The 109,921-nt window shown below is 61.1% G+C and carries 117 protein-coding genes and 2 pseudogenes; 56 read left to right on the top strand and 63 right to left on the bottom strand.

Features of this window, described 5'->3' with window-relative positions; all coding sequences use genetic code 11:
• The first annotated feature begins 49 nt into the window (after positions 1-49).
• Together AB4Z13_RS03225 and AB4Z13_RS03220 are read left to right on the top strand one after the other, a co-directional pair.
• The gene (locus AB4Z13_RS03225) at positions 50-880 is read left to right on the top strand and encodes an alpha/beta fold hydrolase (RefSeq protein WP_310388006.1); all 831 of its coding nucleotides are present in this window, start codon (positions 50-52) and stop codon (positions 878-880) included.
• Positions 881-1,110: 230 nt separating this feature from the next.
• Positions 1,111-2,052, top strand: coding sequence for an MBL fold metallo-hydrolase (locus AB4Z13_RS03220; protein WP_442205802.1), 942 nt, complete (start codon positions 1,111-1,113; stop codon positions 2,050-2,052).
• Between the two features lie 43 nt (positions 2,053-2,095).
• Here the strand turns inward: AB4Z13_RS03220 and AB4Z13_RS03215 are convergent, their stop codons facing one another.
• The gene (locus AB4Z13_RS03215) at positions 2,096-2,491 is read right to left on the bottom strand and encodes a GFA family protein (protein WP_442205801.1); all 396 of its coding nucleotides are present in this window, start codon (positions 2,489-2,491) and stop codon (positions 2,096-2,098) included.
• A 124-nt stretch (positions 2,492-2,615) separates the two neighbouring features.
• Complete coding sequence (locus tag AB4Z13_RS03210; RefSeq protein ID WP_442205800.1) at positions 2,616-2,990, bottom strand: nuclear transport factor 2 family protein; 375 nt, start codon at positions 2,988-2,990, stop codon at positions 2,616-2,618.
• Positions 2,991-3,353: 363 nt separating this feature from the next.
• On the opposite strand from AB4Z13_RS03210, the gene AB4Z13_RS03205 reads away from it, so the two are divergent.
• Positions 3,354-4,103 (top strand): aminoacyl--tRNA ligase-related protein, encoded by a 750-nt coding sequence (locus AB4Z13_RS03205; RefSeq protein ID WP_442205799.1) that lies wholly within the window; start codon positions 3,354-3,356, stop codon positions 4,101-4,103.
• A gap of 94 nt (positions 4,104-4,197) precedes the next feature.
• Here AB4Z13_RS03205 and AB4Z13_RS03200 read toward each other — a convergent pair whose 3' ends face one another.
• Entirely contained in the window at positions 4,198-4,605 is a 408-nt protein-coding gene (locus tag AB4Z13_RS03200) for an NUDIX hydrolase (RefSeq protein WP_442205798.1), read from the bottom strand.
• Between the two features lie 134 nt (positions 4,606-4,739).
• Between AB4Z13_RS03200 and AB4Z13_RS03195 the strand changes: the two genes are divergently transcribed.
• Positions 4,740-5,222 carry an HIT family protein gene (locus AB4Z13_RS03195; protein WP_442205797.1) on the top strand — a complete coding sequence of 161 codons (483 nt, stop codon included), beginning with the start codon at positions 4,740-4,742 and terminating at the stop codon, positions 5,220-5,222.
• On the top strand, positions 5,219-5,977 hold the full coding sequence (locus AB4Z13_RS03190; RefSeq protein WP_442205796.1) for an NUDIX hydrolase: 759 nt from the start codon (positions 5,219-5,221) through the stop codon (positions 5,975-5,977). Before AB4Z13_RS03195 ends, AB4Z13_RS03190 begins: the two co-directional genes overlap by 4 nt.
• Positions 5,978-6,020: 43 nt before the next feature.
• On the opposite strand, the gene tyrS is transcribed toward AB4Z13_RS03190, so the two are convergent.
• From tyrS to AB4Z13_RS03175, 3 genes are all read right to left on the bottom strand, one after another.
• On the bottom strand, positions 6,021-7,295 hold the full coding sequence (gene tyrS, locus AB4Z13_RS03185) for a tyrosine--tRNA ligase (protein WP_442205795.1): 1,275 nt from the start codon (positions 7,293-7,295) through the stop codon (positions 6,021-6,023).
• A gap of 194 nt (positions 7,296-7,489) precedes the next feature.
• Positions 7,490-7,966 carry an NUDIX hydrolase gene (locus tag AB4Z13_RS03180; protein WP_439015138.1) on the bottom strand — a complete coding sequence of 159 codons (477 nt, stop codon included), beginning with the start codon at positions 7,964-7,966 and terminating at the stop codon, positions 7,490-7,492.
• A 225-nt stretch (positions 7,967-8,191) separates the two neighbouring features.
• The gene (locus AB4Z13_RS03175; RefSeq protein WP_439017210.1) at positions 8,192-9,565 is read right to left on the bottom strand and encodes a class II 3-deoxy-7-phosphoheptulonate synthase; all 1,374 of its coding nucleotides are present in this window, start codon (positions 9,563-9,565) and stop codon (positions 8,192-8,194) included.
• A gap of 255 nt (positions 9,566-9,820) precedes the next feature.
• Here AB4Z13_RS03175 and AB4Z13_RS03170 point away from each other — a divergent pair, with 255 nt between their 5' ends.
• Entirely contained in the window at positions 9,821-11,104 is a 1,284-nt protein-coding gene (locus AB4Z13_RS03170) for a pilus assembly protein TadG-related protein (protein WP_442205794.1), read from the top strand.
• 49 nt (positions 11,105-11,153) lie between these two features.
• Here AB4Z13_RS03170 and gor read toward each other — a convergent pair whose 3' ends face one another.
• The 3 genes from gor to rpiA form a co-directional block, all read right to left on the bottom strand.
• A complete protein-coding gene (gene gor, locus AB4Z13_RS03165) occupies positions 11,154-12,539 on the bottom strand; it encodes a glutathione-disulfide reductase (protein ID WP_442205793.1) in 1,386 nt (461 codons plus the stop codon).
• Between the two features lie 108 nt (positions 12,540-12,647).
• Positions 12,648-13,220, bottom strand: coding sequence for a DUF2059 domain-containing protein (locus AB4Z13_RS03160; RefSeq protein WP_113325576.1), 573 nt, complete (start codon positions 13,218-13,220; stop codon positions 12,648-12,650).
• A gap of 17 nt (positions 13,221-13,237) precedes the next feature.
• On the bottom strand, positions 13,238-13,936 hold the full coding sequence (gene rpiA, locus AB4Z13_RS03155) for a ribose-5-phosphate isomerase RpiA (RefSeq protein WP_442205792.1): 699 nt from the start codon (positions 13,934-13,936) through the stop codon (positions 13,238-13,240).
• On the opposite strand from rpiA, the gene AB4Z13_RS03150 reads away from it, so the two are divergent.
• Together AB4Z13_RS03150 and AB4Z13_RS03145 are read left to right on the top strand one after the other, a co-directional pair.
• Entirely contained in the window at positions 13,886-14,134 is a 249-nt protein-coding gene (locus AB4Z13_RS03150) for a hypothetical protein (RefSeq protein ID WP_442205924.1), read from the top strand. The genes rpiA and AB4Z13_RS03150 overlap by 51 nt on opposite strands.
• Positions 14,131-14,868: an HAD family hydrolase gene (locus AB4Z13_RS03145; protein WP_442205791.1), complete on the top strand. Its 738-nt coding sequence runs from the start codon at positions 14,131-14,133 to the stop codon at positions 14,866-14,868. The genes AB4Z13_RS03150 and AB4Z13_RS03145 overlap by 4 nt, the downstream gene beginning before the upstream one ends.
• A gap of 130 nt (positions 14,869-14,998) precedes the next feature.
• Here the strand turns inward: AB4Z13_RS03145 and AB4Z13_RS03140 are convergent, their stop codons facing one another.
• Complete coding sequence (locus AB4Z13_RS03140; protein ID WP_439015143.1) at positions 14,999-16,897, bottom strand: L,D-transpeptidase family protein; 1,899 nt, start codon at positions 16,895-16,897, stop codon at positions 14,999-15,001.
• A gap of 432 nt (positions 16,898-17,329) precedes the next feature.
• Here AB4Z13_RS03140 and fumC point away from each other — a divergent pair, with 432 nt between their 5' ends.
• From fumC to AB4Z13_RS03120, 4 genes and pseudogenes are all read left to right on the top strand, one after another.
• A complete protein-coding gene (gene fumC, locus AB4Z13_RS03135; protein ID WP_439015144.1) occupies positions 17,330-18,721 on the top strand; it encodes a class II fumarate hydratase in 1,392 nt (463 codons plus the stop codon).
• Between the two features lie 616 nt (positions 18,722-19,337).
• Positions 19,338-20,018: a cupin domain-containing protein gene (locus tag AB4Z13_RS03130; protein WP_442205790.1), complete on the top strand. Its 681-nt coding sequence runs from the start codon at positions 19,338-19,340 to the stop codon at positions 20,016-20,018.
• A gap of 369 nt (positions 20,019-20,387) precedes the next feature.
• Positions 20,388-20,513, top strand: a pseudogene (locus AB4Z13_RS03125) (IS481 family transposase); the annotation flags it as partial.
• Positions 20,514-20,746: 233 nt separating this feature from the next.
• A complete protein-coding gene (locus AB4Z13_RS03120; RefSeq protein ID WP_113323466.1) occupies positions 20,747-22,354 on the top strand; it encodes a fumarate hydratase in 1,608 nt (535 codons plus the stop codon).
• Positions 22,355-22,369: 15 nt separating this feature from the next.
• On the opposite strand, the gene AB4Z13_RS03115 is transcribed toward AB4Z13_RS03120, so the two are convergent.
• Positions 22,370-22,648 carry a hypothetical protein gene (locus tag AB4Z13_RS03115; protein ID WP_442205789.1) on the bottom strand — a complete coding sequence of 93 codons (279 nt, stop codon included), beginning with the start codon at positions 22,646-22,648 and terminating at the stop codon, positions 22,370-22,372.
• A 323-nt stretch (positions 22,649-22,971) separates the two neighbouring features.
• Here AB4Z13_RS03115 and AB4Z13_RS03110 point away from each other — a divergent pair, with 323 nt between their 5' ends.
• Positions 22,972-24,042, top strand: a complete 1,071-nt coding sequence (locus AB4Z13_RS03110) for a GGDEF domain-containing protein (RefSeq protein WP_113323468.1) — start codon at positions 22,972-22,974, stop codon at positions 24,040-24,042.
• A 179-nt stretch (positions 24,043-24,221) separates the two neighbouring features.
• Here AB4Z13_RS03110 and AB4Z13_RS03105 read toward each other — a convergent pair whose 3' ends face one another.
• Positions 24,222-26,645 carry a glucan 1,4-alpha-glucosidase gene (locus AB4Z13_RS03105; RefSeq protein ID WP_442205788.1) on the bottom strand — a complete coding sequence of 808 codons (2,424 nt, stop codon included), beginning with the start codon at positions 26,643-26,645 and terminating at the stop codon, positions 24,222-24,224.
• Between the two features lie 173 nt (positions 26,646-26,818).
• Between AB4Z13_RS03105 and AB4Z13_RS03100 the strand changes: the two genes are divergently transcribed.
• Positions 26,819-27,550 carry an ROK family protein gene (locus AB4Z13_RS03100; RefSeq protein ID WP_442205787.1) on the top strand — a complete coding sequence of 244 codons (732 nt, stop codon included), beginning with the start codon at positions 26,819-26,821 and terminating at the stop codon, positions 27,548-27,550.
• Between the two features lie 55 nt (positions 27,551-27,605).
• A complete protein-coding gene (locus AB4Z13_RS03095) occupies positions 27,606-28,418 on the top strand; it encodes a methyltransferase domain-containing protein (protein WP_113323471.1) in 813 nt (270 codons plus the stop codon).
• A 48-nt stretch (positions 28,419-28,466) separates the two neighbouring features.
• Here AB4Z13_RS03095 and AB4Z13_RS03090 read toward each other — a convergent pair whose 3' ends face one another.
• Positions 28,467-29,246 (bottom strand): class I SAM-dependent methyltransferase, encoded by a 780-nt coding sequence (locus tag AB4Z13_RS03090; protein WP_442205786.1) that lies wholly within the window; start codon positions 29,244-29,246, stop codon positions 28,467-28,469.
• A gap of 74 nt (positions 29,247-29,320) precedes the next feature.
• On the opposite strand from AB4Z13_RS03090, the gene AB4Z13_RS03085 reads away from it, so the two are divergent.
• Entirely contained in the window at positions 29,321-30,175 is an 855-nt protein-coding gene (locus tag AB4Z13_RS03085) for an acyl-CoA thioester hydrolase/BAAT C-terminal domain-containing protein (protein ID WP_442205918.1), read from the top strand.
• 15 nt (positions 30,176-30,190) lie between these two features.
• Here AB4Z13_RS03085 and chrA read toward each other — a convergent pair whose 3' ends face one another.
• From chrA to AB4Z13_RS03070, 3 genes are all read right to left on the bottom strand, one after another.
• Complete coding sequence (gene chrA / locus AB4Z13_RS03080; protein WP_442205917.1) at positions 30,191-31,402, bottom strand: chromate efflux transporter; 1,212 nt, start codon at positions 31,400-31,402, stop codon at positions 30,191-30,193.
• A 161-nt stretch (positions 31,403-31,563) separates the two neighbouring features.
• Positions 31,564-32,469: a DMT family transporter gene (locus AB4Z13_RS03075; RefSeq protein ID WP_442205785.1), complete on the bottom strand. Its 906-nt coding sequence runs from the start codon at positions 32,467-32,469 to the stop codon at positions 31,564-31,566.
• A gap of 148 nt (positions 32,470-32,617) precedes the next feature.
• Positions 32,618-34,108 (bottom strand): DUF1254 domain-containing protein, encoded by a 1,491-nt coding sequence (locus AB4Z13_RS03070; protein ID WP_442205784.1) that lies wholly within the window; start codon positions 34,106-34,108, stop codon positions 32,618-32,620.
• A 295-nt stretch (positions 34,109-34,403) separates the two neighbouring features.
• Here AB4Z13_RS03070 and AB4Z13_RS03065 point away from each other — a divergent pair, with 295 nt between their 5' ends.
• The 4 genes from AB4Z13_RS03065 (at position 34,404) to AB4Z13_RS03050 (ending at position 36,567) form a co-directional block, all read left to right on the top strand.
• Complete coding sequence (locus AB4Z13_RS03065; RefSeq protein ID WP_442205783.1) at positions 34,404-35,039, top strand: LysE family translocator; 636 nt, start codon at positions 34,404-34,406, stop codon at positions 35,037-35,039.
• 117 nt (positions 35,040-35,156) lie between these two features.
• A complete protein-coding gene (locus AB4Z13_RS03060) occupies positions 35,157-35,579 on the top strand; it encodes a hypothetical protein (RefSeq protein ID WP_442205782.1) in 423 nt (140 codons plus the stop codon).
• Between the two features lie 10 nt (positions 35,580-35,589).
• Positions 35,590-36,162, top strand: a complete 573-nt coding sequence (locus tag AB4Z13_RS03055; protein WP_442205916.1) for an OmpA family protein — start codon at positions 35,590-35,592, stop codon at positions 36,160-36,162.
• Positions 36,163-36,327: 165 nt separating this feature from the next.
• The gene (locus tag AB4Z13_RS03050) at positions 36,328-36,567 is read left to right on the top strand and encodes a hypothetical protein (protein WP_442205781.1); all 240 of its coding nucleotides are present in this window, start codon (positions 36,328-36,330) and stop codon (positions 36,565-36,567) included.
• Positions 36,568-36,585: 18 nt separating this feature from the next.
• Here AB4Z13_RS03050 and AB4Z13_RS03045 read toward each other — a convergent pair whose 3' ends face one another.
• Complete coding sequence (locus AB4Z13_RS03045) at positions 36,586-36,960, bottom strand: MarR family winged helix-turn-helix transcriptional regulator (RefSeq protein WP_439017215.1); 375 nt, start codon at positions 36,958-36,960, stop codon at positions 36,586-36,588.
• A 94-nt stretch (positions 36,961-37,054) separates the two neighbouring features.
• A complete protein-coding gene (locus tag AB4Z13_RS03040) occupies positions 37,055-37,501 on the bottom strand; it encodes a MarR family transcriptional regulator (protein WP_442205780.1) in 447 nt (148 codons plus the stop codon).
• A gap of 85 nt (positions 37,502-37,586) precedes the next feature.
• Between AB4Z13_RS03040 and AB4Z13_RS03035 the strand changes: the two genes are divergently transcribed.
• A complete protein-coding gene (locus tag AB4Z13_RS03035) occupies positions 37,587-39,404 on the top strand; it encodes a chloride channel protein (RefSeq protein ID WP_442205779.1) in 1,818 nt (605 codons plus the stop codon).
• A gap of 59 nt (positions 39,405-39,463) precedes the next feature.
• On the opposite strand, the gene AB4Z13_RS03030 is transcribed toward AB4Z13_RS03035, so the two are convergent.
• Both AB4Z13_RS03030 and AB4Z13_RS03025 read right to left on the bottom strand, forming a co-directional pair.
• Positions 39,464-39,724 carry a hypothetical protein gene (locus AB4Z13_RS03030; RefSeq protein WP_113323481.1) on the bottom strand — a complete coding sequence of 87 codons (261 nt, stop codon included), beginning with the start codon at positions 39,722-39,724 and terminating at the stop codon, positions 39,464-39,466.
• A gap of 7 nt (positions 39,725-39,731) precedes the next feature.
• Positions 39,732-39,932, bottom strand: a complete 201-nt coding sequence (locus AB4Z13_RS03025) for a hypothetical protein (RefSeq protein WP_113323482.1) — start codon at positions 39,930-39,932, stop codon at positions 39,732-39,734.
• Between the two features lie 238 nt (positions 39,933-40,170).
• Here AB4Z13_RS03025 and AB4Z13_RS03020 point away from each other — a divergent pair, with 238 nt between their 5' ends.
• Positions 40,171-41,010, top strand: a complete 840-nt coding sequence (locus AB4Z13_RS03020; protein WP_442205778.1) for a DUF4118 domain-containing protein — start codon at positions 40,171-40,173, stop codon at positions 41,008-41,010.
• A gap of 150 nt (positions 41,011-41,160) precedes the next feature.
• Complete coding sequence (locus tag AB4Z13_RS03015) at positions 41,161-41,325, top strand: hypothetical protein (protein ID WP_442205777.1); 165 nt, start codon at positions 41,161-41,163, stop codon at positions 41,323-41,325.
• A 186-nt stretch (positions 41,326-41,511) separates the two neighbouring features.
• Here the strand turns inward: AB4Z13_RS03015 and AB4Z13_RS03010 are convergent, their stop codons facing one another.
• A complete protein-coding gene (locus AB4Z13_RS03010) occupies positions 41,512-41,823 on the bottom strand; it encodes a hypothetical protein (protein ID WP_192733019.1) in 312 nt (103 codons plus the stop codon).
• A gap of 239 nt (positions 41,824-42,062) precedes the next feature.
• Between AB4Z13_RS03010 and AB4Z13_RS03005 the strand changes: the two genes are divergently transcribed.
• Positions 42,063-42,443, top strand: coding sequence for a VOC family protein (locus AB4Z13_RS03005; protein WP_162736866.1), 381 nt, complete (start codon positions 42,063-42,065; stop codon positions 42,441-42,443).
• A 7-nt stretch (positions 42,444-42,450) separates the two neighbouring features.
• On the opposite strand, the gene AB4Z13_RS03000 is transcribed toward AB4Z13_RS03005, so the two are convergent.
• Complete coding sequence (locus tag AB4Z13_RS03000) at positions 42,451-43,197, bottom strand: sulfite exporter TauE/SafE family protein (RefSeq protein ID WP_442205776.1); 747 nt, start codon at positions 43,195-43,197, stop codon at positions 42,451-42,453.
• A 97-nt stretch (positions 43,198-43,294) separates the two neighbouring features.
• Between AB4Z13_RS03000 and AB4Z13_RS02995 the strand changes: the two genes are divergently transcribed.
• On the top strand, positions 43,295-44,224 hold the full coding sequence (locus AB4Z13_RS02995; RefSeq protein WP_442205915.1) for a LysR family transcriptional regulator: 930 nt from the start codon (positions 43,295-43,297) through the stop codon (positions 44,222-44,224).
• On the opposite strand, the gene AB4Z13_RS02990 is transcribed toward AB4Z13_RS02995, so the two are convergent.
• Positions 44,162-45,385 (bottom strand): alpha/beta hydrolase family protein, encoded by a 1,224-nt coding sequence (locus AB4Z13_RS02990; protein WP_442205775.1) that lies wholly within the window; start codon positions 45,383-45,385, stop codon positions 44,162-44,164. The two genes, AB4Z13_RS02995 and AB4Z13_RS02990, sit on opposite strands and share 63 nt — an antisense overlap.
• Positions 45,386-45,535: 150 nt before the next feature.
• On the opposite strand from AB4Z13_RS02990, the gene AB4Z13_RS02985 reads away from it, so the two are divergent.
• The 4 genes from AB4Z13_RS02985 (at position 45,536) to AB4Z13_RS02970 (ending at position 49,245) form a co-directional block, all read left to right on the top strand.
• Positions 45,536-47,089, top strand: coding sequence for an acetolactate synthase large subunit (locus tag AB4Z13_RS02985; protein WP_439015161.1), 1,554 nt, complete (start codon positions 45,536-45,538; stop codon positions 47,087-47,089).
• Between the two features lie 91 nt (positions 47,090-47,180).
• Positions 47,181-48,077: a helix-turn-helix domain-containing protein gene (locus AB4Z13_RS02980; RefSeq protein WP_310387722.1), complete on the top strand. Its 897-nt coding sequence runs from the start codon at positions 47,181-47,183 to the stop codon at positions 48,075-48,077.
• A 62-nt stretch (positions 48,078-48,139) separates the two neighbouring features.
• Entirely contained in the window at positions 48,140-49,018 is an 879-nt protein-coding gene (locus AB4Z13_RS02975) for an NmrA family NAD(P)-binding protein (RefSeq protein ID WP_439015162.1), read from the top strand.
• Positions 49,019-49,095: 77 nt separating this feature from the next.
• The gene (locus AB4Z13_RS02970; protein WP_113308362.1) at positions 49,096-49,245 is read left to right on the top strand and encodes a hypothetical protein; all 150 of its coding nucleotides are present in this window, start codon (positions 49,096-49,098) and stop codon (positions 49,243-49,245) included.
• A gap of 171 nt (positions 49,246-49,416) precedes the next feature.
• Here the strand turns inward: AB4Z13_RS02970 and AB4Z13_RS02965 are convergent, their stop codons facing one another.
• On the bottom strand, positions 49,417-49,713 hold the full coding sequence (locus AB4Z13_RS02965) for a hypothetical protein (RefSeq protein ID WP_439015163.1): 297 nt from the start codon (positions 49,711-49,713) through the stop codon (positions 49,417-49,419).
• Positions 49,714-49,883: 170 nt separating this feature from the next.
• Between AB4Z13_RS02965 and AB4Z13_RS02960 the strand changes: the two genes are divergently transcribed.
• Complete coding sequence (locus AB4Z13_RS02960) at positions 49,884-50,276, top strand: YkvA family protein (protein WP_439017217.1); 393 nt, start codon at positions 49,884-49,886, stop codon at positions 50,274-50,276.
• Positions 50,277-50,293: 17 nt separating this feature from the next.
• Here the strand turns inward: AB4Z13_RS02960 and AB4Z13_RS02955 are convergent, their stop codons facing one another.
• Positions 50,294-51,184 carry a LysR substrate-binding domain-containing protein gene (locus AB4Z13_RS02955; RefSeq protein ID WP_442205774.1) on the bottom strand — a complete coding sequence of 297 codons (891 nt, stop codon included), beginning with the start codon at positions 51,182-51,184 and terminating at the stop codon, positions 50,294-50,296.
• 168 nt (positions 51,185-51,352) lie between these two features.
• Between AB4Z13_RS02955 and AB4Z13_RS02950 the strand changes: the two genes are divergently transcribed.
• Complete coding sequence (locus AB4Z13_RS02950; protein WP_081928581.1) at positions 51,353-51,514, top strand: DUF1127 domain-containing protein; 162 nt, start codon at positions 51,353-51,355, stop codon at positions 51,512-51,514.
• A gap of 13 nt (positions 51,515-51,527) precedes the next feature.
• On the opposite strand, the gene AB4Z13_RS02945 is transcribed toward AB4Z13_RS02950, so the two are convergent.
• The 5 genes and pseudogenes from AB4Z13_RS02945 to AB4Z13_RS02925 all read right to left on the bottom strand — a co-directional run.
• Positions 51,528-52,064: a 2'-5' RNA ligase family protein gene (locus AB4Z13_RS02945; RefSeq protein WP_439015165.1), complete on the bottom strand. Its 537-nt coding sequence runs from the start codon at positions 52,062-52,064 to the stop codon at positions 51,528-51,530.
• A 98-nt stretch (positions 52,065-52,162) separates the two neighbouring features.
• Positions 52,163-52,576 (bottom strand): GFA family protein, encoded by a 414-nt coding sequence (locus AB4Z13_RS02940; protein ID WP_113325169.1) that lies wholly within the window; start codon positions 52,574-52,576, stop codon positions 52,163-52,165.
• A 17-nt stretch (positions 52,577-52,593) separates the two neighbouring features.
• Complete coding sequence (locus tag AB4Z13_RS02935; protein ID WP_442205773.1) at positions 52,594-53,091, bottom strand: SRPBCC family protein; 498 nt, start codon at positions 53,089-53,091, stop codon at positions 52,594-52,596.
• Positions 53,088-53,417, bottom strand: coding sequence for an ArsR/SmtB family transcription factor (locus AB4Z13_RS02930; protein ID WP_442205772.1), 330 nt, complete (start codon positions 53,415-53,417; stop codon positions 53,088-53,090). The genes AB4Z13_RS02935 and AB4Z13_RS02930 overlap by 4 nt, the downstream gene beginning before the upstream one ends.
• A gap of 135 nt (positions 53,418-53,552) precedes the next feature.
• Positions 53,553-53,777, bottom strand: a pseudogene (locus AB4Z13_RS02925) (calcium/proton exchanger); the annotation flags it as partial.
• Between the two features lie 164 nt (positions 53,778-53,941).
• Here AB4Z13_RS02925 and AB4Z13_RS02920 point away from each other — a divergent pair.
• Positions 53,942-54,841, top strand: coding sequence for an NmrA family NAD(P)-binding protein (locus AB4Z13_RS02920; RefSeq protein ID WP_442205771.1), 900 nt, complete (start codon positions 53,942-53,944; stop codon positions 54,839-54,841).
• A gap of 129 nt (positions 54,842-54,970) precedes the next feature.
• Positions 54,971-55,369, top strand: a complete 399-nt coding sequence (locus AB4Z13_RS02915) for a cupin domain-containing protein (RefSeq protein WP_442205770.1) — start codon at positions 54,971-54,973, stop codon at positions 55,367-55,369.
• A gap of 185 nt (positions 55,370-55,554) precedes the next feature.
• Here the strand turns inward: AB4Z13_RS02915 and AB4Z13_RS02910 are convergent, their stop codons facing one another.
• The 8 genes from AB4Z13_RS02910 to AB4Z13_RS02875 form a co-directional block, all read right to left on the bottom strand.
• Positions 55,555-56,493, bottom strand: a complete 939-nt coding sequence (locus AB4Z13_RS02910) for an RNA polymerase sigma factor (RefSeq protein ID WP_442205769.1) — start codon at positions 56,491-56,493, stop codon at positions 55,555-55,557.
• A 35-nt stretch (positions 56,494-56,528) separates the two neighbouring features.
• The gene (locus AB4Z13_RS02905; protein ID WP_442205768.1) at positions 56,529-57,461 is read right to left on the bottom strand and encodes an alpha/beta hydrolase fold domain-containing protein; all 933 of its coding nucleotides are present in this window, start codon (positions 57,459-57,461) and stop codon (positions 56,529-56,531) included.
• A gap of 199 nt (positions 57,462-57,660) precedes the next feature.
• Positions 57,661-58,521 (bottom strand): glycerophosphodiester phosphodiesterase family protein, encoded by an 861-nt coding sequence (locus AB4Z13_RS02900; RefSeq protein WP_442205767.1) that lies wholly within the window; start codon positions 58,519-58,521, stop codon positions 57,661-57,663.
• A gap of 17 nt (positions 58,522-58,538) precedes the next feature.
• Positions 58,539-59,369, bottom strand: coding sequence for a glycerophosphodiester phosphodiesterase family protein (locus AB4Z13_RS02895; protein WP_442205766.1), 831 nt, complete (start codon positions 59,367-59,369; stop codon positions 58,539-58,541).
• Positions 59,370-59,380: 11 nt separating this feature from the next.
• The gene (locus tag AB4Z13_RS02890) at positions 59,381-60,478 is read right to left on the bottom strand and encodes an ABC transporter ATP-binding protein (protein ID WP_439015175.1); all 1,098 of its coding nucleotides are present in this window, start codon (positions 60,476-60,478) and stop codon (positions 59,381-59,383) included.
• A gap of 1 nt (position 60,479) precedes the next feature.
• Positions 60,480-61,397: a carbohydrate ABC transporter permease gene (locus tag AB4Z13_RS02885; protein WP_442205765.1), complete on the bottom strand. Its 918-nt coding sequence runs from the start codon at positions 61,395-61,397 to the stop codon at positions 60,480-60,482.
• A gap of 9 nt (positions 61,398-61,406) precedes the next feature.
• A complete protein-coding gene (locus AB4Z13_RS02880) occupies positions 61,407-62,297 on the bottom strand; it encodes a carbohydrate ABC transporter permease (RefSeq protein WP_439015177.1) in 891 nt (296 codons plus the stop codon).
• A 62-nt stretch (positions 62,298-62,359) separates the two neighbouring features.
• Positions 62,360-63,670, bottom strand: a complete 1,311-nt coding sequence (locus AB4Z13_RS02875) for an extracellular solute-binding protein (protein WP_442205764.1) — start codon at positions 63,668-63,670, stop codon at positions 62,360-62,362.
• Positions 63,671-63,860: 190 nt separating this feature from the next.
• Here AB4Z13_RS02875 and AB4Z13_RS02870 point away from each other — a divergent pair, with 190 nt between their 5' ends.
• The gene (locus AB4Z13_RS02870; RefSeq protein ID WP_439015179.1) at positions 63,861-65,015 is read left to right on the top strand and encodes an ROK family protein; all 1,155 of its coding nucleotides are present in this window, start codon (positions 63,861-63,863) and stop codon (positions 65,013-65,015) included.
• 12 nt (positions 65,016-65,027) lie between these two features.
• On the opposite strand, the gene AB4Z13_RS02865 is transcribed toward AB4Z13_RS02870, so the two are convergent.
• Entirely contained in the window at positions 65,028-65,426 is a 399-nt protein-coding gene (locus tag AB4Z13_RS02865) for a GFA family protein (protein ID WP_439015180.1), read from the bottom strand.
• Positions 65,427-65,683: 257 nt separating this feature from the next.
• Between AB4Z13_RS02865 and metG the strand changes: the two genes are divergently transcribed.
• Positions 65,684-67,237, top strand: coding sequence for a methionine--tRNA ligase (gene metG / locus AB4Z13_RS02860; RefSeq protein ID WP_439015181.1), 1,554 nt, complete (start codon positions 65,684-65,686; stop codon positions 67,235-67,237).
• Between the two features lie 68 nt (positions 67,238-67,305).
• Here metG and AB4Z13_RS02855 read toward each other — a convergent pair whose 3' ends face one another.
• Entirely contained in the window at positions 67,306-67,917 is a 612-nt protein-coding gene (locus tag AB4Z13_RS02855; protein WP_439015182.1) for a pyridoxamine 5'-phosphate oxidase family protein, read from the bottom strand.
• 48 nt (positions 67,918-67,965) lie between these two features.
• A complete protein-coding gene (locus tag AB4Z13_RS02850) occupies positions 67,966-68,916 on the bottom strand; it encodes an alpha/beta hydrolase (protein WP_439015183.1) in 951 nt (316 codons plus the stop codon).
• A gap of 45 nt (positions 68,917-68,961) precedes the next feature.
• On the opposite strand from AB4Z13_RS02850, the gene AB4Z13_RS02845 reads away from it, so the two are divergent.
• Together AB4Z13_RS02845 and AB4Z13_RS02840 are read left to right on the top strand one after the other, a co-directional pair.
• A complete protein-coding gene (locus AB4Z13_RS02845; RefSeq protein WP_439015184.1) occupies positions 68,962-69,429 on the top strand; it encodes a MarR family winged helix-turn-helix transcriptional regulator in 468 nt (155 codons plus the stop codon).
• 49 nt (positions 69,430-69,478) lie between these two features.
• Entirely contained in the window at positions 69,479-70,102 is a 624-nt protein-coding gene (locus tag AB4Z13_RS02840) for a nuclear transport factor 2 family protein (protein ID WP_113321608.1), read from the top strand.
• 21 nt (positions 70,103-70,123) lie between these two features.
• Here the strand turns inward: AB4Z13_RS02840 and AB4Z13_RS02835 are convergent, their stop codons facing one another.
• Both AB4Z13_RS02835 and AB4Z13_RS02830 read right to left on the bottom strand, forming a co-directional pair.
• A complete protein-coding gene (locus tag AB4Z13_RS02835) occupies positions 70,124-71,311 on the bottom strand; it encodes a low temperature requirement protein A (protein ID WP_442205763.1) in 1,188 nt (395 codons plus the stop codon).
• A 36-nt stretch (positions 71,312-71,347) separates the two neighbouring features.
• Positions 71,348-71,722 (bottom strand): gamma-butyrobetaine hydroxylase-like domain-containing protein, encoded by a 375-nt coding sequence (locus AB4Z13_RS02830; RefSeq protein WP_442205762.1) that lies wholly within the window; start codon positions 71,720-71,722, stop codon positions 71,348-71,350.
• 136 nt (positions 71,723-71,858) lie between these two features.
• On the opposite strand from AB4Z13_RS02830, the gene moaA reads away from it, so the two are divergent.
• The 3 genes from moaA (at position 71,859) to AB4Z13_RS02815 (ending at position 74,467) form a co-directional block, all read left to right on the top strand.
• Positions 71,859-72,905, top strand: a complete 1,047-nt coding sequence (moaA, locus tag AB4Z13_RS02825) for a GTP 3',8-cyclase MoaA (RefSeq protein WP_442205761.1) — start codon at positions 71,859-71,861, stop codon at positions 72,903-72,905.
• Between the two features lie 152 nt (positions 72,906-73,057).
• A complete protein-coding gene (locus AB4Z13_RS02820) occupies positions 73,058-73,840 on the top strand; it encodes an SDR family NAD(P)-dependent oxidoreductase (protein WP_442205760.1) in 783 nt (260 codons plus the stop codon).
• 105 nt (positions 73,841-73,945) lie between these two features.
• Positions 73,946-74,467: a GNAT family N-acetyltransferase gene (locus AB4Z13_RS02815; RefSeq protein WP_442205759.1), complete on the top strand. Its 522-nt coding sequence runs from the start codon at positions 73,946-73,948 to the stop codon at positions 74,465-74,467.
• 34 nt (positions 74,468-74,501) lie between these two features.
• On the opposite strand, the gene AB4Z13_RS02810 is transcribed toward AB4Z13_RS02815, so the two are convergent.
• The 3 genes from AB4Z13_RS02810 to AB4Z13_RS02800 all read right to left on the bottom strand — a co-directional run bounded on the left by AB4Z13_RS02810 (position 74,502) and on the right by AB4Z13_RS02800 (position 78,173).
• Positions 74,502-75,131, bottom strand: a complete 630-nt coding sequence (locus AB4Z13_RS02810; protein WP_442205758.1) for a GNAT family N-acetyltransferase — start codon at positions 75,129-75,131, stop codon at positions 74,502-74,504.
• Positions 75,132-75,293: 162 nt separating this feature from the next.
• Positions 75,294-75,500, bottom strand: a complete 207-nt coding sequence (locus AB4Z13_RS02805) for a CsbD family protein (RefSeq protein WP_113321602.1) — start codon at positions 75,498-75,500, stop codon at positions 75,294-75,296.
• Positions 75,501-75,617: 117 nt separating this feature from the next.
• Positions 75,618-78,173, bottom strand: coding sequence for a methyl-accepting chemotaxis protein (locus tag AB4Z13_RS02800; protein ID WP_442205757.1), 2,556 nt, complete (start codon positions 78,171-78,173; stop codon positions 75,618-75,620).
• 309 nt (positions 78,174-78,482) lie between these two features.
• Between AB4Z13_RS02800 and AB4Z13_RS02795 the strand changes: the two genes are divergently transcribed.
• From AB4Z13_RS02795 to mobB, 3 genes are read left to right on the top strand one after another with little or no spacing between them, the layout of a single operon-like run.
• Positions 78,483-79,391: a DMT family transporter gene (locus tag AB4Z13_RS02795; protein WP_442205756.1), complete on the top strand. Its 909-nt coding sequence runs from the start codon at positions 78,483-78,485 to the stop codon at positions 79,389-79,391.
• A gap of 17 nt (positions 79,392-79,408) precedes the next feature.
• The gene (gene mobA, locus AB4Z13_RS02790) at positions 79,409-80,038 is read left to right on the top strand and encodes a molybdenum cofactor guanylyltransferase MobA (RefSeq protein ID WP_442205755.1); all 630 of its coding nucleotides are present in this window, start codon (positions 79,409-79,411) and stop codon (positions 80,036-80,038) included.
• 32 nt (positions 80,039-80,070) lie between these two features.
• A complete protein-coding gene (gene mobB, locus AB4Z13_RS02785; protein ID WP_442205754.1) occupies positions 80,071-80,616 on the top strand; it encodes a molybdopterin-guanine dinucleotide biosynthesis protein B in 546 nt (181 codons plus the stop codon).
• 143 nt (positions 80,617-80,759) lie between these two features.
• Here the strand turns inward: mobB and AB4Z13_RS02780 are convergent, their stop codons facing one another.
• Positions 80,760-83,042: an OmpA family protein gene (locus AB4Z13_RS02780; RefSeq protein WP_442205753.1), complete on the bottom strand. Its 2,283-nt coding sequence runs from the start codon at positions 83,040-83,042 to the stop codon at positions 80,760-80,762.
• Between the two features lie 338 nt (positions 83,043-83,380).
• Here AB4Z13_RS02780 and AB4Z13_RS02775 point away from each other — a divergent pair, with 338 nt between their 5' ends.
• From AB4Z13_RS02775 to AB4Z13_RS02750, 6 genes are all read left to right on the top strand, one after another.
• Positions 83,381-84,154 carry a transporter substrate-binding domain-containing protein gene (locus AB4Z13_RS02775; RefSeq protein WP_007819184.1) on the top strand — a complete coding sequence of 258 codons (774 nt, stop codon included), beginning with the start codon at positions 83,381-83,383 and terminating at the stop codon, positions 84,152-84,154.
• 113 nt (positions 84,155-84,267) lie between these two features.
• Positions 84,268-85,074: an ABC transporter permease gene (locus AB4Z13_RS02770; protein WP_113321599.1), complete on the top strand. Its 807-nt coding sequence runs from the start codon at positions 84,268-84,270 to the stop codon at positions 85,072-85,074.
• Complete coding sequence (locus tag AB4Z13_RS02765; RefSeq protein WP_113321598.1) at positions 85,071-85,901, top strand: ABC transporter permease; 831 nt, start codon at positions 85,071-85,073, stop codon at positions 85,899-85,901. The genes AB4Z13_RS02770 and AB4Z13_RS02765 overlap by 4 nt, the downstream gene beginning before the upstream one ends.
• A gap of 162 nt (positions 85,902-86,063) precedes the next feature.
• Positions 86,064-86,330 (top strand): usg protein, encoded by a 267-nt coding sequence (locus AB4Z13_RS02760; protein ID WP_007816277.1) that lies wholly within the window; start codon positions 86,064-86,066, stop codon positions 86,328-86,330.
• Between the two features lie 43 nt (positions 86,331-86,373).
• Positions 86,374-87,195 (top strand): class I SAM-dependent methyltransferase, encoded by an 822-nt coding sequence (locus AB4Z13_RS02755; RefSeq protein ID WP_310387782.1) that lies wholly within the window; start codon positions 86,374-86,376, stop codon positions 87,193-87,195.
• A gap of 70 nt (positions 87,196-87,265) precedes the next feature.
• The gene (locus AB4Z13_RS02750; RefSeq protein WP_442205752.1) at positions 87,266-87,949 is read left to right on the top strand and encodes a glutathione S-transferase family protein; all 684 of its coding nucleotides are present in this window, start codon (positions 87,266-87,268) and stop codon (positions 87,947-87,949) included.
• 15 nt (positions 87,950-87,964) lie between these two features.
• On the opposite strand, the gene maiA is transcribed toward AB4Z13_RS02750, so the two are convergent.
• The 6 genes from maiA to AB4Z13_RS02720 form a co-directional block, all read right to left on the bottom strand.
• Positions 87,965-88,615, bottom strand: coding sequence for a maleylacetoacetate isomerase (gene maiA / locus AB4Z13_RS02745; RefSeq protein WP_442205751.1), 651 nt, complete (start codon positions 88,613-88,615; stop codon positions 87,965-87,967).
• A gap of 152 nt (positions 88,616-88,767) precedes the next feature.
• Entirely contained in the window at positions 88,768-89,589 is an 822-nt protein-coding gene (locus AB4Z13_RS02740; protein WP_442205750.1) for an ABC transporter ATP-binding protein, read from the bottom strand.
• A gap of 11 nt (positions 89,590-89,600) precedes the next feature.
• The gene (gene ssuC / locus AB4Z13_RS02735; RefSeq protein ID WP_310387790.1) at positions 89,601-90,437 is read right to left on the bottom strand and encodes an aliphatic sulfonate ABC transporter permease SsuC; all 837 of its coding nucleotides are present in this window, start codon (positions 90,435-90,437) and stop codon (positions 89,601-89,603) included.
• 91 nt (positions 90,438-90,528) lie between these two features.
• Complete coding sequence (gene ssuD, locus AB4Z13_RS02730; RefSeq protein ID WP_310387792.1) at positions 90,529-91,704, bottom strand: FMNH2-dependent alkanesulfonate monooxygenase; 1,176 nt, start codon at positions 91,702-91,704, stop codon at positions 90,529-90,531.
• Between the two features lie 84 nt (positions 91,705-91,788).
• The gene (locus AB4Z13_RS02725) at positions 91,789-92,754 is read right to left on the bottom strand and encodes an aliphatic sulfonate ABC transporter substrate-binding protein (protein WP_442205749.1); all 966 of its coding nucleotides are present in this window, start codon (positions 92,752-92,754) and stop codon (positions 91,789-91,791) included.
• A gap of 326 nt (positions 92,755-93,080) precedes the next feature.
• The gene (locus AB4Z13_RS02720; RefSeq protein WP_442205748.1) at positions 93,081-94,046 is read right to left on the bottom strand and encodes an aliphatic sulfonate ABC transporter substrate-binding protein; all 966 of its coding nucleotides are present in this window, start codon (positions 94,044-94,046) and stop codon (positions 93,081-93,083) included.
• Between the two features lie 264 nt (positions 94,047-94,310).
• On the opposite strand from AB4Z13_RS02720, the gene AB4Z13_RS02715 reads away from it, so the two are divergent.
• On the top strand, positions 94,311-95,180 hold the full coding sequence (locus AB4Z13_RS02715; protein WP_442205747.1) for an NAD(P)-dependent oxidoreductase: 870 nt from the start codon (positions 94,311-94,313) through the stop codon (positions 95,178-95,180).
• A gap of 13 nt (positions 95,181-95,193) precedes the next feature.
• Positions 95,194-95,877, top strand: coding sequence for a DNA alkylation repair protein (locus AB4Z13_RS02710; RefSeq protein WP_442205746.1), 684 nt, complete (start codon positions 95,194-95,196; stop codon positions 95,875-95,877).
• 67 nt (positions 95,878-95,944) lie between these two features.
• Here AB4Z13_RS02710 and AB4Z13_RS02705 read toward each other — a convergent pair whose 3' ends face one another.
• From AB4Z13_RS02705 to AB4Z13_RS02685, 5 genes are all read right to left on the bottom strand, one after another.
• Positions 95,945-96,877 carry a LysR substrate-binding domain-containing protein gene (locus AB4Z13_RS02705; protein WP_113321587.1) on the bottom strand — a complete coding sequence of 311 codons (933 nt, stop codon included), beginning with the start codon at positions 96,875-96,877 and terminating at the stop codon, positions 95,945-95,947.
• 442 nt (positions 96,878-97,319) lie between these two features.
• A complete protein-coding gene (locus AB4Z13_RS02700) occupies positions 97,320-98,357 on the bottom strand; it encodes a porin (RefSeq protein WP_442205745.1) in 1,038 nt (345 codons plus the stop codon).
• Positions 98,358-99,218: 861 nt separating this feature from the next.
• Positions 99,219-99,707 (bottom strand): Lrp/AsnC family transcriptional regulator, encoded by a 489-nt coding sequence (locus AB4Z13_RS02695; RefSeq protein ID WP_007816294.1) that lies wholly within the window; start codon positions 99,705-99,707, stop codon positions 99,219-99,221.
• A gap of 70 nt (positions 99,708-99,777) precedes the next feature.
• Positions 99,778-100,419 carry a uracil-DNA glycosylase family protein gene (locus tag AB4Z13_RS02690; protein ID WP_442205914.1) on the bottom strand — a complete coding sequence of 214 codons (642 nt, stop codon included), beginning with the start codon at positions 100,417-100,419 and terminating at the stop codon, positions 99,778-99,780.
• Positions 100,419-100,964 carry a thermonuclease family protein gene (locus AB4Z13_RS02685; protein WP_442205744.1) on the bottom strand — a complete coding sequence of 182 codons (546 nt, stop codon included), beginning with the start codon at positions 100,962-100,964 and terminating at the stop codon, positions 100,419-100,421. Before AB4Z13_RS02685 ends, AB4Z13_RS02690 begins: the two co-directional genes overlap by 1 nt.
• Before the next feature lie 106 nt (positions 100,965-101,070).
• Here AB4Z13_RS02685 and AB4Z13_RS02680 point away from each other — a divergent pair, with 106 nt between their 5' ends.
• Positions 101,071-102,606 (top strand): sensor histidine kinase, encoded by a 1,536-nt coding sequence (locus AB4Z13_RS02680; protein ID WP_310388016.1) that lies wholly within the window; start codon positions 101,071-101,073, stop codon positions 102,604-102,606.
• A 14-nt stretch (positions 102,607-102,620) separates the two neighbouring features.
• Here the strand turns inward: AB4Z13_RS02680 and AB4Z13_RS02675 are convergent, their stop codons facing one another.
• Together AB4Z13_RS02675 and cobT are read right to left on the bottom strand one after the other, a co-directional pair.
• A complete protein-coding gene (locus AB4Z13_RS02675) occupies positions 102,621-103,001 on the bottom strand; it encodes a diacylglycerol kinase (protein WP_442205743.1) in 381 nt (126 codons plus the stop codon).
• A gap of 124 nt (positions 103,002-103,125) precedes the next feature.
• The gene (gene cobT / locus AB4Z13_RS02670) at positions 103,126-104,142 is read right to left on the bottom strand and encodes a nicotinate-nucleotide--dimethylbenzimidazole phosphoribosyltransferase (RefSeq protein WP_442205742.1); all 1,017 of its coding nucleotides are present in this window, start codon (positions 104,140-104,142) and stop codon (positions 103,126-103,128) included.
• 174 nt (positions 104,143-104,316) lie between these two features.
• Between cobT and AB4Z13_RS02665 the strand changes: the two genes are divergently transcribed.
• The 3 genes from AB4Z13_RS02665 to AB4Z13_RS02655 are packed head-to-tail and all read left to right on the top strand — an operon-like array spanning position 104,317 to position 106,010.
• Positions 104,317-105,096, top strand: a complete 780-nt coding sequence (locus AB4Z13_RS02665) for an adenosylcobinamide-GDP ribazoletransferase (protein WP_442205741.1) — start codon at positions 104,317-104,319, stop codon at positions 105,094-105,096.
• Between the two features lie 18 nt (positions 105,097-105,114).
• Positions 105,115-105,312: a DUF1289 domain-containing protein gene (locus AB4Z13_RS02660; RefSeq protein ID WP_439015209.1), complete on the top strand. Its 198-nt coding sequence runs from the start codon at positions 105,115-105,117 to the stop codon at positions 105,310-105,312.
• Complete coding sequence (locus AB4Z13_RS02655) at positions 105,312-106,010, top strand: TIGR02281 family clan AA aspartic protease (RefSeq protein ID WP_405049769.1); 699 nt, start codon at positions 105,312-105,314, stop codon at positions 106,008-106,010. Before AB4Z13_RS02660 ends, AB4Z13_RS02655 begins: the two co-directional genes overlap by 1 nt.
• Before the next feature lie 276 nt (positions 106,011-106,286).
• On the opposite strand, the gene AB4Z13_RS02650 is transcribed toward AB4Z13_RS02655, so the two are convergent.
• Both AB4Z13_RS02650 and AB4Z13_RS02645 read right to left on the bottom strand, forming a co-directional pair.
• Positions 106,287-106,646 (bottom strand): hypothetical protein, encoded by a 360-nt coding sequence (locus AB4Z13_RS02650; RefSeq protein ID WP_442205740.1) that lies wholly within the window; start codon positions 106,644-106,646, stop codon positions 106,287-106,289.
• 141 nt (positions 106,647-106,787) lie between these two features.
• Positions 106,788-107,777, bottom strand: a complete 990-nt coding sequence (locus AB4Z13_RS02645) for an aldo/keto reductase (protein WP_442205739.1) — start codon at positions 107,775-107,777, stop codon at positions 106,788-106,790.
• A 299-nt stretch (positions 107,778-108,076) separates the two neighbouring features.
• On the opposite strand from AB4Z13_RS02645, the gene AB4Z13_RS02640 reads away from it, so the two are divergent.
• On the top strand, positions 108,077-108,922 hold the full coding sequence (locus AB4Z13_RS02640) for a DUF1932 domain-containing protein (protein WP_442205738.1): 846 nt from the start codon (positions 108,077-108,079) through the stop codon (positions 108,920-108,922).
• A 5-nt stretch (positions 108,923-108,927) separates the two neighbouring features.
• Here the strand turns inward: AB4Z13_RS02640 and AB4Z13_RS02635 are convergent, their stop codons facing one another.
• Positions 108,928-109,899: an alpha/beta fold hydrolase gene (locus AB4Z13_RS02635; protein ID WP_442205737.1), complete on the bottom strand. Its 972-nt coding sequence runs from the start codon at positions 109,897-109,899 to the stop codon at positions 108,928-108,930.
• Between the last annotated feature and the right edge of the window lie 22 nt (positions 109,900-109,921).

The raw sequence follows: 109,921 nt of genomic DNA, 5'->3' as shown, positions 1-109,921 counted from the left end.
CACGCTTGCCGCAACCAGTCCAACATCACCAGAAAATTGGAGCCAGACCATGCCTTTCATCAAGACCAAGGACGGAACTGAAATCTTCTACAAGGATTGGGGTTCGAAGGATGCCCAGCCGATCGTCTTCCATCACGGCTGGCCGCTCAGCGCCGACGACTGGGACGCGCAGATGATGTTCTTCCTCGAAAAGGGTTTCCGCGTCATCGCCCATGACCGCCGTGGCCACGGCCGCTCGACCCAGACCTTCGAAGGCAACGAGATGGATACCTATGCGGCCGACGTTGCCGCACTGACCGATCACCTCGATCTCAAGAATGCCGTCCATATCGGCCACTCGACCGGCGGCGGCGAAGTCGTCCACTATGTCGCCCGTGCCAAGGAAGGTCGTGTCGCCAAGGCCGTGATCATCGGCGCCGTGCCGCCCATCATGGTCAAGTCGGACAAGAACCCCGGCGGCCTGCCGCTCGAAGTCTTCGATGGTTTCCGCGCAGCCCTCGTCGCCAACCGCGCCCAGTTCTTCCTCGATATCCCGACCGGCCCCTTCTATGGCTTCAACCGTCCGGGCGCCAAGGTCAGCCAGGGCGTGATTGAAAACTGGTGGCGTCAGGGCATGATGGGCGGCGCCAAGGCGCACTACGATTGCATCAAGGCCTTCTCCGAAACCGACTTCACCGAAGATCTGCAGAAGATCACCGTGCCCGTTCTCGTCATGCACGGCGATGACGACCAGATCGTCCCCTATGCCGATTCCGCGCCGCTGTCGGCCAAGCTGCTGAAGAACGGCACGCTGAAGACTTATCCCGGCTTCCCGCACGGCATGTGCACCACGCATCCTGAAGTCATCAACCCGGACTTGCTGGCCTTCATCAAGGCTTAAGTTTTTCTCTCGAAGACATGCGAAGGCGCGCCCTTGCGGCGCGCCTTTTTCATCCTGATATGCGGTCGTCACCGTCGTCAGGGAATGGTTGTCCGGTATAGTGTCCTGGCATCGGCCGTAAAGAACTGAAAATCAATGTAAATCATTGATAATGTTGAATTTTATAGGAGAAATCCTATCGCCGTGCTGCTATTGTCTCCTCATGGTGATATCTCAGAGGAGACGAGCAGATGAACAATGCGGATAATCTCGGCCTATCGGCCACGCGCCGTCAGCTTCTGGCCGGCGCGCTTGCCAGTGCGGCGACCCTTGGCTTGCCGCGCGGCACCTATGCGGCGGGGTTTCATCGCTTTAAGCACGGCGCCTTCGATATCACCATCGTCAGCGACGGCTTCATCACTCTGCCCGCCGAAGTCCTGCTCCCCGATGCGACGCCGGAAGAGCGCCGACCGATCCTGGCGCGGCTTCGCGGCGATGCGGCCGGCGCGCCGGTTCAGGCCAATATCCCGCTCATCCGCCACGGCAGCGACCTGATCCTCATCGATAACGGCTCCGGCAGCCACTTCCAGGCCAGTGCCGGCAAACTCGCCGCCAACCTGAAGGCAGCAGGCATCGAGCCGGAAGCCATCACCAAGGTGATCTTCACTCACGCCCATCCCGATCATTCGGGTGCCACGACCGTGGCCGAAGGTAAGCTGTTCTATCCGAATGCCGACTATTTCGTCAGCGAGACCGAATGGAATTTCTGGACCGATAAGGACTATGAGACCCATATGCCATCAGCGCTGCACGATTTTGCCCGCGGCGCACAACGCGATCTCTTCGCGGTGAAAGACAGGCTCACCCTCGTCAAGCCGGGACAGGAAATTCTGCCAGGAATGCAAGTGATCGAAACATCAGGCCATACGCCGGGCCACATTTCCTTCGAGCTTGCCGGCGACGGCAATCTCCTCATCACGGGTGACGCCTGCACCAATGACGTGATCTTCTTCGAACATCCCGCCTGGCATTTCGGCTTCGACACCGATCCCGAAACCGCCCTGAAAAACCGCCGGATGCTGCTCGACCGCGCCGCTTCGGAAAAGATCAAGCTGCTGGGCTATCACTGGTCCTATCCCGGCGTCGGTTATGCCGAGCGCAAGGGCGAGGCCTACCGCTTCGTCAAAGCCTGAAGCGTGCATCGGCTTTGCGTCCAGAATTGCGTGAAGCAAAACTCTAAGAGCGGCCTGCATATTGCGGAACGCCATCGGGAATCTCGTAGAAATCACCCTTGTCGGCACAGAAGATATGATAGCCGAAGCGGAGCCCGTTTGGTTCGTCGAAAGCGCCGGCCAGGATGGACATAGCCGGCCCGCCGAGCCTCTGCCAGAACAGCGCCGAGCCGCACTGCGAGCAGAAGCCGCGCCTGGCCTCATCGCTCGACTGATACCAGCGCAGGTTTTCCTCGCCGGTAATAGTCAGCGCCGAAACCGGCACGTCGGCCGAAGCATAATAAAGCCCCGTCTGCCGCCGGCATTGCGAGCAATGGCAGCCGACCACGACATCGGGCTTCTCCCGCGTTTCGAACCGCACAGCGCCGCACAGGCACCCGCCTGCATGATGTTCGCTCATTTCCGTTCTCCCCGAAGCAACAGGGAGAGTGACGTCGGTACAACCGCCAGTCAAATCCAAAGCGCTGATCAAAGGCTTCAGCAAAACTGATGCTTTGGAAGAGGCAGAGCATCATCTCGTCGGCTCAGCCCGCCGGCGTGCCTTGATGGAAGACGATCTTCCAGCCCTCGTCTGTACGGCGCCAGATGGTCGAATGGCGCGTTACACGCTGCGGCTCTTCGAGTATGTAGGACAGAAGGAACAGCCCATCCGCCAGCACCGTGATGGTAAAATCCCGGCAGGGCCAATCATGCGGTTCTGGCCCGTTCGCGTAGCGCGCAAGCGATGTTTCGATCGCATAACTGCGCTGATAAACTCTCCCGCTCGCACCGATTTCCCAGAAATTGCTATCGGTCATCCGCTCGAGATCGGCCTGCGACGTGCCGAATTCCCGCCTGTGGAAGATCGGCTCACGGGCAGCAAGTTCTCTAAGAATATGGTCCAGATCCAGATCGCTCATGCCGCCAGAATGCATAAATGGCCCGGGTGCCGCAATGCGAAAAGCCGGTTTGACAAGCGCCCGCCCTGCAAGTACGAAGCTTGCCATGAGTTCCAACAGCGCGCCCCTCTCCCGTCTTGACCGCACCTGCCTGCAGGTTGCCGTTCTGCGCGCTTTTGGCGGACGAGGTCTCCGCGTCCAGTCGTGACGTCCGGATGCCCCAGGTGTCCGGCGAACTGCTGGACGTAAAGCCCTCCGCAAAGCAATTCCAGCAAAAGTGCTCAGCGGTTTTGCGTCCGGAATTGCGACAAGCAAATAGGCAGAACTTTTCTGGTCTTCGAAGAAAACGGAAAAGTTCTCAGGGCTGCCAGGGAGACAGGCACCGTGCTCAATCTTTTCAATGTCAATTCGCTCGTCCACTGGGAGGAGCGTGAAATCAACATGCGCGACCAAATGGTCCGCTTCTTCTCCGAGGAAGTGCGAACCTTCCTCCGGTCAGTTAACCCGGCCTGGGATATCAGACGGGTCGAGGCGCCGGCGCTGACGCCGCGCGCCCTCATCTCGGATGCCTATAGCAATGCCGATATCTGGGTGCAGGAACAGCTTTCCGAAACCGATCCACCGCTCGTACTGCGGCCGGAAACGACGCCTTCCAGCTACGTCTACATGCAACACATTCTTGGCAATCATTCCAGAACGCGTTTGCCTCTCTGCGTTTGGCAGGCCGGTCGATCCTACCGCCGCGAGCAGGAGCAGCCGACCAAGCACATGCGGCTGAAGGAGTTCTGGCAGCTGGAATTCCAGTGCGCCTACACGGCCGACAGCGGCAACGATTACCACGCCGCTTCGCTGGAGCCCGTGCGCCGCATGATTGCCTCGCTCATTCCGCTGCCAACCCGCATCGTGCCCTCTGACCGCTTGCCTGCCTACGCGCAGACGACAGTCGATGTGGAAGTGGATAACGGCGACAAGTGGATGGAAGTCTGCTCGATCTCCCGCCGCACGGATTTTCCCGAACGCTACAGGACGCAGCCGAAAAAGGGTCCGGCCGTCGAGCACGACGTTCTCGTCCTCGAAATCGCCATCGGCCTTGATCGCTGCGTCTATAACTGGAACATGGCAACCAGTCTGTAAGGGAATGCGGGCCGGGTCCACTGGGGCATCCGGCTCGCATTTTAAATATAGTTTTATTTATATGTATTGCAGCCCTGAACGACGGCTTCAGCTGTCAACCCATGTCGCCAGACAGAGACTGTCCCTGAAGCTCGCGGAAGATCGAACACCATTGCGGATGCCCCATATCGTGAAGGGCCTCGGCCTCCCCAGGCGTGACCCATTGCATCGCCGTATGTTCATCACCAAGCAATATCGGATCTGTGCCCTGCCATTCGCTCACCAGAAAGAGATGGTAGGTGGTACCGTGTTCGACATGCTTGGCGACCTTTCGAAACCGCAATGGGGTCAGGCCGATCTCCTCTTTCGCCTCACGCACCATTGCCGCCTCGGGGCTTTCGCCGATTTCAACATGGCCGCCGACCAGATCCCAGCAATCCGGAAAGCGCTCTTTGTGCCCGGCACGCCGGACAAGCAGAACCCGGCCTTCCCGCCAGAAGATGGCGCATGCAATATCAGTCAAAAACATTTCCCTTCGATGCGTCCGCAATCTGTCTCGACAACAGGTGAAAGTCACGTCCCCTTGCCTTGCCGAAGCTTGTCATCGTCGGCCACTGTGCGAATCCGCGCAGGCGCCACGCGATGGAGAAACAGTCCTTGGAAATTCCCGAACAGTTTCATGTATCCGAAACATCAGGCTGGCTGGTGAACCATCGCATCAATTCCGCCCTGCCCGGCTATCTCATGGTCAGCTCGCGAAGCTTCACCAACGACCTGTCGGAACTCTCGCCCGAAGCCCTCGCCGAACTCGGCCCGCTAATCGCAGGGGCGCAGACGGCTCTCGGCACGGTGCTCGGCGCAAAACGCGTCTACATTGGTCGCTATGGCCACGCGCCGGGCTACCCCATCCATTTCCATATCATCCCGATCTATCAATGGGTGGAAGACCTCTTCTGGCAGGACGAGCGCTATCGCCTGCTCCAGACCTTCGCCGAAGGCCCCGGCGAAACGCCGACCGATGGTGCCGAGCTGACCTTCTTCGTCTGGCGGGAATTCTGCGAGCGGGCCGAGCCGCCACCGATAAAGGGGCCATCCATTACCGAGACCATCGAATTGGCGAGAAAGATATTACGCACATGACATTTGCAGACCAGGCATTCACGATATCGGCCGATCATATCCGTTGCCGCCTTGCCGGAAGCTTCCACCTCTCCGATCAGGTCGAGGCGCTGCGAAAGGCGGGCTGGGATCGCTTCCTCGCCAGACACCCCGCCGCCTTCGACGGACAGCTTCTGCGCATGGCAGAGCATCGCATCGAAGACAACAGGCTGACCATCACGGCGCAGAGCACTTGCTTTTCCGCTTATGTGGCGACCCGCCATGCCGGTTTTGCCGAGGAGCACCCGCAGGCCGAGCGCGCTGACCCGCTCGGGCTTACCGTCGTTCTTGTCACCGCAGACCAGCAGGTGATCGTCACCAGGCGAAGCCTCACTGCGGAGCAAAATCCCGGCGCTCTCTATCTGATCGGCGGCTACGCGGAGCCAGCGAAAGGTGAAGAGATCGATCTTTTCGAGGAGGCAGCCCGCGAGCTTGCCGAGGAGGTTGCCGTTACCGATATCGCGCGCTCCTCAGCCTTCGCCATCGGTCTCGCCTACGATCCGGTCTACTGCCATCCGGAGCTGTTCCTGATGGCATCAAGCCGCTCCACCGCCGCCGAAATCCTCGACGGCGCCCGCCATGCGCCCGACCGCAACGAGGCAGCCGAACTCTTCGCGTCACCGCTGAGTGATATCCTGAACAACGGAGATTTCATGCCCGGCTCTGCCAGAACGTGGAGCTTTCTCAAGGCCCAGGCTTTCCTGCAGCAGCATTTCCGCGCGCGCAATGCCCTGTAACATCGGGGAGCGGACGTGACATAGGCGCCCGCCCCCGATCGCATCACGGTTTCGGCCGCAACAGCACGTGCTTCTTCCGGCCGACCGACAAGCGGATGACGCCACCCTCCATATCCGCATAGCCGAGCCGCATGGTTTCATCGCTGACGCTGCGGCTATTGACCCGAACCCCGCCACCAAGGATCAGCCGGCGCGCCTCGCTTTTCGACTTAACAAGCCCGGCGGTCACAAGCGCGTCCGGCAGTGGCAGGCCTTCACGAAGCCCTTCGCCGGTCACCATGACAGTAGGCAGCCCCGCGGCAGATTCGCCGTCTTCGAACATGCGGCGAGACGTTTCGGAGGCCTCTGCCGCGGCATCTACGCCATGGCAGAGCTGTGTCACCTCATCCGCCAGCACCTTCTTCGCCACGTTGATTTCGGAGCCGCTCAGCATTTCCAGCCGGGCGATCTCGTCAAGCGGCAACTCGGTGAAGAGCCGCATGAAGCGGCCGACATCAGCATCCTCGGTATTGCGCCAGAATTGCCAGAACTCATAAGGCGAAAGCCGGTCGGCATTCAGCCACACCGCGCCCGCAGCACTCTTGCCCATTTTCGCGCCCGAGGCGGTCGTCAAGAGCGGCGCCGTCAATCCGAACAGCGTTCGCCCGCCGGCCCGGCGCCCGAATTCCACGCCGCTGAGGATATTGCCCCATTGGTCCGAACCGCCGAGCTGCAGCAGGCAGGCATGCGTTTCGGCAAGCACACGAAAGTCATAGCCCTGCATGACCATGTAGTTGAATTCGAGCAGCGAGAGCGACTGCTCCCGCTCCAGCCGCTGGCGCACGCTTTCGGATGTCAGCATGCGGTTGACAGAAAAATGCGAGCCGACGTCGCGCAGGAAATCCAGGTATTTCAGATTGCCCAGCCAATCGGCATTGTTGACCATGAGCGCATCGGTCGGCCCGTCGCCGAAGGTGAGGAACCGTTCGAAGATGCGTCGGATGCCGGCAAGATTGCCGGCGATCTGCTCTTCGCTGAGCAAGGGGCGCGACGTATCGCGAAAGCTCGGATCGCCGAGCCGGGTCGTCGCCCCGCCCATCAGTGCGATCGGCCTGTTACCGGTCTTCTGAAACCAGCGCAGCATCATGATGGGGATGAGATGGCCGACATGCAGGCTGTCGGCCGTCAGATCGAAGCCGTTATAGGCTGTACCGCTCCCGGCACCGAGCCAGCTATCGAGCGCCTCGAGGTCGGTGCATTGCTGGATGAATCCGCGCTCCGAGAGAACACGCAGGAACTCCGACCGGGGTCTGGTGAATGGTTGGAAATTGAGGGTCACAAGGGTCTCCATGGGGGCCAATCAGGCCGGAGACCTTCTGCTGAAACACGCGCCGCCGACCGTGCGGCGTTTCGGGTGTCGTAGATGACCGTCGCCGCTCTATGGGAGCAGCGCGTAATACAGGCCGGAAAGGGTCGGTACACGGGTCATGCAGCCTGCATACAGGACCTGTGACCCGACCACAAGAGGGCTGATCAACGACGCACGGCACTAGGCAAGGCCGGCTGCGCGGCGGCGGCCTCCATCAGATCGAGGATTCCGTCGGGAAAAATGATCTCGGTACTGCCGACCAGTTCCGCGGCCGACCACCAGTGATGATCGGCCATGACTTCCCGCTCCAAATCCGTCCAACCGCTGTCGGAGATCGCGCCGCGTTCGGCGCGCACGGCGAAGAACTGCTCCTCGGCCCACACTGTCTCGCCATCGGGCAGCCGCAGATCGAAGGACCGGCTGCCGATCGATGTTCCTACCTGCTCCGCATGAAGGCCTGTCTCTTCCCGCAGTTCGCGTAGAGCCGCCTCCTCAAACGTTTCCCCCTCCTCGAGCCCGCCGCCCGGTGTCGCCCAATATTGGCTGCCCGCAAGGGCGCCGGACCTGAAGACGAACTTGAACAGCAGGACGCAGTCGAACTGGTCGAGCAGAAGCAGCCGCGCAGACGGACGTGTTCGCATCAAACTTACCCTCTTGTGTCATCGCTCATCAGAATGGCAATGGAAGATAACTACAGCTTCCGGTTTAGAAAAACATCAAATAGTCCGCTTCGCCTTCCTCTTCGCAGTCGTCGTATTTCCGTGACAGGCACAGAGATGAGGGAGCGTGGATGAGCGCTTCTCCACAAACAAAAGGCCCGGCGCTGGGCCGGGCCTTTCAACTTAATTCGCTGCTCACTACTCGCCTTAAGCGTTGGCAGCCATCCGCTTCTCATCCCGGCCGCCTTTCATGCGCTCGGCCAGCAGGAATGCCAGCTCCAGTGCCTGGTCGGCGTTGAGGCGCGGGTCGCAATGGGTGTGGTAGCGGTCCTGCAGGTCCTCGGCCGTCACGGCGCGGGCGCCGCCGGTGCATTCGGTCACGTCCTTGCCGGTCATCTCGATGTGGATGCCGCCCGGATGCGTGCCTTCGGCGCGGTGGATCTGGAAGAAGCTTTCGACTTCCGAGAGGATGCGCTCGAAGGGGCGCGTCTTGTAGCTGTTGAGCGTGATCGTGTTGCCGTGCATCGGGTCGCAGGACCAGACGACCTTCTTGCCCTCACGTTCGACGGCACGAATGAGCTTCGGCAGGCTGTCGGCCACCTTATCGTGGCCGAAGCGGCAGATCAGCGTCAGGCGGCCGGCTTCGTTGGCAGGGTTCAGCGCGTCGATCAGTTCGATCAGGTTGTCTGGCTGCAGCGACGGGCCGCACTTGAGACCAACAGGGTTCTTGATGCCGCGGAAATATTCCACATGCGCATGGTCGAGCTGGCGTGTGCGGTCGCCGATCCAGATCATATGGCCTGACGTCGCGTACCAGTCGCCCGAGGTGGAGTCGACGCGGGTCAGCGCTTCTTCATAGCCAAGCAGCAGCGCTTCGTGGCTGGTGAAGAAATCCGTCTCGCGCAGGCTCGGATTGTTGTCCGGGGTGATGCCGATCGCCTTCATGAAATCCATGGTTTCGCTGATGCGGTCGGCAAGCTTGCGGTAGCGCTCGCCCTGCGGGCTGTCCTTGACGAAGCCGAGCATCCACTTGTGCACGTTGTCGAGATTGGCATAGCCGCCCATCGCGAAGGCGCGCAGCAGGTTCAGCGTCGCGGCCGACTGGCGGTAAGCGTCGAGCTGGCGCTCCGGGCTCGGGATACGGGATTCCGGCGTGAATTCGATGCCGTTGACGATATCGCCGCGGTAGCTCGGCAGCGACACGCCGTTCTGCGTTTCCATCGGTGCCGAGCGCGGCTTGGCGAACTGGCCGGCGATGCGGCCAACCTTCACGACGGGAAGCTGGGCGCCAAAAGTCAGCACGACGGCCATCTGCAGGAAGGCGCGGAAGAAGTCTCTGATATTGTCGGCGCCATGCTCCAGGAAGCTCTCGGCGCAGTCGCCACCCTGCAGCAGGAAGGCATTGCCTTCGGCCACATTGGCAAGCGCGCTCTTCAGGCGGCGGGCTTCCCCGGCAAAAACGAGCGGCGGATAGGTGGAAAGCACGGCTTCCGTCGCGGCCAGCGCAGCCGCGTCAGGATATTCCGGAACCTGCTGGATTGGCTTGCTCCGCCAGCTGCTCGGGGTCCAATTCTGTGCCATGTCACTCATCTGCTTCCCCATCCAGTTTGCCCCGGATGCCTGCCCGTTAAAGAATGCGGCGGCTTATAAACCTTTCGGCTCCCCTTGCCTAGCGCATTCGGCGCCCCGGGAGAGTTTCGATCGGCGGCTCGCAGCGTCACTCTGGCTGCGCCAATATGACATCGAAACTGGCGTTAAGACGATATATACCATGCTATTTTCCGGCTAATTTAGATTTCGAATGTACAGAATACCCTAATAAAATAGGGGTTCAGCATGGGTATCCTTTCGTCCGCTTTCCTTTCGGACCGGTCTGGCAATTTCGGCATCATGACGGCACTGCTGATGGTGCCGCTGGTCGGCTCTGCCGGTTTGGCGCTGGACTATGCCCATGCGCTGAGCCTGCGCACCCAGCTCTATGCCGCCGCTGATGCCGCAGCCGTCGGCGCCGTTTCCGAAAAATCGGATGCGGTGGCAGCCGCCATGACCATGAAGGGCAACGGCACCATCTCCGTTGCCAAGACGGATGCCCGCAGCATCTTCTTTTCACAGATGTCCGGTGAACTGACCTCGGTGCCGGTTGAGCTCAGCATCGATGTCACCAAGACGGCAAACAAGATCAATTCGTTCGTCTCCTTCAGCGCCTCCGTGCCCACCACCTTCATGCATGTCCTCGGCCAGGACTCGATCACCATATCGGGCACGGCGACGGCGGAATATCAGACCGCCTCCTTCATGGATTTCTACATCCTGCTCGACAATACGCCATCCATGGGTGTCGCCGCGACCCCGACCGATGTTTCCAAGCTGGAGGCCAAGACCGGCTGTGCCTTTGCTTGCCACCAGATGGACCAGGCCACCAATAATTACACGATCGCCAAGAGCCTCGGCGTCGCCATGCGCATCGATGTGGTGCGCCAGGCAACCCAGGCGCTGACCGACACGGCTAAGACCGAGCGCGTCAGTGCCGACCAGTTCCGCATGGGCGTCTACACCTTCGGCACCAAGGCCGAGGATGCCAAGCTGACGACGATATCAGGCCTCACCTCGGATCTGACGCAGGTGAAGAACTATACGAACGCCGTCGACCTGATGACCATTCCCTATCAGAACTACAATCAGGACCAGCTCACCAGCTTCGACAGCGCCATGACGCAGATGAACACCATCATCGATCCGGCCGGCGACGGAACGTCGAACGTCAACCCGGAAAAGATCCTGTTCTTCGTGTCGGATGGCGTCGGCGACAGCTACAAGCCTTCGACCTGCACCAAGAAGACGACGGGTGGCCGCTGCCAGGAGCCCATCGATACGTCCTTCTGCAAGCCGCTGAAGGATCGCGGCGTCAAGATCGCCGTGCTCTATACGACCTACCTGCCGCTGCCGAGCAACGCCTGGTACAATACCTGGATCAAGCCCTTCCAGAACGAGATACCCACGCGCATGGCCGCCTGCGCCTCGCCCGGCCTCTATTTCGAGGTGTCGCCGACCGAAGGCATTGCCGATGCCATGAAGGCACTGTTCCTGAAGGTCATCCGCGCGCCGCGGCTAACCAGCTAACCACCCTCACCTGCCGCTCGTGCGGCAGGCATCATTTCATGAGAACAGATCAGACGCGCTGGCCGTCACGGATACGGTAGCTCGGCGCATACATGGTCACCAGCTCTTCGGCGGCCGTCGGATGCAGCGCCATGGTGCGGTCGAAATCATCCTTGGTGCAGCCGGCCTTCAGCGTGATGCCGAGGATCTGCGCCATCTCGCCGGCGTCGTGACCGAGGATATGGGCGCCGACAACCTTGCGGCTTGCGGCATCGACGATCAGCTTCATCATCATCTTTTCGGCCCGGCCCGAAAGTGTGGCCTTCAGCGGCCGGAACTGGGCGCGGTAGACTTCCAGCTCCTTGTAGCGCTTGCCCGCCTCTTCCTCGGAAAGGCCGACCGTGCCGATCTCCGGCTGCGAGAACACCGCCGTCGGGATCAGGTCGTAATCCGGCTTGGTCGGATTGTTCTTGTATTCCGTCTCGATGAAGCACATGGCCTCATGGATCGCCACCGGCGTCAGCTGTACCCGGTCGGTGACATCGCCGAGCGCATAGATACCGTCGACATTGGTACGCGAATAGTCGTCGACAATGATGGCGCCGCGCTCGTTCAGCGCAACACCCGCCTTTTCGAGCCCGAGCCCTTTCGTATTCGGATCGCGGCCGAGCGCCAGCATGACGACACCGGCGTTGAGCGTGCCGTTTTTCAGCGTCTCGATGACGAGGCCGTCTTCGCCCTTCGTCACCTTCTGCATCACATCCTGGCAGAGGATGCGGATGCCCTTGGCAGCCATCGCCTCATGCAGCCCGCGCCGCAGGTCTTCGTCGAAGCGCGAAAGGATCTCGGTGCCGCGGTAGATCAGCGTCGTCTCGACGCCGAGTCCGTGGAAGATATTCGCAAATTCGACGGCGATGTAGCCGCCGCCGGCAATCAGGATCGATTTCGGCAGTTCTTCCAGATGGAAAGCCTCGTTGGAGGAAATGCAGAGCTCGTGGCCGGGCAGTGCCTCATGCGGGTTCGGCCTGCCGCCGGTCGCAATCACGATGGTCTTGGCGGTGACCGTTTCGCCTGTTTTCAGCAGCCTGATCGTATGCGCATCGACGAGTTCGGCGCGCGTCTCCAGGATTTCGGCATTGGCGCCGGCAAGTCCCTTCTTGTAGAGCCCTTCCAGCCGCGCGATTTCGCCATCCTTGGCGGCGATCAGCTTCTTCCAGTCGAACGAGCTTTCGCCGACCGTCCAGCCGAAGCCGGCTGCATCCTCGAAATGCTCGTGGAACTGCGAGGCATAAACGAAGAGCTTCTTCGGCACGCAGCCGCGGATCACGCAGGTGCCGCCATAGCGGTATTCCTCGGCGATCGCCACCTTCTTGCCGAGCGAGGCCGCGACGCGCGCGCTGCGCACGCCACCAGAACCGCCGCCGATGACGAAGAGGTCGTAGTCGAAGGAAGGCATGATGATCTCCGGAGGGAATCGCTGGATGGGTGGTTCACATATAGGAGGGAGGATTAGAAAAACAAAAGCCCGGACGATGCCGGGCTTTTGCGAAAGGTGAAGGCGGCCTTACGGCTTGGCCGGTGCCGGTGCTGCGGTCGGAGCCGGCGTCGCCGGGCTGTCGGTCGGCGGCGGCGGAGCCTTGATGACCTTGGAGAGCTGGACATTGCTCTGCTTTTCGAGGTCGCGGGAAATGCCCTGCGCCCAGATGTCGGCAGCCTTGGCGGTTTCGCGCGAGGCAACCGGGCCGTCGCGCAGCAGCTTCTTGCCGACGTCGGAATTGTAGAAGTCGGCAATCGCCTTAAGCTCTTCGACCGAGAAGGCCTTGGCATAGGTCAGAGCCGCTTCCTTTTCGAGGTCGGCACGGCGCGGTGCCAGAGCCAGTGCCTGCGCATCGACGGTCGCGGAGATGACATCCTGATAGTTCGGCGAATCCTGGATGAGGCCAGCCTTCAGACGCTCGGCCAGACCCGGCAGGATGTTGTCATACTGGGTGGTTGCGCCGATGGCGTCCATGGCTGCGCGGGCAGCCTTCAGCTGCTCTTCGGACACTTCCTGCGCTCTTGCGGCAGAGCCAAAGGCAAGCCCGGAAAGAACGATGGTCGCAGCGGCAAGACGGCCAAGACCTGCAATGTTCATCATGAGTTTCTATGCTCCTGTTATCTGTTTGCCTGCAGCGTGCGGGCGCCTGCAGGACCGGCAATGATCGCAAGCGCCGCCATGTTGATGAAAAGCCCGTGCTCCACGACACCGGGTATGGAATTCAGTTCCCTCGAAAGCGCCTCTGCATCAGGAATGCGGCCAAAAGATGCATCGATGATGTGATGTCCGCCGTCAGTCATAAACTCTCCGTCACCGGACTGACGCAACGTCAGTTCGCCGGAGAGACCAAGGCGTGAGGCGGTCCTTTCGATCGCGATGCGCGTCGAAACGAGGCCGAAGGGATTGACCTCGATCGGCAATGCGAAAGCGCCGAGCGTCTGCACCAGCTTGCTTTCGTCGGCAATGACGATCATCCGAGTCGAGGCTGCAGCGACGATCTTTTCGCGCAACAGCGCACCGCCGCCACCCTTGATGAGCCGCAAGTCTGCATCGACCTCGTCAGCGCCGTCGATGGTGAGATCCAGTTGTGGCAGCTCATCCAGCGATTTCAGGGGAACGCCGAGTTCGACGCAGAGCCGCGCGGTGCGCTCGGACGTCGGAACGCCTTCGACCTTGAAACCGGCTGCAACCTTTTCAGCGAGCACGCGAACGAATTCCTCCGCCGTGCTTCCGGTCCCGATTCCAAGACGCATGCCGTACTCAACATGGACAAGCGCGGCCTCAGCGGCCTTGATCTTCATTTCGCGGGCATCCATGCGCCGCCAGCTCCTGATATTGCGTTGGATGTGCTGTTTACACGGCTCGTATTGCAAACGAAAGCCAAAATCATCGTCCTGCGATTGAAAGCCACGCGTTTCGGCTGCGAGTTTTCTATCAGCCGTCCTGGCGTTGCTTTTCGCCTGTTCATCGCCTACTCCCGGATGATCCTACCCTGCAAAGAGGCATCACTTTGACCCCCGCTCCCGAAAATGCCCGCCAAGCTCTTCCCCAGAATAGGGCCCTTGTTGTCTTCGATCTCGACGGTACGCTGCTCGACACCCATGTCGATCTGGTCGAAAGCCTGAACTACACGATCGCAGCGCTCAATCTTGAGCCCGTCACCTATGACGACCTGACGCACTTGGTCGGCCAGGGCGCCCGTGTGATGATCGAGCGCGCCTGCAAGCTGCAGGGCCGCCCGATCTCGCAGGAAGAGCTGCCGGCACTGGTGGAGCGTTTCGTGGCCCATTATAGCGCAAACATGCCGGGCCATACCGAGCCCTACCCCGGTCTCGTCGCCGCGATGGATAGCCTGAAGGCATCGGGCTATGCGCTCGCCGTCTGCACCAACAAGATGGAAGGGCTCGCGACCGTACTCCTGGAGAAGCTCGGGCTGACGCATTATTTCGACGCGATCACCGGCGGTGATACGTTCGAATACCGCAAGCCCGACGCGCGGCATCTGACCGGCACGATTGAACGCGCCGGCGGCGATGTTGCCCGCGCCGTGATGATCGGTGACAGTGTCAATGATATTGCGGTGGCGAAGAATGCCGGTGTGCCGGCGATCGCCGTACCCTTCGGCTATTCGGATGTGCCGGTGTCAGCTCTCGATCCTGACGTGATCATCACGCATTTCGATGAACTGACGCCGGAACTGGTGGAGAGTCTGCTGAACGGTTCTGCGGCGAAGGTTGCTATTGTCTGAGGGTTGGCGATCGGGTTGATGCATCTGCAGTCACGACCCCTCTCCTCAATATTTCCCGTAGGCAAACACCCAAAAACAAAACGGGCGACCCAAAGACCGCCCGTTCAATTTACCCATCAAACGCTTGGCGTCAGATCTGCGCCTCACGCGACTTCGTCGTCACGTCGAACGCCTTGTCGACATAGGCATCGCGACCATAGACGTCGTCGAAATATTCGATCACGCCGTCCTTGTTCGGCCAGGCGGTGAAATAGGATACATAGACCGGGATCTTCTGCGGCACCTTCACGGCATGGTTCTGGCCGGTAGCAATTTGCTTCGCCACATCATCGACGGTCGTGCCGAGAACGGCGGCCGCCATGGCGCGCGGGTCTGCCAGGCGCACGCAGCCGTGGCTCAGCGCACGCATGTCACGCTTGAAGAAGCTCTTCGAGGGCGTGTCGTGCATGTAGATGGCATGGCTGTTCGGGAACAGGATCTTCAGTTCACCCAGCGCATTGTCGCTGCTCGGCGGCTGGCGGACCGAGATGTTCTGCGTCGAGCCATACCAATCGACGCTGGAAGACGGAACGGCACGGCCGCCGACTTCGACCTCGTAGCCCATCTGGTCCAGATAGTTCGGGTCGGAGCGCAGCTTCGGCAGCATCTCGTTGATGATGATCGACTGCGGCACGCCCCAGAACGGGTTGAACTCGACCGTCTCGATTTCGTCGTCGAAGAAATAGGTCTGGTTGTTCTTGCCGCCGACGACCGTGCGCATCGCAAGCTGCTGCTTGGAGTCGTTATAGTAGTAGGCCATGAAGGCCGGCTGGTTGATCATCACATAGCGCGGGCCGAGATCATCAGGCAACCAGCGCGCCTGCTCCATGGCAACGACGAGCTTGTCGATCTTGGAGCCGTTGCTGTCGCCGCCAGTCATGGTGCGCACGGTCGCCTGGCCGATGACACCATCAGGCTTCAGGCCATGTTCCTTCTGGAAGTCCTCGACCAGTGACACGATCTCGGGCGAATAATCGCTGCTGCCGGTATAGGCCGAGAAGGTGGCAGCATGTGCTGTCTTCAGCTCTTCCGAACCATTCTTCTGGATCGCCTTGACGATGTTGGCGACTTCCAGCGAGCTGTCGCCCGGGTGCAGCAGGGAAGTGAGCGAAATGGTGATCGGCGCTTCATTGCCGCCGTCGGCGGCGCGCAGCTTGGCAAGCTCGGCCTTCAGCGCCAGGAACTGCGTGCTGTCGGGGTTGCGGCTGTTGAGATAGGCAGCGACGTCAGGGCTCATGCGGGAGAGCTTCAGCACCGGATCGAGCTTGACGACCTTGCGCTGGAAATCATGGTAGCCGGAGAGCTTGTTGGGGTCGACGCGGCCGCGCGTCGTGTCCTGCACATAGGCAAGAACCTTGGAGGAAAGCGCCAGTTCGAACTGCGTCAGTGCCCGGTCGCGGACATCGGGATCCGGATTGGCCGGATCGATGGTCGGTTCGGACACGGCATAATCGGCCGGATCGAGGCCGACGCTTGCAGCATCGGCGAGCACGCTGAGGGCCGCCTTGCCGTGATCATTAATGCCATCGTTGGAAACCCAGACCAGCGGGTTCTTGCCGTCACCGTAATAGGCCTGCAGGGCCTTGGCGACATCGGCATTGGCGCGAACCTTGGCTTCCGTCAGGAAGTGGCGCTGTGGAGCACCGTCGGTCGTGGCCGCGCCCGAGACGTCGGCGACCGCGCCGGTGACAACAGGATCGGCAAACTTCGTCGTATCGACGAACTGCAGCGTTTCAGCCTTGTACGTGTAGTAGCGCGGGCTGGAAACCTTCGGCATCGCGGCTTCCGGATCGATATCGCCGCCAAGGCCGTTACGATTGCCGGGATTGCCGCGAACCGGAGCCGAAGGGTCCATGATGATCGTGCTCTGGCCGCTTCTTGCCCGGTCGCCGCGCAACATGTCCATCAGCGTATAGGCATGCGCAGGAACCGCGCCCATCACGCAGGAAAGTGCCAATGCGGAAACCGCGCTTTTCAAAACGAATTTCATCTTGTTTTCCAGTCCCAGTACCATGCTGTTGTCGAGCAAAAAGGCTCTGATCAATTCTTCCAGAATTTCCCCGGCAGCTGCGGCCCATTCATCAGAAATCGGACTACGCTGCCAGCGCTTTCAAGCTCAACTTTGTGTGACGGGGTCGAACGCAAGCGCCGTGCGCCAGTTCACACAAAATTATGAAATTATTAGTTAATTTTTTACCGAATTTTCCACCGTGAGAAAGGGCACTTTCTGCCACTCTTTGCATTAATTTCCCGGCGTGGCCGAAAAAACACGGCCATATAGCGCCTGAATGGTGATGCAAAACATGAGATCCGTCTTCAATATTTCGCATAAGCTCCGGTTTTCTTGAAAAGCTTTCCACCCTATAAGTCCCTCATCTTCAAAGACTGCTCTTAACAGCATGTGACAGGAAGGCACGAAGCCATGAGTTCCACCCGCACCGAAACCGATACATTTGGCCCGATCGAAGTCGCCAGCGACCGTTACTGGGGCGCGCAGGCGCAGCGTTCGCTCGGCAATTTCAAGATCGGCTGGGAAAAGCAGCCGCTCTCGATCGTGCGGGCGCTCGGCATCGTCAAGCAGGCGGCGGCGCGTGCCAACATGGCGCTCGGCCAGCTCGATTCCAACATCGGCAAGTCCATCGTGGATGCCGCCCAGGAAGTGATCGACGGCAAGCTGAACGACCATTTCCCGCTGGTCGTCTGGCAGACCGGTTCCGGCACGCAATCCAACATGAACGCCAATGAGGTGATCTCCAATCGTGCCATAGAAATGCTCGGCGGGGTCATGGGTTCCAAGAAGCCGGTGCACCCGAACGATCACGTTAATATGAGCCAGTCGTCGAACGATACCTACCCGACGGCCATGCACATCGCTTGCGCCGAACAGATCGCCCATCACCTGCTGCCTTCGCTGAAGCACCTGCATGCCGCCCTCGACATGAAGGTCACGGAATTCAGCCACATCATCAAGATCGGCCGCACGCACACGCAGGATGCGACGCCGCTGACGCTCGGCCAGGAGTTTTCCGGATACGCCGCGCAGGTGGGCTCCGCCATCAAGCGTATCGAAATGACCCTGCCCGGCCTTTGCGAACTCGCCCAGGGCGGCACCGCCGTCGGCACCGGGCTGAATGCGCCGGTCGGTTTTGCCGAAAAGGTTGCCGAAGAGATCGCAGCAATCACCCACATGCCCTTCGTGACCGCACCGAACAAGTTCGAGGCGCTCGCCTCGCATGATTCGATGGTCTTCGCCCATGGCGCGATCAACGCGGCAGCGGCCGCCCTCTTCAAGATCGCCAACGACATCCGCCTTCTCGGCTCCGGCCCGCGCGCCGGCCTCGGCGAACTGGCCCTGCCCGAAAACGAGCCCGGCTCCTCGATCATGCCCGGCAAGGTGAACCCCACCCAGTGCGAGGCGCTCACACAAGTCTGCATCCATGTCTTCGGCAACCACGCGGCCCTCACCTTTGCCGACAGCCAGGGCCATTTCGAGCTCAACGTCTACAATCCGATGATGGCCTATAACTTCCTGCAGTCGGTGCAGCTTCTCGGCGATGCAGCCGTCTCCTTCACCGACAATTGCGTCGTCGGCATCGAGGCCCGCGAAGACAATATCAAGGCCGGCCTCGAACGCTCGCTGATGCTGGTGACCGCCCTTGCCCCCAAGATCGGCTACGATGCCGCCGCCAAGATCGCCAAGACGGCACACAAGAATGGTACGACGCTGAAGGAAGAGGCGCTAGCGAGTGGGCTGGTGACATCGGAGGAATATGACGCGATCGTGCGCCCGGAGACGATGATCAGCCCGATGTGAGCCGATCGCCGATAATATAGTGAAAGGGCCGGCTCTGCCCCAGCCCCTGACCTAAATGTGGAATCGCTCAAGCTTTACAGATCTCACATTTTTGAACCACGACCTCTTTTGGTCCCGAAGCCTCCCCACATCCCACGATCCGGAAGGACCGCAATGGGTGGAACCATGCCATCCAACCAACCACCTCGTAACGTCGGGACTGCATGCACGGGCCGCCCACTCGGCTCCAATGCCACGCATTCGGGCAGGCGGAGCGGCGTCGCGATCCATTTCATGGCTTCAGGCGCAGAGCGGAGAACCGGCCATGCGCATAGATTTCGATCACACGCCTCCCACCATCCGATCATTTCTCAAATCTGCCGAAATTTTGCGAACGGAGCCGTTCTGGACATGATCCCTCAGCCTCCAAACTGTGGTAGAATGACCGATCAGAAATGCAATCGAAGGGGGAAGCCGCATGGATATGCGGGCGGGTTAGGTGTTTGCCATCAACGGCGCGATTGCCGCTCGTCACTTCTCCACGACATTCGAGCAACGATATTTGCGCTTCTTGCGGCCATCGCCATGCCTTGACAGTGAGAGACTGGAGGGCGGCGCACCGCCTACGGTCGCCTGATTGCACGACATCGCACTCACCGTCGAGCGGCCCGCCAACGAAGCATCAGTAGGAGGACCAACCATGAAGCTGCGATCCCTCAGCGTACGCCATATCGGCGCGCTTATGATTTCCCTATCTGCTTTCGGGCTGATGACTTCAGCCACATTGTCCGAAGAAAACAAGTTCTTCATCAAGCCGGTGGCTGAGAAGAAGGTCACAGAGCTGCCGTCTGGGCCATTGTACTGGCGGCTGGAGAATTTCCCGACGCTGAAGGATGCCCAGCGCGCGGCGGGTCCGACCTCGCTTGCGGCGGAAGTTGCGGACAAGATCTGGCTGTTCACGCTCGGACCGAAGAATGGATCCACAACAGGCGGAACCAAGGTCGTCGAGATCGGCCCCCTTCCGCCGATCAGCGCGAGCGAGTATTTGCTGCGCGTCAATCGCGCTGGCGGAGCGCCCGGCACTAAGACGCCAATCCATACGCATCCGGGATCCGAGGCATTCTATGTGCTGACTGGCAAGCTCGGTCAGAAAACGCCCCACGGCGTGACCTACACTGAAGCCGGCATGACCATGACCGGACACGGGGCCGATACGCCGATGGAGGTGTTCAACGCCGGCACAACCGATCTCGATGAGCTGGCCATCTTCGTGGTGGACGCCAATCGGCCGTTTTCCTCGCCGGCCAGCCTCGACTGAGCGACGTGACGATGGCCAAGGCAGGTAGTTTTCCCCAGGCTGTAGCAATCGTCCGTGAGGCTCATTGAATAGCCATCCTGACGTTGCATCTCGCATCGCATGTAGGCTGCCTGGTCACCGTCGAGCGGCGACATTCAGAGACCCCAGTCGGGCCACCCGCAAGCTCACAAAGCTATGGCGGCCCGATCAAGCAGCATCGGTCACTGGCCATGCGGCGCTGGCAGATCAGACCGCAGGTATGCGGGCGGCGGGATTGCTTGAAGCCGGCCAAGGCAGCATATCAAGGACATACTAAGGCGAACTTGCAATCCAATGTCCTATACGAGTCCGAGAGCGGATACTGGCTGTTTCTGGGATAGCTTCTGCTTCTGGCGCGTGCCTAATGCCTTCAGAACCGAATATCTCGCCATCCGACCACTCCAGCAGGACGGCCTCTACGGCGTCTTCTTCGGTGCAACTCAGGTCGCAGAAATCGACCTTAAAAGCCCCGACTGACTGTCAGGCTGTCTCCGAACATCCGTCAAGTATGTCTGCGGGCTTTACAACAAGGCCGAGGATGACGCCGCGTGAACAAGAGACCTCTCGCCTCGACACGTCGCCGTCAATTCTCAGAAACGCCACTCCTGCCGCGGCATTTTTGACAACAATCCGGCGCCTTCCGCGATTGCTTTTAGCCCCAGCCAGTTTTAGACCGGTTCCAAAAATATCCCACCAGAAAGGTCACTTCGATGGCTGACGATCTCTTCCCCCTCGGCGCCGACACCACCCCTTACCGCAAGATCAGCAGCGACTATGTCTCGGTCGACAGCTTCAAGGGTCAGGAGATTCTGACGGTCGACCCTGAGGGCATCCGCCTGCTCGCCGAAACCGCCTTTGCCGACATCAACCATCTGCTGCGCCCCGGCCATCTGAAGCAGCTCGCCTCGATCCTCGACGATCCGGAAGCGACCGACAATGACCGTTTCGTTGCCTACGACCTCTTGAAGAATGCCAATATCGCCGCCGGTGGTGTGCTGCCCATGTGCCAGGATACGGGCACGGCGATCATCATGGGCAAGAAAGGCCGTCGCGTGTGGACCGAAGGCGGCGATACGGCTGCTCTCTCTAAGGGCGTGCTCGACGCCTATGAGAAGAAGAACCTGCGCTATTCGCAGCTCGCCCCCATCAAGATGTTCGAGGAGAAGAACACCAAGAACAATCTGCCGGCGCAGATCGATATCTATGAGGAAGGCACCGATAGCTACGACTTCCTCTTCGTCGCCAAGGGCGGCGGCTCGGCTAACAAGACCTTCCTCTTCCAGGGCACGCCCTCGCTCCTGTCGCATGACCGCATGCTGGACTTCCTCAAGGAGAAGATCCTCACCTTGGGTACGGCAGCCTGTCCCCCCTACCATTTGGCAATCGTCATCGGTGGCACCTCGGCCGAGATGAACCTGAAGACCGTCAAGCTCGCCTCCACCCGCTACCTCGACGAGCTGCCGACCGAAGGCTCCGAAAATGGACACGCCTTCCGCGACATCGAGATGGAAAAGGAGATCCACAAGCTGACGCAGAGCCTCGGCGTCGGCGCCCAGTTCGGCGGCAAGTATTTCTGTCATGACGTGCGCGTCATCCGCCTGCCCCGCCATGGTGCCTCGCTGCCGATCGGCCTCGGCGTCTCCTGTTCCGCCGACCGCCAGGCCAAGGGCAAGATCACCCGCGACGGCATCTTCATCGAGCAGCTGGAAACCGATCCGTCCAAGTACATGCCCGACATCGACGAGGCGAAGCTGTCCGAATCCGTCGTGCGTGTCGATCTGAACCAGCCGATGGCCGATATTCTCGCCGAGCTTTCAAAGCATCCGGTCAAGACGCGCCTGTCGCTATCGGGCACGATCATCGTCGCCCGCGACCTTGCACATGCAAAGATCCGCGAACGGCTCGAAAAGGGCGAAGGCATGCCGGACTATATGAAGAATCACCCGGTCTATTATGCCGGCCCGGCCAAGACGCCCGCCGGTTACGCGTCCGGCTCCTTCGGCCCGACGACCGCCGGCCGCATGGATTCCTATGTCGACCAGTTCCAGTCCTTCGGCGGCTCCATGGTGATGCTCGCCAAGGGCAACCGCTCACGCGCCGTGCGCGAAGCCTGCAAGAAGCATCAGGGCTTCTATCTCGGTTCCATCGGCGGCCCGGCCGCCCGCCTGGCGCAGGACTGCATCCGCAAGGTCGATGTGCTGGAATATCCCGAACTCGGCATGGAAGCGGTCTGGAAGATAGAGGTGGAAGACTTCCCGGCCTTCATCGTCATCGACGACAAGGGCAACGACTTCTTCCAGGAACTGAACCTCGGCTGAGACTAAGGCTGCTAGCTATCGCACAGAGGCCGTCTCGGCCGGATCGATATGGGCCGCCGTCATGGGCTGGATTACGGGTCTTTCCATGGCGGCGATATCGGATCCGCTGAGAATATCCTCCGCCTTTACGCTGGCGAGGATATCCGTGCTGAAGATGCCGTTGAAGAAGCCAGTCTGCTGTAAAAGAAAAGCGCAGCCGGCAATGATGGCGAGCGCAAGTATGGCGGGTGACGTGTGGCGAGGCGATTCCATGATCTTCATGCCTTCGACAGGGGACCGCGATCCGATCCCCATAATTCCGGTCTCTTGAGACAGAATCTGTCGCCTCGCCCTGCCCGCCAGTAGACCAGACCAAAGATACCGACCGTCAACAAAACGAAAACAATCCCAGAAAAGAGAAAACGATTGAACTTTTTTGGGGCACCTCGCGCATAAGAGGTGTCTCCGTTACAGTCGAACTTACAAATATTTCAGAAAAATCATAGGGCTGATCGTAGTATTGATCCCCATCAAACTTATCGTATGTAATCTTTGGTATATGTCGCTTTAATCATTTCCCAAGAAATCTAAGATAACAAATAGAAGATTGCTTAAGAATTGGATGAGGAGTTGCCGGAATGAATACGGCCGTTGCGCCCAAGGTGCAGGTTCCCGATGTGGCGGGTCAGATCACCTATGCCATGCGCTCCATGGGCGTTGCACCAATTCCCCGCAACTACGAACTCTTCTACGAAGCCTATATTGGCTCCAACCCGGCGCTCACCCGTGACCTTGCTGCGCTCGGCAGCCAGGCGACGCAGGCCGAGCTCGACGCTCTCGGCACCCAGCATTGCTCCCACACTGCACCAGCCAAGATCTTCGATGATGCCCACAGCCGCATTGCCGGCGAGTTGGAAGGCCTGCTGCGCGTGCTGCGCCAGGAGCAGACCTCGCTCGAAAGCTATAACCGGCTGCTGAACGAAACCTGCAAGCGCATCAGTTCCAAGAGCACGACGAGCGCCGATCTCATCGAAAACGCCATCGACCTGCTCACCCAGGCAACCGGCGATACGATCACCCATGGCGAAAAGACCGTAGAAGACATGGTCCAGCGCTCGCAGGAGATGGATCAGGTCCGTAAGGAACTCGACGAATACAAGCGCATCGCCAATACCGACTCGCTGACACGCCTGTCCAACCGCCGCGCCTTCGACGACCGGCTGGCCGCCGTCTTCAATAATCCGGCGTTGCGTCCGGTCACCGCCCTGCTCTTGGCCGACATCGACAATTTCAAGAAGATCAACGATACCTACGGCCATCCGGTCGGCGACAAGGTTCTGGCGACGGTCGCCTCCGTCATCCGCACCAATGTCCGGCGCGATGTTTTCGTCGCCCGCACCGGCGGCGAGGAATTCGCGCTCATCATCGACGGCAACACGCTGGACGAAGTGACGGCGGTCGCCGAGCGCATTCGCCGGACGCTGGAATCCACCCCCTTCAAGAATTCCCGTACCCGCGTCAATTATGGCCCGGTCACTGTCTCCATCGGCATCTGCATGGCCTCGCACGCCGACGATGCCGGCGAACTCTACTCCAAGAGCGATATCGCGCTTTACAGCGCCAAAAACGCCGGCCGCAACTGCACCGTCGTCTATGAGGACGGAATGCAGAAAGAATTCACCAAGAGCTGGCTGATCTACAAGTCCTGATCCCCTGGGTCTGGACTTTAGTCCTGATCCCCTGGGGCTGGCCTCTAACCGGATCCCAAGTTTTTTCGGAAATACTTCCGGAAATGCAGAGAGATTGGAACAAATCCCTTTAGCGGCCGGAAACGGCCGCTTTTCTTATCGACTGGAATTCTGCGAGACTGGCGGAAATGGGTGTCGCCTCAAACCACCTCGATCTGAAAATCCGCGCCCTCCCAGCGCTGAGCATCCTTCCAGAAGATCGTGAAGTCGATCATGCCTGGGCCGAGCGCCTGCGTCGGCAGGTCGAAGACATGAGTGCCGAAGCCGGTATCGCGGCATGGGCTGTCGGCGGCGCTTGCCCAGCCGTCGGTGGACCAGCGTACCAGAGCAGGCTCGGGCAGTTCGATGCGGAGCCGCCGGCCCGCCTGCATCTGGTCGCGTCGGGCCGTCAGCCGCCAGGAGAACGGTGCCGGCGCCGGCTTTGCTGCGACATAGCGGGCAAAGGTCTGGGGCGGCATGTCGAAGATCACGCCGTCGCGCAGCGAGCGCAGCAGCTTGATATGTTCGGCATGCGCCCAGACGAGCGGCATGGCGCTGCCCGAGGGTCGGCCGAGGAAAAGCTCACGCTGCGGCACGTCCTCGCTGTCCCAGATCTGTTCAGGCAAGAGCCCGCCTTCGCTTGCCGAAGCTTCCAGCGCAGCAAGCATCCGCTGCGCTTCGTCCGCTCGCCCGGCGGCGAGTTCATAATGGGCGCGCTCGCCGGTCAAGAGCGGCCAGAGCCTGCCGACACCGCTGCCGGCAAAGGGCGCACCGCCGATGCGCTCGCCATACCCGTCGTCATTGTAGCGATACCAGTAGGGACCGGCCGGAAGGTCGCGGCGCAACTCCGCATCGATTGCCGCGACTGTGCCGAGCATGCGCGGGTCGTCGGCGGCGCGGAGGCCGAAGCGCACCAGCGCCAGCGCATCCGGGCTTATCAGCAGGTCCGCTTCAAGCACCTCGCCGAGATCGTCCCGATTGCGGATCGGAATGAAGTCACGCCGCAGTGACAGGCTGCCATCGGTCGCCGAGGCGATGCGCACATAATAGCCTTCGATGCCGAGACGGCGCGACAGTTCGGTATCGGTGGCGTAGGTCCATTCCTCGATGCGCTCGTTCCAGCCGTCGGCGACCTCGCGCAGATAGTGCGCCGCATCCAGCCGCCCCGCCGCTTCCATGGCATCGGCCGCCGCAAGCAGGCCGGCGATCTCGACGGCGAGCGTAAACGGCGAGTAGCCGGCATCCTCCTCCCAGCGATCCTCCTGGGTGGCGGGGCCGTTTCTGACGATATAGCCCGCAGCCGCCTCGACCATGGGCAGATAGCGTCCCCTCTCCGAGGCATCGATCGCGCCCGCACGCAGCAACATGTCATAGAGCAGGATCGGAAAGGCCGTCTCATCCATCTGGATGCCGTACCAGTAGGGTCTGCCGTCTAGCCAGGCATTCTGCACCCAATGGCCGTCCGCTTCCTGGATGACAGCGAGATAGTCGAGCACGGAGCGTGCATCCGCTGTGGCCCCGGCCGCAAGCAGACCGCCCGCCGTTTCCACCAGATCGCGCGTCCACACCAGATGATAACCGCCAAGGTCGTCATCGCCTTTGCTGAAGCCCCAGGGGATGGAAAGGCTGGCGATGATGGCGCCGGACGCATCATCGCGGTGCGTGGCAAGCACGCCGGTGCTGACGCGGTAACGGTTGAGCTTGTCAGGATCATGTGGTTCGTCGAGCGCAAGCAGGCCGGCCTGCCATTCCCGCCAGCCGCTGCGATAATGTTTCAGCGCCGGTTCCGTGCCCTGCTGAAGGCTGAGCAGCGTGCGCAGGGCAGCCTCCTCCGGCTGCGTGCCGAAGCCGATGGCGATCAGCGCCCTTCCCTGGTCAGCTTGGCCCTTGCCCGCCTGCATATCCAGTGTCCCTGACAGCGCGACATTCCCTGATGTGGCGCAGCTGTACTCCTCATTCAGCCCCTCGCCGCGCGACAGCGTCTGCCAACCGTCGGAAATGCCGACATAGCCCACTGAACGCGCAAGCCAGGGCACCGAAGCGGCAATGGCGAGCGACCGCCCGGACCCCTCGGCAAAGAGCATCTGCCTGCCCTTGAAATCATCATACCAGCCGTTGTTGTCGGCGCCGCCGTTGACGAGATGCGGGGCAACAAGCGCATGCAGCCGGTAGTCCGAGAGAATGCCTATCAGCGCTTCGAAGCGGATGTCCTGCAGCACCACCTCGCGCTCAGGGTCTGAAAAGATGGTCTTGGTGATGCGATAGCGCCCGTCGCGGGCGGTATTGACGAGGCGGAAGGCCGGGACGCCGTCCTCGATCGCCTGTACGCTGTGATCGGCGTCGCGTTTCTCCTCGGAGAAATAGCCCGGAGCCGTGACGATGAAACCGAAATCCCGCACGCAGGCCATATCGAGCCGTGGCGCGTAGATCTCGTTGAGGATGCCGTGGCTTGCCGTGAACCAGACGCAGCTCGCCGAACTGACGGCGGTACCAACAGCACTCTTGTCACTGGACGTCCATCGGGGCTCGATGCCCGGCGCACCTGGCGGCTCGACGGAACCGGGTGGTCGTGTCGGAAAGGCCAAGTGCTGTTCCTCCGCTCTATTTGCTCGTCTTCCGTGCCATCGTGAGATGAAATTAAGCGATCCGCAATATACCGGCTTGACAGCCGGCTACGATCTTGCGCCCGATAGAATAGCGCGGGCCCTATAGAATAGCGCGGGAAGGAATAAGGGTACAGCCGAGAGGAGCGCCAGCCATGGCCGACGTAATGGAAGAAAAGCAGACGCGTGAGCGAGCCAAGCCGAAGGTTGCGGCGCCGGCCGGCCGCATCGTGCTCGCCGTCGATATCGGCGGCTCGCATGTGAAGGCGGAACTCAGCAGCGGCAGCGAGCGACGCTCGGTCGTATCGGGGCGCGCGATGACGGCGGCGAAGATGGTCGCAGCCCTTACCGATCTGACGGCCGACTGGCACTATGATGTCGTCGCCATGGGTTATCCTGGCCCCGTCGCTGCCCACCGCCCCGCGGCTGAACCGTTCAACCTCGGCCCGGGATGGAAGGGCTTCGATTTCGAAAAAGCCCTCGGCAAGCCCGTGCGCATGGTAAACGACGCGCTGATGCAGGCGATCGGCAGCTACGAGGCCGGCCGTATGCTCTTTCTTGGCCTCGGCACGGGCCTAGGCTCGGCGATGATCGCCGAGAACGTCTGCATGCCGCTCGAACTGGCGCACATGCCCTACAAGAAGGCGACATTCGAGGACTATGTCGGCGAACGAGGCCTGGAAGGTCGCGGTAAGGGAAGATGGCGAAAATCGGTCTTCGACGTCGCCGACCGCCTGGCTGCCGCCCTGCTGCCTGACTATATCGTCATCGGTGGCGGCAACGTCGAAAAGCTGAAGGATCTGCCGCCCAAATGCCGGCGTGGCAGCAACGACAACGCCTTCCGCGGCGGCTTCCGGGTCTGGCTGGACGAAAGCCTGCGGCTGTGAGCGGCAGTGAACCCGATGTGATTGAAGCCCTATTGGGCGGCGGAAGGTGACGACAATGCTGGAAAAGGACAAGCTGTTCGTCGGCTCGATCCCGGAAAACTACGACCACTATATGGTGCCGCTGATTTTCGAGCCCTTCGCCGTGGATCTTGCCCGGAGAGCGGCTTCCCTGTCTCCCGGCGTCGTTCTGGAAACCGCAGCAGGCACCGGGGTCGTCACCCGCGCACTGGCGCCGAAACTGTCGTCGGGCGCACGCTATATCATCAGCGATCTCAACCAGCCGATGCTCGACTATGCCGCTTCGCAGCAAGGCTTCGATAGTCGCCTGGAATGGCGCCAGGCGGATGCTCTGGCGCTGCCCTTTGAAAATGCCGCCTTCGATCTCGTCTGCTGTCAGTTCGGCGCGATGTTCTTCCCGAACCGCATATCCGGCTACCGCGAAGCAAAGCGTGTCTTGAAGCCCGGCGGACATTTCCTGTTCAACGTATGGGACCGCATCGAGGAGAATGTTTTTGCCGACGATGTGACGAATGCCCTTGCGACGATGTTTCCGGATGATCCGCCGCGCTTCCTGGTCCGCACGCCGCACGGCTATCATGACAAGGCGCTGATCCGCGCCGAGCTGGAAGAGGCAGGTTTCTCCCATGTGGTGATCGAAACGAAAGCCGAACAAAGCCGCGCATCCTCGCCCCGGATTCCTGCCCTCGCCTATTGCCACGGGACAGTCCTTCGGAGCGAAATCGAAGCCAGAGCCCCGGGAAAACTGGACGTTGCGACCGATTGTGCCGCATCCGCGATTGCCGACCGGCATGGCGACGGTGAGATTGCCGCCAAAATTCAGGCCCATGTCATCATGGCAGTGGCCTAGAGGTTCAACATCTTGACCGGCCGGATTGCGGTTTTGGGCACAGGCAGATCACAACCTGATCGAGCCCCAGACCAGTTTCGTCCGGACGATGAAACTCAGTTTTCGTTCGCGAGCATAGGGAGCCAGCATCTCGCCGAGCTCTCCGTCGAACTCGTTCATCCTGCCGGCCAGACGGGATGGCGCGAACGTATCGCGCGAATGCTGGCAGCGAATGAAGTCTTCCACGCTTTGCTCGAATGGAGCGGAGTGGAAATGCTCGGAGCCTTCGACGTCGAGGAACGCCTTGTAGGCCGACCAGTCCTCTCGCTTGCCAATGGGATCGAACGCCTCGCCCGTTATGGCAGGAACCCATCTGGTGAGAAAAGACTGCCAGCCCGCCTCCCAGGCCGGTTGGAAAGGCGCATCTCCTGATATGACGGCCACCCGGTGATCGGCGGCGGCGTAGGTTTTCAGCCGTGCGAAAAGGCGCTTGTGATCCATCCAGTGGATGCTGGCAGCGGCAACGATGAGATCGGGACGATCGGGGATATCGACATCTTCGGCGAAACCGACGATCCAGTGAAGATTGCGTGCGCGCCCCTCCTCCAGGCTCTGACCGAGCTCGACCATGTGGCGGGAGGGATCGACGGCTATGACCTTTTCGAAATGCCGCGAGAGCGGCCGTGAAATCTTGCCGGGGCCGCAGCCTATATCCAGCAGACAGCTGCGCTTAGGCGCGATGGCAAGCAACTTCCCGTAGATCGCCTCGGGATATGGCGGACGGTAAGGATAGTTGCTGACGACATCGGCATCCTCGAAAGAGGCCCCTGCACGCGCATGCTCGACCATGATAGGCTCCGTCCTCAGTGACAGTCGAGAACCATCCGATAATTCAACAAGATGTCAGCATGGTAACAAGCGCGATGGACAGCTGCAAAATCGAACGGCTCGAAGGCCGGGTAAACGGCGCATTCGTCTCCCGGCCCGATGCGAATGAGACCGGTGTCGCCGTGCTCAGCGGTTCCAGCGGCAGGGTCGATATCGATCGTGCGAGATTGTTTGCCGGGGCCGGCGCGAAAGCACTGGCGCTGCAATGGTTCGGCGCAACGGGGCAATCGCCCGGCATTTGCGAAATCCCGCTGGAAACCTTCTGTGACGCCACGGACTACCTGATTTCGCGGGGATGCCGGCGCATCGTCTTCGTCGGGACATCGAAAGGCGCAGAGGCGGCCTTGCTTGTCGCCACCCTGGACCCGCGCGTGAACTCTGTTATAGCGATCAGCCCGAGCTCGGTTGTCTGGGGCAATATCGGGCCCGGCAAGGACGGCAGAGAATGGCCCGAACGTTCATCCTGGACCTGGAAGGGAGAGCCGTTGGAATTCGTCCCCGCCGATCCCACCTGGGAGCGGGACTATCGCGATGGGTTGGTGTCCTATCGTTCCTTCTTCGAAAAATGCCTGGGGACCGACGAGCAAACGCTGCGGCGAGCGCAGATTCCCATCGAGAAAGCCACCGCAGACCTAGTCCTCGTGGCCGGCGGAGACGATGCACTCTGGCCGTCAGAGAGCTTTGCGCGTGAGCTTGCCAGCCGGCGCGAAAAAGGCGGCAGGCCGCTGTCACTGCTCGTTGACCCCGAGGCGGGTCATCGGGTGCTGCTTCCAGGCGAGACGACGCCCCGCTCCAGCCTTCGCGCCCATGGCGGCAACGACGCGGCGGATGCTAGGCTTGGCCTGATGGCATGGGAGGCGATAGAAGCCGCCTTGTCGCCAAAGGATTGACTGGCCCGATACGGTTCAGGCGGAAAGCTGCAGCAGGATCGCACTTGCTGCCATCAGCACCACGACGATCCATGGCGGCGCCTTCCAGACCACCAGCAGAAGGAAGCCGGACAGGGCAAGAGCAAAATCAGCCGATGTAAGGACCGCGCTTGTCCATACCGGATTGTAGAGTGCGGCACCCAGCACGCCGACCACGGCGGCATTTGCACCCCGCATGGCCGCCTGCGCCAGCGGATAAGTGCTGAGCCTGTCCCAGAAAGGCAGGGTGCCGACGAGCAGCAGAAAGCCCGGCAGAAAGATGGCGGCCAGAGCGATGGCTGCGCCCGCGATACCGTTGGGAGCCGGCCCCATCACCGCCCCGAGATAGGCCGAAAACGTGAAAAGCGGACCAGGCACGGCCTGTGCGACACCGTAGCCGGCGAGAAAGGCGTTTTCCGAAACCCAACCTGGCCTCACGACCTCCGCCTCGAGCAGCGGCAGGACAACATGGCCGCCGCCAAACACCAGCGCGCCCGAGCGATAAAAGGCATCGAAGAGGCGCAGCCCCTGCCAATCCATGATGGAAACGATAAGCGGCAGTCCGAACAGAAGGAGCAGGAACGCCAGCAGGCAGGTGACGCCTGATGATCGCGATATACCGAACGAAAAACTTGCCTTGTGCTCGATGGCGGCCTCGCGACAAAGCACGAGCCCGGAAACCGCACCCAGCACGATGGCTGCGAGCTGGCCGAACGCTCCCCCCAATGTCACGATGAAAATCGCGGCCAGCGCGATGCCTGCGCGCGGCTTGTCGGGCGTCAGCGATCGTGCCATACCCCAGACGGCTTGTGCCACGACCGCGACGGCAACGAGCTTCAATCCGTGCAGCAGGCCCTGTCCGAGAGGATTGTCGAGCGCGGTGGCGGCAGTTGCGAATATGATGAGGATCAGCGCGGACGGAAGCGTGAATGCGCTCCACGCCGCAAGCGCCCCCAGCGGCCCGCCGCGCAGCAGACCCATGGCGAAGCCGACCTGGCTCGATGCGGGACCGGGAAGAAACTGACAGAGGGCGACGAGATCGGCATAACCCTTCTCGTCGATCCATTTGCGACGCGTCACGAGCTCGTTGCGGAAATAGCCGAGATGCGCGACCGGTCCGCCGAACGAGGTGAGGCCAAGCTTCAGGAAGGCGCCGAAGACTTCCGCAGGCGTACCTGCCGGTGGAGCCGCCGTCTTCTCCTCGGTCATTTCTTTTGCATCCACGCCAATATTCCCCCGCTGCGCCGACCCGTATCCTCATCATTAATGACAGCGCGATGACAACAGGCGATTTTCGATTTTTGTCGAACAAGCGATTGCGGATCCCGCGCTCGTAGCTGGCGGGGCCATCATGAAGATGGCGGCGCGGATTAGACCGCCTGACGGACCCGCGCTCGGGTGGGCAGTGTCATTGCGATGACACCGGCCATGACGCAGGCAAGCCCAATGCCTGCCGTGGAGGACAGCGTTTCGCCGAGGAAGACGACACCGATTGCAACGCCGATCGGTACCCTCAGATAGGCCTGAGCCGTGGCGCCGACCGAACCGAGCGTCTGCACGAGGCGGAAATAGATCACAAAGGCAAGCGCCGTCGAAAAGACAGAGAGGGCAAGGAGAGCGAGGACGGAATGCAGGCTCGGCTGCAACGTCCAGGGACGATCGGCGATGACGCTGACCGGGATCAGGATTACCGCCCCCGATATCAGCGAGCCGGCAGCTGGCATCATAGGATCGAGCCCCCTGAAATTCCGGCCGAAGACCGCGGCGCCTGCATAGCAGATCGTGGCGGTCACGATCGCGAGCTGCGCCCAGAGCGCATCTCCGATGCTGTCAAGCGCTCCGGTACCGATGATCAGCGCGGTTCCGATCAATCCCGCCGATACACCGAACAGCTTGCGGCTTGTGAGGACCTCGTGCTGTGTGATCAGCGCCGTGATCAGAAAGGCAAAGATCGGCGTCGTGGAATTCAGGATTGCTGCAAGGCCGGCATCGGTCGTCCGCTCGGCCCAGGCGATCAGCGTAAAAGGCAGCACACTGTTCAGGCAGGCCTGGACCAGAAAGTAGACCCACATCTGCCGGTCGCGCGGCATCTTGAGGCCGCGCCAGCGGATGATAGCGAGAAGCAGCAGGCCGGCGACAAGCGTCCGTGCTGCCACCAGCGTCACAGGCGGGATGGTTTCGACGCCGATCTTGATGAAGGTGTAGGAGGCTCCCCAGAGCGTCGAAAGCGCCAGCAGCAGCGCCAGCTCTGTTGTCATCGTCGCCGTCTTTTCCATCGCAGTACCGTTCCTCAGCGTACAAAACCGACCGCCTGTTTAACGGCTGCGGGCGTGAAATGCTTCGATGCGGGCCGAACTGTCGATGGAAAAGAAAGGCTTGGCGGGGCGCGCTTGGATCATGGCGCGCCCGACACACTTAGCTTTGTCACTGAGCCGCGAGCGGAGCTGCTGGCGCCGCACGCGTCACCGGCGGCGGGTTCCACTTGCCGATCAGCGCGCTGCCCTTCGGCGCATAGAGCCTCATCGTCAGATTGTAGGGGCCGTTCGGCGCCGGCAGCCAGTTCCATTCGTTGTCCTTGCCGGGACTTTCCGTCTGGAAATAGAGGTCGAGCGAGCCGTCGGCGTTGAACTGGAACGGCATCCAGCTGCTGACAGCGAACCGATTGAGCGGATTGGCGACCTGGAACCCATCATTGTCATAGAGAGTGACCGACCAGAAGGCGTTGACCGGCGGAATATTCTCCTTTTCGAAATGGAGCGTGTAATTGCTTTGTCCATTGAGCGCGTTGCCGCTTTCATCCGCAAGGTTCAGCGGATAGATGGCGTCCTCAGGCAGATTGGCGCCAAGCCCCTGTTGCGCCACGATCGCCCGTTTCAGGTAGTAATTGCCGTAGACGCCCATCGTGTCGGTATTCATCGACCAGCCATTGACCACCCGTGCCAATGTCTTCAGCTTCCAACCCATGAGCGCCTGCGCATCCTGCGGCGCTGTCTTCAGCGCTTTCTGGACGACGGGATCGGCCTTGGACAGGTCAAAGCTCTTGCCGGGCTCGATGCCGATCTGCTTCATGCGGGCAATGATCGGCTGATCGGTGCTGTGCGGCGGATGAAGTTTCAAGAGTTCGGCAGCGTAAGCAAAATAATCTTCCGCCGAAGCTGTATCGGCCTGCGTCTTCGGTGGCGTCTTCATGTCGATGGAAGGGTTTATTTTGACCTCGGCCTGCTTGGCGCCTTTGCCCCATTGCGACAGCGGCGTGATCTTGTAACCGTCCTGGATCTTGTGAACGGCATTGTAGTCATCAGGGCCATCGGTTTTGGTGCGGCCGATGATCCAGACATAAGGCGTCGGAGCGTCGATCCGTTCAGTTCCCTCCGGCAGCTTGAATTCGCCGAACGTGTCGCGAAGCTCGGGCCTCCAGCCGGGCGAGGCGATCAGGAAGTTTCCGACTGATGTTCCGGTCGTTCGCCAGCCCGGCGCGGCAAACACATCCGTCCACATATCCAGCATCGGCAGGAGGTAATAGCGGCCTCCGGTATCCGGCGCGGTAACCACCACCGGTTCCTTGGTGAGATCAAGCCAGCCGCTCGAATAGAGCGTGTCGAAATTCGGCCGGACCACGGCCTTCATGTCTGCAGCCGGAAATTCGCGGACATTGGCGAACCGGTTGGCCGGACCGCCGATCGACCCCTCCTTCGGTTCCATATTGGTCAGCTGCTTGCGCGTGATGTCCATCGTTATCAGCGGATAAAAATAGACATAGGCTTCGATGCCGATCTCACGCGCTTCCTCTTCCGTCAGAGAAGCGGCAGCGGCCCTGGCCTCAGGTGCGGCCGGAATGGCCATCGAAGCAATTGCCAGGAAAGCGAACGACATAGGCGTTCGCAACAGGCGTCTGATCCCGATCTGAATTGTCATGTGCGTTTCCCCCCGAACGAAATGAAGAACCCACCAGAAACCCGATTGACGCCGGCGCATCCTTGGCAAGACCAAGATGGCCAAGGTACTGGCGACCTGCCGAGCGACACTTTCACGCAAAGCGAAACATGCGGGGCGTATATTCGGAAGTACGTTACAGTAAACGCCGCCGTAAATGGTCCGGATATATAGGTCTGTGTTTTGATCTGGAGCAGGATATTGGCTTTGACCAAAGGCCCTTCCGCAAATATCCGCTGAATGCCATAACTCGATTCCGACGACGGTGGAGGACGACATGACTGAAATGACGGTTTTTGCATTTGCGCTTGTGGCATTCATCGGCATCGCCACACCCGGCCCGACGGTGCTTCTCGCCCTGACCAACGGCTCGAAATTCGGGGTGCGCCGGGCGATATCAGGCATGATCGGTGCTGTCATGTCCGACTTCGTGCTGATCGGCGCCGTTGCTCTCGGCCTCGGTGCGCTGCTGGCTGCCTCGGAATTCTGGTTCACTGTCGTCAAATGGGTCGGCGTCTGCTACCTCGCCTTCCTCGGCGTCATGCTGCTGCGCTCGAAGGGTACGCTGGACGTCTCGCTGCGCTCTGAAAACGGGAACGCATCCGCTTCGGCAGTGACGATCTTCCTGAAGAGCTTCCTCGTCGCCGTCACCAATCCCAAGGGTTATCTCTTCTTCTCGGCCTTCCTGCCGCAATTCATCGACCCCGCGGGCGCTCAGGTCGAGCAATATGCCGTGCTCGCCCTCGTCTTTGCCGCCATCGATTTCATGGTGATGTTCGGCTACGCGGTCCTTGGCTCGCAAGCTGTGCGGCTGTTACGAAAATCGGGCGCGCTCTGGCTCGACCGGATCTGCGGCGGCGCCTTGCTGACGCTGGCAGGCTCGCTCGCGCTCTATCGGCGGGCAAGCGCGTAGCTGCCCTCCGATTTACAACCCGATTTACGGTAACGTACTTATCCGAGCACTCCCGATCTGCATTCAATAGCTCCCGAGGGGACGCCATTCCGGCGGCCATAGCAGGAGGGCTCACGCATGCCGAGAGGATGGAGACTGATTGGCGCGGCGGCGATCGCCGTCATCGGCTGGACTTGTGCCGCCAAGGCCGACACGATCAGCTATGCCGATGCGGTGACCGTGCTCGCAAAGGATTGCGGCGCCGATATCAAGAAACTCTGCAAGGGGCTGAACCTCGGCAATAACAGGATTGCCGATTGTCTTGCACAGAATGCGGGCAAGGTCTCGCCGACCTGCACGTCTACGCTTGCGAGCGTCGCAGCATCCATTCAGAAACGGGAACAGGCGCAGGCCTCCTATAGCAAGGTCTGCGCCGGTGACATGGCGCGGCGCTGCAATGGCGTCAAAGGCGATGGCTATATTCTTGCCTGTCTGATCAAGACGACGAAATATGTCGGAGCCCAATGCAATCAGGCAATATCAGATGCAGGCTGGAGATAAGGCCATGAGGATGAGAAAAACCGCCCTCGCCGTCTTTGTTGCAACATTGGCGATCCCTGCGCTTGCGCTTGCGCAGCAGGTCTCCGAACAACGCATCATCAACGGTCTCGGCAAGCTGCAGGGCGCCGCTCCGATCGTCGATGTCGAACTGTTGCGGCAGGAGGCCATGAACGGATCGGGCAAGCAGATGTCCGGCCTGCCGAACTGGAGCAAGGTGGCGCGCCTGCCGCAGATGGTGGTCGAAATCGCCTTTGCGAACGACTCCGTCGCCATCGAGCCCGAATCCTACCGCACGCTCGGCATGATCGCCGATGCGCTGCACCACCCGAACCTCTGGGCCTACAAATTCCTCGTCGTCGGCCATACGAGTTCGACCGGCAGCGACAAGCACAATCTCGATCTCAGCCAGCAGCGGGCCGAGGCGATCAAGGAGATCCTGTCGACCACATTCGCCGTCGATGCCAGCCGTCTCTATGCCGTCGGTGTCGGCGAATATTTCCCGATCGAGGGCTCGAAATCGGAGGCGGCCAATAACCGGCGCGTCCAGCTCTACAATCTCGGCGTCTTCACGAAGCAGCCATGAGGAAGAGACCCAGCGTGCTGTCGGCTCTAACAGCCGGCAGCACGGCTATTTCTGGACAGCCCTGCCGGCTTCCGTGCTCGGATATCAGCCTGTCACATATACGTCGCCGCCGCGCGCTATTGCCCTGCTCGACGCAATGACTGAAATTGGTCAGGAATGATGCCTATGTGCCCCTTCTGTGCCGCAAACCGTGCGGAAAAAGCCCCGCCGCTTTTTTCCAACAACAGCTGCTATTTCCTGGAAACCAACGATCCAGTGCTGCAATGCTCCGGCATCATCGGCGAGGTCGCGGGGCAGACTGTCCAGCACGCCCATCTCCATGTCATCGGTCGTTTTGCCGACGAGCCGCTTGCCGGTCACGGCATTCGCCATCACCTGAAGCAGGCGAACAACCGGCGGGCCTGACTGCCCGATGACCTCACGCTAGCTCGGCCAGGGATCGGACTTGAGTTCGCCACCCGCCTGCAGGCTCTGCAGCATATCGATGAGTTTCGGCGCCATTTCCCTGATTTCGGTCAGATGAATGGCCGTCAGCCGCCTCAGCACGGCATCCGCCTTTTCGGTCAGCTCCAGCGTCTGGCGACGTTTGTCGGCCGGGTCCGTTTGGCGCAAGACATAGCCTGCGGTAACCAGCCTGCCGACGAGTTCGGTTGCCGAATGCGGCGCGATCAGCAGACGTTCGGCCAGAATGCCGATCGTCATGGCGTCTTCACTGCGATGACCGCGGATCGCCAGCAGCGCCTGATGCTGCTGCGTCGGCAGGCCCTCTTCCTGAGCGGCCGAGGCGCTGAAATCCATGAAGCGGCGCAGCGTATAGCGCAGGTTGGAGAGCGCCTCGTAATCGGCATCCGTCAGATCGTTTTTTGGCGTCTTCACCTTGCGTCCCCTGCGATCATTGCATCCATGCGGCCACCTCCATCTGCCGGTGATCCTGCAGCATGCGCAGCGCCTGCATGAGTTCTGGCGCCATCTCGCGGATCTCATAGAGATGAGCGGGCGTTAGACGACGCAATAGCTCTTCTGCCTGTGCTGTCAACATGACTGCCGGCCGGCGCTTCTGTTTCGCGTCGATCGTGACATGGCCGGCCTCCTGCAGCGAAGCTGCAAGTTCTGCGGCCTCGGCCGGCGAAAGGAAGAGCTTCTCCGCAAGACCGGAGAGGCTCATGCGGCCGCCGACGCCGAGCCCCTTGATCGCGAGCAGCGCCTGATGCTGCTGCCGCGTCAGGCCGAGTTTTTCGGCCGCCTTCCCGCTGAACTGGCGAAACTTGCGGATCCTGTATCTCAGATTGGCGAGCGCCTCATATTCGATCTCCGATAGGGCCTGGTCTTTGTTCGGCATGGTTCCAGTTCCTGATTTTGGCTGTTGATTTATATCGTTCTACGATATATTTGCCGCAAGAACGAAGCCGTCAACAGGACCTGCAATGCCTCCCCAGAAAACCCCACATCGTCCCCATGATTTCATGGGTGGCCTCTCCCGGCGCGAGGCCGGGGATTTCACCACGGACAAACGTGTCTTGGCCCTCGTCGGCATGGCGCTGATCGTCGGCACCGGCGGCGCTTTTGCCGCCTGGGTTCTGGTCAGTCTCATCTCGCTGGTGACAAACCTCGTCTGGTTTCACCGCTTCAGCATTGCGGCCGTCTCGATGGCGCAGGCGCCACGCTCCGTCTGGATGGTTATCATTCCCGTCATTGGCGGCCTCGTCATCGGGCTGATGGCCCGCTTCGGCTCCGAAAAGATCCGCGGCCACGGCATTCCCGAGGCGATCGAGGCTATACTGATCGGCGGCAGCCGCATGTCGCCGAAAGTGGCGATCCTGAAGCCGCTCTCCTCGGCGATCTCGATCGGCACCGGTGGCCCCTTCGGCGCGGAGGGCCCGATCATCATGACAGGCGGCGCGATCGGCTCGCTCTTTGCCCAATGCTTTCATCTGAGTTCGGCCGAGCGCAAGACGCTGCTGGTCGCCGGTGCCGCCGCCGGCATGACGGCAATCTTCGGCTCGCCGATCGCCGCCATCATGCTCGCTGTCGAACTGCTGCTGTTCGAATGGAAGCCGCGCAGCTTTATCCCGGTCGCGGTCGCGGCCTGCGTGTCGATCTGCTGGCGCCCCTTCCTGTTTCAGGCCGGGCCGCTCTTCCCGAAACAGTTCCACATGGACCTGCCGTGGTGGGGCATCCTGCTCTGCGCCGCTGTCGGTATCATCGCCGGACTGCAATCCGGCATCCTGACGACGCTGCTCTACAAGATCGAGGATCTGTTCGAGGCGCTGCCGATCCACTGGATGTGGTGCCCGGCGCTCGGTGGCGTCGTCATCGGCCTCGGCGGCCTGATCGAGCCGCGGGTGCTTGGCGTCGGCTACGATATCATCGACGGCCTGCTGAACGGCAGCATCCTGCCGGCATCTGTGCTGACGATCCTCTTGGTGAAAGCCGCGATCTGGCTGGTTGCCCTGTCATCGGGCACTTCGGGCGGTGTGCTGGCGCCGCTGCTCATCTTCGGCGGCGCACTCGGCTGGCTGCTCGGCCTCTTCCTTCCCGGCGATCCCGGCTTCTGGGCCCTGCTCGGCATGGCCGCCATGATGGGCGGCACGATGCGCGCGCCGCTGACGGGCACCTTCTTCGCCGTAGAACTGACAGGCGACGTCTCGGCGCTGCTGCCGCTGCTGGCGGCGACCGTTGCGGCCTATGCCGTCACGGTCCTGCTGCTGCGCCGCTCGATCCTGACGGAGAAGATCGCCCGCCGCGGCCAGCACATCACCCGCGAATACGGCATCGATCCCTTCGAGTTCTCCCGCGCCCGCGACATCATGATCAAGGAGGTCGATACTTTCCCGGCGGATATGACGGTCGTTGACGTGACCCATTTCTTCGTGGCGACGCCGAAGACCCACCGCGTCTATCCTGTCGTCGATGGCAAAGGCATCGTGAAAGGCCTGGTCTCGCGCGGCGATGCGCTCCGCTGGCAGCAGGATGGCACGCTTGCCGACCAGACGCTCGGCGATCTCGTCTCCGACAGCTCACTGCCAACAGCCCATCCCGACGATACGGTCGGTTATGTCGCCGATCTGATGCTGGCGACCGATGCCGGCCGCATTCCGATCGTCGATGCAGAAAACGGAGAGTTGCGCGGCCTCGTCGCGCGCAAGGATCTGCTGCGGCTGCGCCATTCACTGCGGGCCACCGAGACGGAGCGCCGGCCTTATTTCGGATCGCGCCGGCAGGTGAATGAAGGGCGCACCTGAGCTCAAGGCCTGACGGTATCAGTGGAAGCCGCCGTCAGCCTGTGACGGCGGACAGTGGCTCACTGCAGCAGATGCAGGCCGGCCGCGACAAAGGCAAGCCAGAGCGCTTCGCTCCAGTGGTTGAAGCTGCCGGCGTAGTAGCGCTGCCGTGTGAAGGACGCGACGATGATCATCAGGGCGGCGTAAAGGAGCAGGCACTTGGATACTGTTTCCAGCGTGTTCGACCGCACAAGGAGGGCGATGGCCAAAGCAATATAACACTTCCAGATGAAGCGCCCGACCGTCGCCTTCGATATATCGTCCAGCTCGATTGACTTCATCGTGCCGTCAGCCCGCGACCCAGAGGATGCAGGCAAGGCCGGCAAAGAAGACGGCGAGAACCAAGGCGAGCCTCAGGAATATCCAGAGATCGTCCGTGTGATCGAACATCACCTCGGTCCTGCGTTGCTGCGCGTTCAAGGACGGATGAGACGGAGCCACATGGCGCATGCGCGCCTGCATGTAATAAGCCCACCAACGACCGTACATCGCCATTTCCTTTCACACTTGTCCGAGCGGGCGAAGATCCGTCCGCATCCATGCAAAGTTATCGGTTCGGGCATATGTTTTCGATTGGAGGAGACAGGCAGCGGCATAAGCTTCGTATAAAGACCACGACGATCGCTCATCCCGCATCGGCCTTTATACGGCCCTTATAAAATTCCGCCTCTTTCCGCATGGAATTCAAATGCGAGGCAATCCAATTTCTTTCCAGGAGGATTCGATCATGTCCCCTGGGAAGAATTTCACTGCGCCGCACACCGAAGCGGCGATCGCCGACTACAATATCGAAGAGGGCCTGGACTTCTCGGAAGTGCCGCCGGTCGCCCGTTATGTTATCTGCCTCGTCATGACGGCGATGGCGACGGCCGTTGCCGCGGGCTTCGACCGTTACGAAGCCATTCCGAACCTGTCGCTCATCTATGTCATTCCCGTCGTCATCGGCAGCGTCTTATTCGGCCTCGGGCCGTCGCTGTTTTCCGCTGTACTCGGTGCGCTCGCCTATAATTTCTTCTTCACCGAGCCGCGTTTTTCGCTTGCCGTGGCCGATACGGCCAATATCTGGGCGATCGTCCTGCTCTTCGTCATCGCCTGCATCATCAGCGCCATCACCGCCTGGGGACATCGCAAGGGCATCGATCTGGAGCGTACCCGCCGCATGCAGGCCGCGCTGAAGACCTATGCGGGAAAGATGGTGGCAAGCCGCTCGATGGAGGAATCCACGAAGTTGACGCTTGCTGCCGTCACCGGCTTCTTCCACTCGCCGGCCGTCGTCGTCTTCCCGGGTCGGGCGGATGGTGAGCCGGAGGTGCAAGGCGCAGAAAAGCTTTCGGCGATCGAGGTCGAGGCGGCAAAATCGGCATGGAACTCTCGCCTCGCCGTCACCGGCGGCGTCTATCCCTATGACGAATCCCGCTTCGACTTCTGGCCGGTTGCGACGGCCTCCGGCCAGCAAGCCATCATCGGCGTCGCCTTCGATCCGGACCGGCGCCCCGCAAACCCTGATGGCATGATGGATATCGTCGCCCTCGTCTTCGGCACCGCGATCGATCGCTACCGGGCCTAGTTCGAGAATTCGGGCGCAGCTGGTGCCCGCAAGGGCGCTCCAGCGTTTACGCAGCTCTTATATTCCCTGCCCCGCAGCAATATCGATTTCATATGGGCTTTTCGGCAAAATCTCCCTGCAACCCTGTCGATGACATCAAGGAAGAAACCCATGTTCGGCCGCAGCGGCGTAACTTATCTGGCGCGTGAACGCGAAATCATGGCCGGCCGCACCCGAAGCCGGAAGATCTATCGGCACTTTCTGGTGAGCGTGATGACCGCAGGCGTGCTGCTTGTCCTGCTGGCGGGCACAATCGCCATCCGGCTGGCCGGGTAGATGCTGCTGCAGCGCGCGGAGCCGCCGCTACCGCTCGTCGTATCGCGCGGGCTTCATCGATCTCGTTTTGCCGGGAATTCGCCCAATCCGTGAGATGCACGAGTGAATCGAGCAACGATTGTCCGGCCGGGGCCAGACGAACGGACCATCATGCTTGCACATGATGGTCACGGGTCTGGTGCCCTGTTAGCGGCCGAGCCAGCGATATTCCTCGATCGACGCCTTGCCGGTCTTCTTGTCGTAGAGGCAGATCAGGTTGACGTTCTTGACCTTGCTCTTGCCCTTACCCATCGAGCCGCGCAGCAGCACGGCGACCTTGCCTGTCGCATCGTCGAAGACAACAGGAGCGGTCGCCTCTGGTGTATCCATGCCCGACTGGCCGATGCAGGTGCCGTTCACCTTGGCGAAGAGCGCATTCCACGCAGCATCGCTGGAGGCGCCGGCATAGTGAGCCGAAACCAGCATGGCGGTTGCCGCAATCGTCATTGTCTTGATCATTCTCAAACCCTCGTTGAACGGAAAGGAATCGCGCATCGCGTGGGGCCAGTTTAGTGATGAGCGAGCGGGGCCAAAAGAAGGCGGTGGATGCATCGCGTGGAGATGGTGTGCCGGGGCACAATGCCTTCACCTATCTCCCAAGGCTCCTTGTTCGTGATAACTTTTCACGTTGCCCGCCACCCGCCACCCTCTATTTCCAGGGGCACAGCGGGACGTGCCGTAACGGCCAGGAGATACTCGTGTTCCAGAAAATCGACTGCGTCATCCTCAGAGTCTCCGACTTGGACGAAGGCCTGGCCTTTTATTCCCACACCCTCGGCCACAAACTGCTCTGGCGCACGCCCGATGCCGCAGGCCTTGCCATGGCGGATACGGACGCCGAACTCGTGCTGCACACCAAAACCGGCCCGGAGGTGGATCTTCTGGTGCCCGAGCTTGCCCCTGCCCTCGCGCGTTTCGAGGCGGCCGGCGGAGAGCGGGTCTGCGAGCCGTTCGAACTTCCGATCGGCATGGCGGCTGTCGTGCGCGATCCCTTCGGCAACGTTCTGACCATGCTCGACCAGAGCAAGGGCACGTTCACGACCGACGCCGACGGCAATGTAACGGGTGTGGAGCCCTAGTGAAGTCTCAATGCGGCCCGAGGCACATTTCCGCGCCGAGCAGCAGGAGGCAGATGAGAAACCAGCGGCGGAAGGTTGCCGGTGCGATCCGACCGCGCAGCACCTGCCCCGCCCACATGCCCGCGAGCGCAGGCAAGATCGCAAGCACCGAAAGCGCAAGATTGCCGCCGTCGAAGGCGCCGCGTATGCCGAGGGACGCTGCAAGCGCAATGGTGGAAACCGTGAAGGACAGGCCGAGCGCCTGCACGAGATCATCCTTCGCAAGCCCCAGCGCCTGCAGATAGGGCACGGCCGGAATGACAAAGACGCCTGTGCTGCCCGTCACCAGTCCCGTCGCCGCACCGATGACAGGCGAAAGCCATGGCTCCATCGCCTCCGGCACCCGGAGCTGACGCGCAAACAGCGCATTGGCCGCGTAGAGCACAAGCGTTGCGCCGAGCCCCCTCGTCGTGAAGCTGGTATCGCTGCCCGCAAGCCATGACGAACCAAGCATCGTTCCCGCAATAATGGCTGTCATCATCGGCCAGAACCGCCGCAGAAGCGGACCGAAACCCGGACCAGCGAACAACTGCCAGATATTGGTGACGAAGGACGGCGCGATGAGAAGGCTTGCTGCGGTCAGCGGTGAGGTCAAAATCCCCAATACGCCCATGGCGACAGTCGGAAGTCCCATGCCGGTGACACCCTTGACGATGCCGGCGGCAAAGAAGGTGGCGGTGACGGCTGAAAGGAAAATGATGGAAAGATCGGACATGACGCATCGCTAGCAGCTTCCGATATCGGCACAATGCGGAAGTTCCCGAGCCTGCCTTCGGCTGGCCCGAAGGCACGAAATGGCCTATCGTGGCGAAATGCGTTTTGATCTCACCGACCTTCGCCTGTTCCTGGCCGTCGTCGATGCCGGCAGCATCACCCATGGGGCGGCAGACGTGGGGCTTTCGCTGGCCGCTGCGAGCGAACGCCTGCGCGACATGGAGGCGCTCGGCGAAGTCACCCTGCTGGAACGCGGCCGGCGTGGCGTCTCTCCGACAGAGGCCGGAGAAGCGCTGGCTCACCATGCCCGCGTGATCCTCGGCCAGATCAGGCAGATGCATGGCGAGCTCGGCGAATATGCGCGGGGCTTGCGCTCGACGATCAGCATCCTCGCCAACACGGCCGCCATATCGGAACACCTGCCTGAAAAGCTGGCGGACTGGATGGCCACCAACCCGCAGGTAGATCTGCGATTGAAAGAACGGCAGAGCGTCGAGATTGCCCGAAGCGTGGCGGCTGGCCATGCCGAGATCGGTATCCTCTCTGCCGCGGCTGACATGGCCGGGCTGACGGCGCGACCTTTCGCGACCGATCGGCTCGTCGTCGTTGCAAGCAACAGCCATCCCCTGGCCCTGGAGAGCAGCATCCGCTTCGCCGATCTCGTCGATGAGCATTTCATAGGCCTCGCCGGCGGCGCCCTGCAGGATCATATCGATGCGCAGGCCAGCCGCATCGGCATTCGGCTGAAGATCCGCGTGCGGCTGCGCGATTTCGAGGCCATCTGCCGGCTGGCCGGTGCTGGCGTCGGTATCGGCATCGTGCCTGATACGGCGGTCCGCCGCCAAAAACGATCGTCCGGGATTGCCATCATCCGCTTGTCGGATGATTGGGCGACACGGCAACTGGTCGTCTGCACGGCGCAAGGGGCGGAACTGCCCGTCCATGCCCGCAGACTTCTGGACCATCTAGCTGCTGCCCGGCCCGAATTGCGCGTCGAGCCAGTCCAGAACCCGCCTGTTGAGCAGTGACCGGTTCTTCATCTCGCAATGGCCATCCGCGCCCTCTGCGGCAGTGAACCGCATCAGCGTCTTGGGGCAGCGCAACGTATCGAAGAAAAAGCCGGCATCGGCGGCGAGCCCGTCATTCTCCGCCTGTGTGATCAATGTGGCGCATTGAATGCGTTCCGCATGTCCCCGCATGGTGAAGAGCTCGGCCGAGGCGAGGAAGGCGCTCAGACTATCCACCCCATGCACCCAGAAACCCCGCTGCACCACCTTCCAGTTCAGCACTGGATTGCTACGGATGAAGGCATCCATCGTATCGATCAGTTTCTGGTCGAGAGCACCGAGATCAGCCACCGCTTCCGCAGGCACGCCGAATTTTTGGATGATGACCCTGCGAAAGCCATCGGCAATGCTCCAGGTGCCGGGATCGGCAATCAGCGCGGCAATGCGCGGCTCGTCCGCCGCCCCGCGCGGCGCCAGAAGCCCGCCGAGGCTCCAGCCGCTGAGCGCGATCCGATCGGGATCGACGAGCGGATAGTTGACCGCAAAATCCACCACCGCCCTGATGATCACGTCCCAGTCCGGCCGCAGCGGAATATTGTGCTCATAGAGCATGGAGCCCTGGCCGGGGCCGTCGAAGAGCAGGCTGTGATAGCCGCGCCGCGAGGCTGCGACCGCGCAGGCGAAATAGGTGTCCGTGATGGTGCAGTCATAGCCGTTGTTGAAGATGATGAGCGGCCGCATCTCATGCTCGAGACCCTGCGCCGGAATGAAATATCCAGGCATCGGCGTCTCATCGAGCGGAATGGAAAGCCGCTCGATCGTCGGTGCCGAGAGCCCTAGCCCCATCTCCAGCGCATCTGTCTGCTTGCGGAAGGCGGTAAGCAGACGCGGGTCGACAGGCGCGCCGTAGAGCGGATGATAGGAGGCGGAGTAGAAGACGCTTGCCCGCAAATAAAGCTCGCGCGCGCTGACCTTATGCCCCGCCGAAAGCGCAGCTTCGGCTTCGCCTTTCAGCCGGTCGCCAGCCGAAACCCACGCCTCGTAGAAAGCACCGTGATCGCCGTCGCCGACAGCTTCCGCGACGGCCCGGATCTCGCCGAAATCCGCCCCGCCATAGGGAATATAGGCGATCGGCCAGCTGCCGAAATCCTCATGCAACTCGTTCCTGAACAGCATGCTCATCGCCAACTTCCCCAATGGCTGCCGCGGCCGCGATGATTATAAAGGCGGCTTGAAGCCCCATCACAAAAGCTCACGCCGGCCGGATGCAATATTCAAGGTTGTTCTTATATTCTTCCCGTGCAAGGCTGTTGTAAACAGGAGGAAACGGCCATGAATGGTGCAGACAGCCTGTGTGATACGCTGCTGGCAAACGATGTCAGGGTGTGCTTTGCCAATCCCGGCACATCGGAAATGCATTTTGTGGCGGCGCTCGACCGCAAGCCCGAGATGCGCTGCGTTCTCGGCCTCTCCGAGGGCGTTGTCACTGGAGCGGCCGATGGTTATGCGCGCATGACCGACCGACCGGCAGCGACCTTGCTCCACACCGGACCGGGGCTGGCGAACGGCCTTGCCAATCTTCACAATGCGCGCCGGGCAAGGGTTCCCGTCATCAACATCGTTGGCGATCACGCCTCCTATCATCTTGCCCTTGATGCGCCGCTGACATCTGATATCGAAAGCCTCGCCGCGCCGATGTCAAACTGGGTGCGTCGCATCAGCGGCCCCGAGGATGTGGCAGACGCGACGGAGGCTGCCTTCCGTGCCTCATTGTCACCTCCTGGCGTGGCAACGCTGATCCTGCCGGCAGACGCTGCCTGGGGCCATGTCGAAACGGATCAGCCGGTCAGGCTGTCCCGGCCGGTGCCATCGGCCGTGAACATGGACGTCGTGCGCGAGGTTGCCTCCGCTATCAGAGATACGCCCGGCGAGGCCGGAATCCTCGTCAGCGGTGCGGCTGCCCGTGCCGACTGCCTGGAGATTGCGGGTGCAATTGCGGCCGCCAAGGATGTGCGTCTCTTCAGTGAAATGCAATTGCCGAGGGTCGAGCGCGGCCGCGGCCGTGTCGCTCTGACCCGCATCCCCTATCCGATCGACGCCGCCCTTGATCTGCTGGCCGATATTGATGTGCTGATATTGGCAGGCGCGCCAGAGCCTGTCGCCTTCTTTGCCTATCCGGGCAAGCCTGGACGGCTGGTGCGCAAAGGCTGCAAGGTTCTGACCCTTGCAAGGCATGGCGAAGATCTGAAAGGCGCGCTGGAAGCACTCAGGGACGAACTCGGCGTCAGGCAGTCACTACCTCCGTCGCGATCATCAGGCCTTTCCGACGATATCGTTCCGTTCGGGCATCTGACCGAGGATGCGATCGCAGTGATGGTGGCGGCAAGACTTCCCGACAATGCCATTATCTGCGACGAGGGGGTCACCTCGGCCCGCCGCTTCTTCGAACTTTCGGCCGGCTCGGCGCCACACGACTACCTGATGAACACCGGCGGCTCGATCGGCTGCGGTATCCCGCTTGCGACGGGTGCGGCGGTCGCCTGCCCCGACCGCAAGGTCATCAATCTGCAGGCGGATGGCAGCGGCATGTATACGGTGCAGGGCCTGTGGACGCAGGCGCGGGAAAATCTCGACGTGATCACGATCATCTTCGCCAACCGCGCCTATGCCGTTCTGCATGCCGAGATGCGCAATGTCGGCGTCGACGGCATCGGCGAGAACGCGCGGCGGATGATGAACCTCGATCACCCGGCCTGGGATTGGGTGTTGGTCGCCAAGGGCATGGGCGTCGATGCCGCGGGTGCGCATAGCTGCGAGCAATTTGCCGATCTCTTCGAAAGCGCGCTCAGGCGCCGCGGACCATTTCTCATCGAGGCGATCATCTGAGCTTTCAGGCATGGCCGGTTGGCAAGGCGGCGATTGAGACGTAGCATCCGGCCTTAAGCCGAAAGCCCCAAGCTAAAAGCAAAGACAGATCATGACAGCTTCATCCCTGCAGACCTCACCGCAGATCCTGCTGACCAGCGCCGGACGGGCGTGGAGTGGGCTCGCGGCCGACTTTCTGCATATTCCGCGCGGCATCTCTCGTGTTCCGGGTGGTGACATGCATCGTCTGGGCATCCACTTCGGCCCGCCCGTCAATGCCGATTGCCACTGCGGTGGCCGGCGCATGCGCCGCGTGCAGAAGCCCGGCGATATCGATGTCATCCCGGCCGGCCTCGACGGGTCCTGGGAGGATGATGCCGATTGCCGGATCCTGCGCGTGAGTCTCGATCCCTCGCGGCTGGAACAGGTCGCGGAAGATCTCGGACGGGATGCCGGCAAGATCGAATTGCAGCCGCGATTTCAGCTGCGTGACGCCGGCATCGAGGCGATCTGCCGGGCGATCAAGGCGGATCTGGAAGCCGATACGCCCTCCGACCCGCTCTACATCGATCTTCTTGCCAACGCGCTCGCCATCCGGCTGATCGAGACGTCGAGCGCCGCCGCGCCGCGGCCCGAGATCAACGGCGAACCGAAACTCTCGGCCCGGCAATTGCGGATGCTGACGGAATTCATCGAGACCCATCTGGACCGGAAGCTGCATCTGGCCGACCTTGCGGTCGTTGCCGGTGTCAGCATCACACGGCTGAAGAGCCTGTTTCGCAAGAGCACCGGCGTTTCCGTGCACCAATATGTCATCCGCCGGCGCGTCGAATATGCCCGCGCCCTGATGACGACGACGGATATGGCCGCAAGCGAGATCGCGCTTGCCGCGGGCTTTGCCCATCAGAGCCATATGGCAACGACCATGCGCCGGCTCACGGGCCAGACACCCGGCGAGATCCTGCGCGAAGTCGGCGAATTCCGCCCGAAACTGCAAAGACCGGCCTGAATTTGTGCGACGCCTTCGGGCTCGCCCTTTAGTCCTTGCGCGTCATCAGCAAGGAGAAACACATGATTGCAATCCTCGGAGCCGCCGGAAAAATCGGCTATTCGACCGCCAAGGCACTGCGCGAGGCAGGTGTGCCCGTGCGCGCTATCCTGCGCGATCCGGCAAAGGCTGACCGCCTGACCGCCATCGGCTGCGATGTCGCATTTGCCGATCTGCAGGACGCCAAGGCGCTTGCCGGAGCGATATCAGGTGCGGACAGCGTTCAGGTCATCCTGCCGGCCGACCCGCGGGCCGAAGACATAAAAGGCGATATGCGCCGCTCGATGGAAAGCATTGCCGAGGCATTGGAAGAGGCGCGCCCCGCCCTCGTGCTTGCCATTTCCGACTATGGCGCCCATCTCGGCGAGGGTTTCGCCATGCCGAGCATGTTCCACATATTCGAACAGCGCCTTCGCCAACTGGATATGCGCCGGATATTCCTGCGGTCGGCCGAGCATATGGAAGGCTGGGGTCGCGTTGCGCCGGCAGCGATCGCAACCGGCATTCTGCCGAGCTTTCATGACCCGGTCGAAAAGCCGATCCCCAACGTCTCGGCGCAGGATGTCGGCCGGATTGCCGCAGCTCTCCTGCTTCGACCCGACATCGAAACGCGCGAGCAGATCGTTCACGCAGAAGGCCCGCGCCGCTATAGCGCGAGCGACGTGGCTGCAGCGCTGAGCCAGTTGCTGGGCCGCACGATTACTGCTCAAGCCCTGCCCCGCTCGCAATGGCGGGAAAGCCTGGGCCGGGTGATGAGCGCCAGCGCTGCCGATCTTCTGACCGAGCTCTACGACGTGCATAGCAGGGGTGGCCTCATCGACGTCGAGCCGAATGCACGCGATGTCCGCAAAGGCCCCACCGAGTTGATCGACGCGCTCAGGCCTATTGTCGCTGCACGGTGACTTTGAGAGAGATTGTTCTCGCAAGCGGGAACCGGATGAGGCTGAGGGGGATTTACCCCTCAGCACAGGAGGTTCCGATGATCCGCAAACTGAAGTCAGGCGAATATCGTCTCTATTCCCGCAAGCCCGACGCGAAGACGCACAAACGCAAGAACCTGGGCACTTTCAAGACCCGGGAAGCGGCTGAGAAGCACGAGCGTGAGGTGCAGTACTTCAAGCATCACTAGCGCAATTCCAGCAAAAGTGCGCAGCGGTTTAGTGTCCGGAATTACGTGATAACAAAGAGCTGGAGCATTTCCGGCATTCGAGGAAGGCCGGAAATGCTCTGGCCGGCCTCTGCAGCGATAGTGCTGTCGCTGTCACCACTGCTCAGTGTGCTGCAGGAAGATAGGCCTCGCTCAGTGGCCGACCATGCCTTGCGGATTGGTCCGATAAGGGTCGCTGCGATTGGGCTCGCTGTAATACGTCCGGTAGCCGCCGCCCGAATAGGTCTCCCGATAGCTGCCATTGAGCTGCTGATGTGTCTGGGAGTAGAGATCTCCGTTTCGATAAGTATTGTAGCCGCCGCCGAGATTCTGCTCTCTGATATAGGTATTGCCTGAACTGTCAGTGGAGCATGGAGCCGAAACCAGCTCGCAGGAAGCAGACGCATTCCCGGCGGCCAACAAGAAAAACCCAAACAAAACCGCCTTCATGCAAACTCCCTTTTCGCGAAAATCGGCGTCGCGTATGAGTGCAATGTAACTGAGCGATGAAAAAGAACACACAGAAAACATTTGGGCTCCGCTCTCACTCAATAGATCAAATTATAAACCACGCCTGCAACGATCCGGACCGAATGCTCAAACAGAGAGGCAGCGCAACAATGGGCGAATGGTTGAAGGCGGCGAAACAATGGGCGCGGAGCGTGAAACGCGATGTGGTCGCGCTCTGGATTGCGGCGCGCGACGGCCGCACGCCTATGCTGGCCAAGATTGTCGCCGGCGCGGTTGCTGCCTATGCGCTTTCGCCAGTCGATCTCATCCCGGACTTCGTGCCGGTGCTTGGCTATCTCGATGATCTCATCATCGTCCCGCTGGGCATCCTCATCGCCATCCGCCTCGTTCCCGCGCCTCTGATGTCGGAGTTCAGGGGCATGGCCACCGAGCGCGCGCAGCGCCCGGTCAGCCGTGCGGGCCTTGTGGCGGTCGTGATCATCTGGCTGCTCGCAGCCGCCCTCTGCATCTGGCTTGCATCGGATCTGCTTCTTCTACGCTGAAGCGAGCTTTCGCCGGCCTATTCCCGCACGAAGGCGCTCCGCAGCCAGTCGAGGAAATGGCTTGCGGCTGGCGAGAGCGCCCGGCCGGGCTGAATGACAGCCACGAAACCATTTTCGTAAGTCAGGAATTCCGACCGCTCTACCAGCTTGCTGCTTTTCAGCTCGTTCAGCGCAAAACGCCGCTCCACCAGCGCCACGCCGAGCCCGGTCACGGCGGCGCTGACACAAAGATACATATGCGGGAAATAAAGCTCCGACTGCGCCGAGATGCCGTGCCCGGTCGCCGCCTGCCAGTTTGTCCATTGTTCGCTCATATGGTCGGGCGAAATACGGGTCGGGAAACTGAAATCATCGCCATCGGCACTGAATGGATAATCCGGTGCGGATACCAGGCCAAAGGAAACGGAGGCGAGCGGGATATGCTCGCGCCTGAGCTGCGGCCGCGACAGGCGATCCCAGCTCAGCATGATATCCACCCCGTCCCTCGCCCGGTTCGTGCCGCCGTCACGCGCGCTCGATGACATGGTCAGCTGCACGCGGCAATTCGGATAGAGGCTGTAGAATTCCGCCAGACGCGGCACCAGCCAGACCATGGCGAAGGTGGCGCTGCAGGAAAGGTGCACGCTCGCCTCGTTCCGGCTCGCCTTCAGGTCCTGATAGCGCTCCTCCAGAAGATCGAAGGCCCGCGACACCGTGGTGAAGAAGGCAGCGCCATCCTCATTCAGCCGAAGGCCCGTGCCTGACTTCTCGAACACCGGAAGCCCAAGTTGCTCCTGCAGAAGCTGCAGCTGCTTGGAGATGGCTCCATGCGTGCGCCCCAGCTCATCGGCTGCCCGTGTCACCGAGCCGAGACGCGCGGTGGCTTCGAAGGCCCGGAGATAGGAGAGTGGTGGCAGATTGCGGGCCATGGTTTACTCTTATGTGAGTTTTACTAACGGATGTCGTCAAGATAACGCGCTTTCGCAGTCTCTGAGACTACCATAAAATCATGACATTCAAGCAAACAAGCGGAAATTTCTGCTTAAATCTCCGTTCACAATAGGTGAGATTTGCCAACAGAGAAGGGAAACTTCATCATGCACATGACAGATACACTCCGCCTGTGGCGCGAACGCTGGACCGAACGCCGCCTCTTCGCTCGCGAACTGGATACCCTGCCCGACGAAACGCTCCGGGATTTCGGCATGACACGCGAAATCGCCTACCAGCAGAGCCACCGGCCCTTCTGGCGTGCGTAAGCCACCGAAAGGTTCAGCCCGGCAACTGCCGGTGCCACAACAGCTCGACCGGATGGAAGTGCACGAGTGAAATCCGGTGCAGGCTTGCGGCCACCGGTTGCCAGAGGCCTATCGCACCGCTGATTGCCGCTCCGGCCTCCTCGGGGCTCAGCTGCTCACCGAGCGTAATATGCGGCACCCAGTTTCCCGGCAGATAATGCGGCCAGCACGCCACCCCTGCCGAGGCGGCCGCGGCATGAAAGTCCCGATGAAGGGCGAGCAATTCTGCGGAGACGACAGGCGCGGCGAACAGAACCGAGGCCGGTCCGGGAAAAAGACCGATGCTCGAAAGTTTGACGCTGGGAGTGCTGATATCCGCGCTGAAGCGGTCGAGCGCCTTTGCGATAGGCTCGGGGTCCAGCCCGTCATAGACGGCGAGCGTTATGTGCGGCTCCATGTTCAAACGGCCTGGGGTCACGGCATTGGGCGAAACACGCTCCACATGCTCGACGATCGGCTGAAGCTCTGCGGCGCCGTACGGGTCCAGCTCCATGTAGACGGCAAAAGGCAAGACATCACCTGCTGTGTTTGCAGTACTATGTCAGGCGAAGCCGAGAGCAACAATCCCTGTACCGGCGCATCCTCGACGCGAAGTCAGGACGTCCGCTTTCACGCCGGCGGCATCCTCTCGAATTTCGGCACGGCCGGGTCGAGGTGATCCCAAGCAAAGCCGGCTGCGGTCCAGGACACCAGTTGCGGCTGGTAGCGGCTTGGGTCGTCGAGACTTGCCGGCGTGACGATGAAGACCTCGGGCATATCGGGGAACGTCATGTAGACGGCTGAACCGCATGTCGGGCAGAAGCCGCGCTGCTTGACGGTCCCTCCTTCGCCGACCGTCTGCCACAAGGATGCCTCTCCCTCGACTTTCACCTCCACTGCCACGAAAGTCAGATGCGATTGATGTCCAGTGCCGCTGGAGCGCTGACATTGCCGGCACTGGCAATCGACCATGACGGCCGGTTCGCCTGATATCTCGTAGCGGATCGCGCCACAGGCGCAGCTACCGGTATAGGACTTGGTCATTTCGCTCTCCTCTTGATTCAATGCCGTGTCTGCGTAGACGCCTCTTCGGCGACGACAGCATCGAGCCGCTCGATGACCTTCTTCCACCCCTCGCCCATGTTGCGATAGGCGGTGTCGTTCTTCGGAAGCACGAAGCCGGAATGGACGAGGCGCAGGCGTGTGCCTGTATCGGTCCTGGCGAGGGTGAAGGTGACGACCGTCTCCAGTTTCGAGCCATAACCGTCAGCATTGCTCTCATGGCCGCCCTTCCACGCATAGGACAGCCGCTCGTTCGGCACGACCTCGAGCACCTCGCAATGGATGGTGCCATCCCATTCGCCGGCCGGTTTGGTCTGAAAGGTGAAACACCTGCCGGCCACAGGCGCAAATCCATCAGGCGGCATCAGCCAGCGACCGATCAGCGCACCGCTGGTCAGCGCCTTCCAGATGATATCAGGCGCATGCGGGAAGACTTCATCGACCACGATGGCCTGCGTGTCGGAGGCGTGCCTCTCGCGATTCATAGCTTGGTTCATGGGTCGATTTCCTTCAAGAGCTTTCTGAGATCGGTGAAGCGTTCACGCCAGAAGGTGCCGTAATGGCCCATCCAATCGGCCAGCGGCTCCAGACCGCTTGGCTCGGCGCGGTAATAGACATTGCGCCCCTCCGGGCGCTCGCTGACGAGGCCGGCCTGTTTCAGAGACTTGAGATGCTGGGAGATGGCGCCCTGCGTGACATTGCTGCCGCGGGTCAACTCGACCACGGTGATCTCTTTGGAATTGACGATGCGCTCGAACACGGCCCGCCGCGTGGGATCGGCAAGGGCACGCATGACAGTGGTTATGGTTTCGGCTTCGATCATGGAAAATCAAATAGCCAACACTAATCAATAAGTCAACACTATTGTATTTGATCGCGCATCGAAAACGGTTGATGCAACCCGCGTGACGCCTTACGATCTGGTATCGGTGAGATCATCCTGCTCGGTTCGGGCGCGGCCCGCCGCATCGAGCGCCTGCACATTGGCGGCAGCAAAAATCTCACTCAACAGCGCGACCAGCAGCGTAACGATGACCAGCGCGCCGATGCTCAAAGCAAGCGGCGAGGGTTTTTCTTCCTCGGCAGCATGGCTGACGCTGGCAAAAAGCTCCCGGTGCGGGCGCAGCGAAAACAACATGCCGAGCGCATGGACGGCGATCAGAAGGATCGCCAAGCCGAGGCTGCGGAAAGCGACGGGACGCCCGAAGGCGTTTCTCCAAGATTGCCCAAGCTCCCTCTCCTCGTAGGAGCTAACCGCTGCGGATTTTACGACATTTCATGATTGCTGTCGCGGCGCGCCCTCACCCGTGTTGCTCGGCGGTATCAGTGACGGAACCTCAGGCCGGTATGCGCAGTTATGCATGTGAGCGTCTGCGAGGTTTCACCATGTATGTCGTGCTCGGCGCATCCGGAAACATAGGCTCTGCCGTCATCGACGCATTGCGGGTGTCGGGCGAGACAATCATTGCCGTCGTTCACAGCGCGCAAAAGGCTGCCGCAATCAAGCAAGACGGCGTTGAGCCCGTCATTGCCGATGTGGCCGACACCGGGCAGCTTCGTTCCATTCTGCAAAAAGGGCGCCGAGCCTTTCTGCTGAACCCGCCGGCCGATATCAAAGGCGACACGAACGCCCAGGAGTTGAAGACCGCCAGGAGCATTGCCGCGGCACTCGAAGGATCCGGGCTCGAGAAGCTGGTCGTGGCCTCGACCTACGGAGCGCTTGATGGCGCCGGCATCGGCGATCTCTCGGTGCTGTACGAATTCGAACGCCTCGTGAAGGCAAACGGTATTCCGGCCGCCATCAACCGCGGCGCATATTACTTCACCAATCTCGACATGCTTCTGCAGCCCGCGAAAGAGACCGGACGTCTGGCGACGCCCTTCCCCGAGGACATGAAGATGCCCATGGTTTCGCCAAGGGATCTCGGAGAAGCCGCCGCCGCGCGCCTCAAGAGCCCGATCGGCGACATCGGGATAGACCATATCGAAGGTCCGGAGCGCCATTCCTTTGCCGATGTCGCCAAGGCGTTTTCATCGCGTCTCGGCCGCCCCGTCACGGCCGAGACGATCCCTCGCGAAAAATTTGAGGAATACTATCTCGGGCTCGGCTTCTCATGGGCTGCCGCCCGTTGTTATGCGAAGATGACCGAAGTCACCATCGACACCGGCTTTGAAATGCCCGCCCGTCGCCGTTGGGGCAGGATAACGCTCGATGAGCATCTTGAAACAGTGCAGACAAAGCCTTGACAGAGCGCTTCGCAGATACACAGCGATACAAAAAGCCCTCTCTGCTGAAACATTTCCAATTCATCCCTCTGCTCAAATGAACCCGTCGCCCGATTGCGGGCTTCAACCATCTGACGGAAGGATAGACAGATGAGGACCATCATGATCATGGCAGCAGGCGCTCTCGTCATTGCCGGCGCAATGCAGCTGACCAAGGCCAATGCGGAAGAGCCCATCCAGCGCACCGATCTCGTCCAGAATGATATCGATGTGCCCGGCCATGAGGCCGTCCAGGTTCGTGTCGATTTCGCACCCGGCGCCTCTGCACCCAAGCACCATCATCCGGGCGAGGAAATCGCCTATGTCATTCAAGGCGCGCTGGAATATCAACTCGACGGCCAGAAGCCGGTAACGCTGAAGGCCGGCCAGTCGTTGTTCATCCCCACAGGCGTTGCCCATTCGGCGCGGAATGTCGGCGACGGCAAGGCCTCGGAACTGGCAACCTATATCGTCACGAAGGGTTCGCCGCTCGTCGTGCCTGTGAAGTAACGGCAGATACAGGCCACCGCGCTCTCTGGTGGGTGGCCGGCCTACCGGCAGAGGATCAACCCGCGGACGCGGGTTTCAGCCGGCTCGTCGAGTGCTTCTTCGCCTGGATCACCCGAAACCATCGCCTCGCCAACGACGTCGAGACCACTATCGCCACCGCCGAGACTTCCTCCGCGCCGCCTCTGTCATCCTCCTTGCAAGACGACTGAATCGGTCATGAGTTTTAATTCGGACTCCGAGGCGTTTCCAATGACCCACGGGCAGGCATAATAGTCTTCGATGCGGTCGATGATGCCGCCGGCGACATGGACGCGAACCGGCCACGCGACCTGCCACAGGCCTCCTCGCTGGAAGAGCACGAGCAGGACAGGCTCCCCGTCGATCGCCCCCAACTCCATGGTCCACGTTTCCGGGTTTCGCTCGTATTCGAAGAAATAAGGAGAGTTCCTGAGCAGACCGTCGAAGCAGTCGGCGACCCGCAACCGGGCATCGGCGCTGGTGAGACCCCGCACGCCATCCCAATCATGGCGGTTGAAGAGGTCAACATAGTGCTGCAGGAGCCGAGCGGTGTCGGGATCAAGCGGACGGCTCGGTTCGCCTGTCGGTTCAGCGGGCAAGCCGGCGAGCTTCGCCCGTCCACGGGAGAGCGCGGCTTTGACGCCGCCAACCGTCGAATCCACAAGTTCTGCTGTCTCCTCCAGTGAATAGTCGAACACATCCTTTAGCAGGACGCAGGCGCGCTCCTTGGGCGGCAGTCCGCCGACCAGCCGTTCGATGGCGCGACGTGCATCGGTCGTCGCCGGCTCCGCAGCGACGACGCCGATGTCGTCCGAATAGGCGCTCTCCGCGCGCTCGCGCGCATCGCGCCGCCTCAGAAAGTCGATGCAGCGATTGTGAGCGATGCGAAACAACCAGGGTTTCAGCCTGCGGGCCTCATCGAGGGTCTCGATCTTCATGTAGGCCTCGAATAGCGTTTCCTGCATGAGATCCTCACCGTCGAGCCGTGAGCCGGTCATGCGGGCGCAGTAGCGATGCAACTGGGCACGAATGTCTGACACCGTCTCAAGGAAGGCTCGATATCGCACGTCAAATAAACCGACCGGTCGCTCCCGCATGCCCTTCATCTGTCACATCCTAGCGTCATTGAGGAAGATACGAGTCATGCGACTTCGTGACTTTCACCGCGTGCTGCCGCGGCTCCGGTCAGGCCGAGCTTGGGGCGAACCCACTGTGCAAACCGCTCTATCGCATCGTCGGCTTCGGGAGCGCGGCCAGCCATCATCTGGAACGAGTGCAGCATCCCCGGAAATACCTCTAAGCGCACCTCGACGCCCGCGGCCTTCGCACGGTCCGCGAGTACTCGGCTGTCGTCAAGCAGGGTTTCGTCTTCGCCCGCTTGCAGACAGATCGGCGGCAGGCCGTTGAGATCGGCAAAGATTGGGCTGGCGAATGGATTTCGAGCATCGGCCCCTCCGAGCACTTGTGCTGCCAGCATATCCACGGTCGCCTTCTGGAAGAAAGCGTCCTTTTCGCGGTTAGCGTCGTAAGAGAGGCCACTTGCCGACAGATCATGCCAGCCAGAGATGCTGAGGAGCGCGGCCGGCAGCGGACGTCCCGCATCACGGAGTTTCATCGCGGCTGCAATGATCAGGCCTGCGCCAGCGGAATCGCCTGCACCGATAGTGTGCTCCGGCCCGATACCCTGCTCGGCCAGCCATTCGAACGCGGTTACGACCTGCTCGATTTGCCGCGGGAACTTGCTCTGAAACGAGTAGTCGTAAGTGACGATCAAAGCGTAACAGCCAACCGCCTTGGCGAGGTGTCCGACCATCTTGCGATGCGTCCAGATCGATCCGCCGACATATCCACCGCCGTGCACATAAAGCATGACCCGATCCCTGGCCGCCAGTTTTGGCTGCACCCACAGCGCAGTCTTGTCTCCGAGGTTCGTCTCGACGTAATCGACGCCGCCCGGTTCCGCCGTCAGAACGGACCACTCGGAGGCCTCCGGCGGCAATTCTCGACCGCTGCGCCAAGCCTCTGCGTTCGTTTCGTAGTATATCTTGTTTGCCAAGCTCTGCTTGCTATCCATTGTCACGCTCCAATTTGTTAGGGGGCGATGTCGAGGACGACCGCCAACAATAACCAAGACGGACGATCGCGCCGAAAGGATACGTCACCAGCAGATCTGAATTTCAGGACGGACTCCTAGACTCACTGTGTCGGGCGGCCCGAATGCGGAAGATGCGGGCCACCACGCGTCGGCGGGTGGCCCGCAGATCGGCAGAGGATCAACCGGCGACGCGGGTTGCTACGGGATTTTGCGCCGCTTTCCGCGCCTCGATATAGGCCCGCAGCGCGGCCGGCTCGTCGGTCTGGATAGTGCTGATGCCGGCATCCATGAGGCGGCCCCAGATGGCGTCGGGCTCGGTGAGCGCCCTCGTGTCGATCCATTCGCCGCTTGCGGCCATATCCAGCGTGTTGAACCAGATCGCCATATTGGCATCCCGGAAGAGCTGCTGGTTGTTTGCGATCGTGTTGAGCTGATCGAAGCGCAGCTCGCACATGAAGGGCCGGATTTCCGAGAGCAGCGAAAGCGTCTCATGGATACCGGCGGCGGTGAAATGCGCCATCGCCATGAAGGGCACGCCCTCGATGTGCTGGGCTCGTACCCATGCGAGATCTTCGCGGGTCATGACTGTTGTCTTCAGGTCGACGGAGGAGGCCACGCCCATCTCGCGGGCGCAGACCGCCACTTCCGAAAACAGACCGCGATCCTTCAGGTCGAGATCGGCAAAGATGCGCCCGCGAATGGTTTCAAAAACCTGCTTCAGCGTCGGAATGCGCTGGTCGGTGGTGGCGCGGTGCTCACCGCCATTGTCTTCGCGCAGCGTGATCGCCTGCAGTTCGGCCATGGTGAAGGTCTCGGCGTCGCGGTCGATGCCGGCCATGCGCAGGAGCGTGTCGTCATGCATCAGGAAAAGCTCGCCATCGGCGCTCTTGCGCACATCGATCTCGACGATATCGGCGCCGACAGCGATGGCCTTTTCGATGGAGGCCAGGCTGTTTTCCGGCGCGCCATGCCAGGCGCCGCGATGGGCGACGATGGCGCAGCTGCGATTCGGCTCGGCGATGAAGTCTTTGTAGCTCATGTTTACGTCCTTATGTGTCAGCCACGGCGGCTGGCGAGATATGATTTCAGTGCGACCGGTTCATCGGTCTGGATCAGCGAGATGCCGGCTTCGATAAGCCGGCCCCAGATGGCGCCGGGATCCTGCATGGCCGCCGTATCGGTGAAGCCGGCAAAGGCCACGGAATCGAGCGTGTTTGCCCAGAGCGCCATGCCCGTCTGGCGGGCGCGGGCGTGGAGAGCGGCGATATCCTCGATGTGGTCGAAGCAAACTTCACAGACATCAGGTGAAAGCTGGAACAGCAGATCCAGCTCGGCTTCAGCATGCGTAGCGCCGATCCGTGACTTGGCCATGAACAGCACGCCGTGCGGGCTGACCGTCTCGCGTATCCAGGCAAGGTCTTCTGCCGAGCGGAGATTGCCCCAAAAATCCACTTGGGCCTCAACGCCCATATCGCGGGCGCAGGCGATGACTTCAGGGATGATGGCCCGGTCCTTCACGTCGAGATGCAGGAAGATGCGATCTCGCGTGAGCTCGAAGAGATGCCGCAGGCTCGGCAGTTTTTCACTGGTCATCTCGTTCTGTTCGCCGCCATCGCGATTCTTCAGTGCGAGGCTGGCAAGGCGCGCGGATGTAATCGCCTCCGGTGCCTCATCGATGCCGGCCATGCGTTGCAGCGTCTTGTCATGCAGCAGGAAGAGGCCGCCATCCGCACTGCGGCGCACGTCGACCTCGACGACATCGCAGCCGGCGTGGATCGCCGCTTCGATGGCAACAAGGCTGTTTTCGGGAGCATCGCGCCATATGCCGCGATGCGCCACGATTGCGCAGTCCCTGCCCGGGTCCCGCACATAGTCAGTGTAGTTCATGAAGAGGTCTTTCAATGGTCGGCGAATGCATCCGCAATGGTGCGACCTGTCTCACTGTCAAACAGGTGCAACCGGGATCGTGGGAAGGAGAAGGAAAGCTCTGTGGCGGGATTGATATCGGCGCCGAAGGGTGTGGCGATACGGATGGAAGTGCCGGCAAGATCGGCCGCAAGCACCGCATGCGAGCCGAGATCTTCGAAATGCCTGAGCCGGCCCTTGATCGCGCCGTTTGTCTCAACGGCGATATCCTCGGGGCGGATGCCCAGCTGGAACGAGCCGGATTTGTGGTATCCCGTAACCGCCTGCCCGTCCGCCAGGCGCAGCACAGAGCCGTCTGATGTCACCGGCAGGATATTCATGGGCGGCGCGCCGATGAACTTTGCGACGAAGACCGAGGCCGGGCGATGATAGATCGCCTTCGGCGTATCGAACTGCTCGACGCTGCCCTTGTTGAGGATGAGGATCCGGTCGGCAAGCGTCATGGCCTCCACCTGGTCATGGGTAACGAAGACCGTAGTCGCACCGATGCGCCGATGCAAATCGGCAAGTTCGACGCGCATGTCGTGGCGCAGCTGTGCATCGAGGTTGGAAAGCGGCTCGTCGAAGAGAAGCACGCCGGGCTCGCGCACGATCGCCCGGCCGATCGCCACGCGCTGGCGCTGCCCGCCCGAGAGCTGCCCCGGCTTGCGATCGAGATAGGCGGCAAGTCCGAGCATTTCGGCGACAGCGCCGACCCGCTCCTGACGCTCGGCTTTCGGCAGGCCGGCGACCCTCAGGCTATAGGCCATGTTCTGGAACACGGTCATATGCGGATAGAGCGCATAATTCTGAAAAACCATGGCGCAGCCGCGCTGCTTCGGCTCCAGGCCCTGTACCTCGCGATTGCCGAACAGGATCTTGCCGCCGCTGACGGCTTCGAGCCCCGCAATCATCTGCAGCAGCGTGGATTTCCCGCAGCCTGACGGGCCGAGAACGACGGTGAATTCGCCGGCGCGAAGCTCGACATCGAGCGGCGGAATAACGACGGCCTTTGTGTCATAGGCCTTGGTGACGCCTGCAAGCGTGATGTTGGTGGCCGCGGTGCGGATGGCGGTATCGATGGCGTTCACGTCATTTCTCCGAAAGAACAAGGCCTTGCACTAGGTAACGCTGCAGCAGCGCAATCATCGCAAGGGGAATGACCGAGACGACCACGACACCAGCCATGATCATCGGAAAATCAGGGATTTCGCCTTCCATGTCGGGTGCGAGCCGCGCCAGACCGACGACTGCCGTTGTCATCTCGGGCTTGGAGGCGGCAACGAGCGGCCAGAGATATTGTGTCCAGCCGCTGAGGAAGGTCAGCACGAAGAGCGCTGCAAAGCTGCTGAGCGAGATCGGCAGCAGGATATGGAAGAGGAAGCGGATCGGCCCTGCCCCATCCATGCGCGCCGCCTTGAAGAGATCGGCTGGCAGCGTGCGGAAGAACTGCCGGAACAGAAAGGTGCCGGTTCCATGTGCAACCAGTGGTGCCACGAGCCCGAAATGCGTGTCGAGCACGCTGAGTTCGAGATGAACAGGTGCGCCGAACAGGCTTTCGATCAGCGCATTGGCGCCGGTGAGATCGAGCAGCGCATTCAGTGGCGAGAAGATGTTCGCCGCCAACTGATAGGTGGTGATGACGCGGATATCGATCGGCAGCATGATCGTCGCGAGGATCACCGCGAAGGCGATACCTGCCCAGCGGATGCGGAAATAGACGAGCGCATAGGCAGCGAGAAAGGAAAGCGCGCAGGTAAAGAAGGCATCGTAAAAGGCCACCAGCATGCTGTTCAGCATCTGGATCGGGATGCGGGTCTCGGTGAAGACGCGCATCACATTGGCGATGAACTGGTCGCCCGGATACCAGGCAAGCCCGTTGCGCAGCAGGAATTCATAAGGTTGCGATGCATTGGCGAGCGTCAGGTAGAGCGGCCCGAGAATGAAGATGATACCGACAGCCAGGATGGCGCTGGCGGCGAAATTGAGCGAGCGAGCGTTTTCGATCATGGCTGGCCCTTACCGTTCGTAATTGATGCTGCGGCCGAGAAGCAGGAACTGCGCGGCGGTGAGGATGACGACGAAGACCATCAGGATGGCCGTCTGGGTGGACGCGCCGGAGAGATCGTAACCGCTGAAGCCGTCGGTATAGATCTTGTAGACGAGCAGATTGGTGGAGCCGCCCGGTCCGCCCTTGGTAATCGTGTCGATCAGCGCGAAGGCCGAGGTGACGCTCTCTGTGAATTCCAGCACCAGCGTCAGAAAGAGCTGCGGCATGATCAGCGGCAGCTGCACATCGAAGATGCGCCGCCATGGCCCAGCGCCATCCATGGCGGCTGCCTGAAACATGGTGCGCGGAATGGATTGCAGCCCGGCGAGCAGGATGACGAAATTAAAGGGAATGCCGCCCCACACGTGGGCGACGATCAGCGTGATGAAAGCATCGGTGCCATTGAGGCCCGGCGCCCAGGCGCCCGGAAAGAAATGGTTGATCGGCGCCAGAATGCCGACGAAGGGATTGAAGATGAAGGCGAAGACGACGCCGATCGAGGCGCCCGCCACACCCTTCGGCCAGACCAGCACGTTGCGGGCCGTCAGCGACAGGCGGATTTTCCGGTCGGCCGCCACCGCCAGGATCAGCGGCAGAGCGACCGCCAGCGACGAGGCGAAGACCATGAAGAGGATCGTGCGCCAGCCGGCATCCCAGAATTCCGGATCGGCAAGCACCCGGCGGAAATTATCCCAGCCGACGAACTCCGACCCGCCGCCGAACGGCCTTTCCAGGAAGAAGGACCAGTAGAAGGCCTGGATGATCGGCGCGTAGAAGAAGATGAGGATCAGCAGCAGCAAGGGTGCGGCAAGCAGCAGCGGCAGCCAGCGATGGCTGAAAAGCGAGGATTCCGACGACATCACGCATGTCCATTTCGAGAAAAGCCGGTGCGGCGACGGGGGAGCGCCGCACCGGAGATAGATCAGGGCAGCTTTGCCGTCTTGTAGGTCTGCTCGAAGCGGCGCAGCAGCTCGTCGCCACGCTTCTTGGCACTGTCGAGCGATGCCTGTGCGGTCTGCGTGCCGGCAAACGCCTTCTGCGTTTCTTCGATTAGGATCGAGCGGAACTGCACGTAGAAGCCGAGGCGGATGCCGCGGGTGTCGGGGGTGCCGGGCTCGTTCATGGATTCGATGCCGACGCCCGCCGTCGCATATTTGGTGGTGCCGGCATCAGGGCTCTTGGCGATGGCATCGAGCACGTCGTTGGTGACCGGTACGTAGCCGGTCGAAGCCGTCATGAACATCTGCTGTTCGGGCTTGCGCAGGAAATCGAGGAAGGCCTTGGCGCCATCGATCTGGGCCTGGTCATGGCCCTTCATGATGTAGATGGAGGCGCCGCCGACGAAGGTGTTGTGGCGCTCGTAACCCTTGTACATCGGCGTCAGGCTGACGGAGAGTTCATACTCGCCGGCAAAGGCCTTGGACGAGTCCGTGTAGGAGCCGGAGGAATTTTCCATCATGGCGCATTCGCCGGAATTGAAGGCGGCGGTGTAATTGCCGGCCTTGGTATCGCTGGCGATCTTCACCAGGCCTTCCTTGCGCCAGTCGATCAGGTTCTGCAGGTGCTTGGCAAAGAAAGTGGTGTTGAAGACATATTCGGCATCGAGACCGTCATAGCCATTGTGTTTGGAAGCGATCGGCAGGCCGTGACGGGCGGAGAACTGCTCGAACATCGACCACGGCTCGCCATTGGTGACATAGGGGCACTCGTTGCCGGCAGCTTTCAGCTTGCGGGCAGCCTCGATAATGTCTTCCCAGGTCTTCGGCATCTCGGTGACGCCGGCTTTTTCGAGTTCGGTCTTGTTGACGTAGAAGAGCAGCGTCGAGGAATTGTAGGGCTGCGAATAGAGCTTGCCACCTGACGTTTCGTAATAGGAGCGCGCGCCCTTGATGTAATTGTTCCAGTCGACATCGGGCAGCACGTCCTGAACCGGAACGACGGCGTCCGACAGCAGCAGGTCGAGCGTGCCGGCATCGAAGAACTGGATCAGCACCGGATGCTTGTTGGAACGGTAGGCGGCAATCGCCTTCTGCATGGAAACTTCGTAGCTGCCCTGCCCGACGCAGGTGACGTGATTGGCCGACTGCGACGCATTGAAGGCGTCGCATTGTGCCAGAATCGCCTTCTCGACGCTCCCCGTATTGCCGTACCAGAATTCGAAATTGGCAGCCTGCGCAGAAGAGCACGCAGCCGTCATCAGGGCGGCCGCAGCCACCAGAATGGAAATCTTCATTTTGCCCTCGCCTGAATTTAAGACCCGCCGGATCAGCGTCCGGATCGTGAACGGCCGGCTTAATACACTTTATGTGTAACAAATCGATGACGTGGTCCGACTTGATTGAGGGCGAGAAGCCCTTTATGCAAGCACCTGCGGTTGCCATCTGCGTTACAGTTACACTTTTGTGGTATATTCGAGGTGCGTCATGCCTTATTTTCCAGAACCGTTGATTGCATCCCGATTCCGGCGTCCGGGAGAGGAAATTGTCGTTTCCGCGAATGAACGCAGCCTGCTGAAGCTCATCTGGCGCAATCCCGGCCTGTCACGATCCGAGATCACCGGCCATACGGATCTGACCCAGCAATCGGTCCATCGCATCATCGACCAGCTCGTCGAGCGCGGCATCGTTTCTCTGGGGTCCCCGAAGCCCGGCCTCGGCCGCGGCCAGCCGAGCCCGATGCTCAGGCTCAACGGCCGCCACGCCTATTCGATCGGCATTTCCGTCAATTCCGACGTGGTCGACATCTGCCTGGTGGACCTGTCAGGCAATGTGCTCGGCGAAAGCGACATCTCGCTGAGGGAGCTGGGCATGAACCAGGCGCTGGATCGCGTGCAAGCACGCATTGCCGAACTGCAGCAGCTGAACGGCCTCGATGACGAGACTTTCTTCGGCATCGGCTTCGGTATTGCCGGCGCTCTGATCTCCGGGACAAAATACAATGCCTCGATGCCGCTGCATGAATGGTCGCTGATCGAGCTTGGGCCGCTTCTGAGCGATCGCTTCAAAAAGCCCGTCTGGCTGTTGAACGGCGGCAGCGCCGGCGCTGTCGCCGAGGCGATGTTCGGCGCCGGCCGCTTCATCAAGCACTTCGCCTATCTGAGCTTCAATTACGGTTTCGGCGGCGGCTTGATACATGACGGCGAACTGCTACTCGGCGGCAATGGCAATGCCGGGGAATTCTCGGGGATGTTTGACGACGAAGAGACTGGCCGCCGCCCCGCCCTGCAGCTGCTTCTGGAGAGGCTCAAGCGCCACAATATTGACGTGCCGTCGATCCCGTATCTGCGCAGGAATTTCGATCCGAAATGGCCGGGCGTGGTGGAATGGGTCGACGAGATCACGCCCGCCTATAACCGTCTCGTCAACGCCATTTGGGCGATCTACGACCCGCAGGCGATCGTCTTCGGCGGCCAGGTACCACCGGGACTGGCGCAGATGTTGAGCGAACGCACCGAACTTTTCGGCCGCCCGCGCTACGGCGTCGCCCGTCCACACCCCAAGCTCATCGTGTCAGACATATCAGGCGACGCCGCTGCGATGGGCTCGGCGATCGTTCCCTTCAAATCGACGTTTTACTGACGACCAGCGTGCCTACCAATCTGACGCCGCGTGCTCGTCTTCATCATAAAGCCGGACACCTGGAACCTGTGGCAGCCAGGGTTCGCGGCGGATGGTCCAGACCTCGACCATGGGGTGGATGTCGTTCGGTGCCTGATCCAGGGTGCCGATAAAGACTTCGACGGCGTCATCGAGCATGAAGAACAGCCGCGAGCCGCAGATCGGGCAGAACGACCGTTTGTCGTAGATGCTGATCTCGCCGTCCATCTTGAACTTCGAGCCATGCCAGTTCGCCGTTGCCGAAAAGATGGAACCGGTCAGCTTCCGGCATTTTGTGCAGTGGCAGAGCCCGGACTGATACGGCTCGCCTTCGACTTCGTACCTGACTGCGCCACACGCGCAGCCACCGGTTCTCACGCTTTCCATCGCCATCGCGTCCTCTACGCAATCCCATCAAGCCAGCGCAGCATAGCTGACAACGCGCCGAAAACAGCCCGCTTGTCCAAACCGGCCCCAAATGATACCACTTCTCCATGGACAGAACCGCAATCAGCACCTCAGCGATGATGATGCCGCGCTCATAGCGTGGCGGGTTTCGTGCGTCCAGAATGCACCAGCGACCGCCCTTGAGGCGGTCTTTTCATTTGGCGATCCGTCTCGCGGGCAAACAGCCTCGAAAGGATCAACCGATGAACAAGCCGGACACCTATATCACCACCTCGATCCCTTATGTGAACGCCGCCCCGCATGTGGGCTTTGCGCTCGAACTCGTGCAGGCCGATGCCTATGCGCGCCATTTCCGCCTGCTCGGCCGCAATGTGCGCTTCCAGTGCGGCACCGATGACAACAGCCTGAAGAATGTCCGCTCGGCCGAAGCCGCCGGTCTGCCCGTGGCGGATTTCGTCAACGCCAACGCCGACCGCTTCGAGCGGCTCGGGACACGCCTCGATATTTCCAACGACGAGTTCGTGCGTACCTCGCGCGACCCGAGGCATGTCGCCTGCGTGCATGCCTTGTGGAACGCCTGCGCCGACAATGGCGACCTCTATCGCAAAGCCTACGAAGGCCTCTATTGCGTCGGCTGCGAGCAGTTCTACGAGCCCTCGGACCTCGTTGACGGCCGCTGCCCTGAGCACGGCGTCCCGCTTGAACTCGTCCGGGAAGAGAACTGGTTCTTCCGCCTCTCGCGCTATGGCGACCGCATCCTGCAACTGATCGAAACCGGTGAACTCTCCATCGTTCCGGCCCACCGGCGCAACGAGGTGCTGGCGCTGCTGCGTCGAGGCCTTGACGACATCAGCGTCTCGCGCAGCGCCGAGCGGGCGCGCGGTTGGGGCGTTCCCGTGCCTGATAGCGATGAAGTCGTCTATGTCTGGTTCGATGCGCTGGCCAACTACCTGACGGGGCTCGGCTACGGCACCTATGAGGAGCTCTTCAATCGCTATTGGACCGCCAGCGGTGAGCGCATCCACGTCGTCGGCAAGGGCATCTCGAAATTCCATACCATCTACTGGCCGGCCATCCTGCTCTCGGCAGGCCTGCCGCCGCCGTCGTCGACCCTGGTGCATGGCTATGTGACGGTCGACGGCAGAAAGATCGGCAAATCCGCCGGCAATGGCATCGACCCCAATAGCGTCATCGATGCTTATGGCACGCCGGATGCCCTGCGCTATTACCTGCTCCGGCATATTCGCTCGGGCGATGATGGCGACTTCTCGGCTGAGCGTCTGGAAGCCGCCTGGACAGGAGAGCTCGGCGGCCAGCTCGGCAATCTCGCCAACCGGGTGCTGGCGCTTGTCTCATCTGCCTTCGGTGGGGTCGTTCCTCCGCTGCAGGAGAGCGATTTTACACAGGAGGCGGCGCGGCTTCCAGCGAAGGTGGCTGCGGCTTTCGATACCTATGAGCTGCATGTCGGTCTTGCTGATATCTTCGCTTTTGTCGGCGAGGCGAACCGTCGTTTTGCGAAGCGTGCCCCATGGGCGGATGCGAAGGCGCTACTTGGTGACATCACGCCCGAAGAACGGCAGGCGACAGTTGATCGTCTTGGTGGTTGCCTCGCGGAGCAGGTTTATGGGTTGGCAGTCGTTGCGCGCTGCCTCCTGCCGTTTCTGCCGCGCTCGGCGGAGGCACTGCATTCAAGGCTTGGGATTGAGGTGCCTGATGTCTATGGGACGCCGCTTGTCGTCGATGGGGTCAGGACGGCGCCGGACGCTGTGCTCTTTCCGAGGAGAGTGGCGGCTTAGAGGCTGCCCAATTCGGTGCTATCGCTTGGCCGGTTCGGACCCTCTAAAAACCCCGCCTTACCCTCACCTCACCACATCGTCTTGGCGGCCCGCACCGGCCATTCCCGATCATAAGTCTCATGATCGAAATCCCCCACCGCATCCTTCAGCATCTGCCCAGGCGTCGGCAGATTCGCGGGGTCGACGAAGTGCTCCGCATTCCACAGCTCGGCGCGCATCACCGCACGCGCGCACTGGAAATAGACCTCGACGATGCTGATGACGATGACCGTGCGCGGATGTTTGCCATCCATCTCGAAACTCGAAAGCAGCGCCTCGTCGTTGGACACCACGCCGCGGCCGTTGATGCGCATCACGGTATTCGAGCCGGGAATGAGGAACATCAGCGACAGGCGTGGATCGCGCACGATGTTGGAAAGCGAATCGACGCGGTTGTTGCCGCGCCAGTCGGGAAGATGCAGTGTCGTGTCGTCGATGATACGCACCACGCCGCCGATATCGCCGCGCGGCGAGCAGTCGAGCCCTTCCGGGCCGACTGTGGCAAGCGCCGTAAAGGGCGAGATCTCGATCATATGCCGATAGAGCGGTGTCAGCCGTTTCGTCACCTTGTCGACGGATGCCTGCGACAGGCCCGCGCCATAGATTTCGTTGAGCTCTTCGATACTGCTGATGATCTTCATCGCTACCCCGTCCTGTTGGCGGCCGCCTGCCCCGCGACCGGCCGGACGCTACACCGATGCGCGGCGCGCCGGAAGCTCAAAAATCGGAATGATCTCAGCAGGTTTCTTGATGTCTCCCTCAGCCAGAAATGCCGCGACTTCGTCAAGAACTGGGGCGGCCGAGATGATGCGCCGGTGGCCAAAACCGTTCGCCCAGGACAGCCGCACCTGCCCGCCCGAGGCCGCATAACGCCGCGCATGGGAGGCACCGACTTCCTTGTCGTCCTCGGCGTGGATGACCAGCACCGGCTTGCCGATGCCTGCGGCCGTTTTTCCCGCGTCGAAATCCTCAAGTCTGCGACCGGTGACACGCTGCACGACATCCTCGAGCGCTGCCTGCGCGGCCGGCTTCAGCCGCAGCATCCGGCCGAAATCGGTAAACAGCCATTGCATCTCGCTGGGCGAGCCGATCAGCACCATGCGCTCGGTCGAGACGGGTTTTACATCCGGCAGTATGGCGGAGGCCGAGACCACGAGCGCAGCACCACCGAAGGAATGGCCGATGACGGCATCGAAGCGGCCGAAGCGCGCTTCCGCCGCTGCAATCGCCTTGACCGCCAGCCCCATATGCAGGAAGCGTCCGCCAGCGCGACCGTGGCCGGGAAAATCGAGCGCGATCACTTCCGCGCCGGTATCCGCCAGCGTCGTCACCAGATCGGCCATATAGGCCATGCCGGAGCCCCAGCCATGAGTGACGAGGTAACGCTTGCGCCGGCCGAGCGCCCCGCCATTCAGCCGGTAGGCATGGGGGCGCTTACCCGCGACCGGCAGCAGGAAGCGTTCCGCGCCTGCGAGCCTGGCAACACCCGCCGCATGCGCCGCCTTCGCTTTCTCGCCTTTCGGCTTGACGGATGGCGTTCGGCAGAACAGCCGGAAGGCCGCTTCGCCGGCAAGACGCGGAGAAACGGATTGCATGAGCGAAAATCCGAGGCGGGTGACCTCAAGCGCAAATTTTGCCATGATGGGATTCCAATAATGTTCAACACTGAACAATAAAGTACAACGATGAACAAAAATCAATCCCTACCCTGGGATCATCCGCGTTTTCGCAGCTGGATCGCGGTGGCTCGCGCCTGCCAGCTCATGCAACAATCCCTGGCGCGCTCGCTTTCCGATCTCGATATCAAGCCCCCGCATCTCGATATTCTCGTCAATCTCTACCGCTTCGAAGGCATTTCGCAGCAGGAGCTGGCCCGTAAGCTGCTGGTCGGCCGCTCCAATATGAGCATGCTCCTGCCACAGATGGAAAAGCGCGGCCTGATCCTTCGCCGCGACGACGAGCGCGACAAGCGCGTGCTGCGCCTCTATCTGACGCCGGAGGGGCGAAAGCTGAGCGAGGAAGCCATGGCCATCCAGACCAGCCTCATCGACCGTGTGCTCTCGGACGAGCCGATCGAGCAATGCATGGCGACCGCCGACTCGATGGAGCGCATCATCACCGTGCTGCTGCAGGATCTGCGTGACGAGGATTGAGCCCGGAGCTATCTTCGAGGCTTGCAGCACACAAGCGGGGGTAGTGAAGATGCCGGCATGGGATGACAAGCTTGCAATAAACGAGCTTCTTCAGAACTGGGCGATCTGGCGGGATGCCGGTCATTGGGAGCGTTTCCAGACCGTATGGCACGACGACGCCTGGATGATGGCGACTTGGTTCCAAGGGCCTGCAACGGAGTTTATCCGTGTCAGCCGGGATGGCTGGAACAAAGGCGTAAGCATCCTCCATTTTCTCGGCGGCAGTTCGATCGACATCAGAGCGCATCGGGCGATAGCTCAGACCAAGATGACGATCTCCCAGCGGGCATCGGTTCACGGTTGCCCTTGCGACGTGGTTTGCACCGGGCGCTTCTACGACTTCCTCGAAAAGAGAAATGACCGCTGGGCAATCGTCATCCGGCAGCCGATCTATGAGAAAGACAGGATCGATCCTCTTTCGCCCGCCGATATACTCGGGATCGACCGAGAGGTGCTGCAGGCATTTCCGGAAGGATATCGGCATCTCGCCTATATACAGGAGCAGATCGGATATCGTGTAAAGCGCGATATGCCGGGCCTGAAGGGCAAACAGGTGGAAGCTCTATACGAGCGCGGCAATCGCTGGCTGGAAGGGCTTGCCGTTACACCGCAGGAGTTTCTGCGTGATGCATGACCTTTTGCGATGCCGGACTCTCTAATGCAACGCCGGCCCGGCCGGCGCCCGCGTCAGCGACTTGTACTCCCAGGCCGCCACGATAATCAGCACCAGCGCCGCCAGAATGCCCATTACATAGACCTGTATGAACGGCGCAAAGAAGGCGCAGAGGATCAGGATGACGATGCCGGCGAGATGGGAAAGCGGCAGACGGCCGCTGGTGGCGCCCTTGAACCAGAGATTTCCGATCAGGAAGAGGCCGGAGCCGCCGAGCACGGAAGCGGCAATGGCGAGGCTGCCCGTCTCATGCGGATGTTCGAACATGAATTCCACCGCCACAGCGTGCACGATGATGCCTGCGAGAACAGGAATATGCGCATAGGTGAAGGCCTGCCGTGCGATACTGCCAGGCGTATCCGTGTGCTCGATGCGGTGCGCCGCGCGCTCATGGCCGAAGCGGAAATAGAGCCACCACATGGCGACCGTGCCAATGAAACCGATCAGGAAAACCACGCCGGTCATGGCGGAGAATTCCATTTCGGAGAAGGTGCGACCGGACACCAGGATCGCTTCGCCAAGGCAGATGATGATGAAAAGCGCGCAACGCTCCGCCATATGCGCGCCGGAAACATCCCATTCCGCCGCATTCGATCTGCCGAGGCCAGGCACGACAAAGGAGAGCGCCGGCCCGCAATATTCGATGGCGAGCGCGATGACCCAGCAGATCAGCCGTGCTTCATGCTCCAGCAGCCCGCCAGCGATCCAGAATATGCCGGAAACGGCAAAATAGGCGGTAATGCGCACGAAGTTGAGCGTGGCCGAACGGCCTGCAGCCCGCATCGCATAGGCAGTGAAGGCCGAGCGGCCGACCTGCATCAGTAAGTAGGCTGAGGCGAAGAGCAGGCCCTTTTCGCCGAAAGCTTCGGGAATGGAGGCCGAAAGAATGAGGCCGAGCATCATCATCACGATCAGCAAGGATCGCACCGGCATGCGCTCGGGGTCGAGCCAGTTCGTCGCCCAGGCGGTGAAGATCCACACCCACCAGACGGCAAACATCATCAGTGCGGCTTCGGCGGCGCCCAGCAGCGTGTAATGCGCAAAGAGCGCATGCGACAGCTGTGAAATGGAAAAGACGAAAACGAGATCGAAGAAGAGTTCCAGGAATGTGACCCTGCTGCCGGTATGCCCGTGGGCTCGCAGCCAGCTCTTTTTATGCGTTTCCGTCATGTGCCCCCTCGTCGCCCCTTCGCCTGATATTGAAGATTATCTTGGTTTTTCCGCCACGTCGCGGCTCATTCCCTTTTCCTTCAGCTCTTCCTCATAGGCGGAGAAAAGCTCGAAGCCGCGCTCACCGAGTTCGCGCAGATAGGTCCAGGTATATATGCCGGTATCGTGCATGTCGTCGAAGCCGATGCGCACGGCATAATTGCCTGTCGGGATCATTGAGATGATGGCGACATTGTGCTTGCCCGGCACCGTGACCTTCTGCCCCGGCCCATGCCCCTGAACCTCGGCCGAGGGCGACAGCACGCGCAGAAGCTCGGCCGAGAGATCGAAGCTCTGCCCGTCATTGAAGCTTACCACCAGCCTCTGGCGGTCTTTCGAAACCCGGAGTTCGGTGGGCCAGATATCGCTCATCGTTATGTCCTCTTCTTCTGCGAGGAGTAGGCGCTGATCTTTTTCGGCGCAAGCGTAATTTGCCGTGGCGCCGAAAGCTGTTTCCCTTGACGCCACAATAGCATATGCCCACATTAAGGAGAGTACGGAGATTGACGTGAACACCATAGTCGGAACGATAGGCAATGCCTCGCCGCTGGTAGCGGATGCAGCGCCGATGATCGACCCCTTCGGGCGTGCCGTCACCTATCTACGCGTTTCCGTCACCGACCGCTGCGACTTCCGCTGCACCTATTGCATGGCGGAAAACATGACCTTCCTGCCGAAGAAGGATCTCTTGACGCTGGAAGAGCTCGACCGGCTCTGTTCCGCCTTCATCGCCAAGGGCGTGCGCAAGATTCGCCTGACCGGTGGCGAGCCGCTTGTGCGCAAGAACATCATGTACCTGGTACGCCAGCTTGGCCGCCAGGTCGGCTCCGGTCTCGACGAGTTGACGATCACCACCAACGGCTCGCAGCTCGCCCGCCACGCCGAGGAGCTCTATGACTGCGGCGTGCGCCGCATCAATGTTTCCCTCGATACGCTCGATCCGGAGAAATTCCGAAAGATCACCCGCTGGGGCGATTTCGCCAAGGTCATGGAAGGCATCGACGCCGCCCAGAAGGCCGGGCTGAAGATCAAGCTCAATGCCGTGGCGCTGAAGGATTTCAACGAAGCGGAAATGCCCGACATGCTGCGCTTCGCACATGGCCACGGCATGGATCTGACCGTCATCGAAACCATGCCAATGGGCGAGATCGAAGAAGACCGCACCGACCAGTACCTGCCGCTCTCAAAACTGCGTGCCGATCTGGAACGGCAATTCACGCTTGCCGATATCGATTACCAGACCGGCGGCCCTGCCCGCTATGTCCGGGTCGCGGAAACCGGCGGCCGCCTCGGCTTCATCACGCCGCTCACCCATAATTTTTGCGAGAGCTGCAACCGCGTGCGCCTCACCTGCACCGGCACGCTCTATATGTGCCTCGGCCAGAACGACGCCGCCGACCTGCGCGCGGCATTGCGCGCCACCGAAGACGACGGCCTGCTCCATGCGGCCATCGACGAGGCCATCACGCGCAAGCCCAAGGGCCACGATTTCATCATCGACCGCACCCACAAGCGCCCGGCCGTTGCCCGGCATATGAGTGTCACCGGGGGCTGAGATGCGGTCCCGCGAAGCGGGAGCAATCGATTGCAGCGTTGAACGCCCTGAGCCATGCATGGCGCCCTCCCTTCAGCCATCGAGCACCTGATCTTGCAGTGAGCCGCAAGGCACGCTCATATGGCATGACTGTGTGAACATGGAATCGCCGAATGCCCACTGACACCAGCCCAAAACGTTATCCCGAAATGCAGGGCAAGATAGCCCTCGTCACCGGCGGATCGGCCGGCATCGGCCTTGCGACCGCACAGGCTTTTGCCCGCGAGGGTGCCACCGTCATCATCGCCAGTCGCAACGAGAAACGCGCAAAACAGGCGCTTGCCAGCCTGCCGGATGGCAGCGCCAGTTGGGTTGAATGCGACGTGGCTGATGGCAAGTCTGTGGAAAGGCTGATCTCCGGCATCGTCAAGCAACATGGTCGGATCGACTACGCCTTCAACAATGGCGGCAGCGGCGGACGCGGCGCACCGGTTGGAAGCCTCGGCGAGGATGCCTGGCGCAAGACCATCGACGGCTACCTGACCTCGGTCTTCCTCTGCATGCGCTATCAGATCCCGGCCATGCAGAAGAACGGCGGCGGTGTCATCATCAACAACTCCTCCGTTGACGGCCTGCGCGGCTATCGCTTTCCGGGCGGTGCGGCCTATGCGGCCGCAAAACACGGCGTCATCGGGCTGACGAAGAGTGCCGCACTCGAATATGCCCGCGAGGGTCTCCGCATTACCGCGATCTGCCCCGGCTGGGTCGGCACCCCGCCCGTCGAATCCTCTATGAAAAAGAGCGCCGATATTGCGGCCGCCATCATCGCCCAGACGCCGATCGGCCGCATCGCCACACCGCAGGAGATTGCAGAAGGCGTGCTGTGGCTCTGCTCCGATGCCTCGTCCTTCATGCTTGGAAGTCCGCTGGTGCTGGATGGCGGCTACATGAGTTGAGAGACTATGTTTCGCCGCACGAGAGAACAGGAAGAGGCTATCTGGCGGGACATCGTTATCGCTATTCCCTGTCCCCGCGCCTTTCCTTTGCCAAGCGGAGCATGAATGGCTGACGGCAATGATATTCCAATGAATGAGACGCGCCGCACCGACAGGCTGCTGCTGCGCCCACCGACGATGGAGGATCTTCATTTTCTGACGGAGCTGTTCGCAAAGCCTGAACTGGTCGTGCACCGGCCCGTGCCTCTGCCGGACAGCCCTGAAGAAAGCGCCGCGCGGCTGGCGAAGGACATGGCGCATTGGGAACAACACAGCTTCGGCCGCTTTGCAGTCATCGCCAATGGTGAGCTGATCGGCTTTGGCGGGGTCACCGTGTCGAACGAGTTCGAGGGTCTCAACCTCTCCTATCATCTCGATCCCGGAAGCTGGGGACACGGTTACGCAACCGAACTCGTTCGCGGCATACTGGCCTTTGCCTTCGAAGAGCTGAGTGCCCGCCGCATCATCGGGTTGGTGCGCCCGGCCAATCCCGCATCTCGCCGCGTTCTAGAGAAATGCGGCTTCGGCTTCGAAGGCCAGGTCATGCTCCACGGTGCGCCGACGAACCTTTACAGCCTTCTATCCTGAAACTTTCGAAGAGCCCTCTCCGCCTGGCATTGCCTTACTCGAGGATGGGCACATGCGGCGCCGCCGACCGCGGCAAAACTCCGGTCAGCCGCGGATCATCCGTGACTTCGACCATGAAGGCATAGGGGCTGAAGCCGGACCGCTGATAGAAGGGTAGCGCGTTCGGGTGGTCGAAATGGCAGGTGTGGACCCAGAGTCGCTCGATCGGATGCGCCCAGGCGATGGACAAAGCATGATTCATCAGATAGCGCCCCGCCCCTGTTCCGATGGCGCTTTCTCCGACCCCGAAGAAGACCAGTTCACATTGGCCGGGCTGCCGGAAATCAAGCTCCAGCATTCCGGCTTGCAGGCCATTCGAGAGCAGCACATAGATTTCCACCAAGGGGTCGCCGATGACGGCTTTCAGCGCCTCATCGGCCATGACCAACCGGGAAACCCAAAGCCAGTCCTCACCGATCGCCCGGAAGAGCTGCCGATAAGTCTGCGGATCGGGCGCCAGCATCCTCTCCAGGGAAAGCCCCGCAGTGTTGCCGATCTCCCTCGGCAGCGGCTTCTCGGTCATTTCCAGACAGGTGACGGCGTTTGCAAGCTTGCCCCTGGGAACCGGAGAATATCCCATGGGCAGTTCGGGGTTCGAGTGGTCCGATTTTTCCGCGGTACTCATGTCTCGTCTATCCGTTGTGCGCCGTTTCAAGATGTCCAATGGAGATCAGGATTCGGCTATCGACTCAACCCGCTTTGCCGCGGCTGATAACCAGCACGAAAAAAGCCCCGCATCAGCGGGGCCAAGTCTTTCTGAGTGGAATACTCTGATGTCGGATTGTTATCAGTGCCAGGTCTGGCCGTTGTACCAGGTATCGACGTCGCTGCGGATGCGGTCCTTGGCGAGGCCGTAGCGTTCCTGCAGCTTGCCTTCAAGCTGTTCGCGGCGGCCGTTGATCTGGTCAAGGTCGTCGTCGGTGAGCTTGCCCCACTGTTCCTTGACCTTGCCCTTCACCTGCTTCCAGTTACCTTCAACACGGTTCCAATCCATCACGGTTCTCCTTTGTTGGACATGGTTGGAAAACGACGCAGGCGCCAAATTGTTCAAAAGAAAAACCCGCGGTTGGAAAACCGCGGGCCCTTTCCGATCTCAAGCCGATGCATTGACTTATGCAGCACGGCCCGTCCAGCGACCCTCGGCGCGGCCATATCCATGCACCTCGCCTTCGTCACCGGTGCGGAAGCGGTTGACCTTGTCCGAGAGCATGTCGACGCGCTGGCGCAGGCCCTGGATTTCGGCGTTGTTCTCTTCCACCATCGCCGCATTCTGCTGGGTGATGAGCTCCACGTCATGCACCGCCTTGCTGACCTCGTGGAGGCCTGTCGACTGTTCGCCTGTCGCAGCCGAAATCTCGGCGACGAGGCGCTGCACGCCGCCGACATGGGCGATGATTTCGGCGAGCGCCTGGCCGGTTTCCTCGACAAGCTCTACGCCGCTCTGCACCTGGCCGGAACTCGCCGAGATCAGTTCCTTGATCTCGCGGGCGGCCTTGGCGCAGCGCTGGGCAAGTTCACGCACCTCCTGCGCCACGACTGCAAAGCCGCGACCCGCCTCGCCTGCACGTGCTGCTTCGACGCCCGCATTCAGCGCCAGGAGGTTGGTCTGGAAGGCGATCTCGTCGATCACGCCGATGATGGTGGCGATCTTTTCGGACGACCGGTTGATTTCGCCCATCGCATCGACGGCCTTGGCGACGACTTCGCCGGAACGGGTCGCGAAAACCTGTGTCTCGTTGACGGATTGCGCCGTCTGCTTGGCGCGGTCGGCGGTGGAGCGCACGACATCGCTCAGGTGCCGCAGCGCCCGCGAGCTCTCCTCGAGTGCGGCCGCCTGCTGTTCGGTGCGGCGCGCAAGATCATCGGCCGAGGACGCGAGGTTGCCCGTGCCGCCCTTGATCTCGACGGTGGCGCCGCGCACATCGGCCAACGTCTGGCGGAGTGCCTCGACGGCATGATTGTAGGTATCCGCCATATCGACGAAATCGCTGGCGAGATCGCGACGCATGCCGATTTCCAGATTGCCTTGTGCCAGCTGCTGCAGCACGTCGGAGAGCGCATTCAGCGCCTGCTTCTGTTCGGCCTCGATGCGAGCGCGCTCGGCGGCGCGGCGGCTCGCCTCGTCGGCTGAGAGCGCCCGCGCGCTTTCGGCCTCCTTCTCGAGCCGGACGTTTTCGACAGCCGCATCACGGAAGACAGCGACCGAGCGAACCATGTCGCCAATCTCGTCGCCGCGGTTACGGCCTTCGATGGCAACTTCGAGATCGCCATTAGCAAGCCGGGTCATCACGTCTGAAACGCGCTTCAGCGGGCCGCGCAGGGTTTCGACCAGAATCAGCCCGCCGATGATCGCCAGCAGCGTCCCGAGGATCATCGCAAAGACAGAAACATTGGCCGAACGCTCGCTGTCTTCCTTGCCGAGTTCCTGCGCCTGGCTGACGAACTGGCGAAGCGAGGCCATGGCGCCGGAGAGGATTTCGGATGACTGCTGGCGCGCCGCCTTCCAATCCGCCGCCGCCTTCAGCATGTCGGCGGAACCGGAGGTGAGCGAAGCGGCAGCCGGAGCAACCTTGTCCGCGAAAGCCTTCGTGACGGCATCATTGGCGCCGAGTTCGGAGATCTTCTTGGCGGTTTCGGTGAGCGCCTTGAGATCTGCGAGTACCACGTCCCGTGCGGCGCCATCACGTGTGCTCAGCATCTGGCTGACATGCACCTGCAACCGGTCGGCGTTGTCGCGCACCTGGTCGACCGAGGTCAAAAGCTCGCGCTGTTCGGCAATGCTCTTGTCGAGGCTGACGAAGCGGGCAGACGCAGTGTCGCTGTTCTTGGCCGACTGCAGCGTCATCTGCCCCTCGGTATTGACGAAGCCGGTCAGTAGCGGCGCCATGCCGGAGGCTTTCTCATCCGGTGTGCCGCTGCCCTTCAGGAGCGCGTCGAGCTTGCCGGCTGTCTCGGCCACCTGCCCGATCAACTGCTGGCCATCCTTGGAGACCATGGCCTTGGCGATATCGAGCTGCTTCAGGATCTCGGCAATATGCTGCTGGGCGGCCTCGATCTGCTCCTCGGGCGTAAAGCCCATCTGGATGTCGACGCGCATCGCGCCCATGATATCGGTCAGCGACTTGAAGGCGGCAGAATTGTAGAGCAGCGCCTTGGCGAAGACTTCCTTGTCGGTGAAATCCTCGCGCACGAGATCGGTCTGGCCACCGGCTTCCTCTGCGGCAGCCGAAATCGCCTGCACCGTCCTTGTAATGGCTGCAACGCTCGCATCTTCCGTCTGGCGCAGGCCCCACAGCGTCTCCTGCTGTCTGCGCATGGCTGACGCCAGGCCGCTGACTTCGGTCAGCTGGCTGCGCTGGTCGCCGGTCTTCAGCAAGCCGTTCAGGCGCACGACGCCACTTTCCTGCGCATCGATCGCCTTGCCGAAACCGGCTTTGCTCGCATCCGACGGATCGGAGAGGAACTCCTGGAGTGCCGCCTGCAGGTTCTCGAAATCGGAGATATTTTCGATCGTCGCACGCGTCACCGTCATGTGGCCGTTCAGGATATTGGCCGTGTGGTAACCGAGGATGCCGACACCGGCGATCAGCACGACGAGCGGGATGACGAACAGCAGGACCTTGGTGACGATACGACGGCTTTGCAGAAGTCGGTCGATGAAGTGCATTGAGGCGCGCCTTGAAACTGATGGTACCGTCCACTCCGCAATCATTCCGGATGGTTCGGCGGCCTCCTCCATCATGAAGGTGGTCGCATATTTCGCTGAATCGGTTGATACAACCTTAATCCGCAACCGGAAGATTTGGGAATTATCCTTATATTTCTAATATTTGCCGCAACTGCACAAGGATTTGCCTTCCCTAACGTTAGGTTGCGCTGCGCTGCAGCATCGAATTATTGCAGGTGTGGCATTCCTCCGATTCCCTTGCTGTCGGTTCCCTTCTAAAAGAGCTTGTAAGGTAAGGGAATCTCCAGCATGCCGCGATCACGCAATACCGAAGGCGCCATCTATATGAGCATGGCGATGGCGGGCTTTTCCTCAAGCGACGCACTCTCCAAATCGGTCATTTCCCACATGAATGCCGGCGAGATCATGTTCCTGCGTGGCCTCTTCACCAGCATCCTCGTCTATCTGATCGCCTGGAAGCTGGGCGCATTGAGGCCCTGGCGGGTCATGCTCAAACCCGTCATCGCTCTGCGCATTGCCTGTGAGATCATCGCCGCCGTCACCTACATTACCGCTCTCGGCATGATGCCGATCGCCAATGCCTCGGCGATCCTGCAGTCTCTGCCGCTCGTCGTCACCTTCGGCGCGGCACTCTTCTTCAAGGAGCCGGTCGGCTGGCGGCGCTGGATGGCGATCCTTGTCGGCCTCATCGGCGTGATGATCATCATCCGCCCCGGTCCGGAAGGCTTTACCGCCGCCGCCCTCCTCTGCGTCGGCAGCGTCGCCTCCACCGCAGGGCGCGATCTCGCCACCCGCAGCATCAGCAAGGATATTCCCTCGCTGATGATCACGACGGTCACGGCGGTCTCGGTCGCAATCTTCGGCGCGCTTATGATCCCCTTCCTCGGCGGCTGGGAACCGGTCAGCGTTACCTCGCTCACGCATCTGTTGCTTGCCTCCGTGCTGGTGCTCGTCGGCTACCAGTCGGTCATCCTCGCCATGCGTACCGGCGAGATCTCCTTCGTCGCGCCCTTCCGCTATACGAGCCTGATCTTCTCCTCCCTGCTCGGTTTCTTCTTCTTTGCCGAAGTGCCTGATTCCTGGACGCTGGTGGGCGCTGCCATCGTTATCGCCTCCGGCCTCTATACGTTCTATCGTGAGGCCAAGCGCCACGTGCCGCCGGTCGCGCAGGAATCGGCGCCCCGCTCGCCCGTGTGATAGTCCGAGGTATCGCCATGACTGACTTCGTGCTCGACCAATCGACCATTCCCGGCGTCGTGCTGGCCGGCGGCCGCTCATCGCGCATGGGCCGCGACAAGGCGGGCGTTACGCTTGGCGGCCGCAGCCTGCTCTCCCATGTTCTGGCCCGCCTCTCGCCGCAGACGGCACAGATCGCCGTCAATGCCGATGCGGCCGACGGACACGACCTGCCCGTTGTTTCCGACCGTATTCCCGGCAAGGCGGGGCCGATGGCCGGCATTCATGCGGCCATGGTTTATGGCGCCGGCCTGCCTTCAACCCATGTCGTCACCGTCTCCGTCGATTGTCCCTTCCTTCCGGCCGATCTTGTTAGCCGGCTTGCGGGCGCGGTAAGCCATCCCGAACAGATCGCCATTGCTGCCTCGGAAGGCCGCAGCCATCCGGTCTTCGGCCTTTGGCCGACGGCGCTCGCCGGGGATCTGGAAGAATGGGTCAGGATCGACGAGAAGCGCCGTGTTCGCGACTTCCTCTTGCGTCATGACGTTACGGAAGTCTCCTTCCCGCTGCATCCGACCCGCGCCAGCGTTCTCGATCCCTTCTTTAACATCAACACGCCGGATGATTTAATGGAGGCCGAACGCTGGCTGAAGGCCCTTCGCACGTGAAAGAAGATGGGCACATGAAAGAAGATGGGCGGATGACACAGAAGATCTTCGGGATCGCCGGTTGGAAGAATTCCGGCAAGACAGGCCTTGCGGTGCGTCTCGTCGAGGAATTCACCCGCCGCGGTTATCGCATCTCCACCATCAAACACGCCCACCACGATTTCGACATCGACAAGGTCGGCGCCGACAGCTACCGCCACCGCCAGGCCGGCGCCCATGAGGTGACGATCGTCTCGGGCACCCGCTACGCCATCATGCACGAGTTGCGCGGCGCCCCGGAGCCGAGCTTCGAGGAGATATTGGCGCGGCTTGCGCCTTGCGACCTGGTGCTGATCGAGGGCTACAAGCGCGAGCCGATCCCGAAGATCGAGGCGCGGCGGCTGGAGGCTGCAAGACGCGATCCGCTGGCGCCCGAGGATCCGCATATCGTGGCGATTGCGGCGGATCACGAGGTCGAGGACGCTGCGGGGCTCGCCGTGTTTGATCTCAATGATACGATCGCGATTGCGGATTTTGTTGCGCACACGGTTGATCTTGGGGCTCCTCCGTCTCCCCAACCGGCGCGAGCGAACGTCTGAGCGGATAGCGAAGACCGCATTTGTTTTACCTGCGACCCCTCATCCGACCCTTCGGGCCACCTGCTCCCATCATCGCCATCACAAAATAAAAAGGGCGAGGCCCTCACGGACCCCGCCCTCCTCATAAAATTCCAGTTACTCGCTTACCTGTTCTGTGCCACCGGCCGCACGAGCGGCGTCACACGGCGAATGGTCACGCGCCGGTTCTCCTGGTTCGGTCCTACTGTATTCACCTTCAGATAGCGCTCGCCATAACCCTGAGTCGCAAGGTTCTCCGGCGGGATCCCATAGACATCCGTCAGTACGTTGGCGACCGATTCCGCGCGCTGGTCAGACAGAATCAGGTTGCTCTGGTCAGAACCCACCGCATCCGTGTGGCCTTCGATCAGGAAGGTCTCGCTCTTGTTCTTATCGAGCACTTCGTTGATCGCATCGGCCACCTTGCGCAGCGTGCGGGCCTGGGTCATCGGGATTTCCGCACTGCCGGTCGCAAAGGTCACCGTATCCAGGTCGATGCGGCGCACCTTGTCGCGGATACGGGCGGAATATTTCACCTCGTTCAGCGAATAGACGCGTTCGACCGGTTCGACGGGCGGCTCGCTCAGGAACTCGTAATAGTCACGGTCCGGATCGGTGCTGGTATCGATGATATAGTCGTTTAGCGGCACGCGCAGGCGCATCGGCGGCAGGTCGGCACCCGCATCCTCGAAGTAATCGCGGTCCGGATCCTCATAGAGCTCTGGCGAGTAATACAGCACCTCTTCCCGGCCGCGGGCATCGACGCGCGAGCGCTGGATGATGTCGCCGTACCGGTTGCGGATCGTCACGATGCGATAGCCCTCCGGCCGCATGATCGTCTCGCGGTAGCGGTCGCCCGAAAGCTCCTCATAGCTCGGCCGTTCGCCGTCACGCAGGAACCGGCGGTCGTCATCGCTGCGCACCACGGTACGGTCGCCGAACTGGATGATGATACGGCTGTCGTCCGTGCGCTCGCCGTAGTTTGCTCCTTCCGGCCGGTCGAACTGCGGGCGGCGGTCCATGCGGCGGCCCTGCTCGCGGGTCACGGCTTCCATCTCGACCGGCGCGCGCTGCTGGCCGCGGCTCAGCGACTGGGCCTCGGCATCCGAGGTCGGTAGCTTGAAATCCTGGCTGTCGGCGCGCTGGCGGTCGCGGTCGCGGCGACCCTGCCGGCCCTGGCTGCGATCGGCATCCTTGTCGCTGTCGAGAACGGCGGCACCATTCTCAACCGGCAGGACGATGGTCTCGCTGCTCTTGGCCGGGTCCTGGGCGATCTGCTTGCGGCGCTCCAGCTCCTGCGGGGTGACCTTTTCAGGCGCCGGAATGGCCTGTTCGGCCTGCTGCGGCGCACCGGCTGCCGGCTGTTCGCCAGGCTGCGGCACGATGGCGGCAGGCTGTTCAGGCTGCTGGCCGGGTACGGGCTGGACAGCCTGCTGACCATTGGCGGGCTGTTCGCCAGCGGTAGGCTTTTCAGCGGTTGCCGGCTTTTCAGCGGTTGCCGGCTTTTCAGCGGTTGCCGGCGTTTCAGTTGCAGCGGGCTTTTCGGCTGTCGCAGGCTTTTCCGCCGGGACGGGCTTCTCGCCTGTCGGCTGTTCGGCCGTTGCGGGCTTTCCGGCTGGGACGGGTGCCTCACCAGAAGGTGCTGCCTGCTGCTCGGTTGTCGCGGGACGCTTGCCGCCGGCTGGCCGCTTGCCGCCCTGCTGCTCCGCCGGCTGCTCTGTCGTTTCCGTCTTCTGGCGCTGCGGGCGCTGGCGCGGTTTTTCAGCAGGCTGATTCGCCTCGCCGGCGGCCGGAGCTTCGACAGCGGGCTGCTGCGAGTCAGGAGCGGCCTGCTCGGCATTCTGCTTGCGATCGCGCTGGCGCTTCGGCTGCTCTGCCGGGGGCTGTTCCGCCTGCGGCTGCTGAGCTTGCGGCTCGGCCTGCTGTTCCGGCTGTGCCTGCTTCTGGCGGCGCGGCCGCTGCGGTTCCTCGGCGGCAGGAGCCTGCTGGTCGGGTGTTGCCTGTTCGGGCTGGGCTTCGCGCTGGCGGCGTGGACGTGCGGGCTCCTCGGCCGCGGGTGCCTGGGCTTGCGGCTCTGCCTGCGGTTCGGGCTCGCGCTGGCGCTTGGGCTTCTGTTCCGGTTCCGGAGCGCTTTCGGCGGGCGCCTCGCGCTTCTGCGGCTTCTCGGCGGGCGCCTCCTGCTGCTGTTGCTGCTCTTCTGCCTGCTTCTTCTTTTTCAGGAGCTCCTCTTCGGAAGGTGCGTCCTGCGCCACCTCGTAGCTGCCCCCAACGACGGTATTGGCAACAGTGCCGACAGCGCCATGCTGAACCCCGCCGACTGCGGCGTAAGCGCCTACCGGCGGCACTACGAAGGCAAGGGAAAGCAGCGGAAAGGCCGCGCTCGCAAACAGTCTGGATTTCATGCCCATATGGGGTTTCCTCGTCCTTGTTTTGACTTCGACCGGGGCTCACTGCCCCGCAATCACGGCTTTTTGTGCACCAGGCGAAACTCAAAGCGCTAAAGTGCCGATTTGTTCCGGAAGCTAGGAAGGCACGCATTAACCTCGCCTGAACGTGGCGGTCGGTCCCCGTTCATGTCGGCTCGCACGCTGGCTGCCGGTTGCAGCGCACAATTGCGGCGGGATTCCTGTTGCAATTTTGTGAGAAAAGGTTTGATTATCGCCGCAAGACGGTGGTGGCACCGTCGAAGTGTGCGGCCTCCGGCGAACAACAAAAAGGCCCGGAGCCACCAACAGAGAGGATCCTCATGCGCATTTCCACCAAGCTCCTTGCTGCTGCCTCGATGGCGGCAATGTCTCTCTTCGCCGGCGCGGCGCTTGCCGACGGCGAAAAATATGTGATCGGCACGGACTCGACCTATCCGCCTTTCGAATTCGTCGACGCCAGTGGCACCATTCAGGGCTTCGACATCGATGTCGCCAAGGCACTCTGCGCCCAAATGAAGGCCGAATGCTCCTTCGTGTCCACTGACTGGGACGGCATCATCCCGGCTCTGAACGCCAAGAAGTTCGACATGATCGTCTCTTCCATGTCGATCACGCCTGAGCGCCTCAAGCTCGTCGACTTCTCCAACAAGTACTACAACACCCCGCCGGCAATCGCCGTGCCGAAGGACTCCACGATCACCGATGTTGCCGGCCTCAAGGGCAAGGTGATCGGCGCGCAGACCTCCACGACCCATGCCAACTACGCCGAGAAGCATCTCGCCGACACCGAACTGAAGCTCTACCCGACGGCCGACGAGTACAAGCTCGACGTCTCCAGCGGCCGCGTTGATGCCGTCATCGACGACGTCGTCGTTCTCTCCGAATGGGTCAAGTCCGATGCCGGCTCCTGCTGCAAGATCCTGACGACTCTGCCGGTCGACAAGGAAATCAACGGCAACGGTGCAGGCATCGCCATCCGCAAGGGCGATCCGCTGAAGGAAAAGCTGAACACCGCGATCGCCGCGATCCGCGCCAGCGGTGAGTACAAGAAGATCCAGGAAAAGTACTTCGATTTCGACGTTTACGGCGAATGATAAATTCGCTATCTGGCCGATGAAGATGATGGCGGAAGGCTTGCTCTTCCGCCATTTTTGTTTGACAAAGGTGGCAATATCAAAACGGCAAAAGCCGTGAGGGGAATTCTGGCATGGGCGGATTATTTTCCGCGCTTGGCTCCTTCTGGAGCCTGATTGTGCACATCGTCGATCCACTGTGCGGGCCCGTTGGCATCTTCACCTGGTTAGCGCCGTCGACGATTCTTGCCTGTGGCGATACCGGCTGGGGCGACGAGATCGCACTCGGCCTGCAGGTCACCGTTTCGGTGGCGGTCGTCACCTTGCCGATCGGTCTCGTCATCGGTTTTCTGGTCGCGCTCGGCCAGCAATCGGAAGAAAAGTCGCTGCGGCTGGCGGCCGGCGTCTACACCACGATCTTCCGCGGCCTGCCGGAGCTTCTGACGCTCTTCATCATCTATTACGGCATGCAGATCCTCATCCAGTATCTGCTGGATCTCGCCGGCTATAATGGCCCGCCGGTCGAAATCAACGCCTTCTTTGCTGGCGTCATCGCGCTGTCGGTCGTCTTTTCCGCCTATTGCTCGGAAGTGCTGCTCTCGGCCTTCCGCGCCATTCCCAAGGGGCAGTATGAAGCGGGAGACGCGCTCGGCCTGCATCGCGGCCGCACGCTGCGCCTCATCGTCTTGCCGCAGCTCGTTCGCATCGCCCTGCCCGGCCTCACGAATCTCTGGATGGTGCTGCTGAAGGACACGTCCTATGTGTCGATCATCAGCCTTGCCGATATCCTGCGCCAGACGAGTGTCGCCGTGCGCGTGACCAAGGAGCCCTTCTTCTTCTATGGCCTGGCCTGCTGTCTCTATCTGGCGCTGGCCATCCTTTCCTCCTTCCTGCTCGTCTATGTCGACCGCTGGGCCAAGCGCTCGGAGGTCCGTCGATGAGCTACGCTGAAACATTGATCCCCCCGCAGCCGGCACCCCGCGCCGTGGCAAAGCCGATGACGGCCTCACGCCTCGCCGGCAATATATTCGTGGCCTTCTGGGCGCTGCTTGCCGCACTCCTGATCTACACCGTCATCAATGGCTGGGATCCGGAGAAGTTCACCCGCTACGGGCCGCGTTATCTGCACGGCCTGTGGATGACGCTCAGCATTGTGGGCATTTCGGTCGTCTGCGGCGCCGTGCTGTCTCTGCCGCTCGCCATGGCGCGCATGTCAAAAAATCGCGTGCTGAACTGGCTCGCCTACGGCTACATCTATTTCTTCCGCGGCACGCCGCTGCTTGCCCAGCTATTCCTGGTCTATTACGGCCTCGGTGCGTTCCGGCCGCAGCTGGAAGCGGTCGGTCTCTGGTGGTTCTTCCGCGATGCCTGGTTTTGCGGCGTCTTCGCCATGACCATCAATACCGCGGCCTATCAGGCGGAAATCCTGCGCGGCGCCATTGAAAGCGTGCCATATGGCCAGCGCGAGGCGGCCGATGCACTCGGCATCCACCGCATCATCGCTTTCCGCAAGATCATCCTGCCGCAGGCCTTCATCGTGGCGCTGCGCCCCTATGGCAACGAGATCATCCTGCTGATCAAGGGCTCGGCGGTCGTTGCCATCATCACTGTGCTCGACCTGATGGGCGAAACGCGTTATGCCTTCTCGCGTACCTTCGACTACCAGACCTATCTGTGGGCGGCGATCTTCTATCTCACGATCGTGGAAGCCTTGCGCCACCTCTGGGGCTGGATCGAGCGCCGCCTGACGCGCCACTTGAAGCGCTGAAGAGACTTGGCAGCACTCTCCTATTGCTGCTGCCAAGTTATTGAAATCAAAAACAAATAGCGCTTTTATGCGATATCTGTCAAGCTTCCGTTAACCACGGCATGATCTCATATCATGCAGCGCTAATAAACGCAGAGTGGGAACAAGAAGAAGTGAGACAATATGCACAAGGACATGGAAAAGCAGCTTAAGGGTTACGGGCTGACGACGGCCCAGATCCTCTACCGCATGCCGGATCATCCGGCCTTTCTTCAGACCTATATCTGGCAGGACTACGACCTCGCACCGGACTTTCCGGAAATGCATGGTTTCCTGAAGTTCTGGCAGGAGAAACTGGATGGGCCGCTGCATTCGGTGCGTTACATTCACCGCAGGCTCATTTCGGCAACGGAGTGGCGCTCCCTTAAGGGCGAATTCATATTGCACTGAAATTGCAGTTGCGATGGTAAGCTGTGGGCTCTAAAACGCCCGCATGAACAAAAAGAAGATCGACGAAGAGGCTCTCGCGGAAGCCTATAACCGCGCTCTTGCGCTTGAAAAAGCCGGTGACATCGATGCGGCCGTGGAAGCCTATCAGGAAGTCCTGGCCATCGACCCCGACGATCACGGCGGTGCGGCTGTGCGTATTGCCTCCATGGGCCGCGGCGAAACGCCTGTTCGAGCGCCGGACGCCTATGTCGAAACTCTCTTCGATCAGCATGCCGAAGTCTTCGAGGATGTGCTGGTGGAACAGCTCGGCTACCATGTGCCGATGCTCGTGCGCCAGCGCCTGCAGGACCTGAAGCTCGGCCCTTTCAAGCGCATGCTTGATCTTGGTTGCGGCACGGGCCTGACCGGCAGCGCGCTGAATGACCTCTGCGAGGAGATGATCGGCATCGATATCTCCGAGAATATGGTCGTCATCGCCGATGAGAAGGAAGTCTATGAGACGCTCTTCGTTGCCGAGGTCGAGGATTTCCTCGACGACAATGAAGAGGATCCTTTCGATCTGATCACCGCGACTGACGTGCTGCCCTATCTCGGCGCGCTGGAGCCGTTGTTCTTCGGCGCTGCAGAGAACATGAATGCCGGCGGCATCTTCATCTTCTCCTCGGAAACCCTGCCCGAAAGGCTGGCAGACGGTCGCGCCTATATGGTCGGCCCGCACCAGCGCTTCATCCACACCGAGACCTATATCCGCGAGCGCCTGGCCGCCACAGGCTTCGAGCTCATCGAGATGATGGAGATCAACGTGCGCATGCAGGAGGGGCGGCCGAGCCCCGGCCATCTGGTGACGGCGCGTTATAACGGCTGAACGTGCCATCTGGCATTTTACGGGCGCCTTGCTAATTTCTTGACCTGATCTCTTCAGGAAAGGTCAATGCATGGCGCTCGTTCTCTACCAGCATCCGCTTGCCTCCTTCTGCCACAAGGTGCTGATCGCTCTCTACGAAAATGGGACGCCCTTCGAAAACCGCTTCGTCGATCTCGCCGACGAGCAATCGAGCGCCGACCTTCTGCGTTTCTGGCCCGTCGGCAAGATCCCCATCCTGCGCGACGAGACGCGCGACAGCACGATTCCCGAAACCAGCATCATCATCGAATATCTGGACCGGCACTATCCCGGCCCTGTTTCACTCGTGCCGGAGGAAACCAATGCCGGCCTGCAGATCCGCCTCTGGGACCGCTTCTTCGATCTCTATGTGCAGGTGCCGATGCAGAAGATCGTCATAGACCGGATACGCCCGGAAGGCTCGGCCGATCCGCACGGCGTCAATGAAGCGCGCGCCATGCTGTCTCTCGCCTATGACATGGTGGAAAAGCAGATCGACGGCAAAGCCTGGATCACCGGCGACGCCTTCACCATGGCCGACTGCGCCGCGGCACCCGCCCTCTTCTACGCCCGCACGCTGGTGCCCTTCACCGAGAAGCGCCCGGGCATCGAAGCCTATTACCGCCGTCTGCTGGAGCGCCCCTCCTTCGCCCGCGGACTGAAAGAGGCGCTGCCCTATTTCAAGTTCTACCCCTACAAGGAAAACCTGCCGGACGAGTTCCGGCCGCAGGAATAGCGGGCGCCCGCCTTGCTAATGAGCGTTCGAGTAGCCGGCCTGCCGAGAAGGATGGGCCTGCGCAAATTCCGGAAGGTCGAAACAGCGCGTCCCGAGAGCCGCCAGGGAAGGAAAGGCCGATAGGTCGATCTTGTTGAGATCGGCCATGACGATCTGGCCGGCGATGCAGATATCGGCAATGCCGGGGGCCTCTCCGAGCGCAAACGGTGCCGGCGGGCGCCGGGTGAGCAGGCGCTCGTAGGTCGCAAGTCCCTCCGTCGTCCAATGCCGGCACCATGTCTCGATCGCGGATGCAACTGCGCCGAATGCCTGGCCGAGATGTTTGCGCACGCGCGGCACGATCAGCGGATGGGCATCGGCGACGGCGACCAGCGCCAGCGACCGAGCATAGGCTTTCTCCCTGGCATCCTCGGGCATCAAGCGCGGCTGCGGATGGATATCGTCGAGATATTCCATGATCGCCAGCGATTGAAAGACGCGATGGCCATCGTGAACCAGGGTGGGCACGACATGTTCGGCGTTCACTTCGGCATAAGCAGCATCGAACTGACGCCCGGAGAGAATATCGATTTCGATTTCCTCGAAAGGCAGTTTCTTCAGGGCAAGCGCGACGCGGACACGAAAAGCCGCGTTTGAGCGCCAGAAGCCGTAGAGTTGAATGGTCATGGGAGTGATCCGCTCTGATTGAATGCCAGGTATCGCGATGATGCGAACCTGCTCTTATCTAGCGGATGATCCGCCCTCGCGCCATCGCAGCGACGCAATGTCACTTGCCGGCATTCAGGTGGCTGCCTTCCGGAAGGCGACGAATGGCGAGCCTAATGCCCGCCATCGCTACCGAGGATCGCCGACAGCAGCCGCCCTTCGAGCTCCGCCAACGCCGGATTGCCGTGGCGGCGCGGGTGCGGATAGGGAATGGCGAGATCAAGCGCGATGCGGCCCTCTTCCAGTACGATCACCCGGTCGGCGAGATGCACGGCTTCGCTGACATCATGGGTGACGAGAACAGTGGTGCATCCGAGTTCGCGCCAGACGCGGTTCAGCAATTGCTGCATGCTGATGCGAGTGAGCGCATCCAGCGCGCCGAGCGGTTCATCGAGCGCCAGAATGCCCGGCTTGCTGACGAGCGCGCGGGCGAGCGCCACACGCTGACGCTGGCCGCCGGAGAGGCGTGCCGGCCATTCGCCTGCCTTTTCGGCAAGCTGCACTTCATCAAGCACAGCCCGGGCTTCCTCACGCGCACGCTTCTTCTCGACGCCTTCGCCGAGACCGACGACGACATTGTCGGCGACGCTGAGCCAGGGCAAGAGGCGCGGTTCCTGGAAGACAATGCGAGCATTCGGATGCGTCTCGCTGCCATCAGCACCTTCGAAGTGTAGATCGCCCGACGTAGGTTCATCGAGGCCCATCAGGATGCGCAGCAGCGTGCTCTTGCCACAGCCGCTCTTGCCGATAACGGCGACGAACTGGCCGGCCGGAATATGCAGATTGATGCCGCGCAGCACCCGGTTGGCGCCAAAGCTCTTTTCGAGACCGGAAAGTGTGATGGCAGCAGCGCCTTCACCGGCGGCAACCGGCTGGTTCTCGGAGAATTCTACAGCTTCGGCGGCATGAAAACGTTCGTGCGTGACAACGGTCATGGCTTCAACTCCTACTTGGCGTAAGCCGGGTTCCACTTGAGCGTCTGACGCTCCAGCGCGCGGGCGACGACATCGGCGAGCTTGCCGAGCACGGCATAGATGACGAGCGCCAGCACCACGACATCGGTCATCATGAATTCGCGGGCATTGTTGGCCATGTGGCCGATGCCCGAGGATGCGGCAATCGATTCCGAGACGATCAGCGTCAGCCACATGATGCCGAGCGCATAACGCAGCCCGACGAAGATCGACGGCAGCGCGCCGGGGAAGATCACCTTGCGGAACAGCGTCCAGCCGCTCATGCCATAGACCTTGCCCATCTCGATCAGGTCGCGATCGACATTGCGCACGCCATGATAGGTGTTGAGATAGACGGGAAAGAGCACGCCGAGCGAGGTGAGGAACAGCTTCGATTCCTCACCGATGCCGAACCAGAGGATGACGAGCGGGATCATCGCCAGATGCGGAATGGTGCGTAGCATCTGCAGCGTCGTATCCGTCAGCTGCTCCGAGAGTTTCGACACGCCATTGGCAATGCCGAGCAGGAAGCCGATCGAGCCGCCGACCAGAAGGCCGGCAAAGGCCCGCGCCGCGCTGACCATAACGTCCTCAGGCAATTGCCCCGAGATCGTCGTCGTCCAGAAGGCAGAGGCGACATCGGCCGGAGACGGCATGATGCGCGAGGAAATCCAGCCGACAGAACAGCCAAGCTGCCAGAGTGCGACGATCGCAACCGGCACCAGATAGGGCAGCAGCTTGTCGCGGCCGGGCAGCGGCAGGCGGAAACCCGCCCTACCCTTGCGCGTCTCGGCGGCAGCCCGCGCAAACGGCGTATCGAAAGTCGACATGGATATCTTCCTCGCGCTTCGGTTCTGAACAATTCCGGCAAAGCTGTGCGGGGCTTCGTGTCCGGAACTGCGTTGGGAAAAGCGGCCCCTATCAGGAGCCGGAAACAACCTTCAGGTTGCCGCCATGGCTACCGCCGGCAAAAACCTTCTTGCGGCCGAACTCGTTGTTGAAGCTCAGGCGCTGTTCGTCCCTGCTGATGCCGAGTTCCGGGAAAAGCAGTTCGGCGACGCGATAGGCCTCTTCCAGGTGCGGATAGCCGGAGCCGATGACCGTATCGATGCCAACGTCCTGATATTCCCTGAGACGAGCAGCCACTGTCTTCGGCGAGCCGACGAGCGCAGTACCCGCACCGGCGCGCACCAGGCCGATACCGGCCCAGAGGTTCGGTGACACTTCAAGCTTGTCGCGGCGGCCGCCATGGAGGGCTGCCATGCGCTTCTGGCCGACGGAGTCGGATTCCTTGACGAAACGCTCCTGCGCTTCGGCGATCGTCTCGTCATCGAGATGGCGGATCAGGCGGTCAGCGGCTTCCCATGCCTCTTCGTCCGTCTCGCGAACGATGAAGTGCAGGCGGATGCCGAAGGAGACGTCGCGGCCCTTGCCGGCAGCGGCAGCGCGCACCTTCTGAACCTTTTCGGCAACCTGTGCCGGCGGTTCACCCCAGGTCAGATACTTGTCGACGCGGCCGACGGCGAAATCGATGCCGGCATCCGAAGAACCGCCGAAATAGAGCGGCGGGCGCGGCGACTGCACCGAGGGGAAGCCGAGGCGGGCATCGGTCGCCTTGATGTACTTGCCGTCATAGCTGGCGACACCCTTTTCGAGCAGTTCTTCGAAGACATGAAAGAACTCGTCGGCATGGGCGTAGCGCTCGTCGTGCTCCAGATGGATGCCGTCGCCGGCAAGCTCGGCGGGGCTGCCGCCAACGACGATATTGAGCAGCAGGCGGCCGTTGGAGATGCGGTCGAGCGTGGTGGCAAGGCGGGCATAATAGGCGGGTGACGCAGTACCCGGGCGGATCGCCACCAGGAACTGCAGCTTCTCGGTCCGCGCTGCCAGCGCCGAGGCCATGACGAAGGATTCCTCGCAGGCGACACCGGTCGGCAAGAGCACGCCGGAATAGCCGAGACGGTCGACCGCCTGTGCGATTTGCGTCAGGTAGCCGATCTCCGGTGCGCGGTTGAGATCGGTGGAACCGAGATAGGTGCCGTCACCTGAAGTCGGGATGAACCAGAGGAAATTGATCGGGTCGGATGAAGCGGTCATGAGCGCATTCCTTTCTTATAACTGTCTGAAATCGGCGGTGCGGCCGTTAGCTCGCCCGGCGGCTGTCAGCTCGCCCGGCGGCCGTTAGCTCGCCTTCGGGTGCCAGACGATATCGCTGACCTTGAGCTGCTTCGGCACGATCTTGAGCTTGTAGAAATCATCGGCGAGCGCCTGCTGATAGGTGAGCGTGGCATCCGGCACGAGAGAGATCTTGCCGAGGTCGGCCTGGCTGCGGGTGAGCGTCACGCGGGTGATATCGGCGGGTACGCCGGTGATCTGGGCCAGCGCCTTCACCGTGTCGTCAAGATTGGCCTGGGCGGCCGCGCCGACCTTGGCGAGCTCGTCGATCACATCGACGATTACTTCGGGATTGGCGCCGGTAAAGGTACCGTTGCCGAGGAAATAGCCCCAGTTGTCGAGCAGGCCTTCGGAGGTCGTCAGCACCCGCGTCTGCGGATCGGCTTCGGCCACCGCAAAGAACGGGTCCCAGATCGCCCAGGCATCGATGCTGCCGGTCTTGAAGGCCGCTCCCGCATCCGGCGGCGGCAGATCGACTTCGGTAATATCGGTAAGCGAAAGCCCGGCCTTGGCGAGCACCTTGAGCGCAAAATTATGAGCGCTGGAGCCACGCTTATAGGCAATTTTCTTACCCTTCAGATCCTCGAGTTTCTGGATCGGCGAATCCTTCTGGACGAGAAGCCCATGGAAGGCGGCAGGTCCCCGATAGGCTCCGACATAGAGAAGATCGCCACCGGCCGCCTGAGCAAAGAGCGGCGGCACATCGCCGGAGACGCCGAAATCCAGTGCGCCGGCGCCGACGGCCTCGAGCAGTGGCGGGCCTGACGTGAACTCATTCCACTCGACGCTGACGCCCTTGGCCTCAAGCCGCTTTTCCAGCGCGCCCGAGGCCTTGGCGAGTGGCAGCACGCCGAACTTCTGCCAGCCGATGCGAAGCGTCGTGGCCGCAGCCTTTGCGGAGCGAACCTGCGGCAGGATGGTGGCGGCGGCCGCAGCGCCGAAAAGGCCGAGCGTCTGTCTGCGAGTGAACATGAAATCTCTTCTCCGTTCTGGTGGCTTTCGGCCGTTCCCTGCTGCGAACCAATGTCGCGAACCCGTCGCGCCTGATTATGCGGAGATACTGACATAGACGACCAATTAGATCGACAATATCAATTTGCTATTCTAACTCGGTCAGGAGAATAATTTTCCCCGGTTCCGCGGCATGGGTACGCTCCCATGCCGCGGTCGCAGGACCCTGCCCCAGCGCCCACCCCAAACCGCAGGAGAGATCCTCCGTCCCGCGGCTATCAGATCGCCCGGGTGCTGACGAAGTCAGCTACCTCGGCGGCTGCCTTGGCCAGCTCGCCCGGCGGCTATCAGCTCGCCTTCGGGCGCCAGACGATATCGCCGGTGGTCAGCTTCTTCGGCACGATACCGAGATTGTAGAACTCGTCGGCCAGCGCCTGCTGATAGGCCGCTGCCGCATCGCTCACCGTCGTCACGCTGCCGAGATCGGCGCCGGGGCGCTGCAGCGTCACCCGCGTCACTTCGGCGGGAACACCTGTTATTTCCGAAAGCTCCTTGACCGTCGCATCGAGATTGTCCTGCGCCGAGCGGCCGACCTTGGCGAGCTCGTCCAGCACGTTGACGATGACCGTGCCGTTCTCGTCGGTGAAATCCTTGTTGGCGAGGAAGAAGCTGTAGGAATCGACGATACCTTCCGCCGTCGTCAGGATGCGCGTATCGGGATCGGCTTCAGCGATGGCGAGATAGGGATCCCAGATCGACCAGGCATCTATGCTGCCATTCTTGAAGGCAGCTGCCGCATCCGGCGGCGCGAGATCGATCTGCTGCACATCTTGCGGCGCCAGCCCCGCCTTACGCAAGGCTTTGACCGTTACGTTATGAGCGCTTGAACCGCGCTTGAAGGCAACCTTCCTGCCCTTTAGGTCTTCCAGCGTCTTGATCGGCGAATCCTTGCGAACGAGGATGGCCGAGCCCGCCGGGCTGCCGCGATAGATGCCGACATAATAGAGCGCACCGCCTGCCGCCTGCGCAAAGAGCGGCGGCACGTCACCCGTCGCGCCAAAATCGAGTGCGCCGGCGCCGAGCGCTTCGAGCAGCGGCGGACCGGAGGTGAATTCCGACCAGCTCACAGTAATCCCCTGATCGGCAAGCCGCTTTTCCAAGGCGCCGCGACGTTTGGCGAGTGCCAGCACGCCGTTCTTCTGCCAGCCGATGCGAAATTCCGTTGCTGCGGCACGGGCCGGCTTGACGGACGGCAGAATGGCCGTGGCGGCTGCGGCTCCGAAAAGCCCGAGCGTCTGTCGACGTGTGATCATCTCTATCCCCTTTTTCTGGCAGGCCTGCCTCTGCTGCGCTAGCCTGCCTGTTTCGATGGAGTGATGATGATTTAGTCTATAAAATATATCGACAAAGAAATTTATCATATTCGCGATATCTGAAACTTTCCCGACCCCGTTTTGTCAGGCTCGGAGAAATTTTGTTCCAAGGTAGGCCTTCTAACCCGTCCTCCTGGCTTTCCGCCGCCCCCCGTTTCCGCTAATTCTCGAAACCAGTTTGCAAGCGGTCATGGAGAACAGCATATGGCGAAAGTCGCTTTCATCGGTCTCGGCGTCATGGGTTTCCCGATGGCGGGACATCTGAAGACAAAGGGCGGCCACGATGTCACCGTCTATAACCGCACGGCCGAAAAAGCCGCCGCCTGGGCGGAAAAGTTCTCGGGCAAGTCCGCCCCTACCCCTGCGGAAGCCGCCGACGGCTGCGATTTCGTCTTCGTCTGCGTCGGCAATGACGACGATCTCCGCCAGGTGACTACAGGTGAAAACGGCGTGCTGAAGACCATGAAGCGCGGCGCGGTGCTGATCGACAACACCACGGCCAGCGCCGAAGTCGCCCGCGAACTCTATGAAGCCGCCAAGGCAAAGGGCGTCGATTTCATCGACGCTCCCGTCTCCGGCGGTCAGGCGGGTGCTGAGAATGGCGTGCTGACCGTCATGTGCGGCGGCGACGAGGCCGTCTTCGAAAAGGCAAAACCTGTTATCGACGCCTATGCCCGCATGGTCGGCCTGATGGGGCCGGCCGGCTCCGGCCAACTCACCAAGATGATGAACCAGATCTGCATCGCCGGTATCGTCCAGGGCCTTGCCGAAGCCCTGCATTTCGGCAAGCGCGCCGGTCTTGATATCGAGAAGGTAGTCGATGTCATCTCCAAGGGTGCCGCCGGCTCCTGGCAGATGGAAAACCGTCACAAGACCATGAACCAGGGCAAATACGATTTCGGCTTTGCCGTCGACTGGATGCGCAAGGATCTCGGCATTGTGCTGACCGAAGCTCGCAACAATGGCGCCAAGCTGCCGCTGACGGCCCTCGTCGACCAGTTCTACGGCGATGTCCAGGCCCTCGGCGGTAACAGGTGGGATACGTCTTCTCTGCTCGCGCGCCTCGAAAAATGACCAAGCCCCATCAATGATCTCCCCATCTTCGAGTGCAGCAGAACTGATCGCGCATCTTCAGACGCTGCGCTCTGAAGACAATATCGCCGGCATGGCGCGTTTCGGCATCGTTACCGAGACGGCCATCGGCATTTCCAATCCTGATCTGCAGAGGATCGCCCGGCTCGCAAAGAAGGATCACACCAGAGCGAAAGCGCTCTGGGCAAGCGGCATCCGCGAAGCGCGTTTGCTGGCGCTCTACACATCAGAGCCGAAAAGTCTGACGGAAGCCGAGGCCCGCACACTTGCCGCCGACTTCAACTCCTGGGAAGTCGTCGATTGCGCCGCCGACCTCTTCGTCGAGGCTGGTCTCGACGCGCTGATTCCGGACTTTGCCGCCGACGAGCGTGAATTCGTCAGGCGAACCGCCTTCGCCATGATCGCCGGTGCGGCCGTACACCGGAAGAAGGAACCGGATGAAAGCCTGCTTGCCTACCTGCCGCTGATCGAAGCGCATTCCACCGATAACAGAAACTTCGTCCGCAAGGCTGCCAACTGGGCACTCCGCAACATCGGCAAGCGCAACCGCGCCTGCCATGGTCAGGCGCTCGACCTCGCCGAACGCCTCGCCGCAAGCATGGACAAGACGGCTCGATGGATCGGCAAGGATGCGGTCCGGGAACTGACGAGCGAAAAGCTGTTGGCTCGGCTCGGCTAAAGCGCCCGGAGCAATTTCAGCAAAATTGTGCCGCGGTTTCGCGATAACACCTGCATGGAACAGAGCTTTACTGTGCTGCGATCGCAGCCCCTGTCGTAACGATCTGATGCTGCTTGGATTTCTCGACGAGGAAATCGATCAGCGCCCGCACCGCCGGCGGCATGCCCTTGGTTGTCGTGAAGACCAGATAGAACTGGCTCTCCACCGTCTGCCACTCCGGCAGCACGCGAACCAGCCGGCCGGACTGGAGATCCGACGCGCAGGCATTTTCCAGGATGAGACCGTAGCCCACACCTGCCCGAGCAGCATCGAGGATAGCCGTCATGCTGCGGCAGGTGAGCCGCGGTTGATGGCGTACGACCTTCTTCTCGCCATCAGGCCCAACCAGCTCCCAGGTGTGGAAGGACATCCAGGTGGTCATGGCAAGCGTCGGCGCATTGCCGAGGTCGTCAACGCCGCCGAGTTCGCCCATGCGCTCGACGAGCGAGGGGCTGGCGACCAGGATGCGCCGTGCCCGGTCGAGCTTGCGCATCATCAGGCTCGTCTGTGTTTCCGGCTCGCTCGCCGCGCGGACTTCGACGTCGATGCGCTCGTTGATGAGGTCCGTGCGCCGGTCGGAGCCGATGATCTGCAGCTTGATCTTGGGGTAGCGCTCCAGGAATTCCGGCAGCACGGCTCCGAGCGAAATATCGATCAGGCCGAGCGGGCAGCCCATGCGCACGATCCCTTGCGGATCGGACTGGGCCTCCGTGACGATCGACTTCGCACGATCGGCCTCTCTCAGAATCGTCTGGCATTGCTCATAGAAAGCCTGCCCGATCTCCGTCACCCGGAAGTGACGTGTGGAGCGCTCGATCAGCCTGGCGCCGAGGCAATCCTCCAGACGGCTGACCCGCCTGCTCAACTTGGAGCGGGGTATTTTCAATGTTCGACTTGCGGATGCAAAACCACCGCTGGAGACGACGGCAGCAAAATAGAAGTAGTCGTTAAGATCGTCCATTATCGAAACCTACCCGAGAGTAGTAGTGAATGCCAGCCTCTGAAATGCTTATAGCGCCTCACCTGTCACGTTACAGTCACATTATTGGCATCGATTCCCGAGGAATAGAACCTGTCCAGACGCGTAGTTCATCGGATGAATTTTTTCAACCAAAAGGTGCATATCGCGCAACAAAATAGAGCGCGATTGATCAAGGGCAGCGAATACACTGATAGTTTTTAAATGTGCTCGACGTCGGGAAAAATCCGGAGGAAAGCCTTCCGGCAAGGTGAAACCGGTAAGCGTGGCGGCGCTCCTGGCTTCATGACCGCTTTCAACTGCAAAGGACTGGCCCAGCAGGGAAAACCGGACCAGTCCCTCGTTACTGATCGGAGGTCATTCTGATCAGAAACTCGTGGGTTAGGAGACCCCCGGCGCTAAGCCGGGGGTTCCGTCGTTCAGATTAGAACGAGCGCTGCAGACGGAAGTAACCGGTGGTTACGTCGTCGCCATCTTCCGGATCCAGGTACTGGACGGAAGCCTTGGCGTAGAAGTTGTCGACGATCTGGTAGTCGACCGTCAGACCGGCCTTCCAAGCATCGCCGAGACCGTCGAAGTCATCCGGAACAGCCTTGCTGCCGCCGAAGTAGTTGCCGTAGTACTGAACACCAGGAGTGATCTTCAGCTTGTCCGTTGCCTTGATGGCGTATTCGGCAGCAACTGCCCATTCAGCAGACGAGTAGTAGGAGTTCGGGCCGCTGGAGTAGACAGCAGCGAGGCCGAGCGTGCCCGGACCAATTTCAGCCGTACCCATTGCGCGGATTGCGCCGTCTTCGTTGTCGAAGTCCCAGCCGCCAGTAACCTGGTAGCTGAAGGCGCCAGCCGTGCCGCCGATGCCGAAGGCAACGCCGACATTGTTCGGAGCTTCGTCAGCCTTGAAGACGCCGTCTTCCAGTTCGTCAACGCTGAGGCCAGCGTAGAAGGTGCCGGTTTCGTACTGATAACGGATCGAGTTATGCAGCGTTACGACAGAACCGATATCGTCCGTTTCGCCGGAGAGACCATCGTCCCACCAGGAGTAGAAGAGACCAGCGCGGAAGCCCGCGACGTCGAGGTAAGCGGAGTCAAGGATCGTTTCCTGGCTGGATGCGTTGTCAGCATTGGCCTGGAGAACGATAACGCCGGTGAGCGGACCGTATTCGGTGTCGCTCTTGGCCGTGAACTGAACCTGACCACGGGTTACAGCATCCCAGCTCGAGTCGTTGGTGGAGCTGTCGCCGCCAGCGTTCGGGCCAACGTTAACCTGGAAACGAATGTAGCCTTCGATCTTCAGGCAGGTTTCCGTGCCCGGGATGTAGAAGTAGCCGGTGCCGTAAGCGTCGCAGACGCGAACGTACTCAACCGGCTCCGGCTCGGCAGCAACGATTGCGTCTGCTGCGAGTACCGGGGTCGATGCAGCAAATGCTGCTGCCGACGCAAGCAATACCATCTTGATGTTCATTGTAGAATTCCACTCCTTTGTCGATCGGGGCTTTACCCTGTCTCCGAAGATCCAAAGCCGACCCGTTTGAACAGCCTCACGGCGTGCGGATCGATCGAACCGCCAAACGTTCATCCCACAGACATCTGAGTGTAGCAATTCGTGAAGGGCGCCAAGCCACAGCCTGAGCATGCTTTCCGCACCAAGCGTGGTTTTTATACAACAATTTCAAGTGGATAAATAGTTAACGCACAAATGCCGCCGCGGTAACCAGTGGCTACCGCAAGCGGCTGAAATGCTCCTCCCAAGGCACCGCAAAAATGGAGCAGAGCTCGACGTTTTCGCGAAGCAACCGAACTGTAGCGCCGGCTAAGGACTATATAAAGATGGGAGATTAGGACATAGTGTCCTGAAATCGAACCTAATGGTGCAGATAGCGACCATTAATCGATTTGAGGCCTACTTTTTGTTGCAGAAACAACCATAGGCATGCGTTTTGGCGTCGTTTAAACGTTTCGCCAGCAGCAAAAAATCGTGCACAGCGAGATATCGCGCTGCACGGACATTATAAAAGTGTTCCAGATACCCCCGGACCACCCTTCTGAATCGGCACCCGTGCCTCCCAACGCCTGGGCCAATTCATGGCTTGCGTGGCTTCGCATAGTTCCATGACAGGAAGATTACAATTTGGAAAGGTTTCGCGCCGCCGTCAAGTGGCTGGTGTTCGACGAACACCCTCAGAAGTCACAGATGAACTCCTGATTCTCCCCACCCAGCTTGCCTGAGCAGTCTCCAGAGGAGCTTCTGCTTCCTCACCGGCGGGCGCGATTCGTTCGCGCCTGCCTTAAATCGTATGCGCTGTCTTGAAAGCGCCTGCCCGACTCAGTCCTCGTTGGACTTGGCGTTTTCGAGAAGCATGTAGTCGAGCGGCAGCTGCGTCGAATACTTGATCTGCTCCATCGCGAAGGCAGATGAGACGTCGCGAATCTCGATCTTGGCGATCATCCGCTTGTAGAAGGCGTCATAGGCGGCGATATCGGGCACGACGACGCGCAGCAGATAGTCCACATCGCCGCTCATGCGGTAGAATTCGACCACTTCGGGGAATTCCGCCACGACTTCGGAGAAGCGGCGCAGCCATTCGATCGAATGGGTCGCAGTGCGGATCGACACGAAGACCGTAACTTTGGTGTTGACCTTTTCCGGATCGAGGATCGCCACTCGGCGCTTGATGACGCCGTCTTCCTCCATCTTCTGGATACGCCGCCAGCATGGCGTCGTCGAAAGCCCGACCTTTTTGGCGAGGTCGGCAACGGCGAGCGTCGAATCTTCCTGGAGCAGGCGCAGTATCTTTCGGTCGAGGCGATCCATGCGAAACTAAGTCCTTTTCGAATTATTTTCTTTGTATAGCGCGATTCCGGCCGACGAAAAGAATTTTGTTTCAGAAGGCAAGCATTTTGATTCGCCGGCGCAGCTCGGGAAGCAGTTCTTCTTCGAACCACCGGTGCCGCTTGATCCAGCCGGTATTGCGCCAACTCGGATGCGGCAACGGAAGAATCAAGGGCTTGCCCGGCACGGCGAGGCTGTCATGCCATGCCCGCACCGTCTCGGTCATGTTCTCGCGCCTCATGGCTCCCATATGCCAGGCCTGCGCATAACCACCGACAGCAAGCACCAGCTCGATCTGTGGCATGGCCGAAAGCACGCGATCCCGCCAGATCGGCGCGCATTCACGCCGCGGCGGCAGATCGCTGCCCTTGGCATCATAGCCCGGAAAGCAGAAGCTCATCGGCACGATCGCGAATCGATCCCGGTCGTAAAAGGTCGGCCGGTCCACCTGCAGCCACTGCCGCAGCCGGTCGCCGGAGGCATCGTCGAATGGCAGACCGCTTTCATGCACGCGCAGCCCCGGCGCCTGGCCCGCGATCAGCACACGGGCGTGCGATGAGAGCACGGCAACCGGCCGCGGCTCGTGCGGCAGCCGGTCCTCGATGCCTCGCAAGGGCGCATCGCGACAGATCCGGCAGGCGGCAATCTCGGCCCGCAGCCCGTCCAGTCGGTCCTCGCTCAACGCACTATTCATTACCATCCCGTCCATCCGCCGATTAGCCGCCTCAGGCCGGAGCTTTCATGCCGGGCCTGATCCCTGACATCGCGCGGCATTTCGAAATGGCCGGCCCAGAGCCCTAGCTTTTGCGCCCTCGCCTGCCCTTCCTCCTGCTGATAGCCGCCGTAGGAAACCGCCATCCCGGAAGCCACCATGCGCGCATTAATATTGCCGGCACTATTTCGGCAAGTGACCAGCAGTCGGTCGTAGCGATCGCGCTCGTTTCCGCCGCATTGCGTAGCGTTGTCCGAAACCAGCTGCTGCAGCGCCTGTTGCGCCTGCCTGCCGCAGGCCCAGCCCTGCTCCAGCCGCTCGCAAGTCTGCGACAGTTCCGGTGCATCGATACCCTTCAGCCGCATGCGCTCGCCATTGAGAACGAGACTATCGCCATCGGCGGCGTGAAAAGAGCCCTGGTGCTGGATGTCGGGCCTGTCATTCAGCTTGGCAGCAATTAATGCAACGAGAGCAAGAAAAGCGAGGGCGGTTGCACCGTCTCGGGTCAACACCAGAAGCCGTGCCACGCTTTTGCCTCCTTGCAAAACAAACCCTTGGCAAAGATGGCAAACATCTTCTTAAGACTTTCCGGTTAAGCTCTTATTCATCTGCGGGACAAATTTCAACGTGCACATGAGTACCGGCGTCAGCACATCAACCGACAAGATCATTGTCGATAAATCGCGCGGCCACCGCAATAAGGCGGTTTCAAAGGCCGTGCGGCAGACGCGTGAACGCCTGCAGTCCGGCCATGCCTCCAGCTCCGCCTTCGATCGTGACGTACTGCAGATGTATATCACTGCCGTGCTGCAGGGCGCGGCGATCATGCCGCTTTTCGTCATCATCGTTGCAGCACTCGGCACCTATTTCACCGAGGACGCGAGCCTGTTCTTCTGGGCGTTGCTGACGCTGACATGCCATGCCGCCAATATTCTTCTCGCCCGCCGCGCCAGGAAGCAGGAAATTACCGCAGAGACCGTACGCCGCTGGCGCAACCTGTTGCTGGCAGGCCAGTTCCTGAGCGGCTGCTGCTGGGCGGTCTTTGCCCTGCAGGGCTGTTCGGCCTGCGAACCTTCGAGCTTCACGCTCTATAAGGGTGCTACCCTGCTGATCGCGCTGTCGGTCACGACCATGTCGAATTTCATGCTGACGCGCGCCGTGCTCGTCGGCTTTGCGCCGGCTGTCGTCGCGCTTGCCGCAAAAAGCGGCCTGTCGCGCGATATTCTGGAACTCTCTCTGACCGGCGTCTTCACTATGACGGTGGTCTTCTTCAATTACATCAGCGACCGGCTTTTCCAGTTCAGCCTGAGGATCCTGTCCTTCCAGTCGGAAAAGGATGATCTGATCGCCGAGCTGGAAGTGGCCAAATCCATGTCGGACGAGGCTCGCCGCCGTGCCGAGGAAGCAAACCTCGCCAAGTCGCGCTTCCTCGCCTCCATGTCGCATGAGCTGCGCACGCCGCTGAATGCCATCCTCGGCTTCTCCGAGGTCATGTCGGCGGAGGTCATGGGTCCGCTCGCAAATCCGACCTATAAGGAATATGCCGGCGATATCCATCGCTCCGGCCAGCATCTGCTCGATCTAATCAACGAAATCCTCGATCTCTCGCGCATCGAAGCCGGCAAGTATGAGTTGAGCGAAGAGGCGATTTCTCTGCTCGATATAACAGAGGACTGCATCGGCATGGTGCAACTTCGCGCCCGCGCTAAGAACATCTCCATCCACGATCAGGTCGAGCGCCAGCTTCCGGCGATCTGGGCGGACGAAAAATCCATGCGCCAGGTCGTGCTTAATCTTCTTTCCAATGCTGTGAAATTCACGCCTCAGGGTGGAGAAATCAACGTCAAGGTTGGCTGGACGGCCGGCGGCGGCCAGTACATCTCCATCAGGGATAATGGCCCCGGCATTCCCGAAGACGAAATCCCGGTCGTGCTCTCCGCTTTCGGCCAGGGCTCTATCGCCATCAAGAGCGCCGAACAAGGCACCGGCCTCGGCCTGCCGATCGTCCAGGCGATCCTCGCCAAGCATGACGGCCAATTCATCCTGAAATCCAGGCTGCGCGAAGGCACCGAAGTCATAGCCATCCTGCCTGCCAAGCGCGTGCTGCAGAGCATCCCGGCGGTAGAAGAAGCCCAGCCGGTCATCAAGAAGCGCCGCAGCTTCGCCTAGTCATCCCCCATAAATTAAAAGAAAAGATGCCTGACGACGACGAAGCCGAGATAAAGGCAACAGGCGGCGATCATGCAGGTGACGGCGAAGGAGCCGAGATCCTTCGCATGTTTTCCGACGATCGAAATCTCCGGTGAAATCCGGTCGATCACTTCCTCGACAGCCGTATTCATCGCCTCCATGGAAAACAGCCCGAGGAAAAGCAGCGTCGTGACGACGAATTCCGTGGCATCGGCACCGACGAGAAAAAGCGCAATCAGCGCCACGGCGAAGAAGCCGAGCTCCTGCCGGAAAGCCGCTTCCCTGAAGACCCGCAGGAAGCCAGCCCAGGAATAGCTGGCCGCTGCCACGAAATGGCGAAATCCCGTTTCCTTGGTCACGGCAGGTTTCGTCAAAGGCGCCTCGTTTCCTCCACGCCGGTCTTTTTGCCGACGTTTCCATTCATGAGCGGATACGCAGATACCGTTTCCCCGATCCCAGCGCAAGCAATGCGCTGGTCGGGTTGCGGCTCCGACCGCATCAATGCCTGCCGGAAACGCCGGCCTGACTGAAGGTCGCCATGCCGGAATGGCAGGCTGCAGCCGCCTTGACGATGCCGGCAGCGAGCGCTGCACCCGTGCCCTCGCCAAGCCGCATGCCGAGCGCCAGAAGCGGCGTCTTGCCGAGTTGTTCGATGGCCCGCAGATGGCCCGGCTCGGCGGAAACGTGGCCGATCAGGCAGTGATCGAGCGCGGAAGGGTTGGCCGCCCGCAGGATCGCGCCGGCAGCGGTTGCCGTATAACCGTCGATCAGCACCGGAATACGCTCCATGCGTGCCGCAAGGATCGCGCCCGCCATCGCCGCAATCTCGCGACCGCCGAGCCGGCGCATGATTTCCAGGGGATCGTCGAGGTGATCGCTGTGCAGTTCCACGGCGCGCTCGACGGCATCGATCTTGCGCTCCAGCATCTCGCCTTCCGAACCGGTGCCGGGGCCGACCCAGTCACGCGCCGTGCCGCCATAAAGCGCATAATTGATGGCAGCCGCGATCGTCGTGTTGCCGATACCCATTTCGCCGATGCAGAGCAGATCCGTGCCACCGGCAATCGCCTCCATGCCAAAGGCCATTGTGGCGGCGCAATCGCGCTCGGTCAGCGCTGCTTCCTGGGTGATGTCGCCGGTCGGATAATCGAGCGCCAGGTCGAAGACCTTGAGCCCCAGATCATAGGCGACGCAGATCTGGTTGATCGCCGCCCCACCGGCGGCGAAATTCTCCACCATCTGCTGGGTCACTTCAGGCGGGAAAGGCGTGATCCCCTGCCGCACGACACCATGATTGCCAGCGAAGATCGCCACCAGCGGCCGGTTGACGGCGGGCGGCTTGCCCGTCCATGCGGCGAGCCAGAAAGCGATCTCTTCCAGTCGTCCAAGCGCGCCTGGCGGCTTCGTCAGCTGCGCGTCGCGTTCGCGGGCGGCGACCAGCGCGCGGGCATCCGGTCCCGGCAGGTCACGAAGAAGGGCGCGAAAATCGTCGAACGGCAGGCCTGAAACGCTCATCTGAATGGCTTTCCTTGTATTCTTGTCTTTTCCCGGCAAATCGGGTTCTTTGCGTGGCGACTCTCTTAAAGCGAGCGGCCCAGGCGAACAATGTGAAAAAGCACACGGCGCCAAAAGCCGCAGGGAGACAAAGACGCTGCGGAGAGGCGGGGGCAGCAGAGAATGATCCCAGGAATGATAAAGGACATCGTGGTCGATGCCGCGCGCGCGGTGGCTTTCTTGAGCCGCATTCCCGTGCCGCCATGGCTCTTTACCGGCTATGACGGCAAGCTTGGCCGGCTGGTCCGTGTCTTCCCCTTGGCCGGGCTCGTCATCGGCGCCCTGCCCGCTCTCGTCTTCCTGCTGATGCTGGCATTTCGCGCCGACCGGCTGATGGCCGCACTGGTAGCGCTCGCTGCGCAGACGATCCTGACCGGCGCGCTGCACGAGGACGGGCTTGCCGATACGGCTGACGGTATCGGCGGCGGCAAATCCCGCGAGCAGAGCCTGCTCATCATGAAGGACAGCCGCATCGGCAGTTACGGCGCGATCGCCCTCATCCTCTCTTTCGCCCTGCGGGCCTCGGCACTTGCCGCCATTGCGCGTGAAGCATCGCCTTTTGCCGCAGCACTTGCCATTCCCGCCGTCGCAGCACTCAGCCGCGGGGCCATTGCCTGGCACTGGCAGCGTCTTCCCGCTGCAAAGCCGGATGGGCTCGCAGCCTCGGCCGGCAGCCCCGCCGAGGTGACGATGCAGATCGCCCTCGTCACCGCGGGCTTTATCACCGCCATCCTCGTCTGGCCGACACTCGGTCTGTTGCCCTTCGTCTCGGCCCTTCTCGCCGCCGGTCTCGCGACGCTTGCCTTCACCTGGTTCATCCGCCGCAGGCTTGGCGGCCACACCGGCGACACGCTCGGCGCCAACCAGCAGATTTGCGAGGTCGCAGGCTTCTGCGCTCTTGCCATGGCCCTCTGAAATCCCGATATATCGCCCATGCGAACACCCTGCATCCGCGTATGCTCCCTGGATCCTCTCACCGGTCTCTGCGCCGGATGCGGCCGCACAACGGATGAGATCGCCGGCTGGATGCGCTTTTCCGATGAAGAACGCGAAACCATCATGGAAGACCTGCCCGCGCGGCTCACGGCACTCGCTCCCGAATCGACCAAACTGCTGGAGGCCATCGGCTGATGCGCCTCATCCTCCTGCTTGCCGTCATTGTCATCGGCCTTGCCGTCCTGCTCCTCAACAATGACCAGAGCCGCATCATGGGCCTCGAAAGCGACGATTTCGGCCGTTTCGTCTACCTGTTGCCAATCGCTCTCATGCTGGCAGCCGGCATCTGGGGCAGCCGCCAGAATATCGGCCAGACCCTGCGCCAGTTGATGATCTGGCTCGTCATCATCCTGGCGCTCGCCACCGCCTACCTCTACCGCCAGGACGCAATGGCCGTCGGCAACCGCCTGCTCGCCGGCCTCGTGCCCGGCCGCGCCGTGGTGGTTACGACGAGCGAAGGCGGGCAGGAAGTCATCGTCCACAAGATGCTGAATGGCCATTTCGAGGCCGAGGTCTCGGTCAACGGCCAGTCGGTACCGATGCTGGTCGATACCGGCGCCAGCATGGTGGCGCTCTCGCATGCCGACGCGCTGCGCATCGGCATAGACCCGAAGCAGCTCACCTATTCCATGACAGTGATGACCGCCAACGGTCGCGCCCGCGCCGCCCCTGTTACCCTCGATCAGGTCGCGATCGGCCCGATCGTGCGCAGCAATGTCGCCGCGTCCGTTGCCGAAGACGGCAGGCTCGACCAGAGCCTGCTCGGCATGAGTTTCCTTGAGACACTCGGCTCCCTGCAGATGCAGACGGATGAGCTCAGGATGCGGGATTAGGGCGTTCTGCGGCCCCGGTTTTCGTCTGCGTCAGCCAGGTTCTTTGCAGGCTGCCTCGCGGGCCGCTTGATCCCAAATGTACGCGCCGGAAGTCTCGTCCGAGCATCGATCGATCCAGTCATTTGCCTGGAACCCGCTATAGACGACTACACCGAGCGCAACAAACAGCAGGATCGTGAATACGCTTGCTGCCCATCGCAAGATCTTTCTCATCGAGCCACCGCGATCCCAAAACAGGATGTCTCTTCCAAAATCTCCTCCTCAAAAAATGGCGCGTCAATACTGCCAGATGTGCATGTAGAGCACAGGCCGCCCGTCACGCACGACGGCAATCCCTTCGTGTCCGTAAAGTGGCGCTCGCTTTTCGCTACGGCACCGCCATAGCTGATCGCCGGGCCGCATCACCTTTAGCAGCGGGGCAAGCATGGTCGCGGGATCGTTGACAGCGTCAATGAGGGGCTGTGGTAGACCGCCGAGACGCCCTCCCAACATTTGGATCATCCAGTCACGAAAGCCGTCCTGAGTCGTTTCTTCAACGAGTTCCAGTCCAGAGGGTTTGTTGACTAATTTCGACATCACCGCACCGAGAGCGAATAGAAAATGCTCTGCTTCGATAAGCAGCTTGTGGCTGTGCAATCCGCAAGGGCACATCGGGCGATCGAAGTATCCACATTGCGAAACAAGTGTCGCGTGACATGAGCGTGCCAGCCGTCACTCGCTTCTCAAGAGGTCTCATCCGCCGGCGCCGATGTCAATCAGGCGGATGAGCTCACGGGATTAGCGATCGATCGTCGCCATGATCCAGTCCGCGTAGCGGTTTCCGGAGATCGTTCCGGTCACCAGCGCCGCATCGAGCCTCTGCATCTCGTCAGCATCCAGCCGGATCGAAGCAGCCGCGATATTCTCCTCCAGATAGGCCCGGCGCTTGGTGCCGGGAATCGGCACGATATCGTCGCCCTTGTGCAGCAGCCAGGCGAGCGCGATCTGACCGGGCTTCACGCCCCTGGCCGCAGCCATATCGAACACGATCTGCGCCGCCTGCTTGTTGGCATCGTAATTGGTGCCTTGATAGCGCGGGTCGATCCGCCGCGTATCACCATCAGGATGATCTTCCGCACGCTTGACGTCGCCAGCAAGGAAGCCGCGCCCGAGAGGGCAGAAGGGAACGAGGCCGATGCCGAGTTCGCGCAGCACGGGGATGATGTCAGGCTCCAGATTGCGCTCCCACAACGAATATTCGCTCTGCACCGCCGTAACAGGATGCTCGGCATGCGCGCGGCGCAGATTGGCGATGCCAATCTCGGAGAGGCCGAAGAACCGCACCTTGCCCACCTTCACGAGATCACCCACCGTGCCGGCCACGTCCTCGATCGGCACGCTCCTGTCGAGCCGGTGTTGGTAGAGCAAGTCGATATGATCGGTCTGCAGCCGCATGAGACAGCCTTCCACCACCCGGATGATATTCTCCGGCCTGCTGTCTGCCCCGACGATCCTGTCGCCATCGAAGCGCGAGCCGAATTTGGTGGCGATGACGACCTTGTCGCGCCGGTCCCTGAAGGCCTTGCCGAGCAGCGCCTCGTTCTTGAACGGGCCATAATTCTCCGCCGTGTCGAAGAAATCGCAGCCGAGTTCGATGGCGCGATGCAGCGTTGCGGTCGATTCCGACTCATCGGCGGGTCCGTAGGACTGGCTCATGCCCATGCAGCCCAGGCCGATTGCCCCGACTTTCAGCCCCTGGCTGCCAAGTTTGCGTCTGCTCAATGTCATGAAACTTCTCTCTCGATGCGATGTCCGTGCGAAACCGCCAATCGACGGAATGCCAAGCTAAGGCGACCGAGCCGGATTATGAATGCTTGAACGTGCGAATTACTTGCGCGATAGTACGGAAATGAGCGCTACCCCTTCTCCGACATCCTGAGATTCACAGTGCCGAAACGCTTGAACTCAGGGTGAACTCGAAATCTGATTGGCCTCGAAGCTGCGGACTGAAGGCCGCACCTGCCTTGCGGCATGGACTATCCCGCCCTAGTCTCTCCGCATCCCCGCCAAAGAGGTCACATCCGTCAATGTCCATTACCATTGCATTGTTCGGCGCCGGCGCCATGGGCAGCGCCGTTGGCCGTCGCCTCGCCGAATCCGGCGCCAAGGTCATCACTTTTCTCGATGGCCGCAGTGAAGCGACGATCGAACGCGCCCGCGCAACGGGCCTCATCGCCGCTCCGATTTCGGCATTCGCCGAGGCCGATATCATCCTCTCCATCGTTCCGCCGGACGAAGCGCAGAAGGTCGCGGATCTCATTGCTCCGGTGCTTCGCGACAGCGGCAAAAAACCACCCTTCGTCGATCTCAATGCCATCAGCCCGAAGACCATGGAAAAGCTGGCCGCAGGCCTTGCTTCCACAGGCGTCAAGGTCCTCGACGGCTCGATCATCGGCGGCCCGCCGGTTCCCGGCAAGGCCGGCCCGGTCGTCTGCCTCAGTGGTGATCTCGCAGGCGAACCCGATCTCCTCTCCCGCTTCGGCCTGAAGATCCGCCGCGTGAAAGGCCCTGTTGGAGCAGCCTCCGCCTTGAAGATGTGTTATGCCGGCATCAACAAGGGCATCACCGGCCTCTCCGCCGCCATGCTGCTTGCCGCCGCGCGCTCCGGTGCCAGCGAGGCATTGAAGGTGGAACTGGCCGAAAGCCAGGCCGAGCATCTGAAGCGGCTGCGCCATTCCATCCCGGACATGTTTCCGAAGGCCTATCGCTGGGTGGCGGAAATGGAAGAAATCTCCGAGTTCCTCGGAGCCGACGATCCCGCTGCCCTCATCTTCAAGGGCATGGCCGGCGTCTTCCAGACCATTGCCGATGACCGGGATGGCAGCCACGAACTGATCGCCACGCTCGAGGCGATGCTGGATGGCGGGCATTAAATCGGTCACAAAGCCTGCACGAAATCGATAATCGCGCGGCTGACGATCTCCGGCCGCTCCTGCGGCAGCCAATGGCCAGCACCGGGCACGAACTGCGTCGCCCTGAGACCGGGCGCGAGCGCTGGCATCGCATCGATAATCTCCCGCATACCGGGGATGGCAAGGCCCGTGTCGCGTTCGCCGGCCATGAACAGCGCGGGAACCACGACTTTCAGCCCCGACAAAGCTTTCTGCAATTCCCAGTTCCGGTCGAGGTTCCTGTAATAATTCAACCCGCCGCGAAAGCCTGACGCCTTGAATGCATCGGCAAAGACATCGAGGTTGGCTTGCGGCAGCCATTCAGGCAGCGTTTCCCCTTTGGGCAGATCAGCAAGCAGACCGGATGCGCGCGAGACCATGCCGAACGGATTGGGCGTTCCGTCGCCTGGCAGTCTTGGACCCGCCTCGCCGCAGGCGGCGCCATAGATCTTGCGCAGCGTGACATCCACATTCCGCTCGAACTCGGCTTCCGCCAATCCCGGCTTCTGGAAATAGAGCACATAGAGCAGGTGATCCCCTGTCGCCGGAAAAATCTTCGTCGGCGTCACGGGCGGCTGGCCCATGAGAGGCACGCTCATCGCGACAATGCCCCGGAACCTGTCCGGCCGCATCAGTGCGGCCTGCCAGGCAACCGTCGCACCCCAGTCGTTGCCGACGATAACAGCCTTTTCCTCACCAAGCGCATCGATGAGCGCAACCATGTCGGCCACGAGATCGAAGACTGTATAGGCGCCGGTCTCATCAGGGCTTTCCGTTCGGCCATAACCGCGCATATCGGGCGCCACGGCACGGAAGCCCGCCCCGGCAAGTGCAGTAATCTGATGGCGCCAGGCATGCGAGGTCTCCGGAAACCCATGGCAGAGCAGCACCAGCGGCCCCTCGCCGGCTTCGGCAATGTTCATTCTCAAGGTTGCGGTTTCAATCATGCGCTGCTGCATCGCTGCCTCCTCGATAATAAGC

This window comes from Rhizobium sp. YAF28 (assembly GCF_052113285.1).
Classification (GTDB): domain Bacteria; phylum Pseudomonadota; class Alphaproteobacteria; order Rhizobiales; family Rhizobiaceae; genus Rhizobium.
The sequence above is the reverse complement of the archived record's forward strand: the minus strand, read 5'-3'. Positions and strand labels throughout refer to the sequence as shown.

Bases quoted from the DNA above. Each gene is read 5' to 3' on its own strand.
- AB4Z13_RS02915 (WP_442205770.1), top strand. From the start codon at position 54,971: ATGAGGACCATCATGATCATGGCAGCAGGCGCTCTCGTCATTGCCGGC.
- AB4Z13_RS03150 (WP_442205924.1), top strand. From the start codon at position 13,886: ATGGACAAGCGCGGCCTCAGCGGCCTTGATCTTCATTTCGCGGGCATC.
- AB4Z13_RS03020 (WP_442205778.1), top strand. From the start codon at position 40,171: ATGTCCCCTGGGAAGAATTTCACTGCGCCGCACACCGAAGCGGCGATC.
- ssuD (WP_310387792.1), bottom strand. From the start codon at position 91,704: ATGACCGCTTCATCCGACCCGATCAATTTCCTCTGGTTCATCCCGACT.
- AB4Z13_RS02845 (WP_439015184.1), top strand. From the start codon at position 68,962: ATGAACAAAAATCAATCCCTACCCTGGGATCATCCGCGTTTTCGCAGC.
- AB4Z13_RS02755 (WP_310387782.1), top strand. From the start codon at position 86,374: ATGAACAAAAAGAAGATCGACGAAGAGGCTCTCGCGGAAGCCTATAAC.
- AB4Z13_RS03075 (WP_442205785.1), bottom strand. From the start codon at position 32,469: ATGGAAAAGACGGCGACGATGACAACAGAGCTGGCGCTGCTGCTGGCG.
- AB4Z13_RS02695 (WP_007816294.1), bottom strand. From the start codon at position 99,707: ATGGATCGCCTCGACCGAAAGATACTGCGCCTGCTCCAGGAAGATTCG.
- ssuC (WP_310387790.1), bottom strand. From the start codon at position 90,437: ATGTCGACTTTCGATACGCCGTTTGCGCGGGCTGCCGCCGAGACGCGC.
- AB4Z13_RS03220 (WP_442205802.1), top strand. From the start codon at position 1,111: ATGAACAATGCGGATAATCTCGGCCTATCGGCCACGCGCCGTCAGCTT.
- mobB (WP_442205754.1), top strand. From the start codon at position 80,071: ATGACACAGAAGATCTTCGGGATCGCCGGTTGGAAGAATTCCGGCAAG.
- AB4Z13_RS02750 (WP_442205752.1), top strand. From the start codon at position 87,266: ATGGCGCTCGTTCTCTACCAGCATCCGCTTGCCTCCTTCTGCCACAAG.
- AB4Z13_RS02895 (WP_442205766.1), bottom strand. From the start codon at position 59,369: ATGAACTACACTGACTATGTGCGGGACCCGGGCAGGGACTGCGCAATC.
- AB4Z13_RS02990 (WP_442205775.1), bottom strand. From the start codon at position 45,385: ATGAGCATGCTGTTCAGGAACGAGTTGCATGAGGATTTCGGCAGCTGG.
- AB4Z13_RS02645 (WP_442205739.1), bottom strand. From the start codon at position 107,777: ATGACATTGAGCAGACGCAAACTTGGCAGCCAGGGGCTGAAAGTCGGG.
- AB4Z13_RS02900 (WP_442205767.1), bottom strand. From the start codon at position 58,521: ATGAGCTACAAAGACTTCATCGCCGAGCCGAATCGCAGCTGCGCCATC.
- AB4Z13_RS02725 (WP_442205749.1), bottom strand. From the start codon at position 92,754: ATGTTCACTCGCAGACAGACGCTCGGCCTTTTCGGCGCTGCGGCCGCC.
- AB4Z13_RS02770 (WP_113321599.1), top strand. From the start codon at position 84,268: ATGGGCGGATTATTTTCCGCGCTTGGCTCCTTCTGGAGCCTGATTGTG.
- gor (WP_442205793.1), bottom strand. From the start codon at position 12,539: ATGCCTTCCTTCGACTACGACCTCTTCGTCATCGGCGGCGGTTCTGGT.
- AB4Z13_RS03110 (WP_113323468.1), top strand. From the start codon at position 22,972: ATGAATACGGCCGTTGCGCCCAAGGTGCAGGTTCCCGATGTGGCGGGT.
- chrA (WP_442205917.1), bottom strand. From the start codon at position 31,402: ATGACCGAGGAGAAGACGGCGGCTCCACCGGCAGGTACGCCTGCGGAA.
- AB4Z13_RS02875 (WP_442205764.1), bottom strand. From the start codon at position 63,670: ATGAAGATTTCCATTCTGGTGGCTGCGGCCGCCCTGATGACGGCTGCG.
- AB4Z13_RS03060 (WP_442205782.1), top strand. From the start codon at position 35,157: ATGCCGAGAGGATGGAGACTGATTGGCGCGGCGGCGATCGCCGTCATC.
- AB4Z13_RS03025 (WP_113323482.1), bottom strand. From the start codon at position 39,932: ATGTACGGTCGTTGGTGGGCTTATTACATGCAGGCGCGCATGCGCCAT.
- AB4Z13_RS03040 (WP_442205780.1), bottom strand. From the start codon at position 37,501: ATGCCGAACAAAGACCAGGCCCTATCGGAGATCGAATATGAGGCGCTC.
- AB4Z13_RS02865 (WP_439015180.1), bottom strand. From the start codon at position 65,426: ATGGCGATGGAAAGCGTGAGAACCGGTGGCTGCGCGTGTGGCGCAGTC.
- AB4Z13_RS03045 (WP_439017215.1), bottom strand. From the start codon at position 36,960: ATGGATTTCAGCGCCTCGGCCGCTCAGGAAGAGGGCCTGCCGACGCAG.
- fumC (WP_439015144.1), top strand. From the start codon at position 17,330: ATGAGTTCCACCCGCACCGAAACCGATACATTTGGCCCGATCGAAGTC.
- AB4Z13_RS02665 (WP_442205741.1), top strand. From the start codon at position 104,317: ATGATAAAGGACATCGTGGTCGATGCCGCGCGCGCGGTGGCTTTCTTG.
- AB4Z13_RS02700 (WP_442205745.1), bottom strand. From the start codon at position 98,357: ATGAACATCAAGATGGTATTGCTTGCGTCGGCAGCAGCATTTGCTGCA.
- AB4Z13_RS02815 (WP_442205759.1), top strand. From the start codon at position 73,946: ATGGCTGACGGCAATGATATTCCAATGAATGAGACGCGCCGCACCGAC.
- AB4Z13_RS02930 (WP_442205772.1), bottom strand. From the start codon at position 53,417: ATGATCGAAGCCGAAACCATAACCACTGTCATGCGTGCCCTTGCCGAT.
- AB4Z13_RS02980 (WP_310387722.1), top strand. From the start codon at position 47,181: ATGACAGCTTCATCCCTGCAGACCTCACCGCAGATCCTGCTGACCAGC.
- AB4Z13_RS03035 (WP_442205779.1), top strand. From the start codon at position 37,587: ATGCCTCCCCAGAAAACCCCACATCGTCCCCATGATTTCATGGGTGGC.
- AB4Z13_RS02850 (WP_439015183.1), bottom strand. From the start codon at position 68,916: ATGGCAAAATTTGCGCTTGAGGTCACCCGCCTCGGATTTTCGCTCATG.
- AB4Z13_RS02830 (WP_442205762.1), bottom strand. From the start codon at position 71,722: ATGAGCGATATCTGGCCCACCGAACTCCGGGTTTCGAAAGACCGCCAG.
- AB4Z13_RS02840 (WP_113321608.1), top strand. From the start codon at position 69,479: ATGCCGGCATGGGATGACAAGCTTGCAATAAACGAGCTTCTTCAGAAC.
- AB4Z13_RS02965 (WP_439015163.1), bottom strand. From the start codon at position 49,713: ATGAAGGCGGTTTTGTTTGGGTTTTTCTTGTTGGCCGCCGGGAATGCG.
- AB4Z13_RS03015 (WP_442205777.1), top strand. From the start codon at position 41,161: ATGTTCGGCCGCAGCGGCGTAACTTATCTGGCGCGTGAACGCGAAATC.
- AB4Z13_RS02800 (WP_442205757.1), bottom strand. From the start codon at position 78,173: ATGCACTTCATCGACCGACTTCTGCAAAGCCGTCGTATCGTCACCAAG.
- AB4Z13_RS02985 (WP_439015161.1), top strand. From the start codon at position 45,536: ATGAATGGTGCAGACAGCCTGTGTGATACGCTGCTGGCAAACGATGTC.
- AB4Z13_RS02935 (WP_442205773.1), bottom strand. From the start codon at position 53,091: ATGAACCAAGCTATGAATCGCGAGAGGCACGCCTCCGACACGCAGGCC.
- AB4Z13_RS02835 (WP_442205763.1), bottom strand. From the start codon at position 71,311: ATGACGGAAACGCATAAAAAGAGCTGGCTGCGAGCCCACGGGCATACC.
- AB4Z13_RS03050 (WP_442205781.1), top strand. From the start codon at position 36,328: ATGTGCCCCTTCTGTGCCGCAAACCGTGCGGAAAAAGCCCCGCCGCTT.
- AB4Z13_RS03000 (WP_442205776.1), bottom strand. From the start codon at position 43,197: ATGTCCGATCTTTCCATCATTTTCCTTTCAGCCGTCACCGCCACCTTC.
- AB4Z13_RS03210 (WP_442205800.1), bottom strand. From the start codon at position 2,990: ATGAGCGATCTGGATCTGGACCATATTCTTAGAGAACTTGCTGCCCGT.
- AB4Z13_RS03140 (WP_439015143.1), bottom strand. From the start codon at position 16,897: ATGAAATTCGTTTTGAAAAGCGCGGTTTCCGCATTGGCACTTTCCTGC.
- AB4Z13_RS03010 (WP_192733019.1), bottom strand. From the start codon at position 41,823: ATGATCAAGACAATGACGATTGCGGCAACCGCCATGCTGGTTTCGGCT.
- AB4Z13_RS02920 (WP_442205771.1), top strand. From the start codon at position 53,942: ATGCGCAGTTATGCATGTGAGCGTCTGCGAGGTTTCACCATGTATGTC.
- AB4Z13_RS02720 (WP_442205748.1), bottom strand. From the start codon at position 94,046: ATGATCACACGTCGACAGACGCTCGGGCTTTTCGGAGCCGCAGCCGCC.
- cobT (WP_442205742.1), bottom strand. From the start codon at position 104,142: ATGAGCGTTTCAGGCCTGCCGTTCGACGATTTTCGCGCCCTTCTTCGT.
- AB4Z13_RS02810 (WP_442205758.1), bottom strand. From the start codon at position 75,131: ATGAGTACCGCGGAAAAATCGGACCACTCGAACCCCGAACTGCCCATG.
- AB4Z13_RS02820 (WP_442205760.1), top strand. From the start codon at position 73,058: ATGCCCACTGACACCAGCCCAAAACGTTATCCCGAAATGCAGGGCAAG.
- AB4Z13_RS02870 (WP_439015179.1), top strand. From the start codon at position 63,861: ATGCCTTATTTTCCAGAACCGTTGATTGCATCCCGATTCCGGCGTCCG.
- AB4Z13_RS02760 (WP_007816277.1), top strand. From the start codon at position 86,064: ATGCACAAGGACATGGAAAAGCAGCTTAAGGGTTACGGGCTGACGACG.
- AB4Z13_RS03190 (WP_442205796.1), top strand. From the start codon at position 5,219: ATGACATTTGCAGACCAGGCATTCACGATATCGGCCGATCATATCCGT.
- AB4Z13_RS02655 (WP_405049769.1), top strand. From the start codon at position 105,312: ATGCGCCTCATCCTCCTGCTTGCCGTCATTGTCATCGGCCTTGCCGTC.
- mobA (WP_442205755.1), top strand. From the start codon at position 79,409: ATGACTGACTTCGTGCTCGACCAATCGACCATTCCCGGCGTCGTGCTG.
- AB4Z13_RS02880 (WP_439015177.1), bottom strand. From the start codon at position 62,297: ATGTCGTCGGAATCCTCGCTTTTCAGCCATCGCTGGCTGCCGCTGCTG.
- AB4Z13_RS02940 (WP_113325169.1), bottom strand. From the start codon at position 52,576: ATGACCAAGTCCTATACCGGTAGCTGCGCCTGTGGCGCGATCCGCTAC.
- AB4Z13_RS02680 (WP_310388016.1), top strand. From the start codon at position 101,071: ATGAGTACCGGCGTCAGCACATCAACCGACAAGATCATTGTCGATAAA.
- AB4Z13_RS03115 (WP_442205789.1), bottom strand. From the start codon at position 22,648: ATGGGGATCGGATCGCGGTCCCCTGTCGAAGGCATGAAGATCATGGAA.
- AB4Z13_RS02640 (WP_442205738.1), top strand. From the start codon at position 108,077: ATGTCCATTACCATTGCATTGTTCGGCGCCGGCGCCATGGGCAGCGCC.
- AB4Z13_RS03095 (WP_113323471.1), top strand. From the start codon at position 27,606: ATGCTGGAAAAGGACAAGCTGTTCGTCGGCTCGATCCCGGAAAACTAC.
- AB4Z13_RS03055 (WP_442205916.1), top strand. From the start codon at position 35,590: ATGAGAAAAACCGCCCTCGCCGTCTTTGTTGCAACATTGGCGATCCCT.
- AB4Z13_RS02690 (WP_442205914.1), bottom strand. From the start codon at position 100,419: ATGAATAGTGCGTTGAGCGAGGACCGACTGGACGGGCTGCGGGCCGAG.
- AB4Z13_RS02960 (WP_439017217.1), top strand. From the start codon at position 49,884: ATGGGCGAATGGTTGAAGGCGGCGAAACAATGGGCGCGGAGCGTGAAA.
- AB4Z13_RS02995 (WP_442205915.1), top strand. From the start codon at position 43,295: ATGCGTTTTGATCTCACCGACCTTCGCCTGTTCCTGGCCGTCGTCGAT.
- AB4Z13_RS03215 (WP_442205801.1), bottom strand. From the start codon at position 2,491: ATGAGCGAACATCATGCAGGCGGGTGCCTGTGCGGCGCTGTGCGGTTC.
- AB4Z13_RS02635 (WP_442205737.1), bottom strand. From the start codon at position 109,899: ATGCAGCAGCGCATGATTGAAACCGCAACCTTGAGAATGAACATTGCC.
- AB4Z13_RS02975 (WP_439015162.1), top strand. From the start codon at position 48,140: ATGATTGCAATCCTCGGAGCCGCCGGAAAAATCGGCTATTCGACCGCC.
- AB4Z13_RS02950 (WP_081928581.1), top strand. From the start codon at position 51,353: ATGCACATGACAGATACACTCCGCCTGTGGCGCGAACGCTGGACCGAA.
- AB4Z13_RS03065 (WP_442205783.1), top strand. From the start codon at position 34,404: ATGACTGAAATGACGGTTTTTGCATTTGCGCTTGTGGCATTCATCGGC.
- AB4Z13_RS03085 (WP_442205918.1), top strand. From the start codon at position 29,321: ATGGACAGCTGCAAAATCGAACGGCTCGAAGGCCGGGTAAACGGCGCA.
- AB4Z13_RS03160 (WP_113325576.1), bottom strand. From the start codon at position 13,220: ATGATGAACATTGCAGGTCTTGGCCGTCTTGCCGCTGCGACCATCGTT.
- AB4Z13_RS02715 (WP_442205747.1), top strand. From the start codon at position 94,311: ATGGCGAAAGTCGCTTTCATCGGTCTCGGCGTCATGGGTTTCCCGATG.
- AB4Z13_RS02740 (WP_442205750.1), bottom strand. From the start codon at position 89,589: ATGACCGTTGTCACGCACGAACGTTTTCATGCCGCCGAAGCTGTAGAA.
- metG (WP_439015181.1), top strand. From the start codon at position 65,684: ATGAACAAGCCGGACACCTATATCACCACCTCGATCCCTTATGTGAAC.
- AB4Z13_RS02805 (WP_113321602.1), bottom strand. From the start codon at position 75,500: ATGGATTGGAACCGTGTTGAAGGTAACTGGAAGCAGGTGAAGGGCAAG.
- AB4Z13_RS03180 (WP_439015138.1), bottom strand. From the start codon at position 7,966: ATGCGAACACGTCCGTCTGCGCGGCTGCTTCTGCTCGACCAGTTCGAC.
- AB4Z13_RS02970 (WP_113308362.1), top strand. From the start codon at position 49,096: ATGATCCGCAAACTGAAGTCAGGCGAATATCGTCTCTATTCCCGCAAG.
- AB4Z13_RS02710 (WP_442205746.1), top strand. From the start codon at position 95,194: ATGATCTCCCCATCTTCGAGTGCAGCAGAACTGATCGCGCATCTTCAG.
- AB4Z13_RS02775 (WP_007819184.1), top strand. From the start codon at position 83,381: ATGCGCATTTCCACCAAGCTCCTTGCTGCTGCCTCGATGGCGGCAATG.
- AB4Z13_RS02910 (WP_442205769.1), bottom strand. From the start codon at position 56,493: ATGAAGGGCATGCGGGAGCGACCGGTCGGTTTATTTGACGTGCGATAT.
- AB4Z13_RS02765 (WP_113321598.1), top strand. From the start codon at position 85,071: ATGAGCTACGCTGAAACATTGATCCCCCCGCAGCCGGCACCCCGCGCC.
- AB4Z13_RS03090 (WP_442205786.1), bottom strand. From the start codon at position 29,246: ATGGTCGAGCATGCGCGTGCAGGGGCCTCTTTCGAGGATGCCGATGTC.
- AB4Z13_RS03170 (WP_442205794.1), top strand. From the start codon at position 9,821: ATGGGTATCCTTTCGTCCGCTTTCCTTTCGGACCGGTCTGGCAATTTC.
- AB4Z13_RS02855 (WP_439015182.1), bottom strand. From the start codon at position 67,917: ATGAAGATCATCAGCAGTATCGAAGAGCTCAACGAAATCTATGGCGCG.
- AB4Z13_RS03030 (WP_113323481.1), bottom strand. From the start codon at position 39,724: ATGAAGTCAATCGAGCTGGACGATATATCGAAGGCGACGGTCGGGCGC.
- AB4Z13_RS02705 (WP_113321587.1), bottom strand. From the start codon at position 96,877: ATGGACGATCTTAACGACTACTTCTATTTTGCTGCCGTCGTCTCCAGC.
- AB4Z13_RS03100 (WP_442205787.1), top strand. From the start codon at position 26,819: ATGGCCGACGTAATGGAAGAAAAGCAGACGCGTGAGCGAGCCAAGCCG.
- rpiA (WP_442205792.1), bottom strand. From the start codon at position 13,936: ATGGATGCCCGCGAAATGAAGATCAAGGCCGCTGAGGCCGCGCTTGTC.
- AB4Z13_RS02795 (WP_442205756.1), top strand. From the start codon at position 78,483: ATGCCGCGATCACGCAATACCGAAGGCGCCATCTATATGAGCATGGCG.
- AB4Z13_RS03175 (WP_439017210.1), bottom strand. From the start codon at position 9,565: ATGGCACAGAATTGGACCCCGAGCAGCTGGCGGAGCAAGCCAATCCAG.
- AB4Z13_RS02780 (WP_442205753.1), bottom strand. From the start codon at position 83,042: ATGGGCATGAAATCCAGACTGTTTGCGAGCGCGGCCTTTCCGCTGCTT.
- AB4Z13_RS02905 (WP_442205768.1), bottom strand. From the start codon at position 57,461: ATGGATAGCAAGCAGAGCTTGGCAAACAAGATATACTACGAAACGAAC.
- AB4Z13_RS03070 (WP_442205784.1), bottom strand. From the start codon at position 34,108: ATGACAATTCAGATCGGGATCAGACGCCTGTTGCGAACGCCTATGTCG.
- AB4Z13_RS03120 (WP_113323466.1), top strand. From the start codon at position 20,747: ATGGCTGACGATCTCTTCCCCCTCGGCGCCGACACCACCCCTTACCGC.
- AB4Z13_RS03225 (WP_310388006.1), top strand. From the start codon at position 50: ATGCCTTTCATCAAGACCAAGGACGGAACTGAAATCTTCTACAAGGAT.
- AB4Z13_RS02660 (WP_439015209.1), top strand. From the start codon at position 105,115: ATGCGAACACCCTGCATCCGCGTATGCTCCCTGGATCCTCTCACCGGT.
- AB4Z13_RS02955 (WP_442205774.1), bottom strand. From the start codon at position 51,184: ATGGCCCGCAATCTGCCACCACTCTCCTATCTCCGGGCCTTCGAAGCC.
- maiA (WP_442205751.1), bottom strand. From the start codon at position 88,615: ATGACCATTCAACTCTACGGCTTCTGGCGCTCAAACGCGGCTTTTCGT.
- AB4Z13_RS02885 (WP_442205765.1), bottom strand. From the start codon at position 61,397: ATGATCGAAAACGCTCGCTCGCTCAATTTCGCCGCCAGCGCCATCCTG.